General features: G+C 39.9%; 89 protein-coding genes and 1 tRNA gene (2 of these 90 running past the window's edge). 37 read left to right on the plus strand and 53 right to left on the minus strand.

The window, feature by feature from the left end; genetic code table 11:
• The 12 genes from FN809_RS01380 to FN809_RS01430 form a co-directional block, all read left to right on the plus strand.
• Window positions 1-3,252: the 3' portion of an efflux RND transporter permease subunit gene (locus FN809_RS01380; protein ID WP_142531687.1), read on the plus strand. 648 nt of this gene lie to the left of the window's left edge; 3,252 of the gene's 3,900 nt are visible here — the last part of the coding sequence; its start codon lies beyond the left edge, outside the window; the stop codon is at window positions 3,250-3,252.
• A 180-nt stretch (window positions 3,253-3,432) separates the two neighbouring features.
• Complete coding sequence (locus FN809_RS01385; RefSeq protein WP_142531688.1) at window positions 3,433-3,789, plus strand: four helix bundle protein; 357 nt, start codon at window positions 3,433-3,435, stop codon at window positions 3,787-3,789.
• A gap of 2 nt (window positions 3,790-3,791) precedes the next feature.
• The gene (locus tag FN809_RS01390) at window positions 3,792-5,177 is read left to right on the plus strand and encodes a TolC family protein (protein WP_142531689.1); all 1,386 of its coding nucleotides are present in this window, start codon (window positions 3,792-3,794) and stop codon (window positions 5,175-5,177) included.
• 172 nt (window positions 5,178-5,349) lie between these two features.
• Window positions 5,350-5,697: a four helix bundle protein gene (locus tag FN809_RS01395; RefSeq protein ID WP_246095378.1), complete on the plus strand. Its 348-nt coding sequence runs from the start codon at window positions 5,350-5,352 to the stop codon at window positions 5,695-5,697.
• Between the two features lie 2 nt (window positions 5,698-5,699).
• Window positions 5,700-7,469: an efflux RND transporter periplasmic adaptor subunit gene (locus FN809_RS01400; RefSeq protein WP_142531691.1), complete on the plus strand. Its 1,770-nt coding sequence runs from the start codon at window positions 5,700-5,702 to the stop codon at window positions 7,467-7,469.
• Window positions 7,470-7,653: 184 nt separating this feature from the next.
• Complete coding sequence (locus FN809_RS01405; protein ID WP_142531692.1) at window positions 7,654-8,052, plus strand: heavy-metal-associated domain-containing protein; 399 nt, start codon at window positions 7,654-7,656, stop codon at window positions 8,050-8,052.
• Between the two features lie 422 nt (window positions 8,053-8,474).
• A complete protein-coding gene (locus tag FN809_RS01410; RefSeq protein WP_185957394.1) occupies window positions 8,475-8,732 on the plus strand; it encodes an SHOCT domain-containing protein in 258 nt (85 codons plus the stop codon).
• A 3-nt stretch (window positions 8,733-8,735) separates the two neighbouring features.
• Complete coding sequence (locus FN809_RS01415) at window positions 8,736-9,128, plus strand: hypothetical protein (protein ID WP_142531694.1); 393 nt, start codon at window positions 8,736-8,738, stop codon at window positions 9,126-9,128.
• Between the two features lie 142 nt (window positions 9,129-9,270).
• A complete protein-coding gene (locus FN809_RS17645; RefSeq protein WP_185957395.1) occupies window positions 9,271-9,441 on the plus strand; it encodes a hypothetical protein in 171 nt (56 codons plus the stop codon).
• Between the two features lie 12 nt (window positions 9,442-9,453).
• Window positions 9,454-9,843 carry a DUF302 domain-containing protein gene (locus tag FN809_RS01420; protein ID WP_142531695.1) on the plus strand — a complete coding sequence of 130 codons (390 nt, stop codon included), beginning with the start codon at window positions 9,454-9,456 and terminating at the stop codon, window positions 9,841-9,843.
• Window positions 9,844-9,922: 79 nt separating this feature from the next.
• Window positions 9,923-11,227 (plus strand): APC family permease, encoded by a 1,305-nt coding sequence (locus FN809_RS01425; protein ID WP_142531696.1) that lies wholly within the window; start codon window positions 9,923-9,925, stop codon window positions 11,225-11,227.
• Between the two features lie 14 nt (window positions 11,228-11,241).
• On the plus strand, window positions 11,242-13,722 hold the full coding sequence (locus FN809_RS01430) for a copper-transporting P-type ATPase (RefSeq protein WP_142531697.1): 2,481 nt from the start codon (window positions 11,242-11,244) through the stop codon (window positions 13,720-13,722).
• Window positions 13,723-13,890: 168 nt separating this feature from the next.
• On the opposite strand, the gene glyA is transcribed toward FN809_RS01430, so the two are convergent.
• Both glyA and FN809_RS01440 read right to left on the minus strand, forming a co-directional pair.
• Window positions 13,891-15,171 (minus strand): serine hydroxymethyltransferase, encoded by a 1,281-nt coding sequence (gene glyA / locus FN809_RS01435; protein ID WP_142531698.1) that lies wholly within the window; start codon window positions 15,169-15,171, stop codon window positions 13,891-13,893.
• Window positions 15,172-15,238: 67 nt separating this feature from the next.
• Window positions 15,239-17,017, minus strand: coding sequence for a chloride channel protein (locus tag FN809_RS01440; protein WP_142531699.1), 1,779 nt, complete (start codon window positions 17,015-17,017; stop codon window positions 15,239-15,241).
• A 513-nt stretch (window positions 17,018-17,530) separates the two neighbouring features.
• Between FN809_RS01440 and FN809_RS01445 the strand changes: the two genes are divergently transcribed.
• Window positions 17,531-19,330, plus strand: coding sequence for a DEAD/DEAH box helicase (locus FN809_RS01445; RefSeq protein ID WP_142531700.1), 1,800 nt, complete (start codon window positions 17,531-17,533; stop codon window positions 19,328-19,330).
• Window positions 19,331-19,718: 388 nt separating this feature from the next.
• Here FN809_RS01445 and FN809_RS01450 read toward each other — a convergent pair.
• A tRNA-Arg gene (locus FN809_RS01450) sits at window positions 19,719-19,790 on the minus strand.
• Window positions 19,791-19,940: 150 nt separating this feature from the next.
• On the opposite strand from FN809_RS01450, the gene leuS reads away from it, so the two are divergent.
• From leuS to FN809_RS01465, 3 genes are all read left to right on the plus strand, one after another.
• Window positions 19,941-22,748: a leucine--tRNA ligase gene (leuS, locus tag FN809_RS01455; protein WP_142531701.1), complete on the plus strand. Its 2,808-nt coding sequence runs from the start codon at window positions 19,941-19,943 to the stop codon at window positions 22,746-22,748.
• Between the two features lie 54 nt (window positions 22,749-22,802).
• The gene (locus FN809_RS01460) at window positions 22,803-23,663 is read left to right on the plus strand and encodes a YitT family protein (protein ID WP_142531702.1); all 861 of its coding nucleotides are present in this window, start codon (window positions 22,803-22,805) and stop codon (window positions 23,661-23,663) included.
• Window positions 23,664-23,802: 139 nt separating this feature from the next.
• On the plus strand, window positions 23,803-25,083 hold the full coding sequence (locus tag FN809_RS01465) for a M23 family metallopeptidase (protein ID WP_142531703.1): 1,281 nt from the start codon (window positions 23,803-23,805) through the stop codon (window positions 25,081-25,083).
• A 108-nt stretch (window positions 25,084-25,191) separates the two neighbouring features.
• Here FN809_RS01465 and FN809_RS01470 read toward each other — a convergent pair whose 3' ends face one another.
• The 9 genes from FN809_RS01470 to aroQ all read right to left on the minus strand — a co-directional run bounded on the left by FN809_RS01470 (window position 25,192) and on the right by aroQ (window position 34,973).
• On the minus strand, window positions 25,192-25,764 hold the full coding sequence (locus FN809_RS01470; RefSeq protein ID WP_142531704.1) for a helix-turn-helix domain-containing protein: 573 nt from the start codon (window positions 25,762-25,764) through the stop codon (window positions 25,192-25,194).
• 105 nt (window positions 25,765-25,869) lie between these two features.
• On the minus strand, window positions 25,870-26,859 hold the full coding sequence (locus FN809_RS01475; RefSeq protein WP_185957396.1) for a DUF4465 domain-containing protein: 990 nt from the start codon (window positions 26,857-26,859) through the stop codon (window positions 25,870-25,872).
• Between the two features lie 214 nt (window positions 26,860-27,073).
• Window positions 27,074-28,507, minus strand: coding sequence for a TlpA family protein disulfide reductase (locus FN809_RS01480; RefSeq protein ID WP_142531706.1), 1,434 nt, complete (start codon window positions 28,505-28,507; stop codon window positions 27,074-27,076).
• Window positions 28,508-28,521: 14 nt separating this feature from the next.
• On the minus strand, window positions 28,522-28,992 hold the full coding sequence (locus tag FN809_RS01485; RefSeq protein WP_142531707.1) for a hypothetical protein: 471 nt from the start codon (window positions 28,990-28,992) through the stop codon (window positions 28,522-28,524).
• 104 nt (window positions 28,993-29,096) lie between these two features.
• Window positions 29,097-29,987, minus strand: a complete 891-nt coding sequence (locus FN809_RS01490; protein ID WP_142531708.1) for a glycosyltransferase family 2 protein — start codon at window positions 29,985-29,987, stop codon at window positions 29,097-29,099.
• 21 nt (window positions 29,988-30,008) lie between these two features.
• Complete coding sequence (locus tag FN809_RS01495; RefSeq protein WP_246095382.1) at window positions 30,009-31,790, minus strand: aminopeptidase P family protein; 1,782 nt, start codon at window positions 31,788-31,790, stop codon at window positions 30,009-30,011.
• A gap of 17 nt (window positions 31,791-31,807) precedes the next feature.
• Complete coding sequence (locus FN809_RS01500; RefSeq protein ID WP_142531710.1) at window positions 31,808-32,860, minus strand: hypothetical protein; 1,053 nt, start codon at window positions 32,858-32,860, stop codon at window positions 31,808-31,810.
• A gap of 201 nt (window positions 32,861-33,061) precedes the next feature.
• Window positions 33,062-34,501, minus strand: a complete 1,440-nt coding sequence (gene pyk / locus FN809_RS01505) for a pyruvate kinase (RefSeq protein WP_142531711.1) — start codon at window positions 34,499-34,501, stop codon at window positions 33,062-33,064.
• 49 nt (window positions 34,502-34,550) lie between these two features.
• Entirely contained in the window at window positions 34,551-34,973 is a 423-nt protein-coding gene (aroQ, locus tag FN809_RS01510; protein ID WP_142531712.1) for a type II 3-dehydroquinate dehydratase, read from the minus strand.
• A gap of 648 nt (window positions 34,974-35,621) precedes the next feature.
• Between aroQ and xerD the strand changes: the two genes are divergently transcribed.
• A complete protein-coding gene (gene xerD, locus FN809_RS01515; RefSeq protein ID WP_142531713.1) occupies window positions 35,622-36,521 on the plus strand; it encodes a site-specific tyrosine recombinase XerD in 900 nt (299 codons plus the stop codon).
• A gap of 49 nt (window positions 36,522-36,570) precedes the next feature.
• On the opposite strand, the gene FN809_RS01520 is transcribed toward xerD, so the two are convergent.
• The 3 genes from FN809_RS01520 to FN809_RS01530 are packed head-to-tail and all read right to left on the minus strand — an operon-like array spanning window position 36,571 to window position 38,598.
• Complete coding sequence (locus FN809_RS01520) at window positions 36,571-37,107, minus strand: RsmD family RNA methyltransferase (protein ID WP_142531714.1); 537 nt, start codon at window positions 37,105-37,107, stop codon at window positions 36,571-36,573.
• Window positions 37,098-37,958, minus strand: coding sequence for a DUF3822 family protein (locus tag FN809_RS01525; protein ID WP_142531715.1), 861 nt, complete (start codon window positions 37,956-37,958; stop codon window positions 37,098-37,100). The genes FN809_RS01520 and FN809_RS01525 overlap by 10 nt, the downstream gene beginning before the upstream one ends.
• 10 nt (window positions 37,959-37,968) lie before the next feature.
• Window positions 37,969-38,598 carry a hypothetical protein gene (locus FN809_RS01530; protein ID WP_142531716.1) on the minus strand — a complete coding sequence of 210 codons (630 nt, stop codon included), beginning with the start codon at window positions 38,596-38,598 and terminating at the stop codon, window positions 37,969-37,971.
• A gap of 87 nt (window positions 38,599-38,685) precedes the next feature.
• On the opposite strand from FN809_RS01530, the gene FN809_RS01535 reads away from it, so the two are divergent.
• Complete coding sequence (locus FN809_RS01535; protein WP_142531717.1) at window positions 38,686-40,107, plus strand: ATP-dependent DNA helicase; 1,422 nt, start codon at window positions 38,686-38,688, stop codon at window positions 40,105-40,107.
• Between the two features lie 255 nt (window positions 40,108-40,362).
• Here FN809_RS01535 and FN809_RS17650 read toward each other — a convergent pair whose 3' ends face one another.
• Window positions 40,363-40,509, minus strand: coding sequence for a hypothetical protein (locus FN809_RS17650; RefSeq protein ID WP_185957397.1), 147 nt, complete (start codon window positions 40,507-40,509; stop codon window positions 40,363-40,365).
• A gap of 119 nt (window positions 40,510-40,628) precedes the next feature.
• Here FN809_RS17650 and FN809_RS01540 point away from each other — a divergent pair, with 119 nt between their 5' ends.
• Window positions 40,629-40,901 carry a 2TM domain-containing protein gene (locus FN809_RS01540; protein ID WP_142531718.1) on the plus strand — a complete coding sequence of 91 codons (273 nt, stop codon included), beginning with the start codon at window positions 40,629-40,631 and terminating at the stop codon, window positions 40,899-40,901.
• Window positions 40,902-41,099: 198 nt separating this feature from the next.
• On the opposite strand, the gene FN809_RS01545 is transcribed toward FN809_RS01540, so the two are convergent.
• The 8 genes from FN809_RS01545 to FN809_RS01590 all read right to left on the minus strand — a co-directional run bounded on the left by FN809_RS01545 (window position 41,100) and on the right by FN809_RS01590 (window position 49,961).
• Window positions 41,100-41,879, minus strand: coding sequence for a type II CAAX endopeptidase family protein (locus tag FN809_RS01545; RefSeq protein ID WP_142531719.1), 780 nt, complete (start codon window positions 41,877-41,879; stop codon window positions 41,100-41,102).
• Between the two features lie 340 nt (window positions 41,880-42,219).
• A complete protein-coding gene (locus tag FN809_RS17655) occupies window positions 42,220-42,657 on the minus strand; it encodes a hypothetical protein (protein WP_185957398.1) in 438 nt (145 codons plus the stop codon).
• Between the two features lie 291 nt (window positions 42,658-42,948).
• Window positions 42,949-44,700 (minus strand): phospho-sugar mutase, encoded by a 1,752-nt coding sequence (locus tag FN809_RS01565; protein ID WP_142531720.1) that lies wholly within the window; start codon window positions 44,698-44,700, stop codon window positions 42,949-42,951.
• A 13-nt stretch (window positions 44,701-44,713) separates the two neighbouring features.
• Window positions 44,714-45,619 carry a dTDP-4-dehydrorhamnose reductase gene (rfbD, locus tag FN809_RS01570; protein ID WP_142531721.1) on the minus strand — a complete coding sequence of 302 codons (906 nt, stop codon included), beginning with the start codon at window positions 45,617-45,619 and terminating at the stop codon, window positions 44,714-44,716.
• Window positions 45,620-45,631: 12 nt separating this feature from the next.
• Window positions 45,632-46,180, minus strand: coding sequence for a dTDP-4-dehydrorhamnose 3,5-epimerase (gene rfbC / locus FN809_RS01575; RefSeq protein WP_142531722.1), 549 nt, complete (start codon window positions 46,178-46,180; stop codon window positions 45,632-45,634).
• Between the two features lie 319 nt (window positions 46,181-46,499).
• Window positions 46,500-47,372 carry a glucose-1-phosphate thymidylyltransferase RfbA gene (gene rfbA, locus FN809_RS01580; RefSeq protein WP_142531723.1) on the minus strand — a complete coding sequence of 291 codons (873 nt, stop codon included), beginning with the start codon at window positions 47,370-47,372 and terminating at the stop codon, window positions 46,500-46,502.
• Between the two features lie 109 nt (window positions 47,373-47,481).
• The gene (locus FN809_RS01585; protein WP_142531724.1) at window positions 47,482-48,432 is read right to left on the minus strand and encodes a UDP-glucuronic acid decarboxylase family protein; all 951 of its coding nucleotides are present in this window, start codon (window positions 48,430-48,432) and stop codon (window positions 47,482-47,484) included.
• Between the two features lie 194 nt (window positions 48,433-48,626).
• Window positions 48,627-49,961: a UDP-glucose dehydrogenase family protein gene (locus FN809_RS01590; protein ID WP_142531725.1), complete on the minus strand. Its 1,335-nt coding sequence runs from the start codon at window positions 49,959-49,961 to the stop codon at window positions 48,627-48,629.
• 336 nt (window positions 49,962-50,297) lie between these two features.
• Here FN809_RS01590 and FN809_RS01595 point away from each other — a divergent pair, with 336 nt between their 5' ends.
• The 6 genes from FN809_RS01595 (at window position 50,298) to FN809_RS01620 (ending at window position 57,215) form a co-directional block, all read left to right on the plus strand.
• Complete coding sequence (locus FN809_RS01595; RefSeq protein ID WP_142531726.1) at window positions 50,298-51,527, plus strand: vWA domain-containing protein; 1,230 nt, start codon at window positions 50,298-50,300, stop codon at window positions 51,525-51,527.
• Between the two features lie 364 nt (window positions 51,528-51,891).
• On the plus strand, window positions 51,892-52,245 hold the full coding sequence (locus tag FN809_RS01600) for a hypothetical protein (protein WP_142531727.1): 354 nt from the start codon (window positions 51,892-51,894) through the stop codon (window positions 52,243-52,245).
• A 6-nt stretch (window positions 52,246-52,251) separates the two neighbouring features.
• Window positions 52,252-53,853 carry an FAD-linked oxidase gene (locus FN809_RS01605; RefSeq protein WP_142531728.1) on the plus strand — a complete coding sequence of 534 codons (1,602 nt, stop codon included), beginning with the start codon at window positions 52,252-52,254 and terminating at the stop codon, window positions 53,851-53,853.
• A gap of 202 nt (window positions 53,854-54,055) precedes the next feature.
• Window positions 54,056-55,912: a 30S ribosomal protein S1 gene (gene rpsA / locus FN809_RS01610; RefSeq protein ID WP_142531729.1), complete on the plus strand. Its 1,857-nt coding sequence runs from the start codon at window positions 54,056-54,058 to the stop codon at window positions 55,910-55,912.
• Window positions 55,913-55,938: 26 nt separating this feature from the next.
• Window positions 55,939-56,292: an STAS domain-containing protein gene (locus FN809_RS01615; RefSeq protein ID WP_142531730.1), complete on the plus strand. Its 354-nt coding sequence runs from the start codon at window positions 55,939-55,941 to the stop codon at window positions 56,290-56,292.
• Complete coding sequence (locus tag FN809_RS01620; protein ID WP_142531731.1) at window positions 56,292-57,215, plus strand: ribonuclease Z; 924 nt, start codon at window positions 56,292-56,294, stop codon at window positions 57,213-57,215. Before FN809_RS01615 ends, FN809_RS01620 begins: the two co-directional genes overlap by 1 nt.
• Window positions 57,216-57,363: 148 nt before the next feature.
• Here the strand turns inward: FN809_RS01620 and FN809_RS01625 are convergent, their stop codons facing one another.
• The gene (locus FN809_RS01625; protein WP_142531732.1) at window positions 57,364-58,047 is read right to left on the minus strand and encodes a plasmid pRiA4b ORF-3 family protein; all 684 of its coding nucleotides are present in this window, start codon (window positions 58,045-58,047) and stop codon (window positions 57,364-57,366) included.
• Between the two features lie 3 nt (window positions 58,048-58,050).
• Complete coding sequence (locus tag FN809_RS01630; protein ID WP_142531733.1) at window positions 58,051-59,829, minus strand: SLC13 family permease; 1,779 nt, start codon at window positions 59,827-59,829, stop codon at window positions 58,051-58,053.
• Window positions 59,830-59,923: 94 nt separating this feature from the next.
• On the opposite strand from FN809_RS01630, the gene FN809_RS01635 reads away from it, so the two are divergent.
• Together FN809_RS01635 and FN809_RS01640 are read left to right on the plus strand one after the other, a co-directional pair.
• A complete protein-coding gene (locus FN809_RS01635; protein ID WP_142531734.1) occupies window positions 59,924-60,808 on the plus strand; it encodes a tetratricopeptide repeat protein in 885 nt (294 codons plus the stop codon).
• A gap of 242 nt (window positions 60,809-61,050) precedes the next feature.
• Entirely contained in the window at window positions 61,051-63,195 is a 2,145-nt protein-coding gene (locus tag FN809_RS01640; protein ID WP_221929329.1) for a biotin/lipoyl-containing protein, read from the plus strand.
• A gap of 72 nt (window positions 63,196-63,267) precedes the next feature.
• Here the strand turns inward: FN809_RS01640 and FN809_RS01645 are convergent, their stop codons facing one another.
• From FN809_RS01645 to FN809_RS01675, 7 genes are all read right to left on the minus strand, one after another.
• Window positions 63,268-64,164 carry a DMT family transporter gene (locus tag FN809_RS01645; RefSeq protein WP_142531735.1) on the minus strand — a complete coding sequence of 299 codons (897 nt, stop codon included), beginning with the start codon at window positions 64,162-64,164 and terminating at the stop codon, window positions 63,268-63,270.
• Complete coding sequence (locus FN809_RS01650) at window positions 64,161-65,270, minus strand: glycosyltransferase family 4 protein (RefSeq protein ID WP_142531736.1); 1,110 nt, start codon at window positions 65,268-65,270, stop codon at window positions 64,161-64,163. The genes FN809_RS01645 and FN809_RS01650 overlap by 4 nt, the downstream gene beginning before the upstream one ends.
• Window positions 65,271-65,347: 77 nt before the next feature.
• Window positions 65,348-68,029: a hybrid sensor histidine kinase/response regulator gene (locus FN809_RS01655; RefSeq protein WP_142531737.1), complete on the minus strand. Its 2,682-nt coding sequence runs from the start codon at window positions 68,027-68,029 to the stop codon at window positions 65,348-65,350.
• Window positions 68,030-68,068: 39 nt separating this feature from the next.
• A complete protein-coding gene (locus FN809_RS01660) occupies window positions 68,069-68,497 on the minus strand; it encodes a hypothetical protein (protein WP_142531738.1) in 429 nt (142 codons plus the stop codon).
• 207 nt (window positions 68,498-68,704) lie between these two features.
• A complete protein-coding gene (locus FN809_RS01665; RefSeq protein WP_142531739.1) occupies window positions 68,705-69,601 on the minus strand; it encodes a hypothetical protein in 897 nt (298 codons plus the stop codon).
• Between the two features lie 42 nt (window positions 69,602-69,643).
• A complete protein-coding gene (locus FN809_RS01670; RefSeq protein ID WP_142531740.1) occupies window positions 69,644-70,747 on the minus strand; it encodes an ATP-binding response regulator in 1,104 nt (367 codons plus the stop codon).
• 4 nt (window positions 70,748-70,751) lie between these two features.
• Window positions 70,752-75,098 carry a PKD domain-containing protein gene (locus FN809_RS01675; RefSeq protein ID WP_142531741.1) on the minus strand — a complete coding sequence of 1,449 codons (4,347 nt, stop codon included), beginning with the start codon at window positions 75,096-75,098 and terminating at the stop codon, window positions 70,752-70,754.
• Between the two features lie 118 nt (window positions 75,099-75,216).
• On the opposite strand from FN809_RS01675, the gene FN809_RS01680 reads away from it, so the two are divergent.
• The 5 genes from FN809_RS01680 (at window position 75,217) to FN809_RS01700 (ending at window position 82,918) form a co-directional block, all read left to right on the plus strand.
• The gene (locus tag FN809_RS01680; RefSeq protein WP_262709407.1) at window positions 75,217-76,233 is read left to right on the plus strand and encodes a PorP/SprF family type IX secretion system membrane protein; all 1,017 of its coding nucleotides are present in this window, start codon (window positions 75,217-75,219) and stop codon (window positions 76,231-76,233) included.
• Window positions 76,218-78,281 carry an OmpA family protein gene (locus FN809_RS01685; RefSeq protein ID WP_142531743.1) on the plus strand — a complete coding sequence of 688 codons (2,064 nt, stop codon included), beginning with the start codon at window positions 76,218-76,220 and terminating at the stop codon, window positions 78,279-78,281. The genes FN809_RS01680 and FN809_RS01685 overlap by 16 nt, the downstream gene beginning before the upstream one ends.
• An 83-nt stretch (window positions 78,282-78,364) precedes the next feature.
• Window positions 78,365-81,328, plus strand: a complete 2,964-nt coding sequence (locus FN809_RS01690; protein ID WP_142531744.1) for an ATP-binding cassette domain-containing protein — start codon at window positions 78,365-78,367, stop codon at window positions 81,326-81,328.
• A 39-nt stretch (window positions 81,329-81,367) separates the two neighbouring features.
• Window positions 81,368-81,898, plus strand: a complete 531-nt coding sequence (locus FN809_RS01695) for a hypothetical protein (RefSeq protein WP_142531745.1) — start codon at window positions 81,368-81,370, stop codon at window positions 81,896-81,898.
• 69 nt (window positions 81,899-81,967) lie between these two features.
• Complete coding sequence (locus FN809_RS01700) at window positions 81,968-82,918, plus strand: SpoIID/LytB domain-containing protein (protein WP_142531746.1); 951 nt, start codon at window positions 81,968-81,970, stop codon at window positions 82,916-82,918.
• Window positions 82,919-82,975: 57 nt separating this feature from the next.
• Here FN809_RS01700 and FN809_RS01705 read toward each other — a convergent pair whose 3' ends face one another.
• Both FN809_RS01705 and FN809_RS01710 read right to left on the minus strand, forming a co-directional pair.
• The gene (locus FN809_RS01705) at window positions 82,976-84,229 is read right to left on the minus strand and encodes an aminotransferase class I/II-fold pyridoxal phosphate-dependent enzyme (RefSeq protein ID WP_142531747.1); all 1,254 of its coding nucleotides are present in this window, start codon (window positions 84,227-84,229) and stop codon (window positions 82,976-82,978) included.
• A gap of 304 nt (window positions 84,230-84,533) precedes the next feature.
• Window positions 84,534-87,428, minus strand: a complete 2,895-nt coding sequence (locus FN809_RS01710; RefSeq protein ID WP_142531748.1) for a PD-(D/E)XK nuclease family protein — start codon at window positions 87,426-87,428, stop codon at window positions 84,534-84,536.
• 178 nt (window positions 87,429-87,606) lie between these two features.
• On the opposite strand from FN809_RS01710, the gene FN809_RS01715 reads away from it, so the two are divergent.
• A complete protein-coding gene (locus tag FN809_RS01715) occupies window positions 87,607-90,477 on the plus strand; it encodes a 2-oxoglutarate dehydrogenase E1 component (RefSeq protein WP_246095384.1) in 2,871 nt (956 codons plus the stop codon).
• Window positions 90,478-90,596: 119 nt separating this feature from the next.
• A complete protein-coding gene (gene odhB / locus FN809_RS01720) occupies window positions 90,597-91,895 on the plus strand; it encodes a 2-oxoglutarate dehydrogenase complex dihydrolipoyllysine-residue succinyltransferase (RefSeq protein WP_142531749.1) in 1,299 nt (432 codons plus the stop codon).
• Window positions 91,896-92,002: 107 nt separating this feature from the next.
• On the opposite strand, the gene FN809_RS01725 is transcribed toward odhB, so the two are convergent.
• A complete protein-coding gene (locus tag FN809_RS01725) occupies window positions 92,003-92,608 on the minus strand; it encodes a trimeric intracellular cation channel family protein (RefSeq protein ID WP_142531750.1) in 606 nt (201 codons plus the stop codon).
• Window positions 92,609-92,672: 64 nt separating this feature from the next.
• Window positions 92,673-92,945: a DUF493 family protein gene (locus FN809_RS01730; protein ID WP_142531751.1), complete on the minus strand. Its 273-nt coding sequence runs from the start codon at window positions 92,943-92,945 to the stop codon at window positions 92,673-92,675.
• 254 nt (window positions 92,946-93,199) lie between these two features.
• Here FN809_RS01730 and FN809_RS01735 point away from each other — a divergent pair, with 254 nt between their 5' ends.
• A complete protein-coding gene (locus FN809_RS01735) occupies window positions 93,200-93,652 on the plus strand; it encodes a hypothetical protein (protein ID WP_142531752.1) in 453 nt (150 codons plus the stop codon).
• A gap of 183 nt (window positions 93,653-93,835) precedes the next feature.
• Here the strand turns inward: FN809_RS01735 and FN809_RS17840 are convergent, their stop codons facing one another.
• From FN809_RS17840 to FN809_RS01830, 16 genes are all read right to left on the minus strand, one after another.
• Entirely contained in the window at window positions 93,836-97,789 is a 3,954-nt protein-coding gene (locus FN809_RS17840) for a fasciclin domain-containing protein (protein WP_221929330.1), read from the minus strand.
• Between the two features lie 431 nt (window positions 97,790-98,220).
• Complete coding sequence (locus FN809_RS01765; protein WP_142531753.1) at window positions 98,221-98,850, minus strand: NAD(P)H-dependent oxidoreductase; 630 nt, start codon at window positions 98,848-98,850, stop codon at window positions 98,221-98,223.
• A gap of 8 nt (window positions 98,851-98,858) precedes the next feature.
• A complete protein-coding gene (locus FN809_RS01770; RefSeq protein WP_142531754.1) occupies window positions 98,859-99,380 on the minus strand; it encodes a YceI family protein in 522 nt (173 codons plus the stop codon).
• Between the two features lie 90 nt (window positions 99,381-99,470).
• Complete coding sequence (locus FN809_RS01775) at window positions 99,471-99,905, minus strand: DoxX family protein (protein ID WP_142531755.1); 435 nt, start codon at window positions 99,903-99,905, stop codon at window positions 99,471-99,473.
• Between the two features lie 52 nt (window positions 99,906-99,957).
• Window positions 99,958-100,836, minus strand: coding sequence for a pirin family protein (locus FN809_RS01780; protein WP_185957399.1), 879 nt, complete (start codon window positions 100,834-100,836; stop codon window positions 99,958-99,960).
• 92 nt (window positions 100,837-100,928) lie between these two features.
• Window positions 100,929-101,816: an AraC family transcriptional regulator gene (locus FN809_RS01785; protein WP_221929331.1), complete on the minus strand. Its 888-nt coding sequence runs from the start codon at window positions 101,814-101,816 to the stop codon at window positions 100,929-100,931.
• 240 nt (window positions 101,817-102,056) lie between these two features.
• Entirely contained in the window at window positions 102,057-102,674 is a 618-nt protein-coding gene (locus FN809_RS01790; RefSeq protein ID WP_142531756.1) for a MarR family winged helix-turn-helix transcriptional regulator, read from the minus strand.
• Window positions 102,675-103,104: 430 nt separating this feature from the next.
• The gene (locus FN809_RS01795; RefSeq protein ID WP_142531757.1) at window positions 103,105-103,338 is read right to left on the minus strand and encodes a thioredoxin family protein; all 234 of its coding nucleotides are present in this window, start codon (window positions 103,336-103,338) and stop codon (window positions 103,105-103,107) included.
• A 332-nt stretch (window positions 103,339-103,670) separates the two neighbouring features.
• Window positions 103,671-104,987: a sensor histidine kinase gene (locus tag FN809_RS01800; protein ID WP_185957400.1), complete on the minus strand. Its 1,317-nt coding sequence runs from the start codon at window positions 104,985-104,987 to the stop codon at window positions 103,671-103,673.
• Window positions 104,988-105,009: 22 nt separating this feature from the next.
• Window positions 105,010-105,219 carry a hypothetical protein gene (locus FN809_RS17660; protein WP_185957401.1) on the minus strand — a complete coding sequence of 70 codons (210 nt, stop codon included), beginning with the start codon at window positions 105,217-105,219 and terminating at the stop codon, window positions 105,010-105,012.
• 347 nt (window positions 105,220-105,566) lie between these two features.
• Window positions 105,567-106,013 carry a hypothetical protein gene (locus FN809_RS01805; protein ID WP_142531759.1) on the minus strand — a complete coding sequence of 149 codons (447 nt, stop codon included), beginning with the start codon at window positions 106,011-106,013 and terminating at the stop codon, window positions 105,567-105,569.
• Between the two features lie 44 nt (window positions 106,014-106,057).
• Window positions 106,058-106,597, minus strand: coding sequence for a hypothetical protein (locus tag FN809_RS01810; protein ID WP_142531760.1), 540 nt, complete (start codon window positions 106,595-106,597; stop codon window positions 106,058-106,060).
• Between the two features lie 228 nt (window positions 106,598-106,825).
• Window positions 106,826-107,266, minus strand: coding sequence for a response regulator (locus FN809_RS01815; protein WP_185957402.1), 441 nt, complete (start codon window positions 107,264-107,266; stop codon window positions 106,826-106,828).
• 321 nt (window positions 107,267-107,587) lie between these two features.
• A complete protein-coding gene (locus FN809_RS01820) occupies window positions 107,588-108,214 on the minus strand; it encodes a response regulator (RefSeq protein WP_142531762.1) in 627 nt (208 codons plus the stop codon).
• Window positions 108,215-108,316: 102 nt separating this feature from the next.
• On the minus strand, window positions 108,317-111,475 hold the full coding sequence (locus FN809_RS01825; protein ID WP_185957403.1) for a PAS domain S-box protein: 3,159 nt from the start codon (window positions 111,473-111,475) through the stop codon (window positions 108,317-108,319).
• Between the two features lie 297 nt (window positions 111,476-111,772).
• Window positions 111,773-112,324 carry a DUF2459 domain-containing protein gene (locus FN809_RS01830; protein WP_221929332.1) on the minus strand — a complete coding sequence of 184 codons (552 nt, stop codon included), beginning with the start codon at window positions 112,322-112,324 and terminating at the stop codon, window positions 111,773-111,775.
• Window positions 112,325-112,754: 430 nt separating this feature from the next.
• Between FN809_RS01830 and FN809_RS01835 the strand changes: the two genes are divergently transcribed.
• Window positions 112,755-113,144, plus strand: a complete 390-nt coding sequence (locus FN809_RS01835; protein ID WP_142531765.1) for a hypothetical protein — start codon at window positions 112,755-112,757, stop codon at window positions 113,142-113,144.
• A 220-nt stretch (window positions 113,145-113,364) separates the two neighbouring features.
• Window positions 113,365-115,343 carry the 5' portion of a TonB-dependent receptor domain-containing protein gene (locus tag FN809_RS01840; RefSeq protein WP_142531766.1) on the plus strand. Its footprint extends 292 nt past the window's final position, so 1,979 of the gene's 2,271 nt are visible here — the first part of the coding sequence; it begins with the start codon at window positions 113,365-113,367; its stop codon lies beyond the right edge, outside the window.

The raw sequence follows: 115,343 nt of genomic DNA on the forward strand, positions 1-115,343 counted from the left end.
TACAATATCCCTTTGCATATGGTAATGCAGGCCGTGCAAAAATCCAACCGCGATGTAGGTGCCAAAACCGTCGAAATTAACCAGGCCGAATATCTTGTTCGTGGATTGGGTTATATCAAAAAAGTAGAAGATATTGAAAAAGCCGTGGTTGCGGTGCAGGAAAATGTTCCCATCCGCATTCAGGACATTGGCGTAGTCAGCTTGGGGCCATCTACGCGCAGGGGTGCTCTGGACAAAGATGGCGCCGAAGTGGTTGGTGGCGTGGTAGTTGCCCGTTACGGCGCGAATCCCTTGCAGGTTATCAACAATGTAAAAGATAAAATCAAGGAAATCTCGCCCGGATTGCCCAAAAAGATATTGGCCAACGGGGTAGAAAGCCAACTAACTATCGTACCATTCTACGACCGTTCCGGTCTTATTTATGAAACCCTGGGAACATTGGAAGAAGCCATATCGCTCCAGATTCTGATTGTTATTCTGGTGGTTATCGTTATGGTTTATAACCTGAGGGCATCGTTCTTAATTTCCAGTTTATTGCCCATTGCCGTGCTAATGGTTTTTATTGCCATGCGTTATTTTGGTGTCGATGCCAACATTGTGGCCTTATCCGGGATAGCCATTGCCATTGGTACGATGGTCGATTTGGGAGTAATCCTATCTGAGAACATCATCAAACACGTTGAAGAGTCCCCCTCCGAACAGAAACTTATAACCACCATCTATAATGGGGCATCCGAAGTTAGTTCAGCTATATTTACGGCGGTTTCAACCACCATTGTCAGTTTTATCCCGGTGTTTACCATGCAGGCCGCCGAAGGAAAACTTTTCGGTCCGTTGGCGTTTACCAAAACGTTTGCACTAATTGCTGCACTTATCGTTTCATTATTTCTTATGCCTACGCTGGCGCATTGGTTTTTTGGTGCAAAAATTAAAAGTCAAAAAGTCAAAAAGTGGCTGAATATTACATTGATACCCATTGGAATTGCCACCCTTTTTGCCGGACAGACATGGGGGGGAATGATTTTGCTGGCTTTTGGCCTTGTAGGGGTAGTGAAAGAATTCAGAGAAATAAAGTTAGAAGTTAGAAGTGAGAAGTTAGAAGTTGGAGGAGGGAAGATAGATGGCGACAAAGCTATAACTACTGCCGGTGCATCCCTTCAACGAAAATTTAAATCATGGGCTAATTGGGTGCTTGAATATGCCGAAATCATCATTGTGCTTATTGGTGTTATCTGGTTACTGGCCAAATACTGGCTTCCGCTGGGACCTTCAAAAAGTATGGTAACAAATGTTTTATTTGTAGCCCTGCTCGTTGTAATTATATTGGGTTTCTTTATAATCCTTGAATATTTTTATAAACCGATACTCCATTGGTGTCTAAACAATAAGGTCAAATTCCTTTTGATTCCTTCCTTTTTAATTCTTTTCGGGGCAACTACCTGGATGGGGTTCAACAACATTTTTGGTTTTGTAGCCAAAGGTTTCGACGGGCTTGGATGGAATGTCCGCACCACCAAAGTATGGTCGGGATTAACCCACACCTTCCCTGCTATCGGGAAAGAATTTATGCCTTCGCTCAATGAAGGGAGTTTCTTGCTCATGCCCACTTCCATGCCCCATTCAGGTTTTGAATACAACCGCGAAGTTTTGGGGCAGCTGGATATGTTGTTGACCAATATCCCTGAAGTTGAACTAACGGTAGGGAAATTAGGTAGGGTTGAGTCAGCACTCGACCCGGCACCCATCTCGATGTACGAGAACGTTATTAATTACCGTCCTGAATATATGCTCAACGAAAAAGGGCACCGGGTAAGATTTAAGGTAGATAAAAACGACCGTTTCATACTGAGCACCGGAGATACACTAAGCAATACAGAAGCCTTGCACAGTGGGGTAACCCTTGCGGAGCTGATACCGGATACCAGAGGAAATTATTACCGCAACTGGCGGGAGGAAATCAAATCGCCCGATGACATTTGGAATGAGATTGTGAAAGTGGCGAAAATACCGGGTGTTACTTCGGCGCCTAAACTGCAACCCATCGAAACCCGATTGGTAATGTTGCAAACGGGGATGCGCGCACCCATGGGTATTAAAGTATATGGTCCGGACCTGCCAACCATCGAAGCATTTGGGATGGAATTGGAAGAGGTGCTGAAAGAGGTTCCTTCGGTAAAAGCCGAGGCGGTATTCGCCGACCGGATTGTTGGTAAACCTTACTTGCACCTCAATATTGATCGTGACGAAATTTCGCGTTACGGGCTCAATGTGGAAGATGTGCAGCAAACCATCGAAACGGCCATTGGAGGAATGAACATTACTTCAACGGTTGAAGGTCGGAAACGATTTCCCGTAAGGGTACGCTACCCGCGCGAACTTAGAGACGACCCCGAATCGCTGGGGAATATTCTGATACCTACACCTACCGGAGCACAAATTCCCATCTCCCAAATTGTAGATTTTGAATACGTTAGGGGGCCACAGGCCATTAAAAGCGAGGAGACTTTTTTGGTGGGTTATGTTTTGTTCGACAAAAGGGAAGGTTTTTCAGAAGTAGGCGTGGTTAATGATGCGCAGAATGCCATACAAGCACGTATTGACTCCGGCGATTTAAACGTGCCGGCCGGAATTAGTTACAAGTTCTCGGGGAGTTACGAAAACCAGGTGCGGGCAGAAAAACGCCTCTCTATCATTGTACCGCTGGTTTTGGTCATTGTGTTTCTGATACTCTACTTCCAATTTAAGTCAATCACTACTTCACTGATGGTTTTCTCAGGCATAGCCATGGCCTTTAGCGGTGGTTTTATGATGATATGGCTATACGGCCAGGGCTGGTTTGTGGATTTTTCCATCTTTGGCGCCAACATGCGGGAGCTATTCCAAATGCACACCATCAACCTGAGTGTGGCGGTGTGGGTCGGCTTTATCGCCCTCTTTGGTATTGCTACCGACGATGGTGTTTTAATGGCCACTTACCTCGACCAAAGTTTTGCCCGTAATAAAACCGATAATCTGAAAGGAATACGCGCAGCGGTGGTGGAAGCGGGCTACCGTAGAATTAAACCTGCCGTAATGACTTCGGCAACAACCATCATCGCGTTGCTGCCCATCTTAACCTCTACCGGACGGGGCGCTGATATTATGATACCTATGGCCATTCCGGCTTTTGGGGGGATGATTTTTGCTGCAATTACCTATTTTATCGTACCGGTGCTTTATAGCATGAGGGAAGAGAGACGGATTAGAGGCTAGAGGTTAGAGGTTAGAGGTTGGAGGTTTGAAAATAGAAATTAGAGAGTAGATTTTATGATCAAACTTGTTATCAGTTAATAATGGATAAAACATTGATTTCTTGAGTATTAAATCCTTAACTTCTATAGTCGGCTTAGATGTTACATCAACACTATTTGAACAACAAAAAACAGTAATAAAATGATAAAGTCATATAAAGATCTCGAGGTTTATAAACGGTCATTCAATCTGGCAATGGAAATTTTTTGGTTAACAAGAGATTTTCCCAAAGAAGAAGTTTACTCGTTGACTTCTCAAATTAATAGATCATCACGCTCAATAAGTGCCAACATATCCGAGGGATGGGCAAAAAGGATCTATGAGCCAGTTTTTAAGCAACATTTAATTCATGCTTTAGGATCATGCTCTGAAACAGAAAATTGGCTTGCATTCGCATTGGAATGCAAATATCTGGATCAATCCATTTATAATCCCATCAACAACGAGTTGGATCAAATTGGAAAAATGCTGAATAAACTGCATCAAAATTGGAAATAATCATGAAAAATAATACAGACATAAAAGAAACGAATTCGGAAGTTGGATGCCAGAAGTTAGAGCTTGAAAATAAGTGGTTAGATAAAAAGAATAATAATCCTATTGCCAATCCTTATTATTCTTTCTTCTTTTCTCTATCCTCTAATCTCAGTTTTCTAACTTCTAACTTCTATCTTCTAATTTCTATCATCTGGATATTGGCTTCAACGGTAGCAACGGCACCTGTGGTTGCCCAGAATCTTAATGACTATCTTCAAACTGCCACCGAAAACAATCCTGGACTACAAGCCAAATACAAAGAGTTTGAAGCGGCCATGCAAAAAGTACCGCAGGCGTCTTCCCTTCCCGATCCCACTTTTTCGTTCGGGTATTTAGTTCCGAAAATGGGCTCGCAAAGGGCGGAGCTGAGCATCAACCAGATGTTCCCGTGGTTTGGCACCCTCGGTGCACAGGCCGATGCGGCAAGCTTAACGGCAGAAGCCAAATACCAGTCGTTTTTAGATGCCCGGAACCAACTGTATTTCCAGGTTTCGGCTGCATTTTATCCTTTGTTCGAGTTGAAGCGCTGGCAGCAGATCGAGCGGGACAACATCGAAATATTGGAAGCCTATAAATCCATTGCCAACACAAAATTCAAAAACGGGATGGCTCCCATGGTCGATGTGTTGCGCGTAGATATTATGCTGAAAGACGCAGCCACCAACCTCGAAATCCTCAAACAGAAAGAAAAACCCTTGCTTACCACTTTCAACAAACTGCTTAACAGAAATGAAAATGCGGCAGTGGAAATTACCGATTCCTTGGAAATTGAGTTTGTGGTCAACAAAGACCGCAAGGAATCGCTGCTGGCGGAAAACCCGCTTTTGGAGGCGCTCGAATTGAAAGAGCAGGCAAGCAGGGCAAGCGAAATAGCAGCGCAAAAACAAGGTCTACCAAAATTGGGCCTTGGTCTGGGATACATGGTCATGGATAAAAACTCTGGCGGGGACATGACAAACAACGGAAAAGATGTCCTGATGCCCATGGTTTCTGTGAGCATCCCCATTTTCAGGAAGAAATACAGGGCGGCCAAAAAAGAAGCACAGCTCATGCAGGGAAGTTATTCCCTGCAAAAAGAAGAGACCTCAAACATGCTTATTTCAAATTACGAAGCCACCTGGTTCGAACTGCAAAGCCAACATCATTTGATTGAACTGTACGACCAGCAAACAAGGGTATCGGAGCAGGCGCTGAATCTTTTGTTTAGCGCTTATGGTAATTCGGGAAAAGAATTTGAAGAAGTGCTGCGCATGCAACAACAATTGTTGAAATACGAAAAAATGAGGGCAACGGCGCAAGTTCAATATCAGATTGCCCTGGCAAAATTAAAATACATCACGGTAAAATGATTTTTGATGTGTTGATGTGCTGAGGTGGGGATTTGCTGATGTGCTGATTTGCTGATGTGGGGTTGTACTGATGTGGGGATGTGCTGATGTGCTGATTTGCTGATGTGGGGATGTTGATAAACGCTGGGGGATTGATGATATAATTATTGCGAAGATTAAAAAAACAATGATGATGGAACGTAAAAATGAGATTTTGGAGTTAAGCTTTGAGTTGGCTCTGGAGATTATTGAATATTCTGAATTGTTAGAAAGTAATCGGAAATACGTAATTGCACGTCAACTTTTAAAATCCGGAACAAGCATTGGAGCAAATATAAGGGAAGCACAAAGCAGTGAAAGCAGGGCTGATTTTATTCATAAACTTAAAATAGCCCATAAAGAAGCCGAGGAAACCGATTACTGGCTGTTGCTTTGTGAGAAAGCACTTTCCTACCCGTCACCGTCCGTTCAAATGAAGGCCAACTTGCTTTCCATTCAAAAACTATTGAGTAAAATAATTTCATCGTCTAAACTGAAGTAATCATGAAAATAAAAGTAAATACACAAACAATAATAATTGTTGCTATTAGCCTCTTTTTTGGTGTGTTAATGGGCTACCTAATCACCAAATCACCGAATCAGAAAAATAGCACATCACCGAATCAGAAAATCGCCGAATCAGAAAATCAAATATGGACCTGCTCCATGCATCCGCAAATCCGACAAAATGAGCCCGGTGATTGCCCCATCTGCGGCATGGACTTAATTCCGTTGGAAAGTGAAGAAGACAGCGAAATTGATCCTATGGCCATCAGTATGTCGTCCACAGCCATGCAACTGGCCAGTATAAGTACAGCCATGGTGGAATCCATGAATCCCGTAAAAATAGTGCGCCTAAATGGCAAGGTACAATCCGACGAGCGTATGGTTTATTCACAATCCTCGCACATACCCGGGAGGATTGAAAAACTATTGGTAAATTTTACCGGCGACTATGTAAATCAAGGCCAGGTGATCGCATCGATTTATTCGCCCGAATTGGTAACTGCGCAGGAGGAACTTTTTGAAGCGCAGAAAATAGCGGAAACACAACCACAGCTTTTCAATGCAGCCAAAGAAAAGTTAAAAAACTGGAAGTTAGCCGACCAGCAAATTGAACAAATATTGCAATCGGGAACTGCCAGGGAAACCTTTGATGTACAGGCAGATGTTTCGGGTTATGTAACCAAAAAAATGGTAAACCCCGGCGATTATGTCCGAAGGGGTGAAGCCATTTATGAAATTGCGGACCTTTCAAAGGTATGGTTGCTTTTTGATATCTATGAATCGGATATGTCCTGGATTAATAAAGGCGATAAGGTTGAATTTACTGTAGCTTCTCTTCCCGGGGAAATGTTTACCGGCACAATCTCTTATCTCGATCCGGTTATCGATCCCAAGACGCGGGTGGCAAAAGCCCGGATAGAAGTCGCTAACCGCGGGTTAAAACTAAAGCCCGAAATGTTTGCATCGGGTAGGGTGGAAGCAAACCTACCCAATCAGACCAATGCTATTGTTGTTCCAAAAACAGCTGTCATGTGGACAGGGGAACGCTCGGTGGTTTACGTCAAATCACAGACAGATAAAGGTATAAATTTTATGATGCGCGACGTGAATTTGGGACCCGCATTGGGCGACAGCTTTGTAATAGAAAGTGGTTTACAGGGAGGTGAAGAAATAGCGGTCAACGGAACTTTTAGTATCGATGCAGCCGCACAATTGGCCGGAAAACCAAGCATGATGACTCCGGCAACAGCCGGACACACTCACGGTGATGAAGCGATGTCGCATAAGGAGATGGACAAAGAACCGCAAAGTTTTGAGGTTAGCGCCGACTTCAAAACGCAATTGACCCAGGTGTATAACAAGTACCTGGTTATGAAAGATGCCTTTATTGAGTCCGAGCCACATCCGGTGATGACTGCCGCCGGCGAGCTTTCCGCTGCTTTGCAAAACGTTGACATGGCCTTGTTAAAAGGCGATGCCCATATCGCCTGGATGGAGTATCTGGATGTAATAGAGAAAACAACGGACAAGATTAGCAAATTAATGGACATTGAAAAGCAGCGGGAGGAATTTGCCCAATTTAATCTCGCGTTCTACAAGGCCCTTAAATCTTTTGGACTGAGCAATACCACAACCTATTACCAGTATTGCCCCATGGCCGAAAAAGATAAGGGAGCCTATTGGTTCAGTGCAACAGAAGATATCAGAAACCCCTATTTTGGTGATGCCATGTTACGTTGCGGCGAAAACAGGGAGACGATTGAGTAGGGTTATCCTTCAATCTTATTTTTCCAAAATAGGCCTAATTGTTTAAACAGGTAACACACAGATAAGCATGATACATATTACACAAAAAATAAAAAAGTGCTGTCAGAATGCCTCTTCCGCATAGGCGGAACAAGTTGTGTTGATTTTATAGTATATATCAATTTATCATTAAAATTAAAATGTTATGAAGACAAAAATGTTAAGCTTAGCAAGCATGTTCCTATTGGGAACAATGACTGTTTTTGGACAAGCCAAAACAGAAAAAATCGAAGTAAAAGGCAATTGCAGCATGTGCGAAAGGCGCATCGAAAAAGCAGCTAACACTGTTGAAGGCGTAACGGATGCCCAATGGAACAAGAAAACGAAGGTACTGGCTTTTACCTTTAACAGCAACAAAGGCAAGGTAGATCAAGTACATAAAGCCGTAGCTAAAGCTGGACACGACACCGATAAAGTGAAAGCTAGTAAGGAAACCTACGACAAGCTACCCAATTGCTGTCAGTATGATCGCACTGAAGCTAAAAAAGGAAGTGAAACAAAAGGCCATAAAGAACATAAAGGCCACGAAGGCCATCAGATGTAGGAAGGCACATTTCAGGATTTGATTCCGAAAATAGAACGCGGATAACACAGATGAAAAGCAACACGGATTTTAAAATCAGCGATTATCCATGGTTTAAAATCTGCGTTATCCGCATACCAATAACCCCATAACTAAAGCCTGCCTATTTATAATGATATAAAACCAATAACGGCAAAGTATTTGAAACTTATGATATAAGTTACCTTGAAAAATTAAGCCTGGCACCATTAACACATGGGGTCTTTGCCCATGGCGGTGGAGTGGATCCCTAGTGTATGATGGGCAATAGAATACACAGTAGTGGGTAATAAGATAAACGCAAAATTCTTTGGCCAAACATAAATCAAAAACTTTATGCATATTAAAATTTTGCACTTTACACTTTTAACTCAAAACTTTTAATTGCAAACACGATGATAAACATGAGCAACATGACATTGAGTTGGATATTCGGCACGTTAGTGCTGACCGGCATTATTTGGGTGTTGATAAAAACTTTGTACCGACGAAACCGGCGAGAACTGATGCACAAAAAAAAGATAGAAATCGATGTGCTGACCGAACGATACGATCGTGGCGATATTACAAAAGCGGAATACGATGCAGGAGTAGAAGAGATAAACAACCGACAAAAAACAGTAACAATAAATATTTCAGAAAAAAAGAACATAAACAAATAAGAGATGAAAAATTATGACACAAAAAGAAAGTTTAGGCAGCTTATGGTGTGCTTCATACTTTTATTGTATGGCCTAAGCGCATCTGCGCAAGAATATTCAACGATAAAAGATGTGGATATTTTAGAAGAACAAAAAACGGTTTTGATGAGGGATTATCCTCACATCTTTACAGGGGTAGAAATAAAAGATGTACGGAAAATAAATGCTAAACATTCAAAAGTATTTTATGAGAATGGCAATCAGCAATACGAAGCTGTTGTTAATTCCGATAGAAAAAATATGCTACTTGTAGCCACATGCAGGGTAATAAATGAAAAGGAAATGCCCGAGGTGGTGATGGATGCTTTTAAAATTTCCAAATACAAGGATTGGGATATTATATATAGAAACATTTGAGGTGACAACTCCTGACTCGGGCTTATTTTACAGAGTTGATGTTTCAAAAAACAGTTCAAAGAATGAAAAGGAGGAAATAAAATCAATTTTTTATACGCATTTGGGGCGGTACAAAAAACCTCCTTATTAAAAATAATGAGCCATGGATATTTCAGAAAAAAGACCGGAAAGTAAGGACGGTTCGTGCATGGTACCCCGCCCTGTAGAAGGGAAAAAAGGATTGGTAGAGGTAGATACTACCTGGGATAAGATACTAAGATTAACCTATTATTCTAAAATGAGTTTTGTATCTTTAAATAAATTAAACAACTAAAAACCAAAAACCATGAATTACTACATCAGCACAAAATTAAACACCAGCTTTAACGAAGCCATTGCACTCGCAACAGAACAACTGAAAAAAGAAGGCTTTGGTGTCTTAACAGAGATTGACGTACACGATACCCTGAAAAAGAAGCTGGATGTTGATTTCCGGAAGTACAAAATTTTGGGTGCCTGCAACCCCGGCTTTGCCCACAAAGCATTGCAGCACGAAGATAAGATTGGTTTAATGTTGCCCTGCAACGTAATAGTGCAGGAGCTGGACAACGGCCAAATTGAAGTGGCGGCAGTGGATCCTGCAGCTTCGATGATGGCAGTCGAAAACCAACAATTAACCAAGGTTGCTACCGAAGTAAAAGAAATGCTTAAACGTGTGATTCATTCGCTACAATAAACATTTATCTTTTATTTTTTTAATCAATCCTTTTTGCGCAAGTGAAGGATCTGTAAATACGATGGCCAAATTTTAAAATATGGGGCAATATAAAAAAAACAGCCTTTCATTAACAGGAGCCGTTTCTATGGGAACGGGAGTGATGATAGGAGCCGGTATTTTTGCATTGCTTGGCCAGGTAGCCGAACTATCGGGCGAGTGGTTTCCCCTTGCCTTTGTTTTGGGTGCGATCATTTCTGCGTTCAGCGCTTATTCGTACATCAGACTCTCCAACGCTTATCCCTCGGCTGGTGGCATTGGGATGTATTTGAAAAAGGAATACGGTAAATCCATTTTTACGGCGTTTGCCGCACTGTTGATGGCTTTTTCGATGGTTATCAACGAAAGTTTAGTAGCCCGTACTTTTGGCACCTATGTGTTGCAACTGTTCGATGTGGGCGAAAACACCTACTGGGTGCCAGTGCTGGGCGTAGCTTTAATTGTTGTGGCCTTTATCGTAAATATTTCAGGGAACGAACTTATCGAAAAATCGTCGTTTACCATGGCGGTATTAAAAATTGCCGGTTTGGGGTTATTGGCCTTGGGAGGATTGTGGGCTGCCGATTTTAGTCTCGGTGAAAATATTCCCAAAGCACTGCCCGATAAATCGTTAACAAGTTTCATAGCCGCATTGGCACTTACCATTTTGGCATACAAAGGGTTCACCACAATTACCAACAGTGGCGACGAGATTGAGAAACCACATAAAAACGTGGGGCGGGCCATTATTATTTCTATAGCGATATGTGTGGTGCTGTATTTTTTGATGGCCATTTCGGTTGCCTCGTCACTGTCCATCGATGAAATTATTTCGGCCAAAGACTATTCGCTTGCCGAAGCGGCCCGTCCGGCTTTCGGGAAATATGGCGTTTGGGTAACTGTTTTTGTGGCTATCATTGCCACCATTTCAGGTATTATAGCGAGTATCTTTGCCGTATCGCGAATGACCGCCATGATTACCGAAATGAAGCTTATCCCGCACAGCCATCTCGGTATGCCCGGCAGCATCCAAAAACATATGTTGGTGTATATTGCCGGATTGGCCATTCTACTTACCCTTTTGTTCGACCTCTCCCGGATTGCCTCCCTCGGTGCTATTTTTTATCTGGTGATGGACATTGGCATCCATTACGGATTGTTGAAAAATTTGCACAAAGAAGTTGACTTTAAGCCGGCCGTTGTAATTACGGCTATTGTACTTGACGTAGTTGTACTTGTAGGATTTGTTATTACGAAGGCTAAAAGCGATTTACCTGTGGTGATTATTTCGCTGGTGGCCATGTTATTAATTTACATCGGCGAAAAGTGGTTCCTGAAACAGAACCGTGAAGCAGTAAATGAATAAAAAAACACTATACCATGGAAAATAATAACAAGCACAGCCCGCACAAATCGCCCAACTCAAAAAAATCAGATCAAAAGGCCTATTACTGCCCTATGTACTGTGAGGGGGATAAAACATATCCGAACGAAGGTCGATGCCCGGTTTGTAATATGTATTTGGTGAGCGGAGAAAATACGAAAAAAGTGTGTTGCGATACACATGAATCAGACACGAAACATAGCGCGCATCAGCACCCGAAACAGGGTGGAAAATCGACTAACCCCATCCTTAAAGGAAATTATTACTGCCCCATGTTCTGCGAGGGCGATAAAACATACGAAAAACATGGCGACTGTCCGGTTTGTGGAATGGACTTGGTCAAAAATCAAGCATCCCAAAAAACTCCTTTAACATACACCTGCCCTATGCACCCCGAAGTTAAACGGGATAAACCCGGCGATTGCCCCAAATGCGGAATGGCCTTGGTGCCGGAAAAAGGACAAGACGAAAGTGACGAAATGAAGGCCTATAAAAAAACAAAGAAAAAATTCTGGATAGCCGTAGTTTTGAGCATACCGGTCTTCATTATCGCCATGTCGGATATGATAAGTTTCTTGAATCTTGAAAATGTGGCCCCCAAAAAAATATGGGGCTGGATAGAGTTTGCCCTGGCCACACCCGTGGTTTTTTATTGCAGTTGGAGTTTCTTTAAGCGCGGGTGGAACTCCGTGCGGAGATGGTCGCCCAACATGTGGACTTTGATTTCGATAGGCGTGGGTGCCGCCTATGTTTTTAGTGTGTTCGCCCTCTTGATTCCATCGTCCTTCCCCGATCAATTTAAGGACGGAGCCGGCAATGTACATCTGTATTTTGAAGCCGCTGCCATGATTCTTACCTTGGTTTTATTGGGACAGGTAATGGAACTCCGCGCGCACGGAAAAACAAGCTCAGCCATTAAGGAACTATTGGATCTTACGCCACCAACTGCCCATGTAATCAAAGATGGCCAGGAAAAAGAAATCCCACTGGAAGAAGTAATGGAAGGGGATATATTAAGGGTTAAACCCGGCGAAAACATTCCGGTTGACGGAAGTATCCATAGCGGAAATGCCGTTATCGACGAAAGTATGATCAGTGGCGAGTCTATTCCGGTAGATAAAGCAGAAAACGATAAAGTTACCGGCGGTACCGTCAATGGTAATACATCGTTTGAGATGAAAGCGGAAAAGGTGGGCAGCGATACCCTGCTGTCCCAAATAGTGGCTTTAGTAAACAAAGCCAGCCGTTCGCGTGCGCCCATTCAAAAACTGGCTGATACGGTGGCCAAATACTTTGTGCAGACCGTAATTGCCATTGCCTTTGTCACCTTTGTTATCTGGGCCACCTGGGGACCCGAACCGGCCTATGTATATGCATTTGTAAATGCGGTTGCCGTATTGATTATCGCTTGTCCTTGTGCACTTGGACTGGCTACCCCCATATCTATTATGGTAGGAACCGGAAAAGCGGCCCAGCTGGGCGTTTTGGTAAAAGATGCCAGAGCCATTGAGGAAATGAACAAGGTTACAACCCTTATCATTGATAAAACCGGCACATTGACCCAGGGAAAACCAAGCCTAAACGGCTATAAATCCATGGGAGAGCGGAGCGACGAAGAGGTGTTGCTTTTGGCTGCCTCCGTAGATTTAAACAGCGAGCATCCCATAGCCGAGGCTATCGTGCAAGGTGCCAAAGAAAAAAATATTGAGCCTATGCAATTAGATAAGTTTGAATCCATTACCGGCAAAGGGGTTCAGGCGCTTTATAAAGGACAGGTAATAGCATTGGGTAACCATCGTTTGATGGAGGGTCTCGGCGCCTCACCCGACGAGTCGAAGCAAAAATTAGTAAAGGAGTGGCAATTAAAGGGACAAACCGTAATGTATCTGATAATTGATAAAAAGGTGGAGGGGATTGTGAGCGTTGCCGACAAAATCAAGGATACCTCGGCCGCAGCCGTTGCGTCGCTACAAAAAATGGGCATTAAAGTACATATGCTCACCGGCGACAACCAATACACCGCCAAAACTGTTGCCGATGAGTTGGGACTGGATGGATACGAGGCCGACTGTCTGCCCGAAGATAAATACAATCAAGTGAAGACCTTGCAGGGTAAAGGACAAATAGTAGCGATGGCGGGCGACGGCATCAACGACGCACCAGCCTTGGAGCAGGCCAATATAGGTATTGCCATGGGAACCGGAACGGATATAGCCATGCAAAGTGCCGAAATAACCTTGGTAAAAGGCGACTTGAACGGTATTGTTAGAGCCCGGGAATTAAGCCACAAGGTAATGCGCAACATCAAACAAAACCTCTTTTTTGCCTTTGTTTACAATGCGCTGGGCGTGCCCGTGGCTGCCGGTATTTTATTTCCATTCTTTGGCGTTTTGCTGAGCCCCATTATTGCAGCGGCAGCCATGAGCTTTAGTTCGGTATCGGTTATCACCAATGCACTTCGCATAAGAAGACTTTAAGCAGAAGGCCTATCTCAAATAGAACTAGAATTATGGCAACTGACCTGAACAATAAAAGAAGTAGATGTCCTTAATCAAAAAGCCCGCATTCTTTGCTAACTGAAAGGGAATGCGGGGCTATAAGACTTCTATATCACCTCAATTTTTCTGGCCTTATTTGGGTTGATTTTAATAGGCAAACAACGGAAAAACATGCATCATGGCATTAACTTTTTCTTTTATCTGAGCTATAAGTTCCGGTTTATCCGTATTTGATAAAACCTGATCGATAAAATCAACGATGGGAGGCATGTGCTCCTCTTTTAATCCACGCGTTGTAAGTGCTGCTGTACCTACCCTAATTCCCGAAGTCTGGAATGGGCTGCGGCTATCGAACGGAACCATGTTTTTGTTAATGGTTATGTCGGCTTTTACCAGGGTATTTTCAGCCACTTTACCGGTCAGGTCAGGAAACTTGGTACGCAAATCTATCAGCATCGAATGGTTATCGGTGCCTCCTGATATCACTTTGTATCCTTTGTCTATGAATGCTTTGGCCATTGCCCTGGCATTGTGCAGAACCTGCGTTTGGTATTGTTTGTATTCGGGTTGAAGGGCTTCGAGAAATGAAACGGCTTTAGAGGCAATAATATGCTCCAATGGCCCCCCTTGTATACCGGGAAATACCGCAGAGTTCAATAAAGACGACATCTTACGTACCACGCCTTTGGGGGTGGTTTTTCCCCAGGGATTATCAAAATCTTTACCCATCAGTATGATACCACCACGTGGGCCGCGTAATGTTTTATGCGTTGTAGAAGTAACAATATGGGCATGTTTAACCGGGTTATCCAATAATCCCGCCGCAATAAGTCCGGCCGGATGAGCCATGTCTACCATAAATATAGCCCCTATCTCGTCGGCCAAACGTCGCATGCGTGCATAATCCCACTCGCGTGAGTAGGCCGAAGCACCACCAATAATAAGCTTGGGTTTGTGCTCGCGTGCTTTCTCTTCCATCATATCGTAATCTACCAAACCGGTATCTTCGTGCACGCCATAAGCAATAGGCTCATACAAAATACCCGAACTGTTTACAGGCGAACCGTGGGACAGGTGACCACCATGCGATAAATTAAGCCCTAAAAATTTATCGCCCGGATTTAATACGGTCAAAAATACGGCCATATTGGCTTGGGCTCCACTGTGTGGCTGAACATTGGCATATTCGGCATCGTATAATTGACATAAACGCTCTATAGCCAATGATTCGCTTTGGTCTACCACTTCGCAACCACCATAATAACGTGCCCCCGGGTAACCCTCGGCATATTTGTTGGTCATATACGACCCCATCGCTTCCATTACTTGCTCGCTCACAAAATTTTCCGAAGCAATCAACTCAATGCCATTCAGTTGGCGCTGATGTTCTTTTTCAATTAATTCAAATATTTTATCGTCGCGTTTCATAATTAAAAATAGTTATAAGATGATGTATATGCATAATTTAATTTCAATCTGTTTTTTGAATTAAAAATTACTCGTCGGTAAAGTGCATCAATACCCTACGGTAAACCGAGAATATTTTCGATTTGGATACAAAACCCATATATTTTCCGTCTTCAATAACGGGAAGGTTCCAGGCACCTGTTTCTTCAAATTTTTTCATCACCGAATCCATGTTTTCATTAATGTCGAGAAAAGCGGGGGGCACCTGCATCACGTCTTCAACCGTGGTGTTGTTGTACAAATTGTGGTTAAACATTATTTCGCGTATGTCGTCGAGCACAACAATACCTTTTAGCTGACCTTTGGAACCGATAACAGGAAAAAGGTTACGTTTTGCCTTTGCAATTACTTTCACCAGAGCACCCAGGGTATCCGTTGATTTTACAGGTAAAAAATCCGTTTCAACCACCTTATTTAAACGCATTAAAGTAAGTACTGCTTTATCTTTGTGATGGGTCAGCAGCTCGCCCTTGCGTGCCAGTTGTTTGGTGTATATGGAGTGGGGTTCAAAATAATTGATGGTGAGGTACGAAATAGTGGAGGCCATCATCAATGGTACAAACAATTCATATCCATGGGTTATTTCGGCAATCAAAAATATTGCCGTGAGCGGGGCATGAAGCACACCGGCCATTACGGCCGCCATGCCTACCAATGTAAAGTGACTCTCGGGTAAAACGTATAAACCGGTTGCGTTAACCACACGGGCGAAAAAATAACCCAACACCCCTCCGGTAAATAAGGAGGGTGCAAATACCCCACCAACACCGCCACTACCTGTGGTGGCCGCCGAAGCAAAAACCTTAAAGAGAATAAGTAAACCCAATAGAATGAGTAATGCCCATTCATGATTGCGAAGCTGATAAAACAAACTGTTGTCGAAAACAATATCCTTGTTACCGTTTAAAAATGCGGTAATAGTGGTATATCCTTCGCCGTAAAGCTGGGGTAAAATATAAATCAGGATACTCAACACAAGCCCCCCAAACAGAAGCCGTATATACGGATTTTTGATTTTTTGTAACTTGTTTTCACTCCATATCAGGGTACGGCTAAAGTACAATGAACTGAGCCCTCCAAGAATGCCCAAACCTATATAAAATGGAATATTGTTAAGGATAAAAGGATTTTCCAGATGCCAGTAAAATTCGGCACCGTCGCCCATAAAAAAGTAGGCCACCGTGGCGGCGCTAAAGGCCGATATAATCAAAGGAACCAAAGAGGCCATGCTCAAGCCAAGCATAAGTACTTCCAGGGTAAACACCAGTCCGGCCATAGGCGCTTTAAAGATGCCCGATACCGCGCCTGCAGCCCCACAACCAATCAGTAGGGTGATGGTTTTGTAGTTTTGATGAAACAAACGCCCCAGAGATGAGCCAATAGATGCACCAGTCATTACAATGGGGGCCTCAGCTCCAACCGAACCACCAAAACCAATGGTAAAAGTACTGGCCACAATGGAGGAAAAATTATTGTGCGATTTGATGTTACCTCCCTTTTTACTTAAGGAGTGCAGTATTTTGGATATTCCGTGGCCCAAGTCGTCCTTTACCACCTTACGTGCAAATAAAACAGCTATGAATATACCCACCACAGGATAGGCCAGGTATAATATGTTTTGGTCTTCGATATTGAAGCCTCCGGTAAGCAAATGGTGGGTGGCAAATATGGTATTTTTTAACAATACCGCAGCCAGGCCACTCAAAATACCCACAACCAAACTTAATATGAGCACAAAATTACGTTGGTCGATGTACTTAACACGCCAAACCAAAAAACGCCTGAAAATAATTGATGCCTTCTCCATAAGGTGCACAAAAATATAAGAAATACACGAGTTTGCATGTGAAATTTCATTAAAATATTTTTTAGTAATCACTTAATCTCATCATTTCGCTAGTTTTTTTAAAAGTCTGATGATAAGAGATCTTTTCTAAATCATATAGTTTTCTATTAACATGTTGATAGTTATATGTTTGTATCTAGCTTTAAACTCTAACTTCTAAAACTCTCACCTCTCACTTCTCACCTCTAATTTCTAGCATCTAGCCATCTATAAAATAATGAGAAAGAAAAATGAATGTTAATTTTATGAATGGATGCTGGTTTAAGCTGTTGGTAGCGTGGGTTTTGGTAATGTTTTTTGTTAAAAAACAATCATTTTACGCATACACAAATAAAATAACACTACTTTTGCACCCGATTTTATGCAAAGGCATAATTCATTCATATCAAAACGATTAATCAGTGGGCTTCTCTTTTCCAGGTGAATGTATGGATAATATGGCGGGGCGGACTGGTAAAAAGAGGAAAAATTTTTATGATTACATTTGAAGAAATTGGCTTATCGCCCGAAATTCTAAAAGCTGTTGCCGAACTTGGCTTTGTAAACCCCACACCCATTCAGGAAAAAACCATACCCGGATTAAGAGATACCAATCAGGACTTAGTGGCTTTAGCACAAACCGGTACAGGAAAAACAGCTGCTTTTGGTTTGCCCATCATCGAAAAACTTGAAGTCTCGAACAACAGTGTGCAAGCTTTGGTGCTATGCCCAACACGCGAATTGGCCTTACAGATTACAAAGGATATAAAAGCTTTTGGTAAGTATGTTAAAGGCTTACAGGTTACCGCGGTTTATGGTGGAGCGGATATATCAAAACAGATAAAGGACCTGAAAAGAGGTACCCATATTGTAGTAGGCACACCGGGCAGAGTAAATGACCTGACCAGGCGAGGTTTGTTAAAAATGGATAAGTTGCAATGGTTGGTTTTGGATGAGGCAGACGAGATGTTGAATATGGGCTTTAAGGAAGAGCTCGATGCCATTATCGAAACCACACCTGACAATCGACAGTCCTTATTGTTTTCGGCCACCATGCCCCGCGAAATCGAGAGTATGGCCAAGAGGTATCTTACCGACCCGATGCAAATAAAAATTGGCAAGCAAAATGCCGGAGCCACAACAGTAGAGCACATCTATTATATGGTACATGCCCGTGATAGGTATCTGGCACTAAAAAGAATTGCGGATATAAACCCCGACATTTATTGCATTGTTTTTTGCCGTACCCGCCAGGAAACCAAGGAGGTAGCAGAAAAGCTTATGACCGATGGTTATAATGCAGATGCTTTACATGGCGATTTGTCGCAGGCACAGCGTGATCAGGTAATGCACCGCTTTAGGGGGCGTAATCTGCAAATATTGGTGGCTACCGATGTGGCTGCAAGAGGGATTGACGTAAACGACCTGACCCACGTAATCAACTATAATCTGCCCGACGATATTGAAGCCTACACCCACCGAAGCGGACGTACAGGACGCGCGGGTAAAACAGGTATCAGTATTGCCATCATACATACCAAGGAATCAGGAAGGGTAAAGATGATTGAACGTAATTCGGGCATTAAGTTCGAACGTAAAATGATACCCACCGGAAACGAAATTTGTGGAAAGCAGTTGCTGCACCTTACAGAAAGGTTAGAGAATGTAGAGGTAAACCACAGCGAGATTGAAGAGTTTTTGCCACAGATTATCGAAAAATTTGAAGCCTTAGATAAAGAAGAGCTAATTAAACGCTTTGTGTCGGCTGAATTTAACCGATTTTTAGCTTACTATCAGGATGCCAAAGATTTAAATGTTTACAAAAAAGATGTTGAGCGCGGTTCCAGAGTAAGTGGCGGACGCCGAGGTAACGACAATTATGCTCGTGTGTATCTCAATATTGGAAAAGCACATGAGATGACACCTCAGCGACTGATGGGATTGGTTAATGAAAGCACCAACGGTATGAAAGTTGGTTTTGGTAAGATTGAAGTGCTTCGCAACTTTTCCTTTTTTGAAGTAGAGGAAGGTACGCAAACTGATGTCATTAACTCGGTTATAGGAAAGGATTTTGAAGGTGAGAAATTACACGCCGAGATAGCAAGCCCAAGACCCTCTGATAACACCGGCCGGAGAAGGAGAGAAGGAGCTTACAGTAAAAAAGGAGGTCGCGGTCAAGGTGGCTATGCGAGCGGACGAAGCACCGGCGGATACAACAAGAAAGGTGGGAGAGCTGATGATGCATACCGCAGCAAAGGCGGTGGAACTTATAGTGGAGGCAAACGCCGACGCTAAAGGACGTATAACAATATAAAATACAAAAACCCCGCAGCAAATATAATTTGCTGCGGGGTTTTTTATTCTATCTAACCCTAATTTTGCAGGCAACTTTAGTTTTTCATAGGTAGTTTTGTACCATATGTTTTTTACCTCGTGCCGCTATTCAATTAGCTGCCATTTCCCAAAGAATTAATTTCCGGGGCATGCAATGTTTTGTATATCTTCTTTCCCCTGAGTTATGTCCGTTTAGCTTTCCCTTTACATTAATAGCGCTACCAATAAAGCATAGCAGTGTTTATTACAGTTTGCATATAATATACTCCCCAGGTTACTTTTTTCAGATTTAACTACACAATACGATTTACAAAAAAAAAGGAAGCCTATAAAATGCTTCCTTTTTTTGTGACCCTAACGAGATTCGAACTCATATCGCTGGAACCGGAATCCAGTATTCTATCCATTGAACTATAGGGCCAATATTTTTTAAACTGCTAAATATTTATTACTTGATACAAGCTATCGTTTAAAGTGGGGCAAATTTATAAAAAGATTTTATAATTTCGCACTTTCATGCCTAAAGCCTTTGTTTTTTTAGGCTTTCATAAAAAAATATACGCGTAACAATATGGATTACAATTTTAAAGCCATCGAAAATAAATGGCAGCAGCAGTGGATAAAGGATAAAACCTACAAAGTAGATATAGACAAAGACCGACCAAAATTTTACGTGTTGGATATGTTTCCGTATCCTTCCGGTGCGGGCTTGCATGTGGGCCACCCACTGGGTTACATTGCTTCGGATATATACAGCCGCTTTAAAAGGCTCAATGGCTTTAATGTTTTGCATCCCATGGGATATGATGCCTATGGTTTACCCGCAGAGCAATATGCCATTCAAACAGGACAGCATCCGGCTATTACCACCGAAAAAAACCTGAACCGCTATCGCGAGCAACTGGACAAGATAGGTTTTTGCTACGATTGGGATCGGGAAATAAAAACATGTGATCCATCCTATTATCATTGGACACAATGGGCCTTTATACAGATGTTTAACAGCTACTACTGTAATCAGGCAAAAAAGGCAAGACCCATTGCTGAATTAATTCAGGCATTTAATGCAAGTGGCACGCAAGGTCTGGATATAGCCCAGACGGAGCAGCTGGAGTTTACCTCTGCGCAATGGAAGGCAAAATCTGACAAACAACAACAAGAAATATTATTAAACTACCGCCTGGCCTACCTGGCCGATACTATGGTAAACTGGTGCCCTGCACTTGGAACGGTATTGGCCAATGACGAGGTGAAGGAAGGCATTTCAGTGCGCGGAGGCCACCCTGTAGAGCAAAAGGTGATGCGCCAATGGTTGCTTCGTGTTTCGGCCTATGCACAAAGGTTATTAGATGGTTTGGACAGCGTTGATTGGACAGAATCGTTAACGGAGATACAACGCAATTGGATTGGCAGGAGCGAAGGTGCGGAAATGATATTCAAGGTAAAAAATTCCGATGTTGAGATGAAGGTATTTACTACCCGGGCCGATACCGTGTTTGGCGTAACCTTTATGGTGCTGGCGCCCGAAAGCGAATTGGTAGATGCCTTAACCACCTCCGAACAACGCGACGAAGTAGATGCCTATATTTTCGAAACCAATAAAAAAACGGAGAGGGAGCGTCAGGCCGAGGTGAAAAAGGTAAGCGGTGTGTTTTCAGGCTCCTATGCCATTAATCCTTTATCGGGTGAGGAAATTCCGGTTTGGATAGGGGACTATGTGTTGGCCGGATACGGAACCGGTGCAATTATGGCCGTACCCGGTCACGACTCCCGTGACTTTGCTTTTGCCCGACACTTTAACCTGCCTATATTGCAAGTGGTTCTGCCCGAAGGTGAAGAAGCTACCGACCCGGCAACCTGGAACGATTCCAAAGATTCTAAGGCGGGAACCATGATTAACTCCGGTTTTCTTAACGGTTTAAACGTTCCGGAGGCCATAGCCAAAACAAAAGAGTATATCCGCGAAAAGCAAGTAGGCGATGTGCAAATCAATTATCGATTGCGCGATGCCATTTTTAGCCGTCAACGCTATTGGGGCGAACCTTTTCCGGTTTATTACAAAGATGGTATGCCACAAATGATAAGCGAAGACGATTTACCCTTAACATTACCCGAAGTAGATAAGTTTTTACCTACCGAAAAAGGGGAGCCTCCATTGGGACGAGCCAAAAACTGGGTTTACAAAGATGCTTATCCCTTAGAGTTGAATACCATGCCTGGCTTTGCAGGCTCTTCAGCGTATTATTTGCGTTACATGGATCCGCAAAATGATAAAGCACTGGTAGGTAAGGAAGCGAACGAATACTGGCAGGACGTAGATTTATATATTGGTGGTACCGAACATGCCACAGGCCATTTGATTTATTCGCGATTCTGGAATAAATTTTTGTATGATAGGGGCTATGTGGTTAAAGATGAGCCATATAAAAAGCTAATTAACCAGGGTATGATTCAAGGCAGATCCAATTTTGTATACCGGATTAATGGCAGTAATCGATTTGTATCATATAACCTGCGCGATCAATATGAAACTACCGCGCTGCATGTGGATGTAAATATTGTACACAACGATGTGCTTGATATAGATGCCTTTCGTAAATGGAATCCTGAATATAAAGATGCGGAGTTTATTTTGGAAGACCAATCAGAAGACAATGATGGCGGGAAATACATTTGCGGATGGGCTATTGAAAAAATGTCCAAGTCGATGTTTAATGTAGTTAATCCTGATGACATCATAGAGGAATACGGAGCAGATACCCTGCGCTTGTACGAAATGTTTTTAGGTCCATTGGAGCAAAGCAAACCCTGGAATACCAATGGTATTGATGGAGTACATAAGTTTTTGCGCAAGACCTGGCATTTGTTTTTCGATCAGCAGAATGTGTTAAATGTGTCTAACGAAAAAGCAAGCAAGGACGAGTTAAAAGTATTGCACAAAACTATCAAAAAAATTACCGACGATATAGAGCGTTTTTCGTTTAACACCTGTGTGAGTGCTTTTATGATATGTGTAAATGAACTCAACGAATTGAGCTGCAATAAACGCGAAATATTGGAACCGCTCACCGTGCTCTTAGCTCCTTTTGCCCCGCACCTTGGCGAAGAACTTTGGCGCAACTTAGGAAAAACAACCACGGTATGTGATGCACAATGGCCCGTTTTTGAGGCAAAACATTTGGTAGAGTCTACTTTTACCTATCCGGTATCGTTTAATGGTAAAATGCGTTTTAAGTTAGAAATGCCTGTAGATGCTACCCGCGAAGCAATAGAGGAAGCCGTTAAAAACCATGATAGTGCACAAAAATGGCTCGATGGTAAAACCATGAGAAAAATCATCATTGTACCTAATAAAATAATCAACGTGGTAGTGGGTTAATCTCATTACCTTTACCTTACTTTGCCGAAAATTTAACATACTGATTTTTTGGTAATGATTAAACAAAAACTAATTAGAGAAGGCAAGTCCTATGTTGTTTTAACTTTTGCCCTTTTTATGGCCTGTGTGGGATGGGCCGGCTTCATCATTCCTTCCGGAATTGTTGGAGGTGGTGTAACAGGTCTGTCGAGTATATTTTACTTGTTATGGGGATGGGATGTTGGAGTTACCGTGCTTGTTATCAATGTTGTATTGGTGCTATTGGCTATTAAGATATTGGGCTTTTCATCAGGGGTAAAAAGTGTTTACGGCATAGTGGTTTTTGCCGCTTTCTTATCTTTTCTGATGACCAAATTTGATGGTCCCGTAGTAAAGGACTCTTTTATGGCCACTTTGATTGGAGCATCTTTGGCGGGCTCCGGTGCCGGTCTTATTTTTGTTCAGGGCGGCAGTACCGGCGGTACTGATATCCTTGCCATGATCATAAATAAGTACCGGAATATAAGTTTAGGCAGGCTTTTACTTATGATGGACGTTGTCATCATCCTTTCGTCTTACTTTGTTTTTCACGATATAGAAAAAGTAATGTATGGATTTATCGCCATGGCTATCTACGGATACTCCATCGATATGGTAATATCGGGTAATAAATCTACCGTTCAGCTTTTTATCATCAGTAAAAAATACCAGGAAATCTCTAACCAGATAGTTCATGTGGCCGGCAAAGGCGTTACTATTTTAGATGGAGTAGGGGGGTACTCCGGTGAAGAAAAGAAAATTCTGATGGTGATTGCCAAAAAGCGTACTTCATCCGTACTATTTAGAATAATCAGAGATATTGATCCTGATTCTTTTGTAACAATGGGTACTGTTGCAGGCGTATATGGGCCGGGTTTCGAAGAGATTAGGGCATAGAAAACAAGTGCCTCCATCGCTGAACAACAACCTTTAACAATACCCTACGGGGTTTCATTAGTATTTTTTACACAAATTATATACATTGCGCCTTTTCTTAACAAGCAACAACACAACAACACAACAACATTTGAATAAGATGACGCAAAGATTTTTTATTAACATTCCTCGTTTATTCCTTTTTTCACTAATTATCTTATTAATTAGCGGCTGTGATGCTGATAAGAAGAAAAGTGAAGAGGAAGAAACTAAATTCGATTCGCTGGCTGTTCTGCCGAAAATGAAGCCGTTAAATTTAAAATACGGTTTACCTGTAGATTCTTTTATAGTAGAAAACAATACCGTAAAACGTAATGAGTTTTTAGCTACTATACTGCTTAAATATAAAATACCGTATAATCAAATCGACCTGTTAGCCAAAAAAAGCAAGGAAGTTTTTGATGTGCGAAAAATTAAGGTGGGCAACCCTTACGCTGTATTCATGGGTCGCGATTCTGCCCAAACCGCCCATTACTTTGTTTACGAGATAGATAAGATAAACTATATCGTATATAACCTGAGCGATTCCGCCGGTATAAGCCTTGGCCAAAAGCCGGTACGTAAAGTGGCCAAAACAGCTACAGGAGCTATTACCTCTTCGCTGTGGAATGCTATGACAGAAAACAACACCAACCCTGTTATGGCTTTGGAGCTTTCGGACATATACGCCTGGACAGTTGATTTTTTTGGGATAGGAAAAGGGGATTACTTTAAGGTGATGTATACTGAAAATTATGTGGATTCGGTATCGGTGGGCATCAGCTCTATTGAGGCTGCGCTGTTCCACCATCGAGGCGATAATTATTATGCATTTAACTTTCCGGAAGACAGTGTTACCTATAATTACTTCGATGAAGATGGGAAGAGCTTAAGAAAAGCATTTTTAAAAGCCCCCTTGAAATTTTCAAGGATAAGCAGCCGGTTCTCCAACAGCCGATTCCATCCGGTTTTAAAAATAAGACGACCGCATCATGGAGTAGACTATGCTGCACCCAAGGGTACTCACGTTTTTAGTATTGGCGATGGTAGGGTTTCGCAAAAAGGCTATCAAGCGCGGGGCGGTGGTAATTATTTAAAAATTAAGCACAATAGCGTTTATACCACAGTTTATATGCACCTGAATGGCTTTGCCAAAGGAATAAAAAAAGGCACTAAGGTAAAACAGGGGCAATTAATTGGTTACGTTGGTTCTACGGGCTTGTCAACTGGTCCGCATCTGGACTATCGAGTATATAAAAACGGCAAGCCCATTGACCCTTTAAAAATAAAGGCACCACCTGTAGCACCGGTAAAAAAGGAAGACGAAAAACGGTTTAAAGCATTTTATAAGCCACTTAAAAAAATGCTCGATGAGTTGGCTTTGCCGGTAGCGGCACAATAAAAAAGGTAGCTGCGAAAATAGTAAGTGCTATTAATGCAAAAAAAACCGACATAGCCAGATACAGCTTATTTTTTTAAAGTATTCATAAAATGGGGGATCAAACGGGGATTAAACCATGTCTAGTGGTTTGCGCTTGTTACCTTTTAATGTTTTAAAATGCGACGGTGTAAGTCCCGTTACCTTTTTAAACTGGCTCGAGAGGTGCTGAACACTGCTATAACCCAATTGGAAAGCAATTTCGCTTAATGTAAACTCGTTATACACCAATAACTCTTTGGCTTTTTCTATTTTTTGATTGATGATATACCTTTCAATGGTAATGCCTTCAACCGAAGAAAAAAGATGACTGAGATAGGAGTAATCGTATCCAATTTCTTTCGAGATAATTTCGGAGCTGGTCATGTTTAATGAGGTTTCACCCGGCTGCTGTATTCTTTCGATTATAAGCGTTTTGATACGTTCAATCAACTTACTTTTTTTATCATCGATAAGTTCAAACTCGTTGGCATGCAACATTTTCCGTACTTCGGATAATTTAGGCTCATTGAGTGGAGATTTAACAATTACTTGTCCTAACTCAATACTTTCCACTTCTATGCCTAAGTTGCTAAGTTCATCCTTAATTACTTTTATGCAGCGCTTGCATACCATGTTTTTTATATAGAGGCTGGTTGTATTCATAGGACAAAGATACAGAATAAAAAGGTTAAGCCATCGTAGTCAATAGGCCTCAGGGAAATGGATGTGAGGACTTCACATAAGACAAAAAACTCCCTAATGAATGGCTTATTCAATAATTTTTATCTCGTCGATACAAACAAAAGGTGGTGTGTTTATCTTGTCCGGATCGCGGTCCGAAGAAGTCATCACAAATTCCATTCGGGATACTTTACCTATGCTTTGTAAGTTAAAAGTGGTCCATTCGCCAAGGATGCTGTTATTGCGGTTGCTGCCGGTAGTGTAATCGGCCAGCATTATATCCACACTGCCCCGTTGGGTACCGTTTTTATTAAACCCGGTGATAGTAAGTTTGAGCCAATCTTTTTCGGTGCCCATGGTTCCACCAAATCGTTTTGAACCGTGTTTGCCGTTTTGTATGGCATCGTAAACGTAGTAGGTATTGTTTACGGATATACTTTTAAAAAGATGGTCTTCTCCATCGGCAGTCTCCAGTGAAATGCTACCCCCATAGGCATCGAGCATAATAACGCCGAATATGGATGTAGTACGCTCGAGTGGCTTTTTGTACGCGCTGAATTTCTCCATATCTTCGGATGATTTATTTCCGATAAGGTTAGAATAGGTAAAGCCTGTCCAGTTTTCGCTTGTACTGTTACCATTTACTTCAAACCTTATTTTATCGGATACAAAGGAGCTAATGTTGTTTGTGTTTACCCAAAAACTATCCGTTGCCAATTCCTTTTCATCAAAATCGATAAGGTACATGGATTGCACGGGGATTAGGGTATCCACCGCGCCCCGTGCATTTTTTACAGAAAAAGTATATTCCAGATACTGCAAAGATTTGGGTATCAAACGCAAATCTTTTTCTTCCGAAACAAGCTCATTGTTCAGCATCCATGTGTACGTGGAGTTGATGTCGTAGGTTATTTTTGGCGAAAGAGTTATAGTGTCATTCACTTTAACTTCGTAAACACCCAAGGGCATGTTGATGTATATTTCGGAAGGTGGAATATCCTTGATTTTATTTTCGCACGACGATACTAATACTAGCGTTAACAGGCATGTTGTTAGATATATAAGATACTTGCTCATTTTAAATTTTACTACTATTTCAATGAATTTTGGTTCGCAAATTTCTGAAAATATGCTTATTAGTTGTTTACTTTCAATTATGCCAAAGCACATAATTAAATTACAGCGCCATTATAGTCCGGATTTGTTTTGTTTCCTGTCCATCTGTTATTAGCCCGACCCGCTAAAAACTGCGAACACCACCTTTTATTAAGTACATGACAATTACTGCACCTTAATAAGTATGACCCGAGGATTTAAGATGATGCTCTATAAAATCCGGAACTTGTTCGGCTCCAATGCGTTTGGCAATAATCGTTTTGTTTTCGTCCAATATATAAATGGCCGGTGTACTGTAAATGTCGTACAGGTTACGAAAGTTACTCTGGTGGTACGGGTCATAAACATTAATCCACTCTTCCAGTTGATGTTCTGTAATAAATTCGCTCCATGCTTTGGTTTCGTGCTGGGTATACACGGCAAATATTTTAACGCCCACATCGTGGTATTTGTCCCACACCAGTTCTTTAAGGGCAGGTATCTCTTTTTTGCAATGCCCGCAGTCCGTTTCCCAAAAAACCAGCACAGTCAATGGGGCATACACTTCACTCAGGCGAAAACTTTGGTTGTTGAACGATTGCATCTTTAAATCAGGTGCCTGATTACCTATGAGGTTGGGTTTTAGTTTTGTGATGCGATCTTTTAGTTTTTCAATAAACTCCTCATCCACCCAGTCGGCCTTGCCCGAAAGGTAGTATTTTTCGCCCAAAGCCACCATGGCCGCATCCATACCCATTTGTTTGCTTTCGTTGGCCATATTAAAAGTAAACTGTATCAGGTATCTTTCCATTTCCTTATTGTCCTTCGCCATCTCGATTATTCGTACCGCTTCTTTTACGATGCTATCGGGCATGGGAACAACGGTTTTGGTAAAAAAGTTTTCGAGCTTTCCGGTAAAAAATGGTGTGCGTAACAGTCTGTCGTCGCTTAAATCCATATTATCGAAATAATGCTGTTTGTAATATTGATACCTTTTAACCTGAATTACCGAGTCGGGCAGATTGGTATCGTTGTACATGGGCACTTCAATATCGCGCATGGCCTTAACAAAAGAGGCTAAAAAAGTACCTTCATGTTCGCTTAAAATAGTATCCCAATAGGAGTTCACCTCAGCTGAAAGTTCGTTTAAACGCTTACGCCAAATGGCTGCGGAATCCGGGTGGGCTTCCCCCTTTTCTTTTAACTTTTTTTGCAGCGCACTCGCTGTAGCCTGTTTGTCAAAGATGAATTTTTGATAATCATTAAAAGCTTTTTCCTGCTTATTTCCATTTACCACTAAAGTTTGCACCGGGTTTTCTTTTTGGGCTGTAATTGCGAAATGTTGTTGATCGTCAATAATCAGGTCGAAGTAGCTTTTATCGGGCATATAAATAATATACACGCCGCCGGGGAGTTTTTTCGATCCCGTAAAGGTGCCGCTTCCGTTGCTGTCTATTTGAATAGTATCGTTTACCAGCATTTTTTTATTAAAATAATGGCCCAATATTAAGGTGGTATCTTGCCAGCCTTTTAATGTAACGTCTATCTTATAACCTTGCGCCATGCCATTGGCACATAGTAAGCTTATCAGTAAAATACTCAAGCTCCGAAGTATTAATTTTGTGTTCATAAAACTGTTTACTTTTAAATTGTGTTGAATTTGAGTTTCATTTTAATTGAATCAAGCATATTTTTTCTGGCGAAAATAAAAACTTCATTGTCGGTGATTTTTATATCTATATCTTGATTCAGGATAGCATTCAATAATCTGTCCAACTTTGTTTTTCTTATATATTTTTGATTCGCTTTAGTTGCGTCTGTGGCTATAAAACCTTTTTTTAATAGAACAGACTTGATCTTTTGGTTTATTGTTTTTTGGTCGTCGAATGCGCTTACCTTTAAAACGCCTCTTCTGTTTACGGCGGTGAAAATAAGTGAATAAGCTAAAGGAAATAGCAGTTGCATTATCCAGGATGCATCATTTAAAAACAGGCTGGGATTTCCTTTTATCAAGGTGAAAATAAATACCGGTACATTGGTAAGAAGGAGTATTGATAACAGAAATAAAAATATTTCGGAATAGGAGACTTTAAATAAGGTTCTTACAAATTTCATTTTCTGTTGGTTTTGATTTGATTTTTGATGCCGGCGCATTGTTACAAAATAAGCTCATTTATTTTTGCTACTGACGCTCGGTATTTATCCTATTTACTCCAGCGCTAATCTAAATTATTATAGTAACCCAATTTGTACATATCGTAAACAAGCATACTAGGGTTTTTGGCATACAAACATTTTTCCAGCCTTTTACCAAATACTCTAAAAAGGCTTTTATATAAACCTGATAATTTATACTTATGCAACAAATAGTGGTATTTTAAAATTCTTATGCGTTTTTCCATAAGCTTTTTGTCCTTGTTTCGTTTAGTAAGGAACTTTAATGTTTCTAACCTTTGTTCTGTTTTACGGATAAACTCTTCGTTACTTTCCAGTCCGATATGTACAACAGGATTATCAATGTGAATAATTTGTATTCCCTTTTTTTCGAGCTCCATACCAAACATCGTATCCTCGTGCCCGGATCGCTGTATGGTTTCGTCAAAGCGAACGGTTTTAAAGAGTTCCTTCTTCACCAAAAAATTGTTCGACATAAAGCTTTTGTTGGGCACCCGGCTTCTAAGGGCTGCACTATGGTCTTCTTTCGCTTTTCCCACTTTCCAGCGCAATGATTTATCGGCGGAAGGCAAATGCTTTGGATGAACCCTGCCCCCGTAAATAATGGACAAATCGGCAGACAGGCAGGGAATGTAAGTCGCAATAAAATCATCGGCAATATCCGAATCGCTATCTAAAAACAAGATTTGATTATGCGTGGCTTCCCGTGCCAGCCTGTTTCTGATGGCCGCACTCCCTAAATTTTTTTTTAACTCGATGTATTTTACTTCAGGTATCGACAGTAACTTACGGTTTGTGTTTTTATACCGATCCTCCGAGCCATCGTCCATAATAAGTATTTCAACGTCCAGGTTATTTTCCTTGGCCTGATACATCAGTTTATGCACTAGCGGTGTTATATTGTAATTAAAAACAGGAATACAGACTGACAGCATATGTTGTTATGAATAACGTTTTTAATCAATGGCTTTTGTTTGTTCTTTCAGCCAATCCTTAAGCTCAGTGCTTAATAGTGGAGATAACTTTTCGAATACGCTACGGTGGTAGTTGTTAAGCCATTTTTTTTCTTCATAGGTGAGCAAAGAACTTTCTATTGCTTTTAAGTCGATGGGGCAGAGGGTGAGCGTTTGGAATTTAAAAAAATCCCCAAACTCGGTGCTATGCGATTCACTGACCAGTAGCAGGTTCTCTATACGTATGCCATATTCACCGGCACGGTACAAGCCGGGTTCATTGGATGTAATCATCCCTATTTTAAGGGCTACGCCATTGTCCCTGGGTCTAATATCCTGCGGGCCTTCGTGTACATTTAAAAAGCAGCCTACCCCATGCCCGGTGCCATGACCATAATTTAAACCTTTAGACCAAAGGGGCTTGCGTGCCAATGTATCCAGATGCACTCCTCTGGTACCTTCAGGAAAACAAGTGCTTGCAAGCGCTATGTGGCCTTTTAATACCAAGGTAAAATCTTCTCGTTGTTTTTCGCTTGGTCGGCCTAGATGGATGGTGCGGGTAATATCGGTGGTGCCTTCAAGGTATTGTCCGCCTGAGTCGATCAAATAAAAGTTGTCAGATGTAAGCGGTATATCATTTTGTTTAGAAACATTATAATGCACAATAGCTCCGTGTGCACCAAAACTGGAAATTGGGGCAAAGGATTCGCCTTTATAATTTTCGTTTTCGGCTCTGAATTTCTTGAGCTGTTTGGCAGCAGATAGTTCAGATACCACCCCACTCGGTACATTTTGTTGCAGCCAGTACAGAAATTTTACCATTGCCACACCATCTTTTAGCATGGCTGATTTAAATCCGTTTTGTTCCGTTGGGTTTTTTACACCTTTTAAATCTTTGACAATACTTGCTTTTTCTATTCTTATTACTTCCGACGGTATCTGGGCAGATATTTTTGCGTTAGTGGTTGATGGATCATATAATAAACCTGATTCGTGCGGCATATCATTAATCCAATTAAATATATCGGTATACAAGTGAACGCTGATATCGTCCCGAGCCAGTTCTTTGCCTATGTCGGTGGTTATTTTAAACGTATCAATAAATAGATACACGCCGTCCAACGAAATGATAAGGTAAGCATGAAAAACCGGATTGTAGCTTACATCGCTTCCGCGTAGGTTCAGTGTCCAGGCAATTTCATCCAACGCGGTTATTAAATAATGCGAAGCGTCCTGCCGGCGCATTTTTTTGCGTATGTCTTCAATTTTTTCGTTCCTATCAGCACCTGCATATTTTTTATCGTGCACAAATATACTGTTATCCGGAATTGGTGGACGATCTATCCAAATATCATCCAAAAGGTTTAGTGAGGGATTTATGCCAATGCCATAGTGTTTATATTTCCTGGATAATTTACGGGCATCTTCAATGGAAAAAACTTCTCCATCGAAGGCCAAAGTGCTGCCGGGGTTTAATCTTTCGGCAATCCAATCGGCATAGTCGGGAGTGTCGGGTTCGGCTGCTTTAAATAGTGTTATACCGCTTTCGGCCAGTTCGTTTTCGGCTTGTAAATAATACCTGCTGTCTGTCCAAAGTCCGGCTTCGTCGGCCAGAATAACAACTGTACCTGCGGATCCGCTAAAACCCGAAATATATTCTCTGCTTTTCCAGTGTCCTGCGGTATATTCGCTCATATGCGGATCGCTGCTCGGTATTATATAGGCATCAATGCCCATGCTAAGCATCTTGTTTCGCAACAAAAATAACTTTTCGTTAGTTGTCATCAGTTGTATCTTTAGCGTTAATAAAATTCGATATCGGCTTCACGATTAAAAACAATAACTTTTGTTTCCGTATCCGGGTCGTTCCCTACCTGGCCGGAGATGGATATATTGCTGTTATCTCTGAAAACTTGCAGATTATCCTGCACAGGATGCACAAAATTACCATCTTTGATATCGCCGTTAATGGTATAGGTGGTATGAGGGTTTAATTGTATGTTGGTGGGGCACTGGTGGTTATTGATACGCAAACGTTCAAAGTGATCATTTGGGTTGGCTATGCTGAGCGAACCTTTTTCACACTCAAACAGGGCATCCTCTCCAAAATTGCTTACATGGATAATGCTATTGAGCGTTTTTAGATTAATAAGCTGGCAAGTGCCTATTTTAAGGTAATCAACATTCGACGAACAGGAATAATCGGTAACAGCATTTAAATTTATCCTACTGTAGGCGGTGCTTCCTTTCAGCTTATTGGCCGATACCATGGTAAGATCAGAATTTTCGATGCGAACCGTTGCTGTTCCTGCGTTGCTTATTGTTCCTTTGCAATGTAATAACTCAATGTGGTTGTTTATAGAGTCATGTGCAGGTATAAGGTTATTAATATCAATATCGCAATAGGATAAGCCGGCAACAACTCCGCCTTGCATCTGTTCTATGCTTACTTTACCGTGACTGTTTTCAATGTTGAGTGCCAGTTTTTTGGGGTGAAATATGTTGTATTTTATTTTATAGGGTATGGTGCGGTTAAAGTTGCCGGGCAAATTGGTTTTTACTTGTAGGGTGTTGGCGTAAAATACGGTATTGATACGTATTTCATCCAGCATTTCACCGGATAGGTTGGGCTTGTCTGTTAATATTTCAATATGTGTTTCTACGCTGATAGAATCTTTATCCCAATTTTTCAGGCTAATTTGTGCATGTTTCGATTGAATATCCAATCGCTGCAGATTGCCTAGCGGAAACACTTCAAAAGTATGTTCTGTAAAATCTTTTGTAGTGCGTGTTTGCGACCACAACGATGCGCACACAAAGAATAGGCTTGTTAATATGATTTGAAGTTTTAACATATCGATAGTTTAATGCTGCGATAAAAATAGCTAAAAAGTAGGGTTCGCAAAAATATTGTAGCATAATAGTAGCGGAGTAGTGGCGCTATGGTTTATAAAATGGCGGACCGGCTTGCAATAGAACCGGAAAGTAAAGAGTTAATTGTATAAAAAAAGCTGCCCTATGGAGCAGCTTTTATAACAAATCTGATAAGCTGAAAATTATTTATCCATCTCTTCTAATGTTCTTTTCATGAGATCTTCAACCGTAAGAATCTCCAAAAAGGATGTGCCTCCGCCAATACCAAAACTGCTACCCAGATAAGCAACTTGTTCATGGTCTTCCAGAATATTTTTCTTTTTAAGCTTATTGATGGTTTTAATCATAATTTCTTCTTTGCTTCCACCATGTTCCATAATCTTAGCTGATACGCCGTACGATAGGCTTAATTCGCGAGCTGTTCTTTTGCTATAGCATAAGGCTGTAATAGGTGTTCTTCCGCGAAAAGCAGCCAAATAACGAGCCGTTCTGCCTGTGTAGCTGTCGGTAAGTATCGCACCAATGTTAAGGTCATCTGAAGCTTTCACTGCCGTGTCAGCCAGGTAGGCTGTTCTGCTTTTTGAGGTGCTGGTAACAGGTATATCGTTACGGTTATCTTTGGCTGCCTCAACTTCGCGGGCAATCATCGACATGGTTTTAACCGCTTCAACACCGTAATCGCCATACGCGGTTTCACCACTAAGCATAATAGCATCCGTACGATAGTAAATCGCATTGGCAACATCGGTTACCTCGGCACGCGTAGGGCGAGGGTTCTTAATCATCGTGTGCAACATTTGTGTTGCCACGATAACGGGTTTTTTGCGTTCAACGCACTTACGTATCAACTGACGTTGTATTCCAGGTATTTTTTCTTGGGCAATTTCAATTCCCATGTCACCCCGGGCAATCATCACACCGTAAACGCACTCCAATATTTCATCAATATTGCTAACCCCTTCTTGGTTTTCAATTTTAGCAATTATTTTGGCAGGGCATTCCAGGCGATCCAGTTCTTTCTGAACATCGGCTACATCGGAAGCATTTCGTACAAAAGAGTGGGCTATGAAATCTATTTCTTGTTCGGCTGCATACCCTATAAAGCGGATATCTTTTTCGGTAAGTGAGGGTAGGTTGATACGTACACCGGGTACGTTCACACTTTTTCGGCCACCTATCTCGCCATCATTTTCCACGGTACAAACGAGATGATCATCTTTTTTCTCTATAACCTTGAGCGCTGTTTCACCATCGTCGATGAGGATGTCACCACCAATGCTCATGTCTTGTACAAAGTCATCGTATGAAACACAGATGCACTCTCTGGTTGATAAGGTTTCGGAGCTGCCTTTAACCAATATGGTGTCGCCTTTTGCCACCATAATTTTATTGCCGTCTTCGGTATTGGTAGTGCGTATTTCAGGACCTTTGGTATCTACCAATATACCTACTTTTTCTGAAATTGACCGCACGGTGCTAATAACACGGCAAAGCCCCTCATAATCCATGTGTGCAGTATTCAACCTCACCACGTTAACTCCACTTTTGATTAGTTTTTTCACATAATCATGGTCACACTTCATGTCTGACACTGTAGCTACAATTTTTGTAAACTTTTTCATTAAATAATTTATTTATTTCAAATGTTTTTTTTGTGCAAAAAATATATTGTTATGTTTTTTTCTGAAATGCCTCAATGGCCAGGTTATATGAGTATAAACCAAATCCGGCAATAGAACCTGTGCAAACCGGTGAAAGATAGGAATGATGCCTGTACGACTCTCTTTTGTAAATATTGGATATATGAACTTCTATTACGGGGCTGCTTATTGCTGCTATTGCATCCGACAAAGCTATGGAAGTATGGGTATAGGCTCCTGCGTTAAAAATTACCCCCTGGTAGCTGAATCCTACCTGATGCAGTTTATCTATCAATTCTCCCTCGCTGTTCGATTGGAAATAATGTAACTCTACATTAGGGTAATTCTTTTGCAATTGAGCAAAGTAGCTTTCAAATGTTTGATGTCCGTATATATCAACTTCTCGTTTGCCGAGTAAATTTAAATTAGGACCATTTAAAATTAATAACTTCATGTATTTAATTTATAACGGAGTATAATGTTTTGCTTTTTAGCGAGCAACATTTTTACCGAGTACAAAGGTATTGAAAACTTATCTATAATTAAACATTATTCTCCCATCTATTGTCAAAAATAACCGAATTCATAACAGTGCTTATTTTTTTTGATATAAAAGCCTTTGTCTCCAGTAATAAATTAATGGGGTAATTTATTGTAAATTAATACCTAAGTGTATTTACACTATTTGTATTGGACAGTTATTTCATTTTTAAATACCATGTTCAAACAATCTAAAAAAATTCCTGTTAATAGAACTGATTTTATTAAATAGTAAAAATTGTAACAACGATCTATATTTAGCTTAAATGGTAACAAATATGAATGTAAAATTGCTAGTATCTTACAATGCTTTTTGCCGTATTAGTTAAAAAAAACAACGCACATAAGGCGAGATGATGTTAATTAAAAAGAGGCAATGTATTTATATACAGGTGTGTAGGACTTTGATGTGATGGTGAATTATTTATTAAGTTAATAATTATTGCTTATGTGGTACCGTGATATGTTTAACCCAAAAAACATGAGAATACATTTGATTGGCAGCAATAATATATTTATATTTAACGCCTGTTGCATTATACATTAATTTAATTCTATTAGTATGATTTGGGAATCAGAAATTGAAGAATTCAGGGCCTACCTGAAAGTAGAAAAAGGCTTATCGGATAATTCTATCCATGCTTATGTTACCGACCTGACCAAGTTGGTAAATTTTTTAAATGAAAAAGGCTATAAGGTAGGACCTGAGGAGGTTACCTTGGCCAACCTTAAAGAAATGATGGAATGGGTAACGGAAAAAGGGATTAGTCCCCGGACTCAGGCTCGTATTATCAGTGGGATAAAATCATTCTATAAGTTTTTGCTGATCGAGGAAAAAATAGATCGCGATCCTACGGCTTTGTTAACCTCACCTAAAATAGGTCGTAAACTACCTGAGATATTAACGGTGGACGAAATTGATACTATTATCAATTCGGTTGATATAAAAAAGCCTGAGGGACAGAGAAATAAGGCCATTTTGGAAACGCTTTACAGTTGCGGTTTGCGTGTTTCAGAATTAATCGACCTTAAAATATCCAACCTCTTTTTTGAGTCGGGTTTTATAAAAATTGAAGGTAAAGGTAATAAAGAGCGTTTGGTGCCAATCAGCTCTAAGGCAATCAAAGAAATTAACCTTTACCTGAGCGAGTATCGCCGTAATCTAAATATTCATGTAGATAGCGAAGATATTTTATTTTTAAACAGACGAGGTAAAAAACTTTCGCGAGTGATGATTTTTACCATCATTAAAAATTTGGTAAACAAACTAGGTGTCGAGAAAAATGTAAGCCCACATACGTTCCGTCATTCTTTTGCTACGCATCTTATAGATGGTGGTGCCAACCTGCGTGCTGTACAGGAAATGTTAGGTCACGAATCGATTATAACAACTGAAATCTATACGCATCTGGATAAAGAGTATTTGAAAAATACGATGATTCAATTCCATCCAAGGTCGTAACAGTTTTTTAGCATGACTGAAGGGGTACCAATTAAGGGTACTCCTTTTTTTATGCGCTAAAAAAAGTAAAAATAACCTTTCCGTATTCCCTGTTCTCGATAAACTTGGGATGTTGCTTAAAGTTTAGCTTTCCGGAATGTTCAAAAATAAGCAATCCCTTATCTTTTAATAATTCATGCTTGAAAATTAAATCGGGTACTTGTTCGGCCGTTATTAAATCATAGGGGGGGTCGGCAAAGATAAGGTCGTATTTTTCTGTTGTTTTTTCTATAAATTTAAAAACATTGCCTTTAAATATCCTGAGGTTCTTTTCCAGGCCCAGTTGCGCAGCAGTATTTTTTATAAACTTAAAATGATTGTAACTGAGCTCCACACAACTCACTTCCGTGGCTCCCCTGGAACAAAACTCGTAGCTTATGCTTCCGGTTCCGCCAAATAAATCAAGTACTTTGAGGCTGTTAAAATCGATGGTGTTGCCCAGTACGTTAAACAAGTTTTCTTTGGCAAAGTCGGTGGTAGGCCGTGCTTTAAAACTTTTTGGCGGAGAAAAACGTCTGCCCTTTAAGGAGCCACTAACTATACGCATAGCGGGATATTAAATAAATTGAGGTGGTTTTGAATGGATAGGTGTTTAAATATGCCGGAAAACTTAAAATGTTTTGTTGTATTATCAATTTCAACCTGCTTTACATACTTCTTTAGCAGTGCATACGTTTCGTTCGACTTTTCAATGTTACCACTTAAAAAGACCTTTGTGTTGTGTGTGTCCAATTTTATTTGTTCAAAAACAAACAAGGTAAAATATAAAAATTCTTTTTTGTCGTGATATTTAAAAGTGTTGTGCATTTTTAGGTTATTACCTGAAGTTACAATAATATCGAAGTAAAAACCGGATGGCTGAATATGTATATGCACATGATTGTGTGCCATGTTGATAGGCGTGCTCAATAAGGCCGTTTCGATAAATGGTGTAGCCTGACAAAAATATTGTATGTTTTTAAAGTATTTGTCCAATATAGTACTTAATTGCAAGGGAATCTTAAAAACACAGATCGAATCTGCCATTTTAATTTTATTAGCAAAAACAAGTTCAGTTTGTAGGTCAACACCCTCCGAAAAACAAAACGAGAGGTAATCTTCATGGTGCTTCTTATCATACAAAGCCTGCGGAATCAAAGAATATTTGCTGGTGTTGTATAAAACAAATATTTTCTGATAAGGATAAACCAAGAGGTTATTCTTGGATAGTTCCCATTCCAGAATATCTAAAATATTTTCGTTGGGCTTTAACGGCCGATTGTTGAACTGAATGTATTGATTGCTAACAGGATCCAGCACACAAAAAGAAAATCCATCCAACTGAAGTTGGATGGATAAAAAATAGGATGTAGTAATTTTTATATCGAAACTTGTGTCGATAACGGATACCGTGTTCATAAAACAATCTTTACTCCCAGTTACCGGCGTTGTTGTTTGTTTCGGTAAGCGACCCCACTTTAAGTCCGGGGTAACGTTCTAATTTCAACGTTTTGTCCGACATGTTGTCAATTTCTTGTTGTTCCAGACCGTTCAAATAAACATTGTTGTGAACCTTGGCTTCAAATACCTGAACTTTGACGCCCGAACCTGTTTCAACTACTCCGGCCTCTAAGATAAATTCTTCTCCATCGGTAAATGGCACATAACGCAACGAATCGATAGGATATTGCTTTCCAAATAAAGAATCGAGTACACTTACCAACATCGTGTCACGTTTAATCATTCCTAATTCCAGCGCTTTTTCTTCTGTCCATCCGGCTTCTATCAAACTGTCCGAAAGGCTTCCTTCTTTTTTGACTAGCTTTAACGAATCATTTTTAACAAAGTGAATCAAGCTGTCGAAGTTGCCGGTAAACTTTTCCTTTGTAGATTTGTAAGCAATCTCAGCAGTTCTAATGTCTTTAAGCCTTTTAATTACCGCCTCACTGCGCATCTTTTGGTTTTTGATAAATCGGATAGGTCTATTAATGCTTTCAACACAGAAATATCCTAACGCAATGATGGCAATTACAAGTACGATTTGAATTACGGTTTTCATTATTTACAGATTTTGTATTAGTTTGAGTTCACAAATTTATAAAAAAAATCAAATTTTAGATTTCGATTGGCCTAAATTACACAAATAATGATAAATAAACATCTAATTAGCATAATAACGCAACACTTTAAGCATAATCCTACGCCATCGCAGGAAAAAACCATCGAAAAATTTGCCGATTTCCTGACCGAACAAAATGAACACCCTATTTTTTTGTTAAAAGGATATGCGGGAACCGGCAAAACTTCATTGGTGAGTTCCTTTGTTGAAGCCTTGGGTGAGTTGAATTTTAAAATGGTATTGATGGCCCCAACGGGTAGGGCAGCCAAAGTTTTTTCGAGCTATGCCCAATACCCTGCCCATACGGTGCACAAAATTATTTACAGACAAAAATCGGCCAATGATGGATTCGGATCCTTTAACCTCAATAAAAATTTAAAACCCGAAACCATATTTTTTGTTGACGAAGCTTCTATGATACATGGTTCTTCGGCCGAATATTCGGGTTTTGGAACCGGGAATTTAATGGAAGATTTACTAAACTTTGTTTTTGAGGGCCATAATTGCCGTTTGGTGCTTATTGGCGATGCGGCGCAGCTGCCTCCTGTGGGTAACTCGGAAAGCCCTGCTTTAAACATGGATACACTAAAATATTATTCAGAATCGGTAACAGAGTGCTTCCTGTGGGATGTGGTAAGGCAATCCAGCAAAAGTGGTGTTTTAAGCTGTGCTTCGGATTTACGGTTTCAAATTGAATCAGAAAACATACTCGATAATCTTCCTAAAATAAATATAGAAGGTTATAATGATGTTAAACGATTAACGGGCGAGGAACTCATTGATGCCATTACCACTTCGTACGATACCGTTGGTATGGACGAAACCTTAATTGTAAACCGTTCCAATAAACGAACCAACCTGTACAACAAGGGTATACGCAACAGTATTCTGTATAAAGAAGAAGAACTAACTGTAGGTGATATTATTTTGGTGGTGAAAAATAACTACCACTGGCTAAAAAACAGCAAAGAAGTTGATTTTATTGCCAATGGCGATATAGCCGAAATTGTGCGGATTAAGGGATACGAAGAATTATACGGGCACAGGTTTGTAAACTGTGTGGTTCGTTTATTGGACTATAAGGAGCTGGAAGTAGATGTTAAGCTGATGCTCGATGTACTTAATCTGGATACACCCGGCTTGTCGCAAAAGGAACAGGAACAGTTTTTTTATACCGTGATGGAAGATTATGTCGACTTAACACCAAAACGGAAACAGTACCAGGCAGTTAAAAACAACGATTACTACAATGCCCTGCAAGTTAAGTTTGCCTATGCCATGACCTGCCATAAAGCACAAGGCGGACAATGGAAATCAGTTTTCGTTGATCCGGGTTTTGTACCCGACCAGAATATAAACCGCGATTATTACCGTTGGCTTTATACCGCTTTTACCCGCTGCACGGAAAAGCTTTATTTGGTAAACTTTAAGGAGGATTATTTTGAGTAATGCCGATTTGTCAATGATAACTTTTAATGCATTAGCCATAAGTGTATGGCGAAATAAACTTAAAATAAAGATGGGTATGTGGCAGGTGGTAATTTTTTCCCTCTCCTTAAAACTAACTTAATTTTTCGAAATGTAGATACGGCAGAGCTACTGTTCACCCCTGCTGCTTTGTTAATACTTGTAGTGGCAACTTGTTTTTTTTCTCAAAAAATCGGTTGTGCCCAATATCGGTAAAACACTAAAGGACTTTTTACTTCAGGAAGTATGGTATTTACCCTTGATGGATTTGTCTTCATTTAAAATTAAGTGATTATGCGGTTGATAGCTAAAAAGGCCCACCGACCGTGCCATTTCGTTTACCCACTGCGCCGAGCCTCCGGTTAGCTTGCCGTTATTGTTCATAAAGATAAAATCTGTCTTTTTGACTTTCTATTTAGGAAGTCGTATATTGGTGTCTGTTTTTCAGTCTGTTGTAGGTTAAATTACAGCATACGTATAATTATCAAAACTCAAATGTTATTATGGACGAACAAGCAAGATACCAAGAGGCAAAAAAACGTGCAGAGGAGATACGGGGTTTCTATCATCACCTTGTTAGCTACATTGTTGTTAACACAATTCTTGTTATCATGAACCTGGTATGGACTCCGGAGTATTTGTGGTTTATTTGGACTACTTTAGGTTGGGGTGTTGGTATAATTTTTCATGCCGTTTCTGTTTATGGAAATCTTTGGGGAAAGGCCTGGGAGGAACGTAAGATCAGGGAAATTATGGATAAGGACAAGCGATTTTGAGTTAATTGGGTAGATAATCTACTGTAATATAGCATTGTATTGCTTTGCCGTACACTCCAGAAATCATTGGCTTTTTCTGCTATCGTGTAAATGCCACTCAAAGTTTACCTATATGAAAAGCAGCGGTTTTTAATTAACTTTTCAGTTTTACATTCACCTTTGTTTTATGGATATACTTGTGCTTTGGCACTTAAACCGCTATTGTTTATATACATTGCTATAGCCTTTTATTAAATCTTTTCTTCTGACGTAAAAAACAATCATAATAATAATGGACAGATAGAATATAAAAATCCAAAAAGTGTTCATGCTTCCAGTAAACTCAGGTAAAATAAGCAGGTAATTAAAAGCGGCGTTAGCACTAATATGAGCCAGTATAGATGTTAGTACGCTTCTTGTATAGTAATAAATCCAACTAATAAAAAGTGTTCCCAGAATAACCCATAATAAAAAAACCATAAAGTTCATTTGTAAGGGAATCCCTGTCCCGATCAGATATGCCGGAAAATGCCATAACCCCCATATTAAACCAAGTATTATACTTGAATAGAACAGATTGAATTTATTCATCAATCTTGGAAGTAAAAACCCTCTCCATCCATATTCCTCTCCAAGTGCTATTAATATGATAATAACAATTTGAGGCATCAGTTCATAAGTTCTTAAGCTTAACATTGAAATTGCAAAATTCAAGGATGTGAGCATTGCTAAAAATCCAACGAGAGGAATTCCAATCAAGGAAAGAAGAAGCCATTTTATACTTGTTCTTTTGATTGTTTGTTTTACGAATAAATCATGAACCCCTTTTCTTCCTTTTGTAATTGCAGTAAAAGCAAGAGCAAGTAATGATGGGGTGAAAACAGATAATATGGATAAGTTGGGATTATTTGTCTCGAAAGAGATATAACAAATTAACGAACTCAAGCCTATAGCAATTGTAGAGAATAAGATGATTTCTTTTTTTTCTTGTGAACTCATGGTCTATATAATTTTGATAGATCTGAAAATAACGTTCTGCTTTTTTTGATTTGACTTTTATTAACTTGTCAACTATCTCATTCCGATTCTTGATAGTTTCAATTGGCTTCTAACGGCAGTCTGTCTAAAAACTATTTCAGGCAGCCTGAGTTTGTGTTAAATGTAGTTGATTTGAGAGACTATTGAAAATTGAATGCTGTTTTGATGATATTTTACGGTCTTTTCTTTTGCTCAATGTAGATACTATCATCCAACTTTTCAGGGTTTTCATGAAACCTTTCCCTTTCCGCACTGACAATTGATACTTTGCGATTTCATGAAGCTTTCGGAATCTATCACTTTACGTAATTTTTTCTTTAATCAGTTCGGCATTTAAAGTTTCCAAATTTGATAAAATTGTTAATTCATTAATACTTGCAATATATCTGATATTCATTGATTTTTTTACACGGTCAGGATTTGCTTCTCTCCAACCTTTTGCAGTGCAATTAACTGTGCTTCTTGTTCTCATCCAGTTCTGAATAATGTAATCACTCCTTTCTGTGTCACGGAATTTGGCCATGTCTGTTAGGGAAATGAATTCTTCTTCATTTTGTTTGTAGAGAACTATCTCTAATTCATTAACGGTGCTGTTTTGGATACCATAAATACGACCAAGTTCTCTTTTGGTATATTTTCCAGTACTAAGTTCCGATAAGATTTTTAGTTTGAAACTCTCACTGTAACGTCTTGTTACATTGTCATTTTTATACATAATAACTACATTTTGTGTAGCCATTATTTAGGACGGGTCACGCTTGCACCCAACTTTTCAATAAGCTCATCCTATATGGGCATATTTCGCTTATGCATACGGTTATTTTGATTGTTAAATATAGCATATCAAGTTAAAATTTATACCCATTAGGTAGGGTATTTTAACAAGGAGAAAAAAACTAAATGACTTGGTTGCTCTGTCTTCAAACAGGCTTGTCTGGCGCCAAATAGAGAGAAGCGATTGCCCGGATACAATAAACCCCCGCCTTTTAAGGTGGGGGTTAAGGGATTTGATTGACGCTATGTCTTTTAACTAATCTATCTTTAAATCCTTAACAATAGCATTAATCTTTTGCTCGGCGGCAGCATCTGCAGTATAATATTCTTCGCGGCTGTTCATTTGCCCGCGTACTTCAAAGTAAAACTTTATTTTTGGTTCGGTACCCGATGGGCGAACGCTTATTTTTGAACCGTCCTGGGTGAAAAATTGTAATACATTGGATGTTTCGGGTAAATCAATGGGGCTGTCTGTCCCTTTAATTTTGTCAAATGCTTTTAATACAGCATAATCTTTAACTACCGAAACTTTTGAGCCAGCCAACTCCACAGGCGGGTTCTCGCGCATATCTTTCATAATCTGCTTAATCTCGTCGGCACCCGATTTACCTTTACGTACAATGTAAATCATCTTCTCCTTAGAGAAACCATATTCCAGATAGATATTTTGCAGCAATTCAAAGAGTGTAACGCCATTGTCTTTGGCCCATGCAGCAATCTCGGCAAAAATAGCACAGGAAGCCACGGCATCTTTATCCCTTACATAATCGCCCGGTAGAAATCCATAGCTCTCCTCGCCGCCACAGATATATTTTTTGATTCCTTCGTTGCGTTTAATCTTATCGGCAATCCATTTAAACCCCGTGTAAACATCAAAATATTCAATATTATTTTTAAGGGCTATGTCCTTTAACAGTTCGGTAGTGACAATGGTTTTAACGATATACTCTTTGCCGGTTAAAAGCTTGTTCTCTTTCCAGCGTTTTACCATGTACCAAGTGAGCAACAAGGCCGTTTGGTTGCCGTTGAGCAATATAAATTCCCCTTTTTCATTTTTGCAGGCAACTCCCAATCGGTCGGCATCCGGATCAGAAGCCATCACTAAATCGGCATCTATCTCTATGGCTTTGTCAACAGCCATTTTCAGGGCGGCGGGCTCCTCCGGGTTAGGCGATACCACGGTGGGGAAGTCGCCGCTCACCACATCCTGTTCGGGGATATTGATGATATTGGTGAAACCATATTTTTTTAATGCGGCCGGTATTAGTTTAACCCCGGTACCATGTATGGGCGTGTATATTATTTTTAGGTCGTGGTTTCTTTTTATGGCACCTGTGTCTAATGAAATGGACTTTACTTTATCCAAATACTTCTGGTCCATTTCTTCACCGAGTACTTCAATCAGGTCTTTGTTGCCTTCAAATTTTATTTCGTTAATCGATTTTATTTTCTGTACTTCATCAATCACATTGGTATCGTGCGGGCTTATTAATTGCGCACCGTCGTCCCAATACGCCTTGTATCCGTTATACTCCTTAGGGTTATGCGAGGCAGTAATGACGATACCGCTCTGGCATCCTCGTTCACGTATAACAAACGACACTTCGGGGGTGGGGCGCAAATCGTCAAATAAAAGCGCTTTAATGCCGCTGGCCGATAAAATGTCGGCTGATATTTGGGCAAACTCCTTACTGTTGTTGCGGCAGTCATGGCCTATGCACACTTTTATTTCAGTTAAATCGTTAAACTGTTGGTTAAGATAGTTGGCAAGGCCTTGTGTAGCAGCACCAACAGTGTAAATATTAATGCGGTTGGTACCCGGCCCCATGATGCCTCTGAGTCCTCCGGTACCAAACTCTAAATCTTTATAAAAAGCATCTATCAGATCGCTTTTATCTTCGTTATTCAAGAGTGCAGCAACCTGTTTTTTTGTTTCCTGATCGTAATTTCCTTCCAACCACTGATTGGCTTTTTTTGTTACCAACGCCAAAAGTTCTTGATTTTCCATATTAGTTGTTTATTTAGTTTGTAATTTCTTGTATTCCGACAGACCGGTCTGCTTTTAATATGCACAGGCATTTTTCAAGGCTCCAACCCCAATGAGGAATATTTATTTTATAACTTGTTTTAATCTTACTTTTATTCAGCACGCTATAAAAAGGCCGTGGAGCAGCCGTGGGGTAATCTTTTGACTCGATGGGCGTAATCTTACAATCGATACCCATTATCCGGTGGATGTATAAGGTAAAATCGTACCAACTGCAAACGCCCTCGTTGCTATAATGATAAATGCCCGGCTTAAATATATATATGCCATTGTGTATTTTAGTTATTATAGTTAAAATGGCTTGAGCCAAATCAATGGCATAGGTGGGTGAGCCCACTTGATCGGCCACTATGCTGAGCTCGCTTTTTTGCTTGCCCAGTTTTATCATAGTTTTTACAAAATTGTTCCCAAACTCGGAGTAAAGCCATGCTGTTCGTATAATCATGGAATCGGGTTGGGTTTCCATTAAATATTTTTCGCCCAGCAACTTGGTCTGTCCGTAAAACGACTCGGGCACAGCAAGCACATTTTCGCTATATGGTTTAAAAGTTTTGCCATCGAATACGTAATCGGTAGAAATATGAATTACTTTAAAATTGTTTTGAGTGGCAGCTATACCAATGTTTTTAACTGCATCGGCATTTAGTTTTCGGGCCATAACCTGTTCATGCTCTGCTTTATCAACCGCGGTGTACGCAGCGCAGTTTATCAGGTAATCAATATCGGCTTGCTGGGTGTAAGTGATGAGCTGATCGGGGTTACAGATATCGAGCTCCTCAATATCGGTAAAAACCATTTCCAGGTCAATATATTGGTCATGGATTGAACGTATACTTTGCCCCAACTGACCATTGGCTCCACACACTAATATCTTTGTCATTGATTTGAAGTGTTAAAAATTATACTCAGCGTCCTTAAAAGGGGGATGCCCCTCATCCTTGTCTGAAATCACAATTTTATTTTCCGGTATTCCCCAAGCGATGGCCAAATCAGCATCATTATATTTAATACCTCTCTCGGCGGCCTTGTTGTACAGGTTGTCGCACTTATAGCTAAATAATACTTCGGGGCTCAGAACCGAAAAACCGTGCGCAAATCCGCGTGGTATCATTAATTGCAATCCATTTTCTTCCGAAAGCTCCTGGCAAAAGCTTTTACCAAAGGTAGGCGAATCTTTTCGCAAATCAACAACCACATCCAGTATTTTTCCTTTAAGCACTTGTACCAATTTGGCTTGCGAATACGGTGCCAACTGATAATGCAGACCCCGTATCACACCATATTGCGACGATGAGTAGTTGTCCTGTTTAAAATCGTTTTCAATTCCGGCTTTTATAAACCTTTCCCTGTTATACGACTCTAAAAAAAAGCCTCTGGAATCGGCAAACCTACTTGGCTTAAGTACCAGCAAATCCTCAAATCCTGTTTCTCTTATTTCCATTTTTATTTTAATAATATAACTGCGTGCCAGCTAAGGTAGTGATGGTAATTATAAATAAATGCTAATTTGAGCGTACTTAAATTATTATAAAATTAAAGTTAAGGCTTAGCTCTTGTTTATTTTACGTACAAAGCTATGGCCGACTGCTGCTTACAGCAGCAGTTGAGTAAAGGCGATACCTATTGAGCAGAAGTTAAACTTTTGAAAAAAAAGATTATACTGGAATGAAAATAGACAGCCTGCCCGCCAAATTAATATCTGGATATTAAATTTTATTGATGTGGAAACCGAAATAATATCTTACGTAATTTGGGCTAAACTATTTTGCAATATGTTTTAAATATACCCCATATTGGTTTTTCTTTAAAGGTTTGGCAAGTTCAAGCAGTTGAGCTTTGTTAATAAAACCCATATTATATGCTATTTCTTCTATACAGGAAACCATTAGTCCCTGTCGTCTTTCAATGGTGGCAATAAAGTTTGATGCCTCCAACATGCTATCGTGGGTGCCGGTATCGAGCCAGGCCATACCGCGGCTCATCAAATTAACCTTAAGACGATTTTCTGCCAGATACAATTTGTTCAAATCGGTAATTTCCAGTTCGCCGCGTTTTGAGGGCTTCAGTCCTTTGGCTTTTTCAACTACTGTGTTATCATAAAAATAGAGCCCTGTTACAGCATAATTTGATTTAGGCTTTAGGGGTTTTTCTTCCAGGCTTACAACATTATTCTTTTGATCGAATTCTGCGACTCCATATCGCTCGGGATCGGTTACATAGTATCCAAAAACCGTTGCGCCCTCATTCGTCTCCACTGTTTTAGCTAATAATTTGGGTAGTTCAAAGCCGTAAAAAATATTGTCGCCCAAAATTAAGCATACATTGTCGTTGCCAATAAATTCTTCGCCAATGATAAAGGCTTGTGCCAATCCATCGGGACTTGGCTGCTCTGCATAGCTAAGGGATATGCCCAGCTGGCTGCCATCGCCAAATAAATTTTTGTACAAAGGCAAATCGTGAGGGGTAGATATAATCAGTATTTCGCGGATACCCGAGAGCATTAAAACAGACAATGGATAGTAGATCATCGGTTTGTTGTAAACGGGGATAATCTGTTTAGAAATGCTCTGCGTAATAGGGTAGAGCCTGGTTCCCGATCCACCTGCCAAAATTATTCCTTTGTAATTTGCCATAACTGTATTGTTTTATGTTGATGTCGAAATGTAAATTTTAACCACAATGTGCGCAAAGGCAGCACAATGTTCACCATATTTTTTAGTGCCTATTGCGCATTCATCGTATTCATTGAGGTGACTTTAAAATACGATCAAAATATTCTATCGTTTTTATCAAGCCTTCTTTCAGCTCTACTTTTGGCGTCCAATTGTCTAATTCTTTTTGCGCCAAGGTAATATCTGGCTGTCGTTGGCTTGGGTCATCTTCGGGCAAAGGCATAAAGGTGAGTTTGGATTGCGTGCCCGTTAATGCAATAACCTGTTGAGCCAGTTCGAGCATGGTAAATTCATTGGGATTGCCAATGTTTACCGGTCCCAAAAAATCATCTCTCGAATTCATCATCCGAATGGTTCCCTCTACCAGATCGTCAACGTATTGGAAACTGCGCGTTTGTTTTCCGTCGCCAAAAATGGTAATGTCTTGTCCTTTGAGCGCCTGCACAATGAAATTGGATACCACGCGCCCATCGTTGGGGTGCATGCGGGGGCCGTAGGTGTTAAAAATTCGGATTACCTTAATGGCCACTTTGTTTTGGGCATGGTAGTTGAAAAACAAACTTTCTGCGCACCTTTTCCCTTCGTCGTAACAGGAGCGAATGCCTATGGGGTTTACATTACCCCAATAGTCTTCGCATTGTGGGTGCACTTCCGGATCGCCATACACCTCCGATGTGGAGGCTTGCAGTATTTTTGCTTTGGTACGCTTGGCCAAGCCCAACATATTAATGGCACCCATCACCGATGTTTTGATGGTTTTTATGGAGTTAAACTGGTAATGAATGGGCGATGCAGGACAAGCCAGATTATATATTTCGTCTACTTCGATGTAAAACGGATGCGTAACATCATGGCGTATCAACTCAAAGTATGGATTATCGAGCAAGTGAATAATGTTTTGCTTATTCCCGGTAAAATAATTATCCATACAAATAACATCGTTACCTTCCTTTAGCAATCGCTCGCATAAATGGGAACCAATAAAACCCGCCCCTCCTGTTACCAATATTCTTTTTTTCATTTTTTTTAGATTAGATAAGAGACGGTTTGATAATCCCCGTACCGCTGAAAATTTAGCGGAGGAGCAAGATAATAGACTTTGCCTATAGAGCTGCCAAGTTTTTTGTCTCTCGCTTTTTAATTAATCTTAGTGTGTTTTTAATCCAAATGCCTGATACGTAATTTTTATATTAAAAACTCTTATCGCCAACTCTCTTATTTCATTGGATGTCTGGCCTTGCGTCCGATGCTGTAATACGAAAAACCGTTTTCAACCATTTCGTTAGGGTCGTAGATATTTCTGCCATCGAATATCACCTTATTTTTAACCAGCTTGTCTATTACCTTAAAGTTGGGAATACGAAATTCGGGCCATTCGGTAATTACAACAAGTGCGTCCGCATCAATGAGCACATCGTAGGGATCATCGCCATAGAATATTTTATCGCCTAATATACGCTTAGCCTCATCCATAGCTACCGGGTCGTATGCTTTTATACTGGCCCCCATTTTAATCAACTCATCTATAATAACCAGGGCCGGTGCCTCGCGCATATCGTCGGTTTTTGGTTTAAACGATAATCCCCACAAAGCAAAAGTCATTTGACTCAGGTTACTTCCAAAATGTTCTTTTATTTTGCTAACAAGCACATGCTTTTGTGCATCGTTAACATCTTCTACAGCTTGTAATACCCTAAGTTTGTAGCCATAGTCGGCCGCGGTTTTAATTACCGCCTTTACATCTTTAGGAAAGCACGAACCACCATATCCCGCACCGGCATAGATAAACTTATTGCCTATCCGCGAATCTGAGCCAATGCCATCGCGCACCGAAGAAATATCGGCTCCCACAATCTCGCACAGGTTGGCCATATCGTTTATAAAACTAATTTTGGTAGCCAGCATGGCGTTGGCGGCATATTTGGTCATTTCGGCCGATGGAATATCCATAAATATGATGGGATGCCCGTTCAGTAAAAAGGGTTTGTACAGTCGGCTCATCATTTTTTGGGCTTTTTCTGATTCGGTGCCTACCACTATGCGATCCGGTTTCAGGAAATCCTGGATAGCGTTGCCTTCCTTTAAAAACTCCGGGTTAGAAGCGACATCAAAATCCAATTCAACACCTCTCTTTTCCAGTTCGTCAGTTATAGCGGCTTTAACTTTTTTAGCAGTGCCTATGGGTACGGTACTTTTGGTAACAATAACCATATAATGATCCATGTGCTTACCAATTTGTCTGGCTACATCCAGCACATATTTAAGATCCGCACTTCCATCCTCATCAGGCGGTGTACCCACCGCAATAAAAACAACCTCCGATTGTTCAATCGCCTCTTTTAAACTGGTGGTGAATAACAATCTGCCCTTTTCAATATTGTTGTGCACCATGGTTTCTAAACCCGGTTCATAAATAGGTATTATACCTTTTTTTAATGCATTAATTTTTTTTTCATTCACATCAACGCAAGTAACCGTTATGCCTACATCAGCAAAGCATGTTCCGGAGACTAATCCTACATATCCGGTTCCAACAATAGAAATTTTCATACGTTTAATTTTATTAGGTAAAGTGTTGATATCGAATGTACTTTGTTGCTTTTATCTGAAGTACGCAGGCTAGGTATCATCTGATAGTTGCCTTATTCGCTATCTAATAAAACTCAAAAGTAAAGAATTTTGGCAATTATAAAATAAAGGAGAAATTTTAATATGTCAATGTATTTTGTTTTTAGGCAAAAAAATAACTGTAATCTATTTATATTCACGCGTATGCGTTTGTTTTATTTGTGCTAACCATTTATTAGGAATAATATTTTTTTTAAGAGCAACCATTTTTAATTATTTACGTCATAATTCCAAAACATTCAACCTTTAAACTAACTTATGATGAATTTTAAACTTTGGAATTTTATTGTTACGGTATTCTTTCTGTTTATTGTTTATGCTTGCGAACCCGATAACGAACCCGGTTTAAGTGATGAATACACCAGTGATAAAACAGGGTATGCTATGTTTAACGATGCGCGGGGTTCCTCAGGTGGGAGTGCCACTGGTGGGGGATCCTCAACAGGTAGCGGCGGCACCAATCAGGGCAACAATGCCGGATTGATCACGGCAGGCGAATGGAACGACCTGGATAATTGGGTTTACTGGAGTGAATTGATAATTGGACAGGATTATTCAAAAATGCCTGATTATTGGGGATTTTACACCCAAAACCGGATTTCTGTTGTGCTAACCACGAACGGTAGCCCGGCAGTGGATACCAAGCTTGAACTGAAAAAGAAAGGGCAAACCGTTTGGAGATCAAAAACGGATAACATGGGGAGAGCTGAGCTTTGGATAGCCTTGTTTCAAAAAGATAATTCACTAAATATGTCGGACTATGACCTCTATGTAAATGGAAATAAGGTGAACCGGAACCTTACTTTGTTTGAAAATGGTGTTAATAAAATAAATATCACTTCCGCGACATCGGTTTCTGATAGGGTGGAGCTGGCTTTTGTGGTGGATGCTACAGGTTCCATGGGCGATGAAATGGAGTTTTTGAAGGACGATTTGAAGGATGTGGTGCAAAAAGTTTTGAAGGGCAAAACAAACCTTGATGTGTTTACGTCCACCGTGTTTTACAGGGATCAGGGCGATGAATACCTGGTAAAAAAGTCTGGTTTTACCTCGGATATTAATTCAACGGTTAATTTTATCGCAAAGCAGCGGGCCGACGGTGGAGGCGATTTTCCGGAGGCGGTGCATACGGCACTCAAAACCGCTTTCAACGAGTTGCAATGGTCTGATAAGGCAAAAGCACGCATTGCATTTTTATTGCTAGACGCACCGCCGCATTATACTTCCGAAATTATTGCCGAAGTGCAGCAACAAACGCTTCGCGCTGCAGAAAAAGGTATTAAGATCATACCTGTAACAGCCAGCGGAATAGATAAGGAAACGGAATTTTTGATGCGTTTTATGGCCATGGCCACCAATGGAACCTACATTTTCATCACCAACGACAGCGGAATTGGCAACCACCATATCCAAGCCAGCGTAGGCGATTACGAAGTAGAATTGCTCAATGATTTGCTGGTACGCCTGATCCGTAAATACAGCAATTGAAAAAACAAACTAATTGATAGGCGAGGGGCCTATCGGTGCCGGCCTGACTAACAAAATTGCTGAGGGCATGCGGGAGGTGTTAAGGAAGCAATAATTGGGAAGTTGTTTTAAGGTGACTTTAAACGAATCATAGCGTATCTATTTGATTTTGCAATTTTACATTTTAATTCCGAATGCAGCAGATTCATCGTCTTAGTCAATCAAAAGTTGTACTATGGGGGAGCTTATTTTTTTATTCATGTACATTCATCAGCACTATAAGCCGAAATGTTAATAGAGGGGTTTGGTATGGATGGTTTTCATTGACATAGCCCGAAAGATGTTTTATATTGGGTAATAAATGTATCCAATAAATTTATGTTGTATGATGTATTTAATAAATGTCAGTAGGAGGTCTTTACTTTCCATAGTTATTACTCTTTTACTTGCTTCATGTTATTCCGTACGATTCATGACTACAGAGGGGGTTCCCGAACCTGATCCCAATAACGATTGTGAATGCTACTATCGCAACATGAAAGTTCACGAATTGGATACCACCATTACTATTGGAGCAATCGAAAAGGATTTTACGCTTTTACTTAAAAACTGCGAATCGGGCAGTATGGCCATTGTTGAATACAGGAGCACCCTGGGAGGAGTATTGCTGAGCGGTATCACCCTGGGCAAAAAACGAAGGGTTAAGATTAAGTACGTGTGCAATAAAACCTCAAATTAAATTATCATGGCCAGAACAACTGCTTATAAAAAAACAGAATGGGATACGATGCATAATAATGGCCCTTTTCCGCTCAAATGCTTATATGTTACTGAGCTTGAACCCCAAGGAAATATTCCGGATGCAATTGATCGTTTAAACGATGCTGCCGACGAAATCAGACGATTAATTAAGGAAACCATCGATGCCGGGCAGGGATTCCGGGCGTATGGGTCGCGCTGGTCGCTGTCCAACATTGCACACCATAAGGATAGGATGCACTTTAACGCTAATATGAACCTTCATGTACCTTTGAAGGCGGATGATATACACCCGCAAGGTATTTATAAAGACGAAAACCTGTTTTTTTTTCAATGCGGCAATACCATCAAGGAACTCTCAAAAACATTAAACAATTACGGAAAATCGCTAAAAAGTAGCGGAGCAAGTAACGGGCAAACAATTGCCGGCTGTATTTCAACTGGTGTGCACGGTGCGGCCATTGATGCCGGTGCCATACCCGATTATGTGGTAGGTCTGAATTTAATTATTGGTCCGGAGCTACAGGATGTAGTATATATTGAAAGACATACCAAGCCCGCTTTGAGTGATGCGTTTGCACATAAGATAAGGGCCAGAACCATCCGTAACGATGCTTTATTTAATGCTGCTCTGGTGGGGCTGGGCTCCTTCGGCTTCATTCACGGAATAGTCATCGAGGCCGAGGACAGGTATTTATTGCGTCGTTACGTAAAAAAAGTGGATAAGGATATTGCACTGCACCTGTCGGATACCATGGATTTTGAAAATTCGGATTTTAAAATAGATGGCGAAACAGACAGCAAGGGAAAACCATTGCGTCCTTATCATTTTAAAGTATTTATGAATCCTTATGCGGATGACCGTGAGTATGTGATAGAGATAATGTATAAAAAACCTTATGCTATCCCATATCCGGATCCACTGCCTACCATAAAAACTTCCTTGTATCGTGATTTAATTCATCTGTTGATTAAGGTATCGGAGAAGTGGCCCAAAAAAATCCCCTATTTTGTACGTAAACTTCAAAAAGCCGTTTTACCGCCGGTGGATATGGACGTTACCGGTACATTGGCCGAAATTTTTTGGGACGCGCCGTATCTGGGGCCCGCCTTTGCCTGTTCCGTAGGAGTGGATCATACACATTCGTCTAAGGCATTAAAATTACTAGCCAACCTTGCCAAGGAAGAAGGACCCATACCGGGGATATACGCTATGCGATTTGTTAGGCAGACAGAAGCAACCCTTGGTTTCACAAAGTTTCCGCTAAGCTGTATCATAGAGATTGACGGTGTACTATGGAATAAAAGTAAAAAATTAATGAGCCTGACGGATTTTTCGCGGCGTATGATTGAAGTATTGCAGCAAGCCGGGGTACCCTTTACTGTGCATTGGGGCAAAAATATGGATTGGGGCTATCCCGGTTTAATAGATCATATGTACGGTCAAAAGGCCAAAGAATGGAGACAGTACCGTAGTGCCTTGCTTAGCAATGAAATGGCGGAGTTTTTTTGCAACGATTTTTTGAAAACCGCAGGACTGGCAGAGATAGTTGAAGATATTCCGAATGGCTTAATCGACCAGCTATAGCATTTTGTTATCAATTAAAATTTAATTAGATAAATATTAGTATTTTAAGCAAAAATATAAATCAAATGAAACAGGGCCCTACCTGCTTCTATAATATAATTTTAAAGCTGTGAATACCATAGTATTTAAATAAATAATTCGTACTTTTGCGGCAGTTTTAATAAATATAATGTCTAACCACTAGTAATTAATTGATTTTTAGATGAGTGAAGTAAACGAAAACGACAACGCACAGGAGGTAAACGAAACTCCTGAAGTAAAAAATGAAACGGTAACGGCTACCGAAAACACATCCGATGCAAGTTTTGACTGGGATACCTTTGAACAAGGCGAAGTATTCGGAAGTAAAAGTTCTAAAGAAGATTTGGAACAATTGTATGACAAAACCTTATCTACCATTTCCGAAAAAGAGGTGATAGAAGGAGAAGTTATTGCCTTAACAAAAAGAGAAGTTGTAATCAATATCGGTTTCAAATCAGACGGTATTGTTTCCAGAAACGAATTTCGCTACAATCCCGACTTAGCTGTTGGTGATACGGTAGAGGTTTATGTTGAAAGTCAGGAAGACAAAAAAGGTCAGCTGGTACTTTCGCACAAAAAGGCACGTGCGCTGCGTTCATGGGATCGCGTAAACGCTGCTTTAGAGAATGACGAGGTGATCAAAGGATACATCAAGTGCCGCACCAAAGGAGGTATGATTGTAGATGTATTTGGTATTGAGGCCTTTTTACCGGGTTCACAAATCGATGTGAAGCCTATCCGCGACTACGATATGTACGTTGGAAAAACAATGGAGTTCAAAGTGGTTAAAATCAACCCTGAATTTAAAAACGTTGTTGTTTCGCACAAAGCACTTATTGAAGCCGAATTGGAGCAACAGAAAAAAGATATTATATCTAAACTAGAAAAAGGACAAGTACTTGAGGGTACCGTTAAAAACATTACTTCGTACGGTGTATTTATCGACCTGGGTGGTGTAGACGGATTGATTCACATCACAGATCTGTCATGGGGTCGTGTGTCGCATCCCGAAGAAGTGGTTGAGTTGGATCAAAAACTCAATGTTGTTATCCTGGATTTTGATGATGAGAAAAAACGTATTGCACTTGGCTTGAAACAGCTGACAGCCCATCCATGGGATTCGTTGAACACCGAGCTTAAAGTAGGCGATGTGGTTAAAGGAAAAGTAGTGGTGATGGCCGATTATGGTGCATTTGTTGAAATTGCACCCGGTGTTGAAGGTTTGATTCACGTTTCAGAAATGTCGTGGTCACAACACTTGCGAAGCGCACAGGACTTCCTAAAAGTGGGCGACGAAGTAGATGCTACCATCCTTACGCTGGATCGCGACGAGCGCAAAATGTCGCTTGGCATCAAGCAACTGAAAACAGATCCATGGGAAAAAATAGAAGAGAGCTATGCCGTTGGTTCTAAACATAAAGCCAAGGTGAGAAACTTTACCAATTTCGGTATCTTCGTTGAGATTGAAGAAGGTATTGATGGTCTTATTCACATATCTGACCTTTCGTGGACCAAAAAAATTAAACACCCGGCCGAGTTTACTTCAATAGGTGAAGAGGTTGAGGTAGTGGTATTGGAAATTGATAAGGAAAACAGACGTTTGAGTCTGGGTCACAAACAACTCGAAGAGAACCCATGGGACGTGTTTGAAACATTGTTTACAGTGGATTCGGTACACGAGGGAACCATCATAGAATTGTTCGACAAAGGAGCAGTTATAGCGCTTCCTTATGGAGTAGAAGGTTTTGCTACCCCACGTCATTTGGTAAAAGAGGATGGCTCGCAGGCAAAAGCGGATGAGAAATTGGATTTTAAAGTTATCGAGTTCAATAAGTCTTCTAAGCGTATAATCCTTTCACATTCAAGAGTTTTTGAGGATGTTAAACGTACTGCCGAAAACACAGAAAAAGTTGAGCAGGCAAAAACAACCAAAAAAGGTGTAAAGAAGTTGAAAGATAACTTAGAAAAGACTACATTAGGTGATATTTCTGGCTTGCAGGCACTCAAAGATAAAATGGAAGCCGACGAGAAGAATTAATCAGTATAACCTAAACACTTTAGCCGATGGACTTTAAGATAGACAAATTAGATGGTTTCACCCTTATTCAGATTTTAAAAGAAAAGTTGGATACGCATGTAGCGCCCGCACTAAAATCTGAACTTGTTTTATTGTCGGGTAACGGGGAAAAAAATATTCTCCTGGACTTATCAAAATCAAGCTATTGCGATTCATCGGGTTTGAGTGCTATTCTAGTAGCCAACAGGTTGTGTAAAAATGCCGACGGCGCTTTTGTATTATCCGGATTGCAACCGGCCGTGGAACGTTTAATTTCCGTTTCACAGTTGGATTCGGTTTTAACAATAGCCGCTAAAATGGAGGAGGGAGTAGAGTTAATGCGCAAAGCGATTGAAAAATAATGCTTAAGCCGTTAACAATAACCATCCTTGGGAGCAATTCGGCTTTGCCAACTGCTAACAGATATCCAACCGCTCAGGTGCTCAATGCATCTGAGCGGTTTTTTTTGATAGATTGTGGCGAAGGTACCCAGCAACAATTACGAGCCAATAAAATTAAGTTCAGCAAAATAGATCATATTTTTATTTCGCACCTACATGGCGATCATTGTTTTGGCCTTATCGGACTTATATCCACATTCGGCCTTATGGGGCGTAAGGCGCCTTTACACATCCATTCGCATCCACATCTCGAAAAGCTACTGCAACCTCAGTTAAATTATTTTTGTGTTGATTTACCTTTTCAGGTAGTATTTGATGATTTTGATCCAAAGCAGAAAGGCCTGATATATACAGATAAGCACATCACGGTAGAAACTATTCCTCTTAAACATCGTATTCCAACGGTGGGTTTCCTGTTTAAACAAAAACTCGAAGAGCGTAAATTAAAAAAAGATTTTGTATTCATCCATCAGCCCTCAATTAAAGATAGAATTGCCATAAAAAAGGGAAGCGACTATATAAATAAAGATGGTGCACTGATGTCTAACAAGGATATAACTTTAGATCCCCCAAAGCCACTTTCCTATGCATTTTGCACCGATACCAAATATACGGAAAGCATCCTTGAGCAAATTAAAGGAGTAGATGTGCTTTATCACGAAGCAACCTTTGCGGCCGACAATGCTCATCTGGCAAAAAAAACTTATCATTCCACTGCCGAACAAGCCGCACAAATAGCTACAAAAGCGGGTGCCGGTAAACTGTTATTGGGTCATTTTTCGTCGAGATATAAAAATCTTGATGTGCTGCTGAATGAAGCCAAAGCGGTATTTCCAAACACATTTTTGGCCATAGAGGGGGATGTGATACATGTGGGGCAATAGGGGAGTTTTCAATCATCTTTGTATCTGACCTATTTATGGTGTTAATACGGGTTGCTTTGTAACTACTAACTTTTTTTAAAAAATGGGCTTGGAAAATATTAGAAAAAGCAACAGAATGCTGATCAGAGTTTTAAATTGTCACGATTGACTATGTTTCCAAAAATGCCTGTTTCCATATTTTGTATGGATCGTGAAAGAAAACCTTGGACGGATTAAATTTTTCCGCATCCCAATTTTCCCCTACCCATATTCGCATGTCGCGATGCCGGGAGTGATAGGGGTTAGATAGCGTTTCTATCACTTCTTGATATCCCGGCACTCCTCCGCAATCTTCGGGAGGACAGGCTCTTTCGCCTCCAATGCAATGGGGATACTTCACTTTTTTTTCGCGGAAGATAAAGCCCTCCAACTTAACGCTATGCACCCACCCGTCGCCGTAATCGTACATATATTTGGCTTCTTCACCTAAGTCGTTAAAATATTTATGCATCGATATTTCCCAGCCCGGGAATATTTCGGGCAGCTCGTGCATGTTGTAAAAGTTGGGAACGCCCACACTTGACATCCTTCTTTTTCCTTTTCCCTTTATCTCAAAATGATGCAGGTGGGAGCCGGTCCAACCCATCGCATCCTGAATGGCCATATGCAGATCCCAAAAATTATAATCGGCCGGCACCAATATCCTCCTCCAGATAGTCGGAAATATATCCAACAACTCAATTTTAAACTGGTACACTTGGTTGGAAGTACGGAGTACTTTGGGCGGTTTCTCATAGTTCATGAGGTAACCGTTTTCGATGTAGTTTTTATGATAGATGCTTTGTTTGTTCATCGTTTAAAAAAACATATAATCCAAAATAGCCACAGTAACCACCATGTATATCAGGGTCAATGGCCATCCTATTCTAAAAAAATCTTTGAAGTTATAACCTCCCGGGCCATAAACCATAAGGTTGGTTTGGTAGCCTATGGGTGTTAAAAAGTTTGCTGCTGCAGCAAATGATACTACTAACGCAAAGGGCAGCGGAGGTAAGCCCAAGGTATGAGCCGCCGTAAGCGAAATAGGAAAAACAATGGCCACGGCCGCTTTATTAGTAATGTAGGCTGCTAATACGGTTGTTATAAAGTAAATTGCGGCCAACACCGCCACGCTGCCCAGTGGCAGGAAAATGGAGATCATTACACCGGATATCATGTCGGCCACTCCGGTTTTCATCATGGCCGTTCCTAAGGCCAGGGATAAAGCTATTATAACCGCCAAATTATAGTCGATGTTTTTGGGCAAATCTTTGGCATTAACTACTTTTAATATGTTAATAACAACCAATACCACCAAAAGCCCCATAAACAAAGGTATCAGGTTAAGTGCCGATAAAAATATGGCCAGTAGGGTACCACCGAACAGTGTCCATACTTTGTATCGTTCCGGTTTTCTTACCTCTTTAACTTTTGATATCAGATAAAAGTCTATATCGTCCTGCGAACGGGACATAAAAGCATCTCCTGCCAGTAATAAAATCACATCGCCGGCTTTCAGTTTTACCTCGTCGAGCTTGCCGGTTACCCTTTCGCCGTTACGATGCATGGCCAGGAGTACGGAGTCATATTTACCTCTAAAGTTAACTTCGCCTACCGATTTGGATATCAGTGACGAATTGTGAGAGATAACAATTTCTACTACATCAGCTCTTTTCAGTTTGCTCATCATACCTACGGAGGGCAGGGTAAGCCCGCTACCATCTGAAAGTAAATTGGCAATCTCTTCCGATTCACCGGCAAAACGCAACAGATCGCCATGTTTCAAAATAAAATCTTTATCAAATACGCGCAGGATATTTTTTCCGCGTACTACCTCTGCCAAAAAAAGACCTTTTTCAGCTCCTAAACCCGATTCATGAATTGTTTTACCAATAAGCTTTGATTTTTTTCGGATTACCGCTTCAACTACATATTTCCGTTCGGTACCTACAATGCCCTTTGTTAGGGGGTGCCGGGTAGGTAATAGCTTTTCAGCAAAAAAGAATAGGTATAAAAATCCAATAATCAACATGGGAAAACCCACCCAAAAGAAATCAAACATCTGTAAGGGTTTCATATCCGGGAAAATGTTTTGATCTATTACCATCCCGTTTACGATTAGGTTTGTAGAAGTGCCTATGAGGGTTACACAGCCTCCTAAAATAGCGGCATACGATAAGGGCAGCAGTAGTTTGGAGGGCGATATATTGTTGCGTTTGCTCCAATTGTGCACGTAAGGCATCATCACAGCTACCAGGGGGGTGTTATTTAAAAAAGCCGAAAAACCACCTATCCAAAACATGATGCGCGACAAAAAACCTTTGTATCCGCTGGTTCGCGGAAAGATACGGCTGAAGAATATTTCGATGACTGATATTTGCCGGATGGCATCGCCCAAAAGTAACAGCATCATAATAACAGCTATTTGCTCGTTAGCAAAACCGGCTAATATTTCAACAGGGGTAAGTACTCCAAAAAAGCCCAACACCATTACTGCAACCAAAAAAGTAAAGGCAGCACCCAAAAGGTCTTTATATAAGGATATTAATATAAATGCCAGAACGGCAAACACAACGATTACATCAAAATGCTGCATATGGTTTTATAAGTTACTTGCGATAACCCACAAAAATATAAAAATCAAAAATAGTTACGCTATCAAAAAATAATAACTTTGTAAAAAAAACAACATGATAAGAAGTAATATTAACAATTTATCATTTATCCTAATGATATGTTTTATACCCTTTTTAGCATCGGCTCAAAAGGGAGATATTTTTAAAAGTGAAGCTATTATGCACGAGGGCCTGGAAAATTATGAAAAGGCTGCAGTTATCTATGAGAAAGCCGTGGCAGCTTATTCCGAGGAAAATATCACGGACACCCTTTCTGTGTTTAAAGCAGGACAAAACTATGTGCGTGCGAATATGTACGACAAAGGGCTGCCTTTTCTTTTAACATGTGATAAGTTAGGCTATCGCGAACCCAATTTATACTATACCTTATCGCAGCTGTATACAGAAAAAAAGCAACTCGCCGAAGCGGAAGCGGCGCTGTTGAAAGGTAAAGCGTTATTTCCGGATTATAAAAAGGATTACCTCAAAAAACTCGGCTATTTTTATTACAGTACACGTCAGTTAAAAAAGGCGAGTTCCTCATTGGCATCCTTATTAGAGTTGGATCCCTACGATATAAATAGTATGTATCTGCGCGGTTCAGCGCAATTGTATATGAAGCAATTTGATGATGCCTCGCGGTCGTTGGAGAAGATATTGACCATAGATCCAAATTATGGAAAGGCTACAAAGCTATTAGGTATTGTTTATTTTAAAAAGGCGGATTATTTGTTTCAGAAAGAAACCGCTCGTTATGAGGCTCTATCCAAGCCCAACCGAATGGATTACACCAATTCGCTTAAAAAGTTGGAAAAAATAAACCAGGATTATGCCATTGCCCTCCCATACCTTGAAAAAGCCTTGTTATCATCGCCAAACGACAAATCTGTGATCAACTGTTTAAAGGTTACCTATAAAAGGTTAAAAATGGACAGCAAAGCAAAAGATCTTGAACAATAGCATGTGGCTGATAGTGAGAAAGCAATGTTAGGTGTGCAGGAAAAAAATTACTATTTCGGTATGGCAAACAAGGCGATTGAAGAGTAAATAAAATGGGATGGTAATATTACGGAAAAATTTCTTTATTAAAAAATTTAATGTTATATAATACGTATAATCCCTCATTTAGGGCTATTTTTATCAGATTGTATTCTCTATTTTTGTACAAAACAATTAAGTAATAACCGTAGCAAATCAATAGCATGTCAAAAAAATTATTAATTAGAGATTTAACGCTCAGGGACGGCCAACAGTCGTTATTTGCAACAAGAATGCGACAAGAACAAATTGATCGCGTACTGCCTTTTTATAAAGATGCCAACTTTTATGCCATGGAAGTATGGGGAGGCGCCGTGCCCGACTCGGTGATGCGCTATCTTAACGAAAACCCATGGAATCGTTTGCAATCCATAAAAAAAGAAGTGGGTGATGTAAGTAAGCTCACCGCATTGTCGCGTGGAAGAAACCTTTTTGGTTACACGCCCTACACCGACGAAATTATAGATGGCTTTTGTAAAAATGCTATCGATTCCGGTTTGGGTATCATGCGTATTTTTGATGCACTTAACGACATCAACAATGTTAAATCAACTATTAAATATGTAAAACAACATGGTGGTATAGCCGACTGTGCGGTATGTTACACCATAGATCCTGAATACAAAAGGGCAGCACGCTATAAAGCCTTACTAAAAGGCAAGCCTCTTCCCAAGCCTGTTTTTACCGACAAGTATTTTGTGAATCTGGCCAAGGAATTAGAAAAACTGGGTGCCGACATGGTTACCATAAAGGATATGAGTGGGCTTATTCCACCTATGCGGGTATCTAATTTAATTAAAGCGTTTAAAAAGGCGGTTAAAGTACCGGTTGATTTTCATACGCACTGTACCCCCGGGTATGGCCTTGCCTCTGTGCTTGCTGCCGTTGTAAGTGGCGTTGATATTATCGATACCAATATTTGGAATTTTGCCGGTGGGCCTGCTGCACCTGCCATCGAACTCATCTATATCTTTACAAAAAAACTGGGTATTGAGATGGATGTAAACATGGAAGCGGTAGCTAAAATAAACAAGGAACTGTATACCATACGTCAGGAGCTTGCCGATGTGGATGCGGGTAAACATTTCCCACATCCTTTTAATCCGCTTACCGACACTGTGCCTGCTGAAATAGATGCAGAGTTCGACAAAGCTATTAAAGCGGCGCAAAGTGGAAATGAGCAAGAGTTGGTGCGTGCATGTCATGCTATTGAGAAGCATTTTGGCTTCCCAAAACCCAACGAACTGGTTAAAAAAGCACAGATACCCGGTGGAATGTACACCAACATGGTGGCTCAGCTAAAAGCACTTAAGTCCGAAGATATTTTGGAGGATGCCATGAAGCTGATACCACAGGTGCGTTTGGATGCCGGATTACCCCCATTGGTTACCCCTACCAGCCAAATTGTAGGAGCACAGGCGGTAAATTGCGCCATGGATGCTAAAAAAGGATTGCCTATGTACACTAATGTGTCCAATCAGTTTATTAGCTTGGTGAAAGGAGAATATGGCAAAACGCCAATTCCGGTAAAACCCGAATTTAGAGAGAAAATTTGTGGACACAGCGATGAACGTCCCTTTGATACATCAAAGTATAAGATGCAGCCCAATCCTGTTCTCGAAGATTTTGGCGGTGTAAAACTGGCCGAAAACGAAGAGGAAGAATTGCTGTTGGAACTTTTCCCCATGGTGGCCAAAGGATTTTTAACAGGTGTTAAAAAAGCAGCTTGGGAAGCCAAAAAAGCCAGCTCAACCACAGCTAAAAAGGCAACGACCGTTGAAGCCCCTAAGGCAGCAGAGAAAAAATTGAGCGGTAAAAAAGTGACTGTACCCATGCCGGGACGCATCATGGAGTTTTTGGTTAAGCCGGGCGACAAAGTGGAAAAAGATCAGCCTGTAGCTGTGTTGGAGGCCATGAAAATGGAAAATAGCATCACCTCGCATTTTGCAGGATATGTTAATAGTTTGTTAGCAGCTGAAGGAGAAACAGTAGCTGCCGATGCAGCCATCATGGATATTGTTGATGAGTCTCCGCAAACTGTGGATAACAAAACAGCAGCTCCGGCGCAAGCAAAAAAAGCAACAGGCCCAACTAAACCTGTTACTGTGCCTATGCCCGGTAAAATATTAGATGTACAGGTGAGTGCAGGCGATGGTGTAGAAAAAGGTCAGGTGGTAGTGATACTGGAGGCCATGAAAATGGAAAACAGCATTACCAGTGATTTTGCCGGTACTGTTAACGAAATATTTGTAGAAGTTGGCGATACGGTTGCCGCAGATGCAAAGGTGTTGGATTTAATTGTGAGCTAAGCAGCTCGTAAAATTATATTTTTTAAGAGCCACTGTTCAGTTTTTGAGCAGTGGCTTTTTGGTTTTGAGAATTTAAAACACAAAAAACATCACCACGCCCCCAAAAGCAATTACGGCTCCGGCCACTTCTTTTAGGCTAACTTTTTCTTTGAAAACAATGATGGAAGGGATGATGATTAATACCGGGACGATGGACATAATGGTTGAAACGATGCCGGTGGTTGTGTGTTGCACGGCCAGTAAAGAAAATGACACCCCCAGGAAAGGGCCAAAAAAGGAGCCTGTAGAAATTCCTATCATGGCCTTTTTGTTATGCAAGGCAGTAAATACGGGCTTCCATTTACTAAATACAAAAAACAGAGCTATGTAAGCTGCTGCACCTGCTATAATTCTTATTTGAGTGGCGAGGAATGGATCATAGTCTTTCATGCCCAGTTTTGAAACCACCAGTCCCAGCCCCTGGCCAACGGCACCTCCAAAAGCCATTAAAATTCCTTTTACCGGATAACGAATTTGTACGGTTTTCTGATTCTTTTCTTTGGCCAGTATAACCATGGCAATGCCCATTATAGTAACGGTCATGCCTATCAGTTGGCTTGGGGTCATTTGCTCGTTAAGGATGAGCCATCCAAAAAAGGCTGCAATGGGCGGAGTTAGGGCCATTATAAGCATTGATACTCTCGCGCCGATAAGCACAAAGGCCTGAAACAGAAGTAAGTCACCAATAAATAAACCGATGATGCCGCTCAATGCCAGCCATCCCCATGTTTCAGGAGGAGCATCAGAGGCAAAAAATAAACCTAACCTGAAATACGAAAAAATGCTGATGAACAGGAAAGCCAATACCAGCCTTATTAAGTTAAGTGGGAGAGAGCCTACTTTTTTTCCGGCCCACTCAAACGAGATCGATGTTATGGTCCAGCAAAAGGCCGTGGCAAGTGCAACCATTTCGCCAAAGTACGCGGTCATTTATTGTGGCGGTTTTGTATTTTAGTTTTAAGTAGTTTCTTTTTTTTACGGGCAATAAAAAAAGCCGGCAGATAGGCGCATAGTATACCCAAAAATAGAATTAGCAAGGATAAACGCAGTGTGCCCAGATTACGCAAACTAAAAGCAAGTACTACAAAAGCAAGGTTTATGGCGCCTATAATAAGCGATATATGAAAATGGCTGAAGCCCAATGTGAGCATGCGATGATGTATATGGTTTTTGTCGGCTGCAAAGGGGGAGTTACCTTTGGATATTCTAAAAACAAAAACACGCAAGGTATCTATTACCGGAACAATTAAAACTGCCAGCACCACAGCAGGTGCCGAATTCATTTGGTACTTTAACGCCGCGGCATTAATGGGTTTATTGAACTCGGCAAATCGAATAGCCACCACAGCGAGTAAAAAGCCGAGCAATAGCGATCCCGTATCGCCCATGAATATTTTTTGTCGTTTCGAGAAAATATTAAAATAGGAAAAAGCCAGTAAGGCTCCTATTAGAGCTGCGGAAAATACGGGGATGTGATAGTTGCCGTTGATATAGAACCATACAGAAAAAGAAGTAATAGATACCATGCCGGTGATGGCAGCCAGGCCATCTACGCCGTCGATTAAATTAAAACCGTTTAATATAAAAACAAAAAGCAATACGCTAATTGATATGCTTGTGAGATAATTGGGTTCGAGGCCAAAGAAACCGTGGAACGATGTGATGCGTAGATCGCCCCATCCAACGATAATAAAAGCTGCCAAAATTTGCCCAAAAAGCTTTATCATGGGCGCCGTAACCATGATGTCGTCTTTTATGCCAATTGAAAATATAATGAGCAGTGCAGGAATCAAAAAAGGAATTTGGGTAAAACTAAACCAATCGGAAAAGAGCGAATAAGTGAACAAAAAGCTCAAAAATATGGCCAGTCCGCCAAGAGTAGGGATTCTGATTTTATGTGCCGTTCTTTTGTTGGGCTCATCATATAGGTTTTTCGATTCGGCCACGCGCAAAATAGTAGGTATTGAAAGAAATACCATCGCAAAGGATACGAGACCGGCTAATGGGATAAGCAGCTTGATTAATAAATCACTCATAATGATACAAAATGTGCCGTAAAAGTAGGAAAAAAATCTCTTGTTATGCCTTACCCGAACAACAATATCTGTAATAATTATTTTATGTTATCCTGTTTGGTGTTGTTGGCGGTATCTATGGCCTTGCAATATTCTATCAGCGCCTCCATATTTTTATCGATTCCTTCAAAATCAAAATTGCTCGAATTCTGTGTTATATTTAAAGCTACTGTTTTTAGATAATCAAGGTTGAATTGCTGTGCAGTGTTATCCAGGCTTTGTATGAGCATTTTTATTTTTACCGAGGAATGTAGTTCTTTAATTTCCTTTATCAAGGGCAGTATCAACTGTTTAAGTTGTTGATTTATTTCCTCCATATTCTCAATGGGCGGCAAGGTAAAGGGTAGGGATTGTTTTTTACGGACAGACTTACTTTTTTTATGTTTAAGATGCCACGATAAAACAATGAGTAATTCGTTTAGATGAATGGGTTTTGATATAAAAAAACTAAATCCTTTGATACTGGTTTTAATGTTTTTTAAATCCGAAGTAGCCGTAATTGCAATTACCGGGATGTGCTTTAACTGAATATTGTTTTTTAATATTTGCATTGCTTCGCTACCGCCCATTAAAGGCATTTTAATATCCATCAATATAAGATCGGGCACTATTTTTTTTGCCATTTCAATTGCCTGTATCCCGTTAATGGCTTCATGAATTTCGAGCTGATAGGGTTTCAGTAATCCTTTTAAAACCTGCCGGTCAATTTCTCTGTCGTCAACCAGCAATATTTTAGATGGATAAAACTGAATCCTATCGGTGTCGAATTGTACCTCCCGTGGTAATCCGGTTTCGCTGTCTAAAACAGTTATGTTGGGTATTTTAATCGTAAAAATACTGCCTCGGTTTAGCTTGCTTTTTACATCTATAAATCCACCCATTAATTTAACTAACCTATCACTTATGGCCAGCCCCAACCCGGTGCCTTCGTAAAGTCGGTTGTCCTGATCGTCGGGCTGCCTGAAGTCGTCAAAAATATAATCTATTTGAGCCGACTCAATCCCTATACCCGAATCGGTAACCGCAATGAGCAGCTTATGTGTGTCGTCGCTAAGCTGCTGAATATGATAGCTTACCTGTACAAAACCCGAGGAAGTGAATTTTATGGCATTGCCAATAACGTTGATGAGCACTTGTTTTAAACGGAGGTCATCTATTAATATGGTTTTTGGGGTAGGGCATTTTTCAATTATCTCAAAGGCAAGGCCTTTTTCCTGGGCTTGCACCTGAAATATTTTATTTATTTCGGCAAATAATTCTTTTATATTTACCTCTGTTAGTTGTAATTTAAGTTTACCGGCTTCAATTTTTGATAAATCTAATATTTCGTTGAGTAGGGATAATAGTGTTTTACCACTTTTTGTGATGGAAGAAAGGTAGTGATGTAAACTTGTATCTAAAATTTTCCTTTCCAATATCTCCGAAAAGCCCAATATGGCATTTAGGGGTGTTCTTATTTCGTGGCTCATGTTGGCCAAAAAGGAGCTTTTTGTTTTATTGGCTGCTTCGGCCAGTTCTTTGGCACGATGGAGCTCTATTTCGGAGAGTTTACGCTTGGTGATGTCGCGAAAACTCCATATGCGATCTACAATTGTGTTGTCCATAATCTGTGGTCCCGAAAAACAATCAAGGTACCTGCCATCTTTCAACACAATTTCGATATTCACCTTGCTGTCGCTTAATATTATATTTTCTTTTGTTATTTGCCGGGACAGGGTGTTGTCGCTAATTTTCTCCTTCACCATTTTTTCAAAATCGGCTTTGCTTTCCAATAATGTGGTGGAGGGTATTTTCCATAGTTTACATAGCATCTGGTTTTTCAGTACAACATGGTTGTTTTTGTCGATAACAACAATGCCTGAGGTTGTAGATTCAATGGTAGCTTTAAGCAGCGATTGTTGCTCCTGCATTTTTATTTCCCTGTTTTTCCTTCCGGTAACATCCTGAAAATAACCTACTACGGTAACGGGATTACCCTCCATATCCCATTCGGAAAAAATACCTGTGCTCAACAACCATTTGTACCTGTTGTTATCCAATTCTATTTTAAAAGTCGATTCGTAAGTGGCACTCTTACCAATAATAAAATGGGTAAACTCTTTTTCGGCATCTTCCCTATAGGAAGGGTGGATATAGTTAAGCAACCATGATAGGTTAAGGTACCGTATGTCGATGTCCGTATCTTCAATAATGGTTTTAAAAAAAGGATCTATCTTGAATTGTTGTGTGCCTAAATCGTATTTCCATATGGCAATTTTACCGTTTTTTGTTGCCAGTGAAAGCATATATTCCCGGTCGGCACTTTCCGAATGCGAAGAATAATGATTGTTTTGATTTTCGATACTCAGTAAATATCCGCTAAAATTGGTGCTATTATCTTCTGTGGCATTTACTTGTGCTTCTACCTTATATTCAACTCCTTTTTCGGATATAAAAATAAAGGAGTGTACAATGCCTTCAGCATAACTTTGCTCATTGTTACAGAGGGTAGCGAAACAAATTTTTTGGCCACTATAGCTGTCGTAAAAATTAAGTACGTCATTTATATTCTTGCCTATTAACTTATCTTTGGTAAGGTCTGAATACAAACATAATTGCGTATTTACAGCATGTATTATCCCTTTTTTATTGTAGGCAACAAAGCCTAAGTCCGACGAATTGAATATTTCAAAACTCAGATCCAGATTCTTTTTGTTGTTTACTCTTTTATTGTCAGGCATTTTTAATGTTACACTGGTTGATAAGTGCGTGCAGATAAATTATTTATAGGCAATTTTAAAGCCTGCACATTCATAGGTATTGGAGCTTTGCCAATTGGGAGCTGATATTTCGATTAATAGCTTTTGGGTGTTGTCTACCTTAAATACTTTTGTGTCACACAATCCTTCGGCCGAATTATCGTATAATATTTTATTGTTGATTGGGCTAATGATTTTAAATTGCAACACGCCCATTTTGGGTTTAGAATAGGTGGAAAAAAAATATTCTTTTCCACCGAAAACATTTAGCATTATCGCCACTTTTCTTCCCCTGCGCATTTTGATAGATCGTGAGGAGGTACTCAGCGTATAAGATTTATCGGGCGATTTACATTTTTTGTAGGTGTTGGAGCAGCCGTTGGCATCGGCTATAGTGCCGGTTAAGCTAAGGATGCCTACAAGTAGTATACTGTATATTTTTTTTTTCATAGGTTTTAAGTTGATTTCATTTGCCACTAACTTGTCCCGCCATAGCGGGATAGCCTGCCCCGATTTTTCATCGTGGGAACTCGCTATTATAATCATTCTCCTCCCGCTAAGGCGGGACAGGTAGTGTGGGAGAGAACTCTCCTAGCTTGCCCGCTTCTTCGGGGGCTCGTTTCATAACCTCAAATACTAAATAGCAAAACAATGAACTTATTGCCTAATCATTTTGGTTCTGAAATCTTGCACATTATCCGAGAATATAAAATAGTTCTCCTCAGTTAAGGTAATTTCATTTTTACTTTCGATGCGTAACGAACCATTGGATTGTTGGTTTACTTGTGGATCACCGAATTCTATATTTAGATTGTTGTACGATTTTTCCAGCACGTGTAAATCATTGATCAAATCGCTGAGGGCTGGATTGCTTTCGTAGGTTTTAACCATCGTTACAATGTCCTGGAATAATAATTTTTGTTCGGCAATACGATCAATGGCATTTTTTTGCTTGTCAAAGTCAACGTGCGAGCTGGTGGTCAGGTACAAGCTTTCGATAAAGGCTCCAGCTGAAAGCAGCGATAGGGTTTTTCCATTATCGTACTCCTGGAGGTAGCTGATAACCGTATCGTATAGTTCACGCGAAACCGCATACATCGAATCCGGTTCCAGGGTAGCATCCAGTATCCTCATCTGTTGTTCTTTAGAGAAGTTGGGGTTAATGTTTAGTTCTTTTAACAGATAATCTACGGTGGAGATGTATTCGCCAGCAAAATCACTTTTGTTAAAGGCCGAAATATAAGCCAAATCAGCAAAGTAAATTCCACAGATTAGGGCTTTCTTTTCGTAGCCCTCATACATCTTGGCCAGTTTAGAGTTGTGCATTAAACTGGGATCAAATTTTACCTTATTGTCATTAATGTAGGTAATAATTTCTTCGGGTGACGGCAGAGCATAAAAGACGGCATCGATTGAATCAATAATGTTAATGGATTCAAAATCTAACAATGGATCCGTGTTCTCGTCAATTTTTTGGTTGCTACTACATCCGTTACAGGCACTTAAAACCAGGGCAAGGCCTATCATTGTGGGTAAAATAATTTTTTTTATCATAAAAATGTTTTTTTTCTTACGTTTAAATGACGTTTTATCCTTTTAACTATTAAATGTCCATACAAACGACATGGACGCTTTGGTATCTTGTTTTATTTCAAACGTACCTTGATGAAAATCCATTACCAAATCGGCATACGAAAAATACAGCAAGGTTTCTTCGGGCATTGTATTTGTATCTTTACAGTCCCAATTGGGAGGATTAAAGGTCATTACAAGCTCTTTTTTATGTTGTAATATATTTAAATAAATATGGATACGTGAATCGTGTTCAATATGTTTGAAAATTGTATCTAAAATTCCCAAAAAAGAGTTTTTTATTAAATCTTTGTTGGCTTTTAATTTAATGCTGTCATCTATCTCACACACGGGGTTCAGGTTTTTGCTGTCAATTAACCCATCCTCTTGTAAAAGTATATGTTCAATTAGGCCGTTAAGATAAAACTCTTGGAATTCAATATTTTCGTTGTTGTTTATTTGGGTAATCTGACTGGCCATTTTTACAATAAAGGCAAGGTTAACCGTAGAATGTTCCAGTAAATTTATGGTTTCCGACATGCGCGACGATTCCGCCGAATGTTTAATCAGATTAACCACCCTATTAATGTCATTCAGTGGCGAGGCTATTTCTCGTCCTATAAAAGATAAAAACTTGTCTTTGGTTTGCGTTAAAGCCTGTAAACGTTTGTTTGATTCTTCGAGTTCCAGCGTACGTTCCCTTACTTTTTGTTCCAAATCCCGGTTGGTATTCAATAATCTTTCTTTGCTTTTTTTTAATTCTATGTGGGTAGATACCCTTGCCAGGAGCTCCGAAGTGTCAAAAGGTTTCGAAATAAAATCTTGTCCACCAACATTAAAGCCTTGCACGGTGCTTTCTTTATCGTTTTTTGCCGAGAGGTATATAATGGGCATAATGTTGTTTTCCGGATCTTGTCGTATGATCTCACAAACTTCAAAACCGTTTATTTCGGGCATCATGATATCCAATAAAATTAAATCAAATTTATCGTGGCGAAGCCATTGTAGTGCTTCTTTACCACCCAATGCCACCTCTAAATCATAATGGTTGTCGTTTAGAATATTGCCTAATAATTGTATGTTTTTTGGATTGTCGTCCACCACCAGTATCCTGCCTTTTTTCTCCATTTACTTATCTTAATAAATTGAAAGATCCTTTTTTCTCTAACATGTCGTCGTTGTAGGTCACTACTTTTACAACGTAATTATAAGTGTCTGCTATTTGTGGATTACCTTTAAATTTGCCATCCCACCCTTTCTTTAAATTGTCTGTTTCAAAAACTATCTGTCCCAGGCGGTTAAACACCCTAAAATAGACTAGCTTCTTTAGTCCCCATCCCTTTACGTAAATTATATCGTTTATGTTATCATTATTTGGTGTAAAAGCGGTAGGAACATCTACCGAATACTTTTTTTCTACCTTTACTTTAGCTTTGTAAACTTCGGTAAAACAATTACTTGTGTCGGTTACGCTTACCATATATTCAGTGCTGTTTAAGGGCGATAAAATTGGGTTTGGGCAATTGGTACACGATATTCCGGGTGCATCTTCCCAGGTATAAGTTTTAATGTTGTTGCGGTATAGGTTTAACTGTACCGTTTCGCCAATAATAATGGTGGTATCAATGGGTTCTAAAACGGGTATTTGCTGTACGGTAACACGTACAGAATCTTTATTTACGCAGGAGTTTTGGTCGGTAACGCTAACCCTAAAAGTGGTGTTTTTAACAGGATTGGCTATGGGAGCGTCAATGTTCAAATCGTCCAGATATGGTGAATGATCCCAGCGGTAGGCAATTCCTCCGTAGGCTTGCAACAACAAATTGTTGCCAACGCAGATAAAAGTATCGGGTGAGGTAGTTATTGTAGGCAGGGGATGAGCTGTAATAGCATCAACGAGCGTATCGCTACAACCAAAACTGTCCTTCGCAACAAGTTTTAGCGGATAGGTTCCGTTGGTTTTGTATACAAACGAAGGACTGGCTTCATTGCTCTCCATTCCGTTGCCACTTTGCCATTGATAGTTAACGGCATTTTCAGATTGGTTGATAACACGCATATTAAAAGGAATACATCCACTATTGTTGTCGTCAGGATAAATAAATTTGGCTTTTACCTGTTCCCTAATAAAAATTGTATCGGTAATTATTTTGTTGCACTCAAACTTGCTATCTGATTTAAGCAATAATAAGGGGTACAGATAGCCCGATTGCTTATATCTATGTTTACTCTCCAAGTCAGTTGATATGCTACCATCCCTGAAGTCCCAAACAACGGATGACAGGTTATTTTCGTTTTTCACTCCAAATGTAAGTTCACTGTTAAAACAGGCAGTATCCGGAAGTGCAATTTCGGCATAAGGTCCTTTAACGCGGATAAAATCGGCTTTGGTGAGTGTATCGGCGCAACCATTGGCCGAATAGGCTATTAGCGACACCTGATAATTTCCGGGTTTGGTATAGATGTGCTGTGGTTTACTTAGGGTGGAACCGTCGAGGTTATCCCCGAACATCCATTTTTGGGTGCCCGGTTTCGAATAGTTTGTTTCGTTACTAAACAGTACGGGAAAAGGGTAGCAATTGGATTCCTGTTGATTACTGGTAAATTGAGCTACTGGCGGCGCTTCGGTATTAATATATGATGGTTCGGTGTGTTTGAGCTCGCATCCATGGTGGTCAGTTATTGTAAGTGATACATCGTAGATGCCCGGATGACTATATACATGTTTTGGGTTTCGGAGTGTACTTTGATTTCCATCGCCAAAGTCCCATAAAAAGTCGCTCACGTTGCTCTTGGATCGATCCCAAAATAGCAGTGTATCGTTGATACAGGCATTAAGTTTAGAAACTGTAAAGGCCGCGTGCGGATCTATCACTTTAATTTCGTTTTTAAGCAACATACTCGATGTACAGCCTTTTTCGTTGGTCAGAGAAAGTCGCACATTGTAGTTGCCAAAAGCCTGGTATTCATGTGTAGGATTTTCCTGGTTGGATGTGGTGCCGTCGCCAAAATCCCATTCCCACCGGGTAATAGGTAACTCGTGCTCACTTAAGTTATTAAACTGGTATTTAACAGGCATGCATCCATCTACATAATCGTTAGTAAATTTACTTAGCGGATTAAAAATTTTTATTTCTTTCCGTAGGGTGTCCGTACAATTGTTTCGGTCCTTTACCACTAGTTGAGCAACAAAGGTACCTTTGTGTTTGTATTTATGTACTATAGGGTCGTCGCTAAACTCCACCGTGGTATTGTCGCCAAAATCCCACAAATATTTTTTATACATTCCGTTGAAATCAAAGGAGGCGGCGTCGCTACTTTGGCTGGCATCGAATCGCAGCGCGGTGTTGGCACATGGACCGGTGCCGGTGGTGTCAAAAACAGCTTGTGGGTCGGATATTAGTATATTGTTATGGTAGGAAAACGAGCAGGTACTACCCGCTTTGTGGGCCTTGAGCACTACTGCATATATTCCTTTTTGCGTATACGTGTGTGAAAAGTTAGTTCCTGCATTTACGATGGAATCACCATCGTCAAAATAACAGGTGTAAGAATCTGCATCTATCAGGTCGATGGTAAAATCGGCGGTGTAGGGCGAGTCGCAATTTTGTATTCTGCTGTATTTGGCAATAGGTCCTTTAATGTATACGGCCTTATCTTTTTTTGTGGAACTGATGCAGCCGTTGTGGGTAACTTGTAATTTTACATCCATATAGCCCGTATCGGTATAATGATGCATGGGTATGCCCATTTCACTTTTCATGCCATCACCGAAATCCCATACAATATCGTCAAAAAGAGGAGCATTGTTGGTTATATCAATAAATTCTACTGCCTCGCTGGCACAAAAAATGTTTTTATCCTTAACCTTAAAGTCAGCCTCTACTTTTTGCCCTGCCGAAATAGTGATACTGCTGTTGGCGGTGCACCCTCGTTCGGTTGTGGCAGACAGGTATACATTGTACTTACCCACCTCATTATATGTGTAATGAAAAGCGTCTTCTGTGCTCGGATCTCCTTTGTCGGTTTTCCAGGTAATACCACTAATATGATCCAGCGGTGTGTCGTATGTAATGGTGTGATCAAATTTTATGTCGATAGGCGTACAACCCGATGTGGGTCTGTCGCTGGTAATCTTAACTTGTGGCAGCACTATCTGCAAAACATCTTTTTTTACCACCTTGGCCTTGCAGCCATGTTTGCTGGTGACGATAAGTGTGGTGGTATGGTTTTGTTTTTTATGTTTACTGAGTTCTTCGCTTGAGGTGTAGGTGTGCATAGGTGTTTTCTGGTCTGAGGTTTCATCTTTTCCAAAAATCCAGTTATAGCTTTCCATTGGGTCGCCCGTAGCATTGTAAGTAATATCTACAGGTACCTGGCATGCAAAACTATCTGATATTGTAAAGTCAGCTTTTACTTCCTCAACATGAATAAGGGCAGTAGTTCTACTTGTACATTCATAGTTTTCAATCACCAACTCCACTACATAATCGCCCGGTTGGGTATAAATATGTGATGGATTGATTTCAGTGGAATTTTTTCCGTCGCCAAAATCCCACTTGTTTATCCGGTTGTTTATAGAGGTGTTGGTAAATAATACGGGTGTGTTGGGGCAAACAGTGTCTGCAATTAAGGTAAAGCCAGCCAAGGTATTGCTTACTTCTATTAACTCTTTAAATACAATGGAGTCGCTGCAGCCCAAATCGTCTGTTACAGTTAACGAAACATCGTAGCTGCCTGCCTGGGTATATTGATGTGCCGGACTTTGCTGGTGCGAAAATTGTTGATCGCCAAAATCCCATTTATAACTTAAGTCGCCTATTCCGTATGATTGGTTGTTGAATTGTGTATTTAAAATGCCCTTGCAGGAGAAACGTTCCTTGACTTCAAAAATAGCCGTGGGTTTTTTTGCGATAATTAATTCGTCGATAGAGGTTTTACTTATGCAACCATTTTTGTCGGTATAAATTAATGTAACACTGTATATTCCGGGTTGTTGAAAGGTATGAACAGGGTTTGGGTCGGTACTGAAAATGCCATCTCCAAAATCCCATAAGTAATTATCGTTAGTTGTGGTGGACGAAATATGGCTTATGAAATGTATGTCAAATGGAGCGCATTGTTCCGTGGGACTATCGGGCGTAAAGCTTACCACTGGCGCATCGTAAATATGGATAAAATTTTCCTTAGTAAGAGATTGGCTGTTATCCCCATCAGTAACGGTTAAGCTTACGGTATACCTTCCCACAGAAGTATACGTGTAATGCGGATTTGGTTCCGTGGAGGTGTTGCCGTCGCCAAAATCCCATAAATAGGTCAGGTTTCCTTCGTTGGGCGTTTTATTAACAAAATTAACTTGTAAGGGTACGCAACCTTCTTGGGTTTTAGACGTAAAGTTGACAACGACTTGAGAGTTTACGTGAATAAACGAAAAAATAACAATGAAATGAAAAGAAAAAAAACGAAGATGTTTATTCATATTGCTACGGCTTACTAATGGTTTATAGTTTGTTGGGTTGGTTATGAAAACGTAAAATTTTTATACGTGAAAGATGGAAATTTGTTTCTGTCCAATATAAAAAAAATAATGTTTTATTGTGAGGTTTTTTTGTATAAGTATATATATAGTTATAATGATGCTGAGTATAGCTGTTCAAGGACAAAGCTTGCATTATTCCCAGTTTTTTTCATCGCCACTGCACTTGAATCCGGCCTTAACGGGTGTTATTGATTCTCATTGGCGTTTCACCAATAATATACGTACACAGGGCATGTATTTTGGCGATCCCTTGAATACGACAAGCGTTTCTTACGATCAGTCGGTAAATCTTTATAAAACTAAGCTTGGCTTGGGTGTATTATATAGTTACGATAATGCAGCCGGACCTTCTTTACCTACCCATAAAATATATGCTTCGGGCAGCAGTATGGTTCAGGTTTCGGAGCGTTCATATATTGGGGCCGGACTGCAGGTTGGCTGGGTGATGCGTAGCTTGCAGTACGGTAATTTTAGTTTTCCTGAGCAATACGATAGAGAAACGGGTGGTTTTAATAGCTTACTCCCTACGTCGGAGAATTTTTTACGCGAATTTGCAAATTACCCGGATGTGAATTTAGGGGCCTTATGGAATTACCAGGGAGAAGGTTATTTGCTAAGTACAGGTTTAGCTATGTATCATGTTAACGGAGCCAAAGATTATTTTTTAAACGACAACAAACCCCTACGAGTGCGTAGCAATTGGCACGGATCGATAAAAGTAAAGCTGAATGAGCAGCTATACCTTCTGCCACAATCTTACTATACTTTTCATAACAAGGCCTCAGAATTTTTGATAGGATCTAATGTGGGGATGAATTTAAAAAGCGTTAATCAGGATTTTAGGAGTATTAGTGCGGGTATATATATCCGCGATGGTATCAAACGTGAATTTGAATCCATGATATTTCTATTGGGTTTAAACTATCGTAACTGGACCGCTATAAGTAGTTTCGATGTGGATATATCAGGTTTGAAAACAACAAATATTTTCACCAATGCTTTTGAACTAACCTTAATTTATCAACGACCTTTAGCTCTACTAAAAAAAACAACCATACCATGCATAAGATATTGATTCTGTTTGTTTTTTTGTTGGTTACCCAGCAAAGTTTTGGCCAAGCGCATCATCATCCCTATGATGTGAAGGATTTAAAACTATGGGAAATTAAGGGTTTTGCCAAAAGTGCCGTTGTGCAAGGCGATTATAACTCAGCGATCTATTACTATACTTATCTGAATAAAAAATATCCGCACAAAACAAAGTATCTATGGCAATTGGCATACCAATATCAAAAAGCCCGAGATTATTCAAATGCCTACGAGGCATTTGATAAGCTGGCGGAGATATGCCCCAAAAAGTGGAAACTGGCCAATTACTATAAAGCGATAAACGCAAAATCGCTGGGCTTTTACGAAGAAGCCTACGGACTATTGAAAAAAATACGGGTGAGACAACAAAAAAAATGGATGCCCAAATACTTCGCTATGCTGGTGGAAAGTCAAACCAAAGGGTGCGAACTGGCCTTGGCAATGAAAGACTCTATTTACCAAAAAAAATTAAAGGAATTACCGCCCGGTATCAATGGTGCTCATATAGAATTTAATCCCTTTTTTCTATCCGACACGGTTTTTGTTTATTCCTCAGTGCCCGTGGATACTTTAAAATATTATACCACGGAAAGTGATGTTCCAAAGAGAAGGTTTTTTTTGGCCAAAAAGCAAAAAGATAAGTGGACAGGTGGTCATCGGCCAGACCCGCCTTTTTTTAATTCGAAGGAATACGATACCGGTGACGGTGTTTTTTCGATAGATGGGAAGCGTTTTTATTTTACCCGTTGCAACAGAAACTGGCAAAATAAAATGATATGTCATTTATATGTGAGCGAAAAATTTAAGGACGAGTGGTTAAAACCCTATAAATTGGGTAGCGAAATTAATATACCCAATTATTCCTCAACCGAACCCACAGTAGGTACCTGCTATGATCCTAATTTAGAGGTGGTTTATTTTGTTTCTACACGTCCTGGTGGTTACGGTCAGACCGATATTTGGTATACAATTTACGATTTAGTAAAACAAACCTATCAAAAACCCGTAAACGCAGGTATTTATTTAAACACTTCAGGTGCCGAAGCCACCCCGTTTTATGATAGGATGAGCCACAAAATGTACTTTAGTTCAGATGGCTGGCCTAATTTTGGCGGCCTGGATGTGTTTAGCGCTCAAGGCGAATTGGTGAACTGGGACGAGCCCGTGAATTTGGGCTATCCTATTAACTCAAGCTGCGACGATTTATATTACGCAGAGGATGAATTAGGCGAGAACGGTTTTATAACTTCCAACAGGGGAGGAGGATTGTCCTTGACACATCCATATTGTTGCGATGATATATATGCCTGGAAATCGGTTTTTTCCGAAAAGGCAAGTATCACCGGTTCTGTGATAGGCTATACTATGAGCTTGAAGGAGGTGGGTAATTGGCAGATAAATGATATCAGAAACAATGCCCTGGGTAAGTTCGTAGATAAAGCAAAAATTGATATTTATGTAAGGAAAGACAGTGTCAATTTGGTTTATTTAAACAGTACCACCACAGATAGTGTAGGTGGATTTTATTTTTCAGGCCCCATTGGTTTAGATTATAGGTTAAAGATAAATGATAGGCGGGTTGTAAATAAAATAATAGATTTTAGTACCGGTGGAGTAGACAACAAAGATATGGACCTTGGTCGGATCAATGTAACAACTATGGATACGCTGCCAACGATACTGCATCAGGTATTTGGCCCGGGCAACCGCACCAAACTTACGGATAAAGAGGGTGCGGTGATTGACACCGTTTTGTTGAAGCTGATGTTGTTATACGAGGATGTGGAAATTGAAATTGCCTCGCATACCGATACCCGTGGTAACGACAGGTATAATATGCGCTTATCCAGCAGGAGGGCGAACGAAGTGGTTAAATATTTAATTAGTAAAGGGATTGATGCACACAGGTTAAAGGCAGTAGGTTATGGTGGCACTCGCCCTATTGCACCTAACAAAAAAAACGATGGCACCGACAACCCGAAGGGTAGAGCTTTGAATTGGAGAACGGAGTTTAGGTTGATAGATCATCTTTAGCGGGAGTAGGGACTCTCATTTTTAATCACCTTACCTACCGCAACAGGTCTGTGGTAAGCAGGAAAACGATAATATAATTGAGTATGGAGCTGTATTTTAAACATGATACTTTAAAAATAATTGCCGAACTGTTTGGGCTTTTCAGAGATAATAAAGTTGTTTCTGAATGTGCAGAATGCTCCCATTTAGATCAGTATATGAGTGTTCGTTTTTCGCAACGGGTGCGCATGCAAATGCTCGATTATTATAATGATTTTGTGTTGCAACTCAAGCATAACCAAAGTGAGGATTATTACCACAACCAGCTTTTAAAATGCCTGGAGCACTTGTACGGGGAGTTAAGTAAAAACCAGAAAATGGAACTCTACGTGGCACTGCTGATTTATGTAGTGGATACGCAAGTTATTACCGGGGATAGCAAAAATTCATACCGGGCAACACAGCAACTTAAGTTGGTGAGCAAGGTGTTTGAGCTGGATGAAGGAGAAACAGCGAGTGTAGCCAACTTTGTGCGTAATAATCTGTCTTTTGAAGTCAATTCTAAAAGATTAATTGTAGTAGGTAACTTTTCAAGGGTCAGTCTCCGATCTTTTCGAATGTTCCATAAAACCGACTTGAAAGGAAAATTGATGGCTCATTATGTGCCTTCCATGTCTTCTTTTTTAATTAAATATACCGGGAACGGCCAGCTTCAACTAAATAAACAGGTTATATTTCCGCAAAGGACCTACCCGTTTTCGCCGGGTGGCTTGATTGAAGCAGAGGATATGTGTCCCTTGTACTTTTCGGATTTACAGGATGCCTATGACAAGGAAAAAAAATCGGGATTAGAACTGGTGGCCCGTTCAATTGAAAAAACCTTCAGCGGTACCAATCTTGGGGTGAAGGAACTCTCCTTTAAAGTGAAGTCGGGTCAGTTGATGGCAGTTATGGGAGGCAGTGGTACAGGTAAAACCACCTTATTTAACATCCTAAGTGGTGTTGCCTTGCCCGATAAGGGCAAGGTTTATTTAAATGGTTATGATTTGCACCACAATCTCGCTCAACTTAAAAAACATTTAGGTTATGTACCGCAAGAAGATTTGTTGATAGAAGAACTTACGGTAGCGCAAAATTTAGCCTATAGTGCCCGGCTTTGTCGGAACGATTTATCGAGTAAAGAGTTGGAATGTTTGATTATAGATACTTTAAACAATTTTGAGCTTAACGGTATAAGTGGTCTTAAAGTAGGCAGCCCATTGGACAAGGTAATTAGCGGTGGACAACGGAAGCGACTCAATATTGCCTTGGAATTGATACGTCGTCCGGATGTTTTGTTTGTGGACGAACCCACTTCAGGTCTTTCCTCGTCCGACGCCCTGCTTGTGGTAAAGCTATTAAAAAAAATAGCCAACATGGGTAATATCGTCATTGTAAATATCCATCAACCCACTTCTGATCTTTTTGTACTTTTTGATAGGCTACTTATCCTCGACGAAAAAGGCTATGCCGCCTATTATGGCAATCCATTTTCCGCGGCCTCCTACTTTAAAAAGCAGCTAAACTTAGTAGATTCGATAAACGACGACAGCTTAAAATACGGACAATGCAACCCCGAGCAAGTTATTAATTTGCTTCAGTACCGTAAACTTTCTAAAAACGGAGAGCTCACCGGGCAACGGGAGTTTGAAAGTACACACTGGCATAAATTGTTTATCGAAAATGCCGTGGAGGAGGAAATAACAAAAAACACTAACCTGGGTAAGCCACTCACCAGTATTCCAACCAAGTTAAAGCAGTTTTGGATATATCTTAAACGTAATATAGACACCAGAAAAACCGACCTTGAATACCTGGCTTTAATTTTTTTAGGTGCGCCCATATTGGCTTTTATGATGGCATTTTTTTTAAAGTCAACGGATTTATTTACCCAAGAGTATCGTTTTATAGATAACGTAAATCTACCGGCCTATCTGTTTATAAGTGTTGTGGTAGCACTTTTTTTGGGGCTTATTTTAAGTTCGGGCGAAATATATCGCGATTTAAAAGTAATTAAACGCGAGAGTTTTTTAAACTTAAGCGCATTCTCATATCTAAACTCAAAAGTAGTTTACGTTGCCGTAGTAAATGCTGTACAAATATTGTTATTTGTTTGGGTGGGTAATAGTATTTTAGAAATAAAAGGCTTGTTTTTCAGGTATTTTATTATTTTGTGGCTTACTGCTATGGCTAGCAGCCTAATGGGACTGTATATATCGGCCAGGTTTAAAACTATCCTGTCTATTTACATCACCATTCCGTTTTTGTTAATACCACAAATATTATTGGCAGGTGCCATACTCGATTTCGATAAGATGCATCATTCCCTAGCATCGGATCGATATGTACCTATATATGCCAATCTGGCCTTATCGCGATGGGCGTATGAAGCATTGATGGTGTTGCAGTTTACCGAAAACAAATACGATGAAGGTTTAAACGACTTGTTAATAGAGCAGAGTAAATTAAGTTATCATGCCAATTTTTTTGTGCCCAAAATGGAAACTTTACTTGTTGAACTGAATAAAAGCAGTGCACAAAAAACCGAAACTGAGATTTTGGGCTTATTGAAACAACTCAAAGTGCAATTCCCACAGTTAGCCAAGCAAACGGACAAACTGCATGTTGTACCTATCCATCGCCAGGAATTGCAACAGTTTTTAATGCTGTTAAAAAAATGGTTGCGTTCAAACTTAAATAAGTTGCACCAAAAAGTAGAACAGCAAAGACTTGAAAAAGGATATCGCTATCCTAAAACAGATTATTTTAACCAGAAGCTTTCTGACTTCATGCTAAAAACTAATGACTTTAATAAGTATGTTTACCGGAATGGCCAAATGCTGCGAAAGTTTCAGCCGGGTTATCATGTGACAGGCAATAAGTGGGGGAGGTCGCATTATTACGCACCCTATAAAACCATTGCACAAGTAAAAGTAAAAACATGGATGTATAATATGTATGTGTTGATTGCATTTTGCATATTCATTTACCTATTGATATACCTCCATTTAGTACGTAATAAATTTTAAATTATACTAAATAAAATATAATCTAAAAATATATTAGTTATGCAACACAATATTTTCAGGTTCTTAATCTGTATCGTTTTAATAAGTCCGGTTTTATCCGGAAATTCCATGGCACAGTCGTGTGCCGATGTGCTTAAACTGTGTCCACCGGCCGATAAAATTTACAACAAACAATCGCTGGCACGCACCTACAGGATGCATCCTGCGCAGAAATTAAAAATTGTTCATGTTTTTTACGGTAGTACGGCTTATCATATTAACATTTGTAAGTCAGATAGTTTGGGTCAATTCCATTTGCAAGTAATAGATGACGAAAGTGGAGCTGTTTTTTGGGACAATGCCAACGATGATTATTCCAGCACCATTAACATCAGCTTTGGATCTACCAAACGCATTATTCTTGAGATAGAAGCTTTAAATCCAGAAAAGTTTAAGAAGCAATGGGGCTGTTTAGGTTTAGCCATTCGATATCATCGCGAAGAGAGCGCTGCCCAAAATCAAAAGCCAGAAATGCCCAAACGGGTCGAGGTAACAGAACAACCCGAGCCGCTCGAGCTGCCCGATTTTTAGCCAGGGTTTTACCTGAAATACCCATCATATGATGTAGTATTATAAAAACGTAATTCTTAAGTTGTAATAATGACAAAAAAAGGTGACAAAATGTTTACCAATCAAAAAATAGAGCTTAAGCTATGTGCAGGTTCATCTGTTACTGTTAAAATGGATGGACAATATTTTTTTGGTGATTCGTACAGAAGGTTGTCGGACACATGGAAATTATATGTGCTGGATAATAAGATATTTTTTGAAGATGATATTGAAATTATTATGTCGGCTTCGGATCTGGTTTGCTTAAGCCCCGTACATCGTAAAAACACCTGGACAGCCTGGATACAAGAACAAGGAGATAATAAGCCTTGTGAAAAAAAAGGCTACGAAGGCTGTATACTTATAAAAAAGGAAGAAGAGCAATTAAGTGTGAGTATTGAGGTGGAGGTGGAACCTTATGTGAAGGGAATTTTATGTAAATCCTACCCTAAAAGCACAATGCTTGAATATTTAAAAGTACAGGCATTGCTTATTCGCAACGCAGCCCTCTTGCGGGCCTTAAAAAAAACAGATGCCAGCCAGTTTCAATATAGTCCTGTGGATAGTGTAACATGCAACTCTTCGCGTGAGGTTCAATATAAAAATTTGGATGAAATATATGTAGATGTACAAACTAAATGCAATCCTATAGCGCACGCAGCAGTTGAATTAACCCGGGGCATGGCTTTAGTTTATGAAGGCAAAATTACAAATGTGTTGCAATCGCTTTGTAAAGGTCAGGAAAAAGGAGAGGTAGCTAAATTCAACTGGTGGGATGAGCATCCGGAACAGAAGACGGATGCTTTGGTATGTCCTAAAAATAGCTTTCAAGGAAGTGCCATTGATGATGAAAAACCTGAAATGCTTATCTCCGATCCCCATTATAATGAAGCGAATGGTCTGTGCAATGGGGGAGCCCTGGAGATGGCACAATGCGGAAAAACAATGCACCAGATTATAAAATATTACTTGCCTCAGTTTCAAATAGAAAAGCAATACTAATAAAAAAAGGCGATCGTAAGATCGCCTTTTTTATTACACTTGTTTTTAAGCGCTGCCTTAAAATATATTGGCAATTTTATCGCTTTGGTATTTACCCGCAAGTAATTTTTCTTTTACTTCGGCAAAGGCCTTAATGGTATACTCTACTTCTTCTAATGTGTGCACCGCCGTTGGTATAATACGCAACATCAACTTATCTTTCGGAATAACCGGATACACTACTATTGAACAGAAAATGTTATAATTTTCTCTCAAATCCATCGTTAACTGTGTGGCTTCGGGTACCGAACCGTTTAAAAACACCGGAGTTACGGGTGATTCTGTAACACCCAGATCAAACCCTTGTTCTCTTAAGCCTTTTTGCAGGGCATTAACAATCGTCCAAAGCTTATCTTTAAGTTCGGGTTTTGTTTTTAACAATTCCAGCCTTTTTAAAGCGCCTACAACCAATGGCATAGGGAGTGATTTAGCATATATCTGCGAACGCATATTGTAACGCAGGTAATTTACCACTTCTTCATCGGCCGCTACAAAAGCACCTATACTGGCCATCGACTTAGCAAAAGTACAAAAGAGAACGTCTACCTGATCGGTTACGCCAAAATGCTCGGCAGCGCCAGCACCTGTTTTACCCATTGTACCAAAGCCATGCGCATCGTCCACCAGCAAACGGAAGTTATATTTTTCTTTTAAAGCAACTATTTTATCCAATGCACCTAAGTCGCCGGCCATGCCAAATACACCTTCGGTAATCACCATAATACCACCGCCGGTTTCTTCAGCTCTTTTGGTGGCAAAATCAAGCATTTTGGCACAGCGTTCCATATCGTTGTGCGGAAAAACAAAGCTTTTACCACCTTTGGCTTTATGCAAAAATATGCCATCCATGATGCAGGCGTGCGACTCGGAGTCGTAAACAATAACGTCATTTCTCGAACACAAAGTATCAATAATAGATACCATACCCTGGTAGCCGAAGTTAAGAAGGTAAGCGTCGTCTTTGTCTACAAAATCTGCCAGTTTAGCTTCTAACTCTTCGTGTACGCTGGTGTGCCCCGACATCATCCGTGCTCCCATAGGATATCCAAGTCCGTACTCTGCCGCTGCATCAGCATCGGCTTTACGTACTTCAGGATGGTTAGCTAAGCCTAAATAGTTGTTCAAACTCCAGGTTAGTACCTCCTTGCCTCTAAATTTCATTTTAGAATCAATTTGGCCCTCTAATTTTGGGAATATAAAATAGCCATGTGCAGCTTTTCCATATTGGCCCAGCGGCCCCATCGTTTCGTTAATTTTATCAAAAATATCCACTTTGTATATATTTTATGAATTAATGGGCGCAAAGATAAGCTTTTTTAATAATCTAAAAATTAAAGGCAGCAAAAAGATTTTGGCATAAATTATAAAGTTACCACAATTAGTAGCGCGATAGTAAAAATAATGTAAAGAGAAAAGGCTTGAAGACACGGCTTGTGCTGCTTCTTTAGCCTTTTATATCGGCATCAATTTGCAAGTCCCTTTCCTCTGTAAAATGCACACCATTATCGGCCAGTTCTGTGTGTAACATCTGGTTATCAACTGAGTAAGTGGATATCATCCGTAATTTAGGGTATGGTTACTGCTTCCCACATATGCTCCTATAGCTGCAAGATCGGCAGCTATCGGTATGATCGGTTTGTGTAAAAGCTATGTTGGGGTTGAAGAGATCATTCAAATGTTGCTTTAACTGTTCTATATATTCTTTCTCCACTTTTTGCAGGCTAAGGGCCGTATTGCTGGCCGGTGTACCTATTTTAAGCGAATAATCCGACGAAGTAAATATTTTTTTTATCCATACCACGCCGGGCAGGTAGTCCGAGGAGGCATACTCGTTTTGCTTTAGAATATGGCTGTATAACAAGGTTTGAAAAATGGCTTTTTTAGTTTTATGCTTATTTTGTAAAAACAGCTCTTCCACATTTTTAAAATATTCGTCGCCACCACCTGTTTTATAATCGATAACACGCACCGAACCGTCTTTGTGATCCAGGCGGTCGATAGTACCTCCTATACAAATGGTTTTATCACTTAGCTTTATGTTTCCTTTCACCTTTTTTTCTAATCCCGTCAATAGGAAAGGTGCATGCTGTTTTTCCACGCGCAAAAACTGAAGCACATATTTTTTTATAATATCAAACACCAAGATGTTTTTACCCTGTATATCGTTAAAATCACTTTGCCCTAAGGCCTGGTTAAAATATTTGCTAAAGCTTGCTCGTAACGCCTTTTCAATACCCTGATTGTTCTTGCTCAGTAAATCAATATCCGTAGACTTAATCTCTTTGCCCACAAAGGGTTTATAAATCTCCTCAACGGTTTCGTGAAACAGGTTGCCAAAAATCCTTGGGTCGATGTCTTCACTTATTTCGTCGGGTTCCATTGCTTTTAATATATATTTGTAATAAAAGCGAAGGGGGCATTCAAAGTAAGTACTCAAGCCACTCGGCGAAAGCTGCTTTGTTCCTCCTTCGAGGTATTGATTGAGGATTTCCATTACCGTCTCGTCTTTTTCAACAAAAAATGCCTTTGTTTTGCTAATATTCACCTTATCCACCGCCGTTGTAAAAAATAATTTATCGGAGGGGTATTCGTATTTTAATTGAAATAAAAAACGACTCATCTCGCCGGTGCGCATACCCTGTGCCGAAGAATTATAAAGCAGCCTTACTTTTTTTGAGCGATGGATGAGGCGATAAAAATAATAGGCGAATATGGCATCCTGATGTTCAATCGTAGGCAATAAAAAAGCTTTGCGTAAACTGTAGGGAATCATGGAGTTGGTGGTGCCGGTTTGAGGAAAGACACCTTCGTTCATATTTAAAATAACAAGGTTTTCGAAATCCAATGCACGTGTTTCTAATATTCCCATCACTTGTAAACCTTTTAATGGCTCTCCGCTAAAGGGAATGCTTTTTAATTCGGCTGCTCTTTTAAACAGCTTTATCCAGGTGTCCGGGCTTACTTGCGCACCCAGCTTTGCAATGAGATCGGAGAGTTGAGTTATGGTTAGATGCATCTGATAGATAAACTCTTTTTCCAGGGCTTTACCTTGTTTGTTTTTTTGCAAGCCCGAAAAAACCTGTTGTAACAAATCAATAAGATAGGCCGAAAAATCGTCGCTCTTTTCAACTATTCTAAAGATACTTTGCAAGAGGTTGCTCTTTTTTAAATCGCTGACCTCGATATATATTTGATTGCGTTTAACCATAGAGTAGGCGATTTCCTTGTGTAAATCGGGGTTAAGCGGTTCGATGTACTGATGGGTAAGGATAGGCAATACATTACGGAAGTAAAACCATGATTTACCACTTTTACTTCGTCTGCCGTTTTTCTGCAAATCAAAAATCAGTTCCAACAGTCCGTAGGCGGGGGTGTTTTTAAGGGGGTATCCCATGGTAATATTCACCATGTCAAGATGCCCGGGTATAGCATGTAACACAGGCAATAGCATAGATTCGTCAGTCAACACCACGGCAGTTTGCAGAGCAGAATCAAGTTGGGCTTTGCTTTCGTGCACTGGCATGTTGTGCAAGTATTGATTTACTACTTGCGTTTGTGCTGTGTCGGTGGCAACCGATGTTATAGTTATTTCGGGTAAATCCCTGTTGTGTGGAAAATGCCAATCGTGCGGGGGTGGATAATTGAGTAGGTTTTCCTGTATAAAACGGACTGCTTCGTGCTCCTTCATCCGGCTACCCCCTTTGGTAGTACTTTGCGTTGCAGGCAGCCGCCAGGGGGTGTAATCCCAAATAAAATCGGCCTTGTTGGCAATGGCCAAATGATGAAAGAGTTTTTTTTCGCAAGTGTTCAATGCGTTAAATGCCACAAACACAATTTTAGGGTAGGGGATGTTTAATGTTTTTTTATTATCAATATCTTCCGCTATACATCGGTAAACGGCACCCTCGTAGGCCATTCCTTTTTTGCTTAAGCGCTCATTAAGCAATTGGTAAACCTCATATAGTTTCTCCCATATTTTTATAAACTCCGTTTGATGCTCCGATAGCTTGTTAGGGTTAAAGGTATACCAAAAGCTTTTGATGGTATTGATCTGTTCTTCGGATAAGAAACTATAGTCGGCTTCAATTTCCTTTATCGACACCAGGTTGGAGAATACCTGCCCGGCATTGGCTCTGTACTTGTCAATATCATCGAAATCATTGATGATAATCTCGCCCCAGGGCAAAAACTCGTCAAAGCCTGTTCCGGTCTGGTATATTTCTTCAAACACCTGATATAATTCAAACACCAGGCTTACCTTGTCGGCTATTTGATAGGGTGTTAGTTCTTCTATAAACTCATGGATGGTAATGGTTTTGGGTGACCATAAAGGTGCTTTAATAAGGGTGCTTAGGTGTTGTTGAAAAAATAGTCCTGCACGTCGTCCCGGAAAAACAAAACAAAACTCCGATATATTGGTTTGATATTTATTAAAATAATACTGCGCAAGATGCTGTATAAAATTGCTCATAGGAGACGTTTTTTTGACATGGTAGAGTGCAAAAGAATAAAATAAAAGGTAAAAATAACAGTTTTTGTGATGGATTGAGGATAAGCAATACAAAATACATATCTTGCATGTTTACTATTAACTTATTTATGCAATATTTAAAATATATATAAAGTTTAGGTTAATTTTGCATATTTAAATGAGAATACAAGCAATACGAAATAATCACCCGGATAAGGAACTATTTATGGACGAATTTTCATTTGTTGGTAACAGCGAAATCGAAACTATTGAAGATCTTTACCAAAACTATTTAAGGGATCCAGGATCCGTTGACGAAAGTTTTAAACAATTTTTTAAGGGTTTCGATTTTGCCCGTAAAAATTACGATGCCCCTATCTCAGGTGGCTTGGTGAGTAAGGAATTTAAAGTGGCCAACCTCATCCACGGTTATCGGCAAAGAGGACATCTGTTTACAAAAACCAACCCGGTGCGCAGCAGGCGAAAATATTTCCCTACACTTGATATCGAAAATTTTGGTTTAGAAAAGGAAGATCTGGAAACAGAATTTGAAGCCGGCTCACAAATTGAAATGGGCAAAGCTAAACTAAAAGATATTATTGAGCATCTGCAAAAAACTTATTGCGATTCCATTGGTGTGGAATATTTGTATATACGTCATCCTGAGATAGTTAACTGGCTAAAAGAAAGGATGGAGAAACGACGCAATACGCCGGATTTTTCCTTAGATAAGAAAAAACGCATCTACGATCAATTGATGGTGGCTGCCGGCTTTGAGAGTTTTATCCATAAAAAGTTTGTAGGGCAAAAACGATTTTCGCTCGAAGGGAGTGAGGCGGTGATACCTGGTTTACATGCACTTATACAAAAGGGGGCCCAAATGGGTGTCAGGGAATTTGTAATGGGTATGCCGCACCGCGGTCGCTTAAACGTACTGGCCAATATTCTCAAAAAGCCTTACGAAAATATTTTTAAAGAGTTTGTGGGGCACGAATACGAAGCAGGCATTTCATTGGGCGATGTGAAGTACCATTTGGGTTATCAAAACGATATTACAACCAGCGATGGCCATGAGGTAAGTGTGTATCTGGCGCCCAATCCCTCCCATCTGGAGGCGGTTAGTCCTATTATTGAGGGGGTTTCGCGTGCCAAAATAAACAACAAATACAATAACGATTACGATAAGGTTATACCTGTGCTGATACATGGCGATGCGGCCATTGCCGGACAAGGTGTTGTGTACGAAGTGGTTCAGATGAGCCAGCTGCGAGGGTATAAAACAGGGGGCACTATACATATCGTTATCAACAATCAAATTGGTTTTACTACCAACTATCTGGATGCCCGCTCCAGCACTTATTGCACTGATGTAGGTAAGGTGACGCGCAGCCCTGTTTTTCATGTTAACGGCGACGATGCCGAGGCTCTGGTGTATGCCATGGAACTGGCCGTGGAGTATCGGCAGAACTATAATTCGGATGTATTTATCGATGTACTATCGTATCGAAAATATGGGCACAACGAAGGTGATGAGCCACGTTTTACACAACCAACCTTGTACAAAGCCATATCTGCTCATCCTAATCCGAGAGACTTGTACGGAAAAAAATTGCTCAAGGAAAAAGTATATACCCCAAAAGAAATCGATGCCCTTCAGCAGGGTTTTGACGTGTACCTGGAAAAGCAATTAGAGGATTCAAAAGAAATTGAAAAAGTAGTAATTCAGCGATTCCTGAAAAATGATTGGAAGGGCTTTAGGTATGCCGAACCAAAAGATTTTACTAGCTCTCCGGAAACGGGGGTGAGTAAAACTACATTACTGGCCTTAAGCGAAAAAATGACCACCTTACCTGAAGATTTTCCGTTTTTTGGAAAAGTGGATAAGATCATGAGGGACCGTAAAAAGATGATAAAGGAGGATAAATTAGACTGGGCCATGGGCGAGCTTCTGGCTTATGCTTCGTTACTTACCGAAGGTACTCCTGTTAGGCTGAGCGGACAAGATTCCATACGAGGTACTTTTGCCCATCGCCATGCCGGACTTACCATTCAGGATACGGAACAGCAGTATTATCCCTTAAAAAACCTTTCTGCTAATCAGGCTCAATTTGACGTTTACAACTCCAGTTTATCGGAATATGGCGTCCTTGGGTTTGAATACGGTTATGCCCTTGCAACACCCAACGGGCTTACCATCTGGGAAGCACAGTTTGGCGATTTTTATAACGTAGCCCAGGTAATCATTGATCAATACATCAGTTCGGCCGAAGAAAAGTGGGGCTTGATGAATGGCCTGGTACTCTATCTTCCGCATGGTTTTGAGGGGCAGGGGCCGGAACATTCCAGTGCGCGTATCGAGCGCTTTCTCTCCCTGGCTGCCAATGATAACATGCAAGTGGTTAATTGTACAACTCCTGCCAATTTTTTTCATGTGCTGCGGCGCCAGATAAAAAGTGAAGTGCGACTACCGCTGGTTATATTTACCCCCAAGAGTTTGTTGCGTCATCCTAAATGCATTTCTAAAATGGATGATTTGGCAAACGGAGGCTTTAAAGAAGTAATCGACGATGATAACGTAGATGCGGAGGAAGTGAGAAGAGTGGTGTTTTGCAGTGGTAAAATTTATTACGATCTACTGGCTCGTAAAGAAGAGTTAAATGCGCGGGATATTGCCTTAGTCAGGTTAGAGCAGATTCACCCATTCCCCCAAAGACAGTTAAAAGCCATACTCGAGCGATATCCCAATGCCATTTTGCATCTTTGGGTACAGGAGGAGCCCGAGAATATGGGCGCATGGAAATATATCAGGGGAATGTTTAAAGGGGTTAAATTAATTCCGGTGGCACGTTTGGCAAGCGGTAGTCCGGCAACGGGTTTAAACGGGCTACATGTGGTGGGACAGAAAGAAATTATTAGTAAGATTTTTAAAAAGTGCCATTGCGAGCTGAACCAAAAATATTGTGGATTGCAATGTGTGGAGGGAAAAAGTAGGACCGAAATATTAAAGCAACACAGATATTTCAGCGAGAAACCCAGATTTTCAATATAAGATGAGTTCAAAGGCTCGTACATCCCTTTATTAAAATTAGATGTGAGGGTACGAGGATAGAGTTTCAAGGATATAAACCTTACATAGTGTGCATAAGCGCCACGAATAAATAATAAACTATGATTATCGAAATAAAAGTTCCGTCGCCGGGAGAGTCCATCAACGAAGTTGAAATAGCCACTTGGTTGGTTAAAGATGGCGACGTTGTGCATAAAGATCAGGACTTGGCCGAGATAGAATCAGACAAAGCCACGCTTACCTTAAATGCGGATAAGGGAGGCAAAGTAAAAATATTGTTGCAGGCAGAGCAAACCGTAGCCGTTGGTGAGGTGGCTTGTACCATTGACACATCGGTAGCACCTGCCCAGGAGGAGGATGCCCAAACGGATGAGTTACCTGATGCAACAGATAATAAAGAAGAAGAGGAAAAAAAAGCTTCGAAAAAGTCTGAAACAGATGAAAAAAGTACCCCCGACCATACGGCAATTAAAAACGATAATTCCGAAGAACTGTCAAAAGTAAAAGTAACACCTGTTGCTCAAAAGCTGATGGAGGAAGAAGGCTGGAGCGTGCAGGATGTGATAGATGGCCTGCATCGTATATCAAAAAAAGAAATAGAAGCCGTAAAGCAACAGGGTGGGGCAAAGGTTGGTACCGTATCTGAAGGAATGGCAACAAAGCCCAGGGAGCGAAAGTTAGACCGACAAAAGATGACCTCGCTGCGTAAAAAACTGAGTGCACGCTTGGTGGCCGTAAAACAAGAAACGGCCATGCTCACCACCTTTAACGAAGTAGACATGAGCCGTATTATACATATGCGTAAAAAACATCAGAGTCTGTTCACAGAAAAGCATGGGGTAAAACTCGGTTTTATGTCTTTTTTTATTAAGGCATCAGCCTTGGCTATGCAAAAGCATCCCATGGTAAATGCCATGATGGATGGCGACGATATTGTACATCCTAACTATGTAGATGTTTCTGTAGCTGTGCAAACACCTAAAGGTTTGATGGTTCCGGTAATTCGCAACACTGAATCCATGAGCCTGGCACAGATAGAAGAGGCGCTGAAGCAACTCGCCATCAAAGCCCGTACGGGTAAAATAAGCTTACAAGAAATGACCGGAGGTACTTTTACCGTTACCAATGGAGGTGTATTTGGATCTATGTTGTCCACGCCACTCATCAATCCGCCCCAATCGGCTATATTGGGTATGCACAATATTGTGGAACGACCTGTAGCCATTGAGGGTAGGGTAGAGGTTAGGCCCATTATGTACACCGCCCTATCGTACGACCACCGGGTTATTGACGGGAAAGATTCCGTAGGCTTTTTGGTTACCCTTAAAAAAATGCTGGAAAACCCGGAGCTGATGTTGTCGGCAGGGAATGATATGGAAAAAATGGTATTAGATTTATAACAGAAAAAAGCTTGTCAGTTAGCGGTATACAATAAGCAGTAAAACGGGTGTTGGTTTTTATTCATCGGTATAATATAATGAATTAACCATGCTCATCCGGGCGTACATTAACGGGTGATTTTGGGCAGGCTCAGGTTAAATTTAATGGCCACTAACCTTATGGCAATGATGGAAAGCATGGTAGTTATCTGTGAAAAAAAAGTATCTGCCCCCAAATGCGTTAGCAACAAATAAATGGTGCCCCCGGCAATACATGCAGTGGCATAAATTTCTTTGTGAAAAATAAGCGGCACATCATTGCATAAGGTGTCGCGAATAACACCTCCTACAACGGCGGTAGAAAGTCCCATAACCATAGCTAAGGGTTCGTTTATGCCAAATGATAAGGCTTTTTCGATACCAATAATGGTAAATGCGCCTATACCTATGGTGTCAAACAAAAACAGGGTTTGTTTGAGTTTGATAATGTATCGGTAAAAAAGAAAAGTAAATAGCAGCGATGCCATGATAAGGATAAAATAATCCATGCCTCTTATCCATACAACGGGCGTATTACCCAAAAGCAGGTCGCGTAAACTGCCACCGCCAACAGCGGTAACAAAACCTATGAAACTGGCACCGAACAAATCGAGCTTTTTTTCGCTGGCAGCAAGGGTTCCGCTAATGGCAAATGCACAGGTTCCGGCATAATCGGCCAAAGTCAATAAATCCATGTTCATAAGTTTTGCGCAAAAGTATTAAGTTTTCTGTAACTGGTTTTGTGTGAGTTAACAAGGCCTACAAGGCAATAATACCATCAATTTTGTTTATTGCTATCGTAACGTCAACAATGCTTTGAGCCGATGGCATTTTTGCTTTGCAAGTGACGGAAACAAATTTTAAATTTTTGGTGTGCTTGTAGCTTATTTCTCCATGGTCGGGCAGGTACGAAACAACCTTTTTTACCTTGCCATCTTCGTTTGGGGTAATGAACTTAAACATGTAAAGTAAGGGCCAAGTTTTATTCTGTTCGAGTTTCTCTAATAATAAGGTGTAATTCTTTTGTGCCATAATCTAGTTTGGACAAAAATAAGTTAAACTCTGCATACAAACTATTATAATTGATGCGTTTTTAAAGTTATGCGTGTTACTGTATAAAAGAATAGAATTTTTAAATAGTTTGGCCTAAATCTTTCATTAAATAGTTGGCTTAAATTCTTATGCTGATAAAAAAATGTGCAAATTTGCCTCTTCAAATATTGCCACAAGCAAGCGGTAAATTATCACGAAATATTTAATTAAAATAAACATTAAAATCATTTAACATGACAAAATTAAAAGTAGTAGTAATTTTATTTTTACTAACGGGATCAGTTGTAGCTCAGGGTTTTAGAGCGCCATTATCTAAAGGTGGAAAGCAGTTAAATATGGGATTGGGTTTTAATTCCTATGGTCTTCCGATTTATGGAGGTGTTGATTTTGCTGTCCACGATGAGGTTACAATAGGCCCTCAGGTAAATATTATATTTGATGATGAAACGGCTTTTTCGATAGGTTTTAGAGGCGACTACCATTTTAATCGTTTGTTTGAAATTACCCCGGATTGGGATGTTTATGCGGGCGCAAACATTGGTGTGGGTTTTAACACCGATGATGATTTAGATTTGGGACTTCAGATTGGAGGAAGATATTTTTGGAGCAGAAAGTGGGGAGTAAATCTCGAATTTGCAGGTGGTAATACTTTTAGTACTAAGCTAGGTGTTTCTATGAAGTTTTAATCTGAAAAATGAACGCTTTTTTCATTTCCTGCTATAATTGGCGGTAAGCCGTAAAATTTTAAGAAAACCTTTGCGAGAGTTAATCGGGTTGGTATCCTACTTTTACTGAGTTTTGAATATACCTAAAAAAAGAGCTTGTTCACAGTGGAACAAGCTCTTTTTAATTTATATGTTATGCATGTTTTAATTAACAATCAACTTTTCTGTTCTCTTGTTGCCATTTGATTCAAGAACTACAAAATACAATCCTTTGGATAGCTGGCTCAAATCTACAATGGTTTCGGAATCATTCATAAATTCAGAGAATACTAATTTACCCGAAACAGTGTAAAGCGATAATTTTGTTTTATGGGTATATGTATTATCAAAAATTACTCTGGTATGTGATGATGCCGGGTTGGGACTCAAACTAAAAATAGCTTGCTTAAACTCATCATCGACAGAAGTGATTGATGGTGGCAATAATACTGCATCTATCACGTGTACTACTCCATTCTCGGTCATAATGTCGGCTACGCTTACCAATGCATTATTTATTTTAACTACACCTTTCATTATCGAAACTGTTACATTCTCACCTTGCAGGGTAGCAATCATTTGTCCGTCACTTAAATCGGTACTCATGGCTTTAGCACCTACCACATGGTACAGAAGTATTTGCGCCAGTTCGCCTGTTGGGTCTTCCAACAATGCGGCTACGGTTCCTTCGGGCAGTGCGTCAAAGGCAGCATCGGTTGGTGCAAATACGGTGAACGGTCCTTCACCCATCAATGCGCCGTCCAGTTCTGCTGCGTTAATGGCAGCTTCCAGGATGGTGTGATCCTCGCTGGCCATGATTACATCGTAAACGGTGGTTGTTGGTGGAATCAATACGGCGTCAATTACATGTACTACGCCATTGTCGGCTTCAATGTCGGCTACGCTTACCATAGCATCGTTGATATAAACCTTACCATCCATGATGCTTACTTTCACCTCTTTGCCTTGCAGGGTAGCAATCATCTGTCCGTCACTTAAATCGGTACTCATGGCTTTGGCACCTACCACATGGTACAGAAGTATTTGTGCCAGGTCGCCCGTTGGGTCTTCCAACAATGCGGCTACGGTTCCTTCGGGCAATGCGTCAAACGCGGCGTCGGTTGGTGCAAATACGGTGAACGGTCCTTCACCCATCAATGCGCCGTCCAATTCAGCTGCGTTAATGGCAGCTTCCAGGATGGTGTGATCCTCGCTGTCCATGATTACATCGTAAACGGTAGTTGTTGGTGGAATCAATACGGCGTCAATTACATGTACTACGCCATTGTCGGCTTCAATGTCGGCTACGCTTACCATAGCATCGTTGATATAAACCTTACCATCCGTGATGCTTACTTTCACCTCTTTGCCTTGCAGGGTAGCAATCATTTGTCCGTCACTTAAATCGGTACTCATGGCTTTAGCGCCTACTACATGATAAAGGAGTATTTGTGCCAGGTCGCCTGATGGGTCTTCCAACAATGCGGCCACGGTTCCTTCGGGCAGTGCGTCAAACGCGGCGTCGGTTGGTGCAAATACGGTGAACGGTCCTTCACCCATCAATGCGCCGTCCAATTCAGCTGCGTTAATGGCAGCCTCAAGGGTTGTGTGATCCTCGCTGTCCATGATTACATCATAAACTGTGGTTGTTGGTGGCATCATACCTGTTTGTGCTACCGGCCAAATACCCGGTTTAGGTACACTAACCCCTTTGTTATCACCACGCATCATATCTTTGCCAAAGAAATATAAAGGCCAGCCATTGTATGTCAATTGTGTTTTTCCGAATACATCAATGGTTCCAAACATTTCCTTATCTAATGTAGAAGGAACTACCATGTCATCTTCTTCGTAAATAGGCCATGCTGCATTATTAGAGAAATCCGCGGCAGTAAAATTGTTTTTATCCTTGTCGTCGTTCACCCAAGTATAAATAGTATTTCCTTTATCGTCAGTAAAATACTGTATTATCTCGTCTCCGGGTGTGTAGTCACCCTTATAATTATTGCCATCCAGACCGGTCAACTGGTTATCAACCAGCATAATAGTGTAGTCGGGTTTTGCGACAAACCATTTATTACCGACACCTTCTCCTTTGGTTTCTCCGGGGTTGGTATCGCCTGCGAAATAATACAACGGCCATCCTTTGTAAGTGGTTTGCATAACGCCGTCGCCTCTGTCGATATGTGCAAAGTCATCTTCATCAAGTCCTTCACCCAAAGCAGGATTCTGCGCATAAAAAACAGGCCAATTGTCTAAGCAGCCATCAATGCACATAGAGCTACCATCGGCATCTTTGGTAAAGAAATACAAAGTATTGCCTTCTCCATCTACCAAGACATCGCCATACATAGCATTGGATAATAGTTTGACATCAACCGGCGGTATTAAAACGGCGTCAATTACATGTACTACGCCATTGTCGGCTTCAATGTCGGCTACGCTTACCATAACATCGTTGATATAAACCTTACCATCCATGATGCTTACTTTCACCTCTTTGCCTTGCAGGGTAGCAATCATCTGTCCGTCACTTAAATCGGTACTCATGGCTTTGGCACCTACCACATGGTACAGAAGTATTTGTGCCAGGTCGCCCGTTGGGTCTTCTAACAATGCGGCCACGGTTCCTTCGGGCAGTGCGTCAAAGGCAGCGTCGGTTGGTGCAAATACGGTGAAGGGTCCTTCACCCATCAAAGCGCCGTCCAATTCTGCTGCGCTAATGGCAGCTTCCAGGGTGGTGTGATTCTCGCTGGCCATGATTACATCATAAACTGTGGTTGTTGGCGGAATCATTACGGCGTCAATTTCATGTACTACGCCGTTGTCGGCTTCAATGTCGGCTACGCTTACCATAGCATCGTTGATATAAACCTTACCATCCATGATGCTTACTTTCACTTCTTTACCTTGCAGGGTGGCAATCATTTGTCCGTCACTTAAATCAGTACTCATGGCTTTAGCACCTACCACATGGTACAGAAGTATTTGCGCCAGGTCGCCTGTTGGGTCTTCCAACAATGCGGCTACGGTTCCCTCGGGCAATGCGTCAAAGGCAGCGTCGGTTGGTGCAAATACGGTGAACGGTCCTTCACCCATCAATGCGCCGTCCAATTCAGCTGCGTTAATGGCAGCTTCCAGGGTGGTGTGATCCTCGCTGTCCATGATTACATCGTAAACGGTGGTTGTTGGTGGAATCAATACGGCGTCAATTACATGTACTACGCCATTGTCGGCTTCAATGTCGGCTACGCTTACCATAGCATCGTTGATATAAACCTTACCATCCATGATGCTTACTTTCACCTCTTTGCCTTGCAGGGTAGCAATCATTTGTCCGTCACTTAGGTCGGCACTCATGGCTTTAGCGCCTACCACATGGTACAGAAGTATTTGTGCCAGGTCGCCTGTTGGGTCTTCCAGCAATGCGGCTACGGTTCCTTCGGGCAGTGCGTCAAAGGCGGCGTCGGTTGGTGCAAATACGGTGAAGGGTCCTTCACCCATCAATGCGCCGTCCAATTCAGCTGCGTTAATGGCAGCTTCCAGGATGGTGTGATCCTCGCTGTTTTCAATAATTTCGTAAACCGTTGCGGGCATCACAGGCATTTCAGGAATAATTACCTGGTCAATAACATGAATCACGGATGAACCAATATAAAAATTTGCTCTTTTTACTTTGGTTTCGTTCACATATACAGCTTCATCGTCGATGGCAATGTTAAGCATATTGCCATTTAACGCGCTCAATTCCATCCCATCGGAAAGTTGCGATGAACTGTACTTACCGGACACCACATGACCCTTTAAAAGATCGATGAGGTCGAGGTAAGGATGTTTGAAATAGAACTTTTTTTGCTCGGTAGTTAAATCGTCAAAGGCACTTAAGGAGGGTATAAAAATGGTCAAAGGTGCTTCCGCAAGGATATCATTAACGATGTCGTTAATAATATTGTAATGCGTATCAAAGAAGTAATGAAATTGTTGTTTATGAACAACTTCAGGCTCGGGTACAACTTTTTGTGGCTGTTGTGCAAACAGCGATACGGAAAGCACCGTAGATAACAAGACAATCAACAAACGTTTAAGTGATGTCTGTAATAAAGAGTAAATCGTTTTCATAACTTATTTAATTTAAAGATTAAGGTAAATTGCAAGTAATTGCGGTGAGAGAGAAATTGGGGAGCGGAAAATTCTATGACTTAATTCTTGATTAAGTATGTGAGAACTGCTGCATTCAGGTGATCTTTATTTTAGTCCATAGGTCTGCATTTATAAAATTTTCTGATTCTATTTAGAAACAATAATGTTTAATAAATGTTCAAAAAAGATGAACAAAAAAATTAACTGACCAATTATTATCTTATTCAAGATGAGACACAATTTAGGGAGAAAAAATACTATTGTCAACAGTGAATTTTAAATTAACTATTTTATTATCAGTAGATTTGGTGGGGTAGTAGCGTTTGAAATATATACGAACGCAAAAGCGGTTTGGATAACTATCCAAACCGCTTTGCATTTTATACCACGCAGGTATTTTTTTTTGTCAATTAAATTTCTTCAAAGATTGTATCCATTGGTTTTCTCACCTTTTTAGAATTTTGAGCCATATCCGCATCGTGCCTGTATCCAACTGCAAATAGCACACAAGCATTGAGCCCTTTTTCTTTTAAGCCTAACTTTTTATTGTAGGCATCGGGTTCAAAACCCTCCATTGGGGAGCAGTCTATTTTTAATTCTGCACAAGCATTTATAGCACTTGACAAGGCGATATAGGTTTGTTTAGCCGTCCAGTGAAACATTTCAACTGCTGTTTTTTCTTTTAGTTTAGTTTTCACAAAATCACCATAACCCGATATTTTATCAATTGCAACTTGGTTAATATCAGATTTTAATTGTATCAAATCATCTACATCTTTATCTGATACTTCAATATGATTGCAGAAAACAAACAAATGCGATGCGTCCGTAATTTGGGTTTGATCCCAGGACAATGGTTTTAATTCTTCCCTTAGTGTAGGATTTGTAATTTCCAATACCTTAAAGGGTTGCAAGCCATAAGAAGAAGCAGATAATTGAACTGCTTCTTTTATAAGGTTTATATTTTGTTGTGATACTTTTTTTGAGGCATCAAACTTTTTGGTGGCATATCGCCATTTTAGCTTATCTATTAATTGCATATCTTAAATTAAGATTGTTTCGTAAACTGTGCGTCGATTACCAATTTTACCTTATCAGAAACTACAACACTCCCAGCTTCGGTAACTGCACTCCAGGTTAAATTAAAATCTTTTCTATTAATTTCTCCATTAATTTCAAAGCCCGCTTTTGTTTGTCCGTAAGGATCTACTGCCACTCCGTTAAAGTCTACATTCAAAGTAATTTCTTTTGTTACCTCCCTAATGGTTAAATCGCCTATTAATTGTTGGCCATCAAGCGATTTTGAAACAAATTTAATTTCAGGAAATTTTTCAGAATTGAAGAAATCCTCCGATTCTAAATGGCTGTCTCGGTCTTTGTTTTTGGTATTTATAGATGCTGTTTTTGCACTAAATGCAATGATAGCATTGTTAAAGTTTTCATCATCAGTTTTTACTGTTGCCTCAAAATCCTCAAAATGACCTGTTACCGTTGAAATCATCATATGCTTTACTTTAAAAGCAATTTCAGAATGTACCTTATCTATTGTCCAGTTTGTACTTGTTTTCATTTTAATATTTTTTTGCTGTAAATTATTTATATTATTTTAAAATTATCGCGACTTCTATTCGAAGCACACGAGTAATACATTGCTTTTATTTCACTTCTTTTTCGGGATAAACATTAAGTAATCGAAAGAGTACTTACCTGCACCTATTATTGCAATTGTAATATAGATTACGGCATACAGAAGTGCGAACTCTTGCTTACCAAACCCATCATTTATATGGATGACGAAGGCGGCAACCACCATTGTAATAAATAAAGGAATAGCCGCAAAACGGGTACCCAAACCAATAATTATAAAAATAGAGCAAATCACTTCTGAAAATACGGCTAATGCCAAGGATGCAGTTGCCCCCACACCAATGGGATCGGGAAATTGTATAGACTCGCTGCTAAATAAAGTTTGCAATTTACCTACGCCGTGGGTAAGCATAAAAACACCTACTACTAAACGCAGTATTAAAAGCGCAATGTTAATATGGGTAGCATAATAGCCTGGATTAAATATGCTCTTTGTTATTTCTTTCATTCTTTAATCGTTAATGTTATTTCCACTTTATATTTAAATCAAATTGCTATATCTACCTTGTCATTGGCACGTCCATTAAAAGCACACGAGCATTTGAAGTTGCTTTTACATTGATGGTATCTGTGTTCCAAATACCCATTCCATCTCTTTTGGATAGTTTTTCATTGTTAACTTCTACTTCCCCTTCCAGTACGAAAGTATAAACACCATTTCCTTCTTTTTTTATTTTGTATTCATCGCTGCTTCCTTCTGTAAATTTCCCTAAATGAAACCAGGCATCTTGATGTATCCAAACGCCTTGGTCGTCATGATTAGGAGAAAGCACTTGGTAAAATTCATTTTCTTTTGCAATGTCCTTTAGTGAAATTTGGTCGTAGCGTGGCGTTACATTTTTCTCTCTGGGGAAAACCCAAATCTGAAGAAATTTTACTTCCTTATCTTTGTTCTTGTTGTATTCCGAATGTGTAACACCGGTTCCGGCGCTCATTACCTGCACATCACCTTCTTTAATAACGGCTACATTTCCCATACTGTCTTTATGTTCTAAATCGCCTTCCAAGGGAATGGATATGATTTCCATATTGTCGTGCGGGTGGGTGCCAAAACCCATTCCTCCTTGCACAGTGTCGTCGTTCAGAACGCGCAGTACACCAAAATTTATTCTTTCCGGATTATAATAATTGGCAAAACTGAAGGTGTGGTAGGAGTTTAACCAACCATGATTTGCGTGTCCCCTTGTAGCTGCTTGGTGAATTACTGTTTTCATTGTATAACTATTTTTATTTGGTAAATGATTAAATCCTACTTTTTGCATCAATGAATCGTCAGTAGATTTTGCGGGCATGCTATCTTTTGCATTAAGAATTTGCGGAGCAATAACACCTGCAATACCTGTTAAAAGTGCATTTTTTATAAAATTTTTCCGATCCATGTTCTTTGCTTTAAAAGTATACTGCAAAGATGGGGCAGGTTTAAGAACTGTGGAATATAAAAAAGGGGAGTAAACTTATGAAAATCCGACATTCAGGTCTTAATCTCGCTTTTTTTGAAGTTTGAAGGAGGTAATTGCGTGTGCTTTTTAAAAAATGCGCTAAAATTGGCCGGCTCATTAAAACCTAATTCATACGCAATTTCTTTATTGGATTTATCTGTAAAATAGAGTAGTCTTTTCGCTTCGGTTATTATTCTGGCTTGAATATATTCTTTGGCCGTTTTTCCAATTTTGTCTTTAATAGTGCGGTTTAAATGGTCAGGTGTAATATAAAGTCCATGTGCATAAAAAGTGGTAGAGTGTTCTTTTTTATAGTTGTTTTCTACTGCGTTTTTAAAAGCCCTAATCAGATTATCACCAGAAGTATCAATATCTGATTCGATTGGGTTGATAGCACAAATGTTATTACATTCTATTAGCAGGAGTTTTAAATAAGCGCCAATAGATAAACGCTTCATATCTGCATCACTATTGAAATATTTTAAAATATTTTTAGCAAAATCTTCTATTGCATTAAATTGTACTTGATTTGGCATTAGTGGCGGACTTTGTCCATAATTTTGAAAGAGGTTCAAACTTTCGATAAATGACAATGGAATAGAATTCTCTACTAAAAACTGATTTGAAAAAGTCATTACAAATCCTATAGATTTTTCTGTTTCTATCACTTGGTGTACCTGCCCGGGAGCAACAAAAAAAATTTGTTGGTTGGACAACTTGTAAGTGTTAAAGTCTATTTTATGCAGTCCCTTGGCTTTATTAATAATTAAAACCGTATAATAGTTGTGTCTGTGTGGTTCGTCAACTTTGCCCTTTCGTTTGGTATAAATATCCTCCATCCTGGATATCGCAAAACTTACGTTTTCCTTATCGGGATTTACTTCTTGATATATCTTGACGCTGCTCATTTTTTTACCCAAACGGTTTTATGTTGTTAAAATAGCACTTCCTAATTTTACAGTTACATCTGTTTATTGCTTTTATTTACCTGAAAATTAGACATGCTTACATCCGATCTGTAGGCTTAAAATGTGAAAAACCTTATACTACGGATAACAATAAGCACATCAGCAGAACAGGCAATTAACCTTCAAAACCATTAACTTATACTTTTCAAATAATCAGTTCTCTATGAACACTGCTCACAAAAATAATCAGTATTATTTATTAGTAATTGGTTTTTCTTCATATTCTGGACAGTCCAGACGGATTTCCTTGTTTAATAATTCCGTTTGGAGCAGATTACAATAATCCATCTGTTTATCTCTTTCATAAAACCTACAACCATAGCAAGTTCGTTGTACGCTCAAAATTCCACTGCGATTTAATTTGTAAATTAATTGACTTAAAGTTCTGAAAAAACTTTCTAATTCGGATTGTGAAAAGCTGGAAACTTGTTTTTTTAATGGGTTTGAAAAATCATATGTTTGAGAAACTACATCATAGCCTAAATCGGATAATGCTATTGAATAACTCCGACTGTCTGACGATGAATAATCTTTTATTATTAATCCTTTTTTATCCAATATTCTAATGGCATCACTTACCGTTGGTTTTGTAACATTAAACTCCTTGGCCAAATGACTAACGTTTCGCAATGCTTGTTTATGAAATGCGATAAAAATAAGAATCTGAATTTGAATAGGACTTAAACCAACCGTTTTAGCTTTTTCCCATAGCAATACTTTAAATACTACTGACATTCGTTCCAGACCGGCAACGATTTTACTTGTAATATCTTTTTCTTGTTTTATTGGGTTAAAAGTACTTTCCTTCATAAAAAAACCTATCGAAAATTGTTCCACAGGCAAAGTTAGTAATCCCGATTAACTTAATCGCAATTTTCCATTTCTATAATGGAAAATCCCTTCGATGTTTTATATACTTAAGATAAATCGTCATAGGCAACACCCAAATATACTATTCACTCAACATTGGATGGTCCTCATTGCGTGTGTTTACTCCCCTGAATACCGTTAGGCCATCATAGTTGAAATTCGTTTTGTATTACCCGGAAAAAGGAAACTATTGCTTTAATTGTAGTGAGCGTATAAAAAGGGTGGCTTACCCGCTAAGCCTGGAATGATCATCTTTAAAGGGGGGATTGTTGAAAGGGGATTTTTATTCAGTTTTAATTTTATTGCGGGTAGTATTAACAAGTTAGGATTCTAACTTAAAATTAAGAATCCTAACTAGATGGGTTAAAATTTATCCCTTTACATCTGCCAAAGAGGCACCAAAATTTATATGTAAAGTGTTACCATTTGGCGTTACCAAGGCTGGTACAGAATTAACACCTGCTTTTTCCGCTTCCGGTATTCTTGCCCGGTTTTCGCCAATATTAACAACTTCAACATTTTCCCGTCCAATTAAATTAATGATGTCATGTTCTGCGCTTACACATACCGGACAGCCTGCATGATAGAAAATTGATTTATTCATTTTATTCGATTTTAGATTATTGCAAAATTGCATTACAAATGCAGTAAGGAATCCTAACTATTCAAATTTTATTTAGAATTAAATGTAATATCAAGCTTGCTTTCTTGATATAAAAGTAGCCTTTACGCTTTGCTAATCCGCTACTTTGCAGAAATAAGCTTGTTGAAATTTTTAAGTTGAATTTTATAGAGGGTTCAAAAAATTTTGTTCCTTAGATTATCATTGGGCATAGCAATAGGATGGTATTTGTGTTCCTTTTTTAGCGTTGTAATGTTTCGTCTGAAAACAAAAAAGCGTTGCGTAGCGTAAGTTGATCAGTTTAGCTACAGCCACTATTTTATATCACTAGATATTAAATTACTTATATTTTGCGGCATGTGATTTTTTTGTAAATCAAATTTAAATTTACTTCCCGCATTCAAAGTACTTTCCACTGTAAGCTCACCTCCCAGTTTCTCTACAAGTTTTTTACAAATAATTAAGCCCAGACCGGTGCTCGATTCGCCGTTTGTTCCAAGTCTGTTTGTATTACTTCCTATATTAAAAAGATGTTGAACCATTTTTTCATTCATTCCGATACCTGAATCTTGTATAACCATTACTACTTTGCCATCGTGGTCGTCTTCAATCGAAATTAATATTTCGCCACCATTAGGGGTGAATTTTATAGCGTTATGTATTAAATTTCGTTGTATTGTTTTAAGTATATGCACATCCGTACAGATATCAATAGCGGCCGGTACCAGATTACTTATTTTAATTTCTTTATTACTGTATTCCTCCTTAAAGTAGTTAACACTGTTAGCGGTAATGTTTTTCAAGTTAAGCCTCTGTGGATTCATATCAATCTTGCCATGTTGTATTCTTCCCCACTCCAGCAACGATTCTAAAAGTTCAAATGCTTTTACCGATGATTTATGTATTAATAAGGCAAATTCCTGCATTTCTTTTAAGGTGAGTTTGTTGGTTTTGTCACACATAATATCTGTAACCCCTAAAATACCGGTAAAAGGCATTCTCAAATCATGAGCAATGATATTAAAGAACAGATCTTTGGAACAATTTAGTCGCTGTAGTTCTAACTTTTGATTAATAATTTCCTTGTTTTCCTTCTCCAGGGTATTTTTAATGTAACGAGTAATCAAATAAACAATAATAATTGCCGCTATATAAGCTAATATTAAGTTCGATTCTTTTAGGACAATATTGGGATTAGGTAAACTTAACGCATCATCATATTGATTATCCAGAAAAATTAATACGGCAAAGTTTAAAATAGTAATTGTAAGAAACAGCAGATGGTATTTGGGTTTAGAAACAGCAATAAATATAGCTATAGAAGCGATATAAAGTATCGGGATTGAACCCATCAAGCCTTCGTTCAGTATCCACAGAACAGATAGGAAGCCAAGGGTAGTAAAAAATAAGATAACCGCGTTGTATATTTTCTTAAAACGTGATAAGCAATAAAGTACACAATAGGCGGCAACTGCAACTAAAACCGCAGCATCCGGAATCAATGAAAATCCAGGTTTGGAATACCAGATAATAGCAGCTATACCTGCTACCGCACCAAATAAACTAACAGAATCGTATATTTTATTTTCCAAATTATACGATTCTTTATTTCCAACGAGAAAACCAAGCATAAATTTAACGTATATCTTATTATCAGAGCCAGGTATCCTGCTCTTTTGTATTCGTTCCAAAAACTTCAACGATAATAGCATGATGGCGATAAGCAAAATCCTCGAACACCCACTTCTTTAGCAGTTTATATTCAGGTGCTGATAGCCAGTTTGATGATTTAATCAATTCTTTTTTAAACAGTTCGGGATAATCAATTACACCTTCCAAAACTATTTTCTGGTGTTCCAGCATAGCATCCATATTACGTATCCGGTTTTCAGTTTAAACAATAAATAACAGCCCACATAATTCAAATAATTGGTAGCGCACACTATCATGGGAGCATTATCCAAAGAGGCCGACCCTTGATTCAGGAAAAAGCGTTTACCCAATCAATTATTGGGGCTCTAACAGCAACTAATTTTGACATCCGGAAATTAAATCAGCAGGCAGGCTGTTGGTTTTTAAATTGGAATAACTTTCTACAATATTTTTATTTTCCGTCAGGTTGGTGCTTGATAGTTAAGTTGAATTTAAATTCTTTACTATCATTAGAACATAAACTACAGATCACCTATGTATAGCGGGAATTCTATTGATTACCCAAAATAGGATTCCTTAAAACAAGTCTCCGGGTTATAGGGTCGGACTTCTCCCAAAGAAAGGTTTTCCGTCCTGGGAATATAAACCGTTAATTCACTACTATCCACGATGGTTTCTATTTTATTGATATCCATATCATTTAAAATCTTAATTTTTTTTGTCAGGATAGTTTTTGATACTGTTTCATCAATGGGGGTATACCAAGGGGGTAGATCTTTGCTTTTATCGCTGATTTTCAGGATAATTTCTTTGTTGCCAAATTCAATATCTACACTTGTTTTTATTAAATGTGATACATTATACTTAAATGTATAAGCTTTAGGCAACAGTGAAACGGTTTCTTCCAAAGTAATTTGATCTGATATTGCTACACTGCGCAAATGCCTTTCATTCCCTAAGGTTTCGGAAACTAAACTAAAATTTTCCATGATTTTTCCTTTCATTAGCTATCTTTAATTAAATTTATACTTAATAGATACTATTTATTCTAATCCGCGTATGATGCTTTAACATGTGAATCTTTAATTCTATTATTTACTGCCAATTTATAGGCACATGATTTTATTATCGAAAGAGTGTCTCTGAGATGCGACCTGTTGTACACACCCAGTTTTTCATTATTTGTTTTTAATAAGTGCTTGTATTTTGCTTCAATAAACCCGACATGCCGAAAACCTCCTCCCGATTCTTTTGATCTGGCCATCAGTTCTTCAAGGGTAATATGAATACCTATAATTACGCCAAGATCAACAATAGGGTCAGTTGCTTTCTTAAGCAATTCTTGCGTTACTATTGTTTTTTCTTGTTTGTTGTTAATATAACACTGCACCCAATTTTCCAGAATGGTGGTATAACCAGTATTGCCCAGCTGTATTTCTGTCCAAATGTACAGGTCGGGCTTAAAAAATAATTTGCCCACTTTGTTTAATGCAATTATGGACGACAGAAGAAAGCATTCGGAATCCTCAAGATTATGTATAACTTCATTGAGGAGGTCATTTATCGTTTCTGTTTTGTAGGTGTCCATTTAAGTCGTTTTTATTTATGTTGTTACGAAAATTGATGAATGTTTTGTGCGAAACATAAATTTACTACAATTCGGGGTGGATGCTTGTAGTATAACAGCAATAGGTTTGTAGATAAAATATCGATTAGAGTGTAGCATAACAGACTACAATAGAATTTTATTAGTATTTGATAATATCCATTTTACAGGGTTCGGTATCAAAAAACATGAGCAGGCTATGGTGTTGAGCTAATTTTGTAAATTAAAGGCTTGTGCCGCGCCTCCAGGCGCTATTTCCTGTTTTCGTTTCAAAAGGAGTTTACTTATGCGATTGCCCAGATAATTTAAGTGAACCGGGTTTACAAGATAGGCTGCGGCTCCAAGCAAATAGGCTTCTTCCCAATACAGTGGCGTACAGATTTCAGAAATGATAATAACAGGGATAGACTGGAGGTTCTGATTTAATTTAATCTCTTTCAGTACAGATAGGCCTGTGGTGTTTTTTAATTTAAGATCCAACAGTATGATATCGGGTTGTTCCCTGTAAATACGCTCAATGGCCTGTTCTCCACGGCATGTAGCCATACGGTAATTTTTGTTTATTAACGACTGTTGCAGTTTCATTAAAGCCCCGGTATTGTCTTCAATAATTAGAATTTTAATCTGTAATTCTTCCGTGAAATTTTCCATCGGTGTAAAAATGTTAGTCTTGTTATATGCTGGTATTAATCCGTTTCCGGGTTTAACCATGATTAGCCACCGGATGACACGTTAAACGGTCATTTAACAAGTAAAGCAATTCTTCAATTATTTTGAGGTGGCCGTATTTATCACTGCTGCTTATACCGCTCAAAACAAGTTTTTGATGATTTAACATAAGGTAGTTGTAAAAAGTGTTGCATCTATTATTTCAAACGCAAGGCAAGTATATTTATAATCAGGAGAATAGGGTGTAGTGAAAGTAGCCCGGCTTTTGTAGTTAAAACAACGATAAGAATGTAGTTGAAATGACTATAGGTTGTTTTTTATAACATAGTGGATAAGCTGAGAAGTGGATTCAAAATTCATTTTCTCGAATATACGAGATTTGTAGGTGTTGACCGTACTGATGCCTAATGCTAGGTTTGTTGCTATCTCTTTGGATGATTTACCCGAACCTATCAGGCATAAAACCTGGAATTCACGGTCGGATAGTTTTTCATGGAGCTTTTCTGAGAAACCGGATTCTAAGTCCCTTGCAAGTTTTTCTCCTAATTGTTCACTGATATATCGCCCACTATTTACCGACTTTCTTATGGCCTTTATTAATTCTTCGGGTGCCCGATCCTTGGTAATATAACCGGCAGCACCAGCCTTAATGGTTCTTACAGCAAAATCTTTTTCGGGGTTTACACTTAGCATCAGCACATGGATGTTGGGTTTTATTGCTTTTACATCTTTTAGCACATCCAGTCCGTTTCGGTCGGGTAAGTTAATATCCAATATAATCAGGTCGCACTCCTTATTACGGATAAAATCACACACCTCGGCTCCTTTTACTAATTCGCCGATAACCAAAATGTCCGTCTCGGTTTTAAGTGTCTTTTTTAGTCCTTCCCGGATAAGGAAGTGATCGTCCACTATAAGTAACTTTATCACGAATAGGTCGGTTTATTGTTCAGCTTAACATTGATCTGTTATACCAACATCCATAATAAATATACAGAAATATTTTGTAGTATACTAATTTTATTCTGGTTATCAATGGGGTAACATGGGTAATGGTATTTTGATAAATAATTCGGTTCCCTGTCCGGCTTTACTTGCTATTTTCAATTCCCCTTTTAACAGAAGTACTCTTTCTTCCATACCCATTAGCCCAAACGATTGTTTTTGCTCCCGTACATTCAGGTCAAAACCAAGCCCGTTATCGCGTATGGTAAGCAGGAGTTCGGCATTACATTTTTCGATAACGATATTTACCCGGGTAGCTTTTGCATGTTTGGCAATATTGGTGAGAGCTTCCTGAACAATGCGGAACAGGGCGATACTGGCATCATTATCCAAATTAATACTTTCAATATTCGAGCTGATATCTGTCCGGATACCATTCCTTTCTCCGAACTCGTCCAGATGCCGTTGTATGGCCGGTAAAAGTCCAAAAACATCGAGCACCTGAGGGCGAAGCTCCGTTATCATTTTCCGTACGTCGTTAATCGCCGTAGTCAATATAGCTTTCGATTGTTTTAGTTCGCTTAATATTTCCTGCCGGTTCAGCGCTTTCCCATTATTTTCAACTTCGCGCTCTATAGTCGACAAATTCATGTTCAGGGCCGATAATACCTGGCCAAATTCGTCATGTATTTCCCTGGCAATAGCAGTTCGTTCCCCTTCGCGTACCGATTGCAAATGGCGGGTAAGGGATTGTAATTGTTTCGTCTTTTTTATTAGATTTCCTTCCGCTTGTTTGAGTTCTGTTATATCCTGAATTGTTCCTAGTAGTTTTATGACCTTTCCGCTTTTAATTTGGGGTTTACAGATTGACCTCACCCACAAAGGATTTCCCCCGGCGGTAATAAACCGAAGTTCCATATCGTAGGGTTCTCCATTTTTTAAGGCTTTTTGTATAGCATTTGATATACGCTTATGTTCGTCCGGATGATAAAAGTCAATTAATTCGGGTAAAGCGTATTTGTAATCCGGCGAAACCTCATAGATGCGATAGGTCTCTTCGGTACACCATATTTCGCGTGTTTCGGCGTTTAATTCCCATCCACCCACACGAGCTACTCTACCCATTGCACTAAGGAGCGCATTGCTCCATTTTAACTCATCTTTGGTTTTTCTACGCTCTGTAATATCCAGTATGGTGAATATAAAAATTTCTGTATCGTTAAACTTAGTTTCTGCCGGATGAACTTCAAGTATAAGCTCTGCCCCTGAAGGTGTTTTTATTTCAATATCGATAGGGCTGGTTTCCGGGTTAAATAGAGCATTTAATCCTGAATTGAGGTTATTTTCCTTATTTCTGAATACCTCCGAAATTTTTTTACCGATAATTTCTTTTCGCGGAATACCAATGATAGACATATCGTGGTTGAAATCCAGGATGGTACCATCTAATCCTGCAATCAATATATCGGTAGGGGATTGTGTAAACAGGCTCTTAAATTTTTCGTTGCTTTCCATTAGCGCTTTTTTGGCTTCTTCCCGGTCGGATATATCTTGTATGATGGTAAGTGAATGCGCTTTTCCGTTGAACGAAACCGGAACTACTACTACTTCGACCGGAAACTCAGTACCGTCTTTTTTAATGTTTGTTCCAAAAGCATGAACAGATTTACCTTTTTTAATGGCTTCAAAAAATACGGCAGCTTTCTTCAACAATTTTTCTCCAACATATTTGTTTATATTTAAGGACATAAATTCATCCCTGCAATAGCCATGCATATGGTAAGAAGCGTGATTGGCATCTATTATTCGTTGAGAAAGGTCGCGTATATGAAACCCAATGGGGGCGTTATCAAAAATAGTGCGGTATCTTTCTTCACTTTCCCGGAGCGATTTTTCTGTTTCTTTTACTGTTGTGATGTCAATCAATGAGGTAAGTAAAGCATCCTGACCCCTGTAATTGATTATTTTAACCGACATGTGAGCCCAGTGTATTTCTCCCTCCTTATCTTTTATCCGGCATTCATAATTATCTACCTTCCCCTGTTGCTTAATGGTTTTTATTAATTTCTTACGGTCATTGGGATCCACATATATATCATCTGTGCTAACCTTTTTTAGTTCTTCGTGCGAATATCCTGATATTTCCGTCATTTTATCATTGACTTTAAGAATATTGCCCGGGAAGGATGTGATACTTACTGCAATAGTTGAGTTGTTAAATAATGAGCGGTAACTTTCTTCGCTTTCGCGCAGGTCTTTTTCCATCTGTTTCCGTTCGGTGATATCCACCATACTTATCAACACCTCCCTTTCTTCTTCTGAATTAAGCAGAACTGTTGAAACAAGGAAGGTAGCTTCTTTTTTTTCATTATCTTTTAACAGTGGTAACGAAACTTCTTTCATTTCATGTGTTGTGCCATTCTCAAAGCTATCCAGCACCCTGTTGTTAATAGGGCATGGAACGCAGGCAGGTTGGGAGCCGCACCCATTGGGATGATGAAGCTGATGCAGGCAACGTATGGCTTCACCACCGCGTAATCCAATTAAGTCCTGTGCAGAAGCCCCAATCAATTTTTCGCCATACCTGTTGATTTTTTTTACCCTTCTATCCTTGTCAACCAGCATAAGCAGTACAGGGGCATTTTTATAAATGGCATCCAGTTCCTCCTGATTTTTTTTATTTAAGGCTTCGGTTTTTTTCTGAAGGGTAATGTCAATTAACATCAAGTACCACCGAAGCAATTGGCCTGCTTCATCACAATTGGCCTCTATATCGGCCCTTACCCACAATGTGTGGTTGCTGTCCGTTTTAAGTTTCAGCTCAATGCGCTGCTTTTTACCAGTTTTAATGGAGTCTTTAAGCGATGCGTGATAGGAAGCCTGCCATTCTGGTGCAATAAAACGGCTGAACCCGGAACGCAGCAGGTACTGGCGATCTGTTTTCAATAATTGGACTGCCATTTGGTTTACGCGGGTAATAATGCCTTTTGCATTTATGCTTATATAAGCAATTGAGGCTAACTCATACAGATTTTCATATTCCTGTTTAAGATCCGATATCTCCCGTTGCTTCTGCCTAAGTTCTTCGTTCTGCAGTTCGAGTGCTTTCTGTTGTTGTTTTAACTCATGGATTAGTTCAAAGATATGGGAGGATTCCATATGGGGTTCAAGAGGCACCTGCTTAATCAACTCCTCTGCTTGTTGGCGGAGTGCTTCAAATTTGTCGGATTTGTTGTCGTGGTCCATATCTTTCTTTCTACAATGCCTTTCTCTACAATGCCATACCCGCAACGCGATATTGTTCCAACGCATAAACGCCATGCGTGTCACAGCATTTTGCTACGGGGGGCAATCAAAATATGTAAACAGGTAACGATAATTACAATTTACCTACATTTTTTTATATAAACAATTTAGTAACCGTTCTGCGGTATAGATTCTAATACTTAAGTAAGGAGGCTTCCGGCAAAGCATGGATAAATGGGGGAGCAGCAAAAATGGTGAAGTTGCCTTTAGCTGCATACTGGATTAACTAAACGTATTTCATTTATATTTATTCAATAGTCCAAAATCAAATGGTGTCCATAAACAAGATTTTAACCCACTTTCTTTAAATCCAGAATTTACCCAACTGTTACACGTCTTAAAACACGAAAAACTGCCTTGCGCTTTATAAAAATCATCTGTGGAAGTATATCCTTGATTTTCTAAAATAATTTTCATTCCTCTTTCGTTGGTACTAAACGTATTTAACACATAGGCATTTAATTTGGCCAATTCAGTCTCGCTGATTTTTATTTCAATCCAATCAGAACGTTTATTTTTGTAACGAGTTACGTGCATTAGCGCTGCGCTTTTTAAAAATATTGCTTTAAATGCAATACTAAAAGTTAAATCTCCCCAAGTGGGTGTATTAAGGTAAAAATCCTCATCGCCCCAACCGAATGATAAGTAGTTGTCCGATTGTTCCCGTTTTACTCCGGAAAGTTGTACGCTGTCCATATATGTTTTTGGAATTATAATGCTTAAATGAACCCCGTTGCTACTTAGATAGATGGTTTTATCCACGTCTGGATTTTCAATTTTTCGTTCCATAGTTAGGGTGGATAATATTAAGGAAATAAACAGGTACAAAATAGGGAACAATAAAAAGTATAAAACATATTTAATCAATTGTTTTGTCATGCTTAAACAGTTCGAATCATTTCTTATTTAAGGTATAAGGATTTTATCCTTTGTTAAACGTTTGCCGGTAATAATCGTTGCGAAATTCACCGTTGGGAATTATTGAACTCTGAAGCCGTTGATTAATTGTTAGGTTACCCCAATTTAACACTTTTATTACAATGATTTTAATAAAGATCAAGTTGTAAGCTTGATTATAATCGGAGCTTGAATTTCTCCGTCAATTGGAAGCAATAAACATAAGCTAAGATGGTGAAAAAATAGGTGAAAGATTAGATTAAGGGTTAAAATGCGCTTAGTTTTTATGTATATTGTAACTTCTTTAACAAACTTGTTTGTTATGCACAAAACCTTTAATCAGCTTATTTCCCTATTGATTATTCTTATCCTTTTATTGCCGGTTGCTACAAGGGTATGGATAATAGTGGATTTTAGCGTTCGGCAGAATTACATTGCCAAAGTGCGCTGCGTTAATAAAGCTGCTCCGGAAAGTACCTGTAACGGAAAGTGCTATCTAAAAAAGCAATTGAAACAGACCGGGGAGGATAGGCACAACAAAGCAACTACAATATTAAAGGAAAATATTCTGTCCAATTTTCTTCTCCCCATAGTTAATTTACAGGACAAACAACAGCATTTGACGGTGCACATAACAAGTTTTCGATTTTATCCTCCATTTAAAAAATCATTCTTCATCAACAAATTGTTTCGTCCACCCCAAAATATTTGATGGCAAATTGGTTTTTCTGTTGACAGCATAACGCGGTCAACAGAAATAAAGCATATCGATAAAAAGCAAAGTATTTACAATCTTGGTTCAGATAACTTTGATACCCTGTAAGCCGATAGGCTGGGTTCATTTTGCCGCTAAGGTGAGACACGCTTTGATTCTTGATACTTTGCACTTGATACTCATATCTAATCATCATTTAACCATTAAATAGTAAAAAATGGCATTTAAAAAAACAATTGCCCGGCTTTTGCTGTGCAGCATATTTTGTTTTGCCACTACATTAGGTGCATTCGGACAAAATAAACAACAAATTCGCTTGCTCGATACCGACAGCGGAGAACCCCTACAAGGGGCAAGTTTCAAATATGGAGTTCAGTCGGGACTTTCTGACGATAGTGGTATTCTGGAATTTAAATACGAGGAAGGCACAAAAATGTCGCTTTCGCACATCAATTATGGTGTTTGGGAATGGAGTGCGATGGAAGTAGCCCATCTGCTTCGCCAAAAGATAGCTTACCAAAAAAGCATATCGCAAAAAATCTATCCAATAACAGTTTTGGCATTGCGTCCGGGTTCTAATAAACCTTGGGCGGGAATGAAACTGGAATACCACGACAGGTTGGCCCACGATGCAGCGGATATTCTCAATCAAACACCCATGCTCAATAGCATTCGTAAGGGCGGCAATTATGGGTTCGACCCGGTTTTCAGGGGGTTTAAATACGATCAGCTGAATATTGTATTAAATGGTGCACAGAGTGCAACGGCAGCTTGCCCTAACAGGATGGATCCGCCAAGTAGCCAGATGGCGCCCAATATGATGGAAAGGATAGAGGTTCTCAAAGGGCCCCATGCTTTGCGCTATGGAACCGGCTTTGGAGCCACTATTAATTTTGTACCTACCCGCTTGCACTTTACAGATAAGGCGAATACTTACGGACGCGTGTCTTCAGGTTACGAGGGAAATGGTGAGGTATTTACCGGCGAAGGCCAATTAGGATTTAGCGCAAAGGCATATGATGTTAGCTTTTTTGGTGCTTGGGCACAGGGTAACGATTATGAGACAGGAAGCGGACAAAGGGTTCAATCCGATTTTGAGCGGGGTAGCTTTGGCGCCAACCTGGGTTTTAAACTTTCAGCCAATCAGCAACTCAGGGTGGCATCTACCTACAATGTGGCACGCGACGTGGACTTTCCGGCCTTGCCCATGGATTTACGCAAGGATGATACCTGGATGCTCAATGCCCATCATCAAATTAACATACCTGATAAGCAGCTCAAATCATGGAGCAGCACGGTATTTGCCTCTTTTGTTGATCATCTTATGGATAATTTGTTAAAGCCTATAAATCCACGAATGATGAATTCTGAAACACCGGCTAAAACTTATAATTACGGAGCCCGAACTGAGGGTTTTTGGCAATTTGAAAAAGCAACCCTGTTTGCCGGAGCCGACTGGCGGGCAGAAGGAGCCGAAGGTACTCGTAAGAGAACATTTGTAATGGGGCCAAACACAGGTAAAATATTGCGCGAAAATGCCTGGCAGAAGGGGCATATAGATAAACTGGGTGTGTTTGGTGAGTGCCATGTGGATATTGATAATTTACAGCTTGTTATGTCGGGTAGGGTAGAGGTGAATAGTGCCGATGTGGATGATGCGGATGCCAATTTTCTGCGGCGTTATCCGGAAACGAAACAAACGCAATTTAATCCCAGTATCAGTCTGGGAGCTTCACATAAGTATGATAGTGGCATTACGCTTGGCTTTTGGCTGGGAAGAGCACAGCGCAGTGCAGGATTAACAGAGCGTTTTATCAATTATTTTCCGGTAGGACAGGATCCCTACGAGATGATAGGCAACCCACAATTGGATGCGGAGGTAAACAACCAGGTAGATATCACTTTTGATTGGACGGCAAAGAAAACTTCGGTCAATATAGATGTGTTTGCCTCTTACATGCAAAATTTTATTTCCTCGCGTATTGATCCAGGTTTAAACCCAACGATACCCACCAGCCCCGGAGTGCGTCGTTATGTTAATTTGGATGAGGCAGTTAAAGCGGGTTTTGAGTTTACCTGGACGCAGGAGCCAGTTGCCGGACTGCAATATCAAATGGCCGTAGCGTATACCTATGCTAAGGATTTGGAGCGTAACCAGCCTTTACCCGAAATCGCACCGCTCGATTTTAGATGTAG

The organism is Saccharicrinis carchari, from assembly GCF_900182605.1.
GTDB classification, from domain to species: Bacteria; Bacteroidota; Bacteroidia; order Bacteroidales; family Marinilabiliaceae; genus Saccharicrinis; species Saccharicrinis carchari.

Bases quoted from the DNA above. Each gene is read 5' to 3' on its own strand.
- FN809_RS01385 (WP_142531688.1), top strand. From the start codon at position 3,433: ATGATAAAGTCATATAAAGATCTCGAGGTTTATAAACGGTCATTCAAT.
- FN809_RS01390 (WP_142531689.1), top strand. From the start codon at position 3,792: ATGAAAAATAATACAGACATAAAAGAAACGAATTCGGAAGTTGGATGC.
- FN809_RS01395 (WP_246095378.1), top strand. From the start codon at position 5,350: ATGGAACGTAAAAATGAGATTTTGGAGTTAAGCTTTGAGTTGGCTCTG.
- FN809_RS01400 (WP_142531691.1), top strand. From the start codon at position 5,700: ATGAAAATAAAAGTAAATACACAAACAATAATAATTGTTGCTATTAGC.
- FN809_RS01405 (WP_142531692.1), top strand. From the start codon at position 7,654: ATGAAGACAAAAATGTTAAGCTTAGCAAGCATGTTCCTATTGGGAACA.
- FN809_RS01410 (WP_185957394.1), top strand. From the start codon at position 8,475: ATGAGCAACATGACATTGAGTTGGATATTCGGCACGTTAGTGCTGACC.
- FN809_RS01415 (WP_142531694.1), top strand. From the start codon at position 8,736: ATGAAAAATTATGACACAAAAAGAAAGTTTAGGCAGCTTATGGTGTGC.
- FN809_RS17645 (WP_185957395.1), top strand. From the start codon at position 9,271: ATGGATATTTCAGAAAAAAGACCGGAAAGTAAGGACGGTTCGTGCATG.
- FN809_RS01420 (WP_142531695.1), top strand. From the start codon at position 9,454: ATGAATTACTACATCAGCACAAAATTAAACACCAGCTTTAACGAAGCC.
- FN809_RS01425 (WP_142531696.1), top strand. From the start codon at position 9,923: ATGGGGCAATATAAAAAAAACAGCCTTTCATTAACAGGAGCCGTTTCT.
- FN809_RS01430 (WP_142531697.1), top strand. From the start codon at position 11,242: ATGGAAAATAATAACAAGCACAGCCCGCACAAATCGCCCAACTCAAAA.
- glyA (WP_142531698.1), bottom strand. From the start codon at position 15,171: ATGAAACGCGACGATAAAATATTTGAATTAATTGAAAAAGAACATCAG.
- FN809_RS01440 (WP_142531699.1), bottom strand. From the start codon at position 17,017: ATGGAGAAGGCATCAATTATTTTCAGGCGTTTTTTGGTTTGGCGTGTT.
- FN809_RS01445 (WP_142531700.1), top strand. From the start codon at position 17,531: ATGATTACATTTGAAGAAATTGGCTTATCGCCCGAAATTCTAAAAGCT.
- leuS (WP_142531701.1), top strand. From the start codon at position 19,941: ATGGATTACAATTTTAAAGCCATCGAAAATAAATGGCAGCAGCAGTGG.
- FN809_RS01460 (WP_142531702.1), top strand. From the start codon at position 22,803: ATGATTAAACAAAAACTAATTAGAGAAGGCAAGTCCTATGTTGTTTTA.
- FN809_RS01465 (WP_142531703.1), top strand. From the start codon at position 23,803: ATGACGCAAAGATTTTTTATTAACATTCCTCGTTTATTCCTTTTTTCA.
- FN809_RS01470 (WP_142531704.1), bottom strand. From the start codon at position 25,764: ATGAATACAACCAGCCTCTATATAAAAAACATGGTATGCAAGCGCTGC.
- FN809_RS01475 (WP_185957396.1), bottom strand. From the start codon at position 26,859: ATGAGCAAGTATCTTATATATCTAACAACATGCCTGTTAACGCTAGTA.
- FN809_RS01480 (WP_142531706.1), bottom strand. From the start codon at position 28,507: ATGAACACAAAATTAATACTTCGGAGCTTGAGTATTTTACTGATAAGC.
- FN809_RS01485 (WP_142531707.1), bottom strand. From the start codon at position 28,992: ATGAAATTTGTAAGAACCTTATTTAAAGTCTCCTATTCCGAAATATTT.
- FN809_RS01490 (WP_142531708.1), bottom strand. From the start codon at position 29,987: ATGCTGTCAGTCTGTATTCCTGTTTTTAATTACAATATAACACCGCTA.
- FN809_RS01495 (WP_246095382.1), bottom strand. From the start codon at position 31,790: ATGACAACTAACGAAAAGTTATTTTTGTTGCGAAACAAGATGCTTAGC.
- FN809_RS01500 (WP_142531710.1), bottom strand. From the start codon at position 32,860: ATGTTAAAACTTCAAATCATATTAACAAGCCTATTCTTTGTGTGCGCA.
- pyk (WP_142531711.1), bottom strand. From the start codon at position 34,501: ATGAAAAAGTTTACAAAAATTGTAGCTACAGTGTCAGACATGAAGTGT.
- aroQ (WP_142531712.1), bottom strand. From the start codon at position 34,973: ATGAAGTTATTAATTTTAAATGGTCCTAATTTAAATTTACTCGGCAAA.
- xerD (WP_142531713.1), top strand. From the start codon at position 35,622: ATGATTTGGGAATCAGAAATTGAAGAATTCAGGGCCTACCTGAAAGTA.
- FN809_RS01520 (WP_142531714.1), bottom strand. From the start codon at position 37,107: ATGCGTATAGTTAGTGGCTCCTTAAAGGGCAGACGTTTTTCTCCGCCA.
- FN809_RS01525 (WP_142531715.1), bottom strand. From the start codon at position 37,958: ATGAACACGGTATCCGTTATCGACACAAGTTTCGATATAAAAATTACT.
- FN809_RS01530 (WP_142531716.1), bottom strand. From the start codon at position 38,598: ATGAAAACCGTAATTCAAATCGTACTTGTAATTGCCATCATTGCGTTA.
- FN809_RS01535 (WP_142531717.1), top strand. From the start codon at position 38,686: ATGATAAATAAACATCTAATTAGCATAATAACGCAACACTTTAAGCAT.
- FN809_RS17650 (WP_185957397.1), bottom strand. From the start codon at position 40,509: ATGAACAATAACGGCAAGCTAACCGGAGGCTCGGCGCAGTGGGTAAAC.
- FN809_RS01540 (WP_142531718.1), top strand. From the start codon at position 40,629: ATGGACGAACAAGCAAGATACCAAGAGGCAAAAAAACGTGCAGAGGAG.
- FN809_RS01545 (WP_142531719.1), bottom strand. From the start codon at position 41,879: ATGAGTTCACAAGAAAAAAAAGAAATCATCTTATTCTCTACAATTGCT.
- FN809_RS17655 (WP_185957398.1), bottom strand. From the start codon at position 42,657: ATGGCTACACAAAATGTAGTTATTATGTATAAAAATGACAATGTAACA.
- FN809_RS01565 (WP_142531720.1), bottom strand. From the start codon at position 44,700: ATGGAAAATCAAGAACTTTTGGCGTTGGTAACAAAAAAAGCCAATCAG.
- rfbD (WP_142531721.1), bottom strand. From the start codon at position 45,619: ATGACAAAGATATTAGTGTGTGGAGCCAATGGTCAGTTGGGGCAAAGT.
- rfbC (WP_142531722.1), bottom strand. From the start codon at position 46,180: ATGGAAATAAGAGAAACAGGATTTGAGGATTTGCTGGTACTTAAGCCA.
- rfbA (WP_142531723.1), bottom strand. From the start codon at position 47,372: ATGGCAAATTACAAAGGAATAATTTTGGCAGGTGGATCGGGAACCAGG.
- FN809_RS01585 (WP_142531724.1), bottom strand. From the start codon at position 48,432: ATGAAAAAAAGAATATTGGTAACAGGAGGGGCGGGTTTTATTGGTTCC.
- FN809_RS01590 (WP_142531725.1), bottom strand. From the start codon at position 49,961: ATGAAAATTTCTATTGTTGGAACCGGATATGTAGGATTAGTCTCCGGA.
- FN809_RS01595 (WP_142531726.1), top strand. From the start codon at position 50,298: ATGATGAATTTTAAACTTTGGAATTTTATTGTTACGGTATTCTTTCTG.
- FN809_RS01600 (WP_142531727.1), top strand. From the start codon at position 51,892: ATGATGTATTTAATAAATGTCAGTAGGAGGTCTTTACTTTCCATAGTT.
- FN809_RS01605 (WP_142531728.1), top strand. From the start codon at position 52,252: ATGGCCAGAACAACTGCTTATAAAAAAACAGAATGGGATACGATGCAT.
- rpsA (WP_142531729.1), top strand. From the start codon at position 54,056: ATGAGTGAAGTAAACGAAAACGACAACGCACAGGAGGTAAACGAAACT.
- FN809_RS01615 (WP_142531730.1), top strand. From the start codon at position 55,939: ATGGACTTTAAGATAGACAAATTAGATGGTTTCACCCTTATTCAGATT.
- FN809_RS01620 (WP_142531731.1), top strand. From the start codon at position 56,292: ATGCTTAAGCCGTTAACAATAACCATCCTTGGGAGCAATTCGGCTTTG.
- FN809_RS01625 (WP_142531732.1), bottom strand. From the start codon at position 58,047: ATGAACAAACAAAGCATCTATCATAAAAACTACATCGAAAACGGTTAC.
- FN809_RS01630 (WP_142531733.1), bottom strand. From the start codon at position 59,829: ATGCAGCATTTTGATGTAATCGTTGTGTTTGCCGTTCTGGCATTTATA.
- FN809_RS01635 (WP_142531734.1), top strand. From the start codon at position 59,924: ATGATAAGAAGTAATATTAACAATTTATCATTTATCCTAATGATATGT.
- FN809_RS01640 (WP_221929329.1), top strand. From the start codon at position 61,051: ATGTCAAAAAAATTATTAATTAGAGATTTAACGCTCAGGGACGGCCAA.
- FN809_RS01645 (WP_142531735.1), bottom strand. From the start codon at position 64,164: ATGACCGCGTACTTTGGCGAAATGGTTGCACTTGCCACGGCCTTTTGC.
- FN809_RS01650 (WP_142531736.1), bottom strand. From the start codon at position 65,270: ATGAGTGATTTATTAATCAAGCTGCTTATCCCATTAGCCGGTCTCGTA.
- FN809_RS01655 (WP_142531737.1), bottom strand. From the start codon at position 68,029: ATGCCTGACAATAAAAGAGTAAACAACAAAAAGAATCTGGATCTGAGT.
- FN809_RS01660 (WP_142531738.1), bottom strand. From the start codon at position 68,497: ATGAAAAAAAAAATATACAGTATACTACTTGTAGGCATCCTTAGCTTA.
- FN809_RS01665 (WP_142531739.1), bottom strand. From the start codon at position 69,601: ATGATAAAAAAAATTATTTTACCCACAATGATAGGCCTTGCCCTGGTT.
- FN809_RS01670 (WP_142531740.1), bottom strand. From the start codon at position 70,747: ATGGAGAAAAAAGGCAGGATACTGGTGGTGGACGACAATCCAAAAAAC.
- FN809_RS01675 (WP_142531741.1), bottom strand. From the start codon at position 75,098: ATGAATAAACATCTTCGTTTTTTTTCTTTTCATTTCATTGTTATTTTT.
- FN809_RS01685 (WP_142531743.1), top strand. From the start codon at position 76,218: ATGCATAAGATATTGATTCTGTTTGTTTTTTTGTTGGTTACCCAGCAA.
- FN809_RS01690 (WP_142531744.1), top strand. From the start codon at position 78,365: ATGGAGCTGTATTTTAAACATGATACTTTAAAAATAATTGCCGAACTG.
- FN809_RS01695 (WP_142531745.1), top strand. From the start codon at position 81,368: ATGCAACACAATATTTTCAGGTTCTTAATCTGTATCGTTTTAATAAGT.
- FN809_RS01700 (WP_142531746.1), top strand. From the start codon at position 81,968: ATGACAAAAAAAGGTGACAAAATGTTTACCAATCAAAAAATAGAGCTT.
- FN809_RS01710 (WP_142531748.1), bottom strand. From the start codon at position 87,428: ATGAGCAATTTTATACAGCATCTTGCGCAGTATTATTTTAATAAATAT.
- FN809_RS01715 (WP_246095384.1), top strand. From the start codon at position 87,607: ATGAGAATACAAGCAATACGAAATAATCACCCGGATAAGGAACTATTT.
- odhB (WP_142531749.1), top strand. From the start codon at position 90,597: ATGATTATCGAAATAAAAGTTCCGTCGCCGGGAGAGTCCATCAACGAA.
- FN809_RS01725 (WP_142531750.1), bottom strand. From the start codon at position 92,608: ATGGATTTATTGACTTTGGCCGATTATGCCGGAACCTGTGCATTTGCC.
- FN809_RS01730 (WP_142531751.1), bottom strand. From the start codon at position 92,945: ATGGCACAAAAGAATTACACCTTATTATTAGAGAAACTCGAACAGAAT.
- FN809_RS01735 (WP_142531752.1), top strand. From the start codon at position 93,200: ATGACAAAATTAAAAGTAGTAGTAATTTTATTTTTACTAACGGGATCA.
- FN809_RS17840 (WP_221929330.1), bottom strand. From the start codon at position 97,789: ATGAAAACGATTTACTCTTTATTACAGACATCACTTAAACGTTTGTTG.
- FN809_RS01765 (WP_142531753.1), bottom strand. From the start codon at position 98,850: ATGCAATTAATAGATAAGCTAAAATGGCGATATGCCACCAAAAAGTTT.
- FN809_RS01770 (WP_142531754.1), bottom strand. From the start codon at position 99,380: ATGAAAACAAGTACAAACTGGACAATAGATAAGGTACATTCTGAAATT.
- FN809_RS01775 (WP_142531755.1), bottom strand. From the start codon at position 99,905: ATGAAAGAAATAACAAAGAGCATATTTAATCCAGGCTATTATGCTACC.
- FN809_RS01780 (WP_185957399.1), bottom strand. From the start codon at position 100,836: ATGGATCGGAAAAATTTTATAAAAAATGCACTTTTAACAGGTATTGCA.
- FN809_RS01790 (WP_142531756.1), bottom strand. From the start codon at position 102,674: ATGAAGGAAAGTACTTTTAACCCAATAAAACAAGAAAAAGATATTACA.
- FN809_RS01795 (WP_142531757.1), bottom strand. From the start codon at position 103,338: ATGAATAAATCAATTTTCTATCATGCAGGCTGTCCGGTATGTGTAAGC.
- FN809_RS01800 (WP_185957400.1), bottom strand. From the start codon at position 104,987: ATGCTTGGTTTTCTCGTTGGAAATAAAGAATCGTATAATTTGGAAAAT.
- FN809_RS17660 (WP_185957401.1), bottom strand. From the start codon at position 105,219: ATGCTGGAACACCAGAAAATAGTTTTGGAAGGTGTAATTGATTATCCC.
- FN809_RS01805 (WP_142531759.1), bottom strand. From the start codon at position 106,013: ATGAAAGGAAAAATCATGGAAAATTTTAGTTTAGTTTCCGAAACCTTA.
- FN809_RS01810 (WP_142531760.1), bottom strand. From the start codon at position 106,597: ATGGACACCTACAAAACAGAAACGATAAATGACCTCCTCAATGAAGTT.
- FN809_RS01815 (WP_185957402.1), bottom strand. From the start codon at position 107,266: ATGGAAAATTTCACGGAAGAATTACAGATTAAAATTCTAATTATTGAA.
- FN809_RS01825 (WP_185957403.1), bottom strand. From the start codon at position 111,475: ATGGACCACGACAACAAATCCGACAAATTTGAAGCACTCCGCCAACAA.
- FN809_RS01830 (WP_221929332.1), bottom strand. From the start codon at position 112,324: ATGGAACGAAAAATTGAAAATCCAGACGTGGATAAAACCATCTATCTA.
- FN809_RS01835 (WP_142531765.1), top strand. From the start codon at position 112,755: ATGCACAAAACCTTTAATCAGCTTATTTCCCTATTGATTATTCTTATC.